Consider the following 102,953-nt stretch of genomic DNA (forward strand, 5'->3'; position numbering starts at 1 on the left):
GTCTCGGACATTCTCCTGACCCTGGGCATTATTCTCAGCCATCACGCCGTGCTGCGGCGCAAGACGCTATCAGGCAAAACACGGCGTTCGGCGGAGAAGGAAGTCCCGCCGAAAATCGAGCCTGGCGCCATCACCTTCAACCCCGTCCCGCTGTCCTCGGAACTTGCGCCGGAGCACTACTCCTCGCTTGAAGTCGCGGGTGCAGTGCCACGTCGCACACCTGCGGCGCTGGGCACCTGGCTGGATACATTCAAAGTCCCGGCAATCGATATCGCGGCCGAGAACGTGACGAAGGTGAACGAAGCGCCTCCCCATCTCTACCAGCTCGACGACAAACAGTTTGCCCAGGTTGGCGATCGATGGTTCCAGGTCCTGGTCAACGGGGACGGTCAGGCTTGTATTGTCGACCCCGGCCACCTCAGCCGAACCGGTCCGCCACTGGTTCATAACAGCACAGGGCAATGGTTTATCGATCTGCGGTTACGCCTGCGCGGGGGAGCCGGGAATGTGTTCAGCAAACCCCAGGTCGCCGCCGGCGAGCTGCGCAAACATGAATTGGACAAGGTTCTGGAAATCTTCAAAAGCCAGGAAACACAGAGCGAAACCGAGCTGACGGCGATGCATACCGATATTCAGAAAGCCGATAGCCAAGACTACGACCGCTTATGCATGGCCTATGCGCAAAAACTGGACACGATCATCGGCGGGTATCACAAGGCGTTGGAACAACTGCAGGAATGGCGCACGTTGGGTGGATCGAAGAACTATGTCTACGACCTGCTGCGCATGAGCACCTTGCTGCAAAAGAATCTCGCGTTGTGGTTTGTGATCAAGAAAAACCAGTATGCCGAAGCCACCCACATGCTGAGCAACTCAGGCCAGGCAGATCCGTTGCCGCTGGAGAGCTACATCAGCAGGATCCAGCAGGCGACCGACTTGAGCCACGAAATGGTCGATAAACTCGCACTGTCGAGCTCAACGCTTGAGGGTATGCGCGCCGCGGGACGAGCCGGTATCGAGCGATCAGTCGAAATAAGGAAGCTCACGCCTTCGTTCACTGCGCTGGATCTCAAAGCCAATGAAATCGGCATGGCCCAGGAGTTGTGCATTCAAGAGCAAGCCAGCCCGATGATGTCCCAGGCGCGAGACGCCGTCGGCAAGATTGTCGTGAATGCCGCCCATGCCGCCAATCAGTTGGTGGACCTGATAAAAGCGGCTGATACCGCCCACCCTTTGCAGGTGCCTGTCGAAGTGATGAGCCGTTTGGTGGAGGCGTTCGCCGACGCCGATCAGCGTATTCAGGAACTGCCCGTCACCTACCCTGGCCTGGTCAGGCAATCCCGGCTTAATCATCTGCGAGCGCTTGTTGCCGAGTTCGAACAACTGGCACAGAACCGACTTCAGGCATTGTTGCCAGAGCCGCAGGTGGTGCGAAAACCGGCAGAGCGAGGCCAACACGGTCCTTCACGGCAACCGGTCAAAGTGCGCAAGACCCGCCCGCGCGCCCACACCCGCACTGACGTGGAGAACACCACGGACGAGCCCATCAAGCCCATCGCATTGACCCGCCAATTGCCACCCTCGACCCTCGATGACAACGGGATTATCGAGGCCGCCATTGAACTGAACCTCAATACTCGTGAGTTCATCACCCAGACGCGTAAAGATGCCCTGCGTCCGAGGCGCATCCCCGCCGACATGCAGGATGTGTTTGACCAACAGGCAGTCAAACTGGAGCACGGTGCCAGCCAGGTGGATCAGGCCATGATCCGGATCAACAAAGCAGGGGGAACTCCCCTGCCAACCGCCACGCTCAGCCTGGAATTGCGTGAGACGGCCCGCCGGATGCGTCAAGAAGGAATTGAAGTGCGAGCGCGCCTGTACCAAAAGCGCAAACCGACACAAAGCGCTTTCAAATGGCTGCATGAGAACCGACAGGTTGAGATCCGTCGCGACGAACGAGGACGCATCCAGACCAAAGGCTTAGGCGACGTCTTCCAGGAATACCGGATTCTCGACAAGGCAACCAACCAGGTATTTTGGCTGGCGCATTTTCACTATGAAGCGCTCGACAGCCCAGCGGATAACCCCACCGCGGCACACTTGAAAGTCTCGGATGACTTTCTCAAGAACCTCGCCCCTGAACAGCAGCAGGTCTTGAGCAGCGTCGAGCCGATTGATGGTGTCCTGCGCAAACTGCTCGATCCCGACCTGCGCCAACTGTTTCTGGGTCTGGAACCACAGACCGAAACCTGAGGTACCGCGTGATTAACGCCAGACCTTTTCCAGACGCGCGAGTGCTGCTTTGATCGCCGCTTCGGGCACCGCGGCAAATCCCAGGACCAGGCCTGCGCGCTGGTCCACCGGTGTTTGTGTATCGGGCAGCCAGTAGCTGCTCAGTGCATTGATCTCGACATCGACGCTGGCGGCTTGCTCGATCAATTCGCGTTCGCGGGCCTGCGAGTCGACCGCCACCGTCAGGTGCAAGCCTGCTGCGACACTCGGCAAGCTGCCGATGCCGGGGATGTTCTGCGGCCAACCGGCCAACAAGGTATTGCGCCGGCCAAGGGCTGCACGGCGCATGCGGCGGATGTGGCGCTGAAAATGCCCCGCGCCCATGAACTCGGCCATTACCGCCTGGGTGCTCACTTCCGAATGTCGAACATCCACCGCCCGGCGTTGCGAGAAGGCCTGAACCAGGCCGGACGGCAGCACCAGATAACCCAGTCTCAACGCCGGGAATGCAACCTTGCCAAAGGTCCCGACATACAGCACCCGCCCCTGCCGATCGAGAGCCGCCAACGGTGCCAGCGGCGCGCCGCTGTAACGGTATTCGCCGTCGTAGTCGTCCTCGACGATCAAGCCCTGGGTACGTTCGGCCCACGCCAGCAATTCAAGGCGTCGCGCCAGGCTCATCACCACACCGGTCGGGTATTGATGCGACGGCGTCACATAAGCCAGACGACAATCGTTGAGCCCGTTCAATTCGGTGCAATCGATGCCCTCGGCGTCCACTGCCACACCGTGCAAACGCGCCCCTGCCACCGCGAACGCATGCCCCGCCGCCCGATACCCCGGATTTTCAATCGCGACGCCATCGCCAGGCTCTACCAGCAGCTGTGCACAAAGGCTAATCCCCTGCTGCGCGCCACTGGTGATCACTATTTGCTCAGCCGAACATTGCATGCCCCGGGAACTGCGCAAGTACGCGGCGATCATGCCACGCAAGCGCTCATCCCCTGCCGGATCGCCGTAACACAGCTGCTGCAGATCCGGTTTTCGCCAGAAAGCCGCATTCAGCTTGGCCCAAACCTCGAAAGGAAATAGATCGAACGCCGGAACGCCGACCCGAAATGCCCGGGGAGGACCACTTGGCGGCAGCGCCAAATGGTTCTTCTCAACGCGCCCCAAAGCCCCACTGTGGATAACTTTACTGGATGAAACCACAGGCAAATCCAGCCAATTTGTGGATAAGGCTGTGGGTAACCCTGTTGACAACCCTGTGGATACTTTTGTGGATAATTTTTTTACCGGGAGCGCGGTTTGCGGCAATTGCGCCACGTAAGTACCGTCGCCGACACGCCCTTCAATAAACCCTTCGGCGTAAAGCTGATCGTAGGCACGGACCACACTGTTGCGGGAAATCGCCAGCGCCTCCGCCAGATCCCGGCTGGCCGGCAATCGCGTGCCGCTGGCCAGTCGTCCGTCCAGCACCCGCAGGCGCAACGCCTGATAGAGCTGGCGACTCAAGCCCTGGCGACGATCGAGTTCGATACCAGCGGGGTTGAATGAAAGAGAAAGCGGCGCCTGACTCATGGCAATGGACCTATGAAATTGGTCATTAATGGCTCTTACAACAGACCAATAGCCTGCCTAGGATGCAGACATTCGCCAAGGAATTTTTTCTATGTACAACCCAAACGGCTTTGCCATCAAAGATGTGGATGAACTGCACCAGCAGATCCTCGGCACCCGCCTCGCCATGGTAATTACGCATGGCGCGCAAGGCTTGCAGGCCAGTCATCTGCCATTGCTCTTTCGTCCTGACGAAGGCCCCAACGGCACCCTCTACGGCCACTTCGCCCGTGCCAATCCGCAGTGGAAAGAATTGCAGGAGGGTGCCGAGGCGCTGGTGATTTTTGCCGGTGCCGATGCCTACGTCAGCCCGGGGTTTTACCCGAGCAAAGCCGAGCACGGCAAAGTCGTGCCCACCTGGAACTACGTTGCCGTCCACGCTTACGGCACGGCCGAAGTGTTCAGCGATGCCGATCGCCTGCTTGGCCTGGTCAGCGCGCTGACCGATCGCCACGAGGCCGGCCGCGCTCAGCCGTGGAAAGTGGCGGACGCGCCCGCCGACTACATCGACGGCATGCTCAAAGCCATCGTCGGGTTTGCCCTGCCGATCCAGCGCCTGGAAGGCAAACGCAAGCTCAGCCAGAACCGCAGCACCGCAGACATCGCCGGCGTGCGCGAAGGCCTCGCCGCCAGCCCTGACGTCCACGACCAGGCCCTCGCCCACTTGATGCGTTAAGGAAATGAACATGAGTCAGATTGAAATTCGCCAGGTCAGCGCCGACGATCACGCCGCCTGGTTGCCGCTGTGGCAAGCCTACCTGCACTTCTACAACACCGAGTTGCCAGAGGCGGTTACGCACAGCACCTGGCAGCGCATGCTCGACCACAACGAGCCGACTCATTCCGCGTTGGCGTGGCTAGATGGCAAAGCGGTCGGCATGGTGAACTTCATCTACCATCGCTCGAACTGGAGCATTGAAAATTCCTGCTACCTTCAAGACTTGTTGGTAGTGCCGCAAACCCGCGGCACTGGCGTCGGCCGAAAGTTGATCGAATTCGTTTACGCCACCGCCAAAGAGGATGGCTGCTGCAAAGTCCATTGGTTGACCCACGAAACCAACGCCACCGCGATCCAGCTCTACGAGCGCATCGCCGAACGCCCCGGTTTCATCCAGTTTCGCAAAGCCCTTTAACGTTCAAGGAGAACAACATGTCGACTTCACTCGCCAACTGGAAAGGCGTCCCGGCGCCGTCGGTTCAAACTCTCGAAGGGCGTTTCATCCGCCTGGAGAAACTCGACCCGGCGCGTCACGCCGATGGATTGTGGAAAGCCCTGCAAGGCCCGGGCTCAGACCCAAAACTCTGGGACTATTTGCCGTACGGGCCTTTTCCTGAGCGCAGCGCGTTCAATGACTGGCTGAACAATCATGCGGCCAACAGCGACCCGTATTTCTTCAGCGTGATCGACCGGGCCAGCGGTGACGTGCAGGGCATCCTCAGTCTGATGTCGATTGTTCCTGCCCAGGGTCGCATCGAAATCGGCCATGTAACCTTCGGCGCGCCGATGCAGCGCTCGCCAAAAAGCACCGAGGCGATTTACTTGCTGGCCAAGGAGTCGTTCGCACTGGGTTACCGGCGCCTGGAGTGGAAGTGCAACAACGGCAACGCCCGCTCCAAGTACGCAGCGGAGCGCTTGGGGTTCAGTTTTGAAGGTGTGTTTCGCCAGCACATGGTGGTCAAGGGACAGAACCGGGACACGGCGTGGTACTCGATTCTGGATTCGGAATGGCCGTCGATTGGCGCCGGGTTCGAGCGGTGGCTATCCGATGAGAACCAGACGGAGTCGGGGCAGGTGAAAACCCTGGCGGAGTGCCGCGCCTGACGAGCATTCCCACGCTCTGCGTGGGAATGCATCCCGCGTCGCCTTCCGGGGCCGACGCGGGAGATCTTTCAGGCGAGTTTCTGGGCCAACACTGCAATGTGCTCTGGCCCGATCCCGCAGCAGCCTCCCAAATGGCTGGCGCCGCGTTCCTTCCAGTCCGCCGCCCACTGCAGATAACCTGGCGGATCAAGGTCTTCGCGCAGCGGATCAAGACCGTCGTTGGCTGTAGCCTCCTTCGGTTGCGGCGGGAAAGCATTGGCGTACGCGCCAATGTGAATCTTCACCCCCAAACGCTCGAAGGTTTCCCTCGCCGCATCAATTGCAGCGCCGATAACTTCTGGCTGGCTGCAGTTGAACAGCAATGTCTCGACGCCCAACTCGGCAGCCACCTCAGCCGCTTCAGCGACCGGTTCTCCGGAACGTAAACGCGGCACTTCGTCCGTGTCTTCATCCTTCAAGGTAAACGATAGCCAGAACGGCTTGCCGTCCTTCGGCAGACCCGCGTGAATCGCCCGCGCCTCGACAATCGAGCTCTGGGTTTCAGCCAGCCACAGGTCGACATGCGGTGCCAGCCCGGTCACCAGGGGGGCCAGCAATTCAGTCACTCGGGCAGCGTTGAACAGGTCCGGGCGGTAAGAACCGAACAGCGGCGGTAATGAACCCGCTACCCGCACAGGCTTGCCCGCGGCATTCACGGCACGTCGGGCCAACTCACCGGCGAGTGCCGCCAGGGCCTGACCTTCAGCGGCAAAACGCTCTTCGCCAATGTGAAACGGCACCACCGCATAGCTGTTGCTGGTGATCACGTCCGCGCCAGATTCGATATAAGCCGCATGCACCGCTTCCACTGCTTGCGGCGCTTCACTCAAGGCCAGTGCCGACCATTCCGGCTGTCTGAACGGTGCTCCTCGGCGTTGCAACTCACGCCCCATGCCGCCATCCAGAATTACCGTATTCGCTGCGTCCATATGCCTTTTACTCATATGCTTATGAAAATAACTCACTACCCGAGTCACCCTTATAACTATTTAATACGCACCATCCGGTTAATAACAACCATTTTTTTATCAGGGATCGACTGTGAAATTCCAACCACTACTGGCCCTGGGCCTGACGATTCTGGCTGCCTCCACCCAAGCCTTTGGCGGCGCCACGCTGGATCGCATCGAGCAAAAGAAGGAACTGGTGGGCGTGTTGATGGAGAGCTATCCACCCTTCTCGTTTCTGAATGAGCAGAACCAGCTCGCCGGTTTCGACGTTGATGTCGCCAAAGCCGTGGCGGATAAACTGGGCGTCAAACTGCGCCTCGAAACCCCTTCGTGGGATGTGATCGCCGCCGGCCGCTGGAGCGGGCGCTATGACATCTGCGTCTGCTCGATGACCCCGAGCAAGGCCCGCGCCGAGGTCTTCGATTTCCCGGTCGAGTATTACGCCTCGCCAGCGGTGATCGTGGTCAACGCCAAGGATGACAGCATCCATAGCGCCAAAGACCTGAGTGGCAAGAAAGTCGGCCTCACCAGCGCCTCCAGCTACGAAAGCTATCTGAACAAAAACCTGGTGATCGAAGGCGCCGAAGACACCCAATTGCAGTATCCGTTTGAAGATGTGCAGATCGCGCCCTATGACACCGACAACGTAGCGTTCCAGGACTTGGGGCTGGGCGCTGGTGTGCGGCTCGATGCGATCCTCACCAATCTCGTCACCGCGCAACCACGTCTGACCGAAGACAAACGCTTCAAACTGGCCGGTGAGCCGCTGTACTCGGAACCCAACTCGGTCGCCATCGAAAAGGGCGATGCACAGTGGGACGCCAAGGTGCGTGAAGTCTTTGCGCAACTGAAACAGGACGGCACCCTGAGCAAGCTCTCGCAAAAATGGATCGGTGCCGACATCAGCAAATGACTTCTTTCCCGACACCCCCTCAGCCACCGCAACCGGTGGCTGAATCCAGGCTGCGACGAATCTTCGGCTTTCGCACGCGGCTATACCTGACGTGGGCGGCGATGTTCGGTTTGTTCGCCAGTTTCTTCCTGAGCTTCGATCTGAAGTTCTCGATCATCCTCGACAAACTGCCCAACCTGATTGGCCTGCACCTGGCGCCAAACGGCTTCCTGCAAGGCGCGGCGCTGACACTGTTTTTGTGCCTGTGCTCAATCGTGACGTCGTCGCTACTGGGTTTCATTACCGCTCTGGCGCGACTTTCGAAAAGCGCCGTGGCCTTCGGGATCGCAAGTTTCTACGCCTCGTTCTTTCGCGGCACGCCGCTGCTGATCCAGATCCTGCTGATCTACCTGGGCCTGCCGCAACTTGGCATCGTCCCAGGTGCCATCGCCGCCGGCATCATCGCCCTGTCGCTGAACTACGGCGCCTACCTCAGCGAAATCTTCCGCGCCGGCATCCTCGGCGTTCCCCACGGCCAACGCGAAGCGTCTCTGGCGCTGGGCATGCGCGAAACCGTGATTTTCTGGCGCGTTACCCTGCCCCAGGCCATGCGCACCATCATTCCGCCGACCACCAACCAATTCATCTCCATGCTCAAGGATTCGTCACTGATCTCGGTGATGGGCGTCTGGGAAGTGATGTTTTTGGCGCAGTCGTATGGACGGTCGAGCTATCGGTACATCGAGATGCTGACGACCGCGGCGGTGATTTATTGGGTGATGTCGATTGGGCTGGAGCTGATTCAGGCAAGGATGGAGCGGCATTACGGGAAGGCGTATTTGAGTCGTAGTTAGCAAAATGTCGCAGCCGTCGAATGCTGTAGATGCCGTCTTGAATGTCACCGGGCAAGCTCAAGTTCCGGAGTATAGGGTGGTCCGACTTGAGCAAGCGCCGTCGACATTGCGTGCAAACAGTGTCGATTCAACTGAGATCACGTCGAACCCGCACCACGCCCATCTTTAATCCAAATGGTCGGAACACCGAATTCAACGATTTCAGCGTCTGATTCCCTTCCCCATGTTCGATATGCACCAGCGTGCGCACCGAGACTTTGCACATCTTTGCAAACTGGGTCTGGTGCAGGCCTGTGACTTCCACCCGCAAGCGACGGACTGCCTCACCAATCTCAAGAGTGCCTTGGGCCAGCGCCTCTTGAATGCTTTCTATGAGCACTGTGCGCTCGGCTACCGTCATGCTCATTTCAGGTCCCACTCTTTCAAGCGCTGCTCCAGATTTTTCAATGCAATTCGCGGGTGATTCATTGTGGCGTCGGGCAATCCGCTGTCAGTCAGAATGTCCGGGAGTGCCAACAAGTGTCTGGCATCTTCCCGCAAGCGTTCAAAAGAACCCGGTAAATCAATTAGCGCTGCCAGCGGATCATTCGGATCAGCGATGTCGGCCAATGCCTGGCACACACCACGCCAATTTACATCCCCAGCCCTCTCCAATTCTTTTGGCCACTTGGTGGTTCTTGTGACGCCTTCGTCGTCCATCACCATTGGCGCCAAGTCGTAGATCGGTGCCAGGCGAAACGAGGCCGTATCGCGGATGATCGCGGTATTGCGCCCGTGGTTATCTGAGTTGCCGAGGATTTTATTGAGCAGATCCCGACGCAGGTAGTCAGCAACGAGATTCGGGATTTGGTCAGCCTGCCCCGCATCACGCCATAGCCCCGCAAGCAGCCGGATAACTTCCATGTGGTCCATCGGGCTACCGGGCGTGGTTATTTGCGCCAGAGAGTAGATCGACTCCACGGCAAAACGCTCGACACCCTGAGGGGTCACTTGTCGATCAAAACGGTGCATCCACAAGCTAGGTTTGGTTGCCTCCTCCAAGGCCAAGCCCTGTTCTGCCACCGTTTCGATGCCCAGCTTTTGTAGTGCCTTGTAGTAGTGGTACTCACTCCTGAGGATGTCCTGATCGTTGCGGGTTCCTTTGCCACGAGAAAACTTCACGAACCAGTGCTGGGTGACCGCTGCGTCGTCCAATACTGCGTCGGGATATAAATTTCCATCCTTACCCTGAGCCAACAAAAGTTTTGGAGCCTCGCCACCAGCCCCCGTAGCCCCCCCAATTGCTGCGCCCTGCTCATAGGCATATTCGAGAAACCGGTTATCACGACTAATGACGTCCTGGCGTTTAAACCCTATAGGCTCGCGCTGATCTACTGCCTCGGCGGATTCCTTTATGCGCATATTGCCAATCGGTGCCGGAGTGCTTCTGGCCAGTAAATAAAGGTCGGCACTGACGTCAGCAGGTTTGTCGCGACCTAGGTGTGCCAGAAGAAACCTCTTGGCTGCACCGGCAGGAGCAATGTCATGCAGAAAGGCTGGCGCGTTAGACCGCTTACCCTCGAAGTCCAAAGGAAACCTGGCACTCACTGCCTTGGCAAAGGGTGACCCAATATCTTCAATGCTTTCGACGAGATAGGGTGTTTCGTAGCCGAAATTACATCGACTTTCGAAACCTTTTTCCGGGCTGTCGAAGTTTAAGTCCATTGCGTCGCGCCAGATCCCTGCGGCGAATATCTGTAACGTCAGGGTGTACATACCGTCATCACCTGCATTTGAATGCATATTCAAGAGCTATTTTGGTCTTCAGATGCAATATAGTGCATTTTTCTCAACACTAGCGAACCAAAAAATGCAATAAAATGCATTTATGGCACTTATTGTTCGTCTGAAACGCAAAATAATGCAGATATCGTCGATTTCGACTCTGGACATGAGTTTCTGATTTTGCGAAAGCCGGCAATGTCTCGATGAGTTGTGAGAAAGGTCGCCGATTCGACTGGCTAATAAACCGCTGTTACCCGGCGAGTCGTCATTTTCGACACCACGATTTGACAACACCTGCACACCCGCCAGAACCGCCTGACATCGGCAACGAAGCGTTCTCCTTAGAGTTTGGCCTCTTCTCAATAGAGGCTTAATTCAATGCTTGTTCAACACAGATTCCGTCCACACCACTTGGCGCTGGCCATCGCGCTGGCAGTGGGTTGCGTTGATTTTTCGTTTGCCCAGCAGACGTCCATCGATGCCGGCACTCCTTCTTCTGAAACACCGGAGCAGCTCATCGGGCAGCTCGAGGCTTTTATCAGTCACGCCGACACCATCAAGACCTCCATCACCAGAGCAGTCGATGGAAGTAATCGGGCTTTCAGCGAAGGAAATGACCTTGTCATAGTCACTGGCCGGGGAGCCCTCACCGGCACGGTAGACGGTCGTGGCGGGACCAATTTCCTGCAGCTTGATACGGCAAGTGGCGGCACGCTGGGCGAGAGTCGCAACTTCGAAGGCCTGGAACTGAAACGAAGCACGTGGACCGTCAACAGTCCAAATGACTTCAAAACGGGTGTATGGGTGCGCTCCCGGGCAACACTCATCAATGACGGGGGTATCGAAGGAGGAGCGTTGGTCCAGGGTTCTCTTGTCAACACAGGCGAGATCGGCGGCGGCGTAACGGTTCAATCAGGTGGCACCCTGACCAACTCTGGGATTGTCATGGGCGAGGTGCTGGTTGATGAGAAAAGTGTATTCGCCGGTAATGGTCGAGTCGGGGCATTGCAGGTCAACGGCCGTTTCTCTGTCGATAAGGTACACGGAGCGCCGACCGTGTCGGGCGATTTGAGGCTTTCCAAAACGGCCGAACTGACCTACGAGGTCGACGCCGACCGCAAAAGTGCAACGGTTGTAGTCGGCGGCACCGCCAGTCTGGGGGACGCCACGCTGAACATTGTTGCGTCATCGGGCGACTATCCATACGTCAGCGCAAACACCATTCTTTTAGCCAATAGAGTCGAAGGGGAATTTGGAAAGGTCCTCAATAACCTTGCGTTTTTAACGCCCAAGGTTGAATACGAAGAGAAAAAAGTCGATCTGATCCTTACCCGTAACGACGTGCCTATCGAGGCTTTCGCAATTACCGAGAACGGGGAGGAATTCGCCCAAAGTGTTGAAGAGCCGATCGACATACCGCAAACCCAGACTGCACCTGAGAATGCTCCCCTCGTCGCTGATGCGCTGACGCTCCCCATAGTCGCTGATACGCCTGTCACCGCTTCAGTTCCTGCGACAGCAGCAAATCCCACTCCCCCGCCCACGCCCACCAATGCCGCTGTCATCGCGCTGATCGGCGCCGATATACAAACCGCCTCTGTTGCAATCGAGCAACTGGCCGGCAGCAACAACGCCAACCTCGCGAAGGCAACCCTCAACAGCGACAGCCCGATCAGCACAACCCTGCTCTCGGCCATGCGCCAAATGGACAGCGCGGCAGGCTTCGGCAGTCAGAAGAATTCGCCGCGCACAGCAGCAGGCAGTGAGCAAAACAGCAGAGTCTGGCTGCAGGCGCTAGGTCACGGCGGAACGCTGGATCGCGACTACGACCCTCTGAAAACTTCCACCCAAGGCTTGGTGCTGGGCGCCGATTGGCGCATCGATGAGCAATGGCGTATCGGCGTGATGGCCGGCAAATCCGACACTCGCCTGGACAGCCGTGACCTCGACGGCGATCTCGACAGCTGGCATCTGGGCGCCTACGCCCAGCGCCAGAACGGTCCTGTGGCGCTACGCTTGGGCGCGACCTACAGCAATCACGATGGCAACACCAAACGCCGTGTTGCGTTCAACGGTTTCAGCGACCGTCCGCAAGGTCGCTACGATGCCAGCACCCAACAGGCCTTCGCTGAGGTGGGCTACAACCTGGGCCGTGCCAACGTCAGCATCGAACCGTTCGCCAGCCTGGGTTACCAACGCTATCAGCGTGACGGCTACACCGAAAAAGGTGGCGCCGCGGCATTGAAGGTCCAGAGCCAGACTCAAAACAACCTGAACAGCACATTCGGCTTGCGGCTGGCGAAGCTCAACACCCTGGATAACGGCATGCAACTGACCCCACGATTCAGTGCCGGCTGGAAGCACACCTACGGGGATGTCTACATCGATACCCGTCAGCGATTGGTAACAGGCGGGAAAAACTACAGCGTTTATGGTGCACCGCTGGATCGAGACAGTTTGCTGGTCGATGCAGGTCTGGACCTTGGGCTGTCGGCGAACCATACGCTTGGTGTCGGCCTTAATGGTGAGTTCGGCACCGACAGCCGAAACCATGGCGTAACGGGTCAATGGCGGATGAATTTCTAAACCACAAATCCCGGGCGAAAAAAAAGGGGAGCACATGCCCCCCCGAGGTTAAAGCGGTCAATCGAGGCTGTTAATTCAGCCTTCGATCTCGATCAGGATTTCGCCCGGATTCACCCGGTCGCCCTTGGCCACGTGGATGGCGGTGACTTTGCCGGCGATGGCCGATTGGACTTCAGTTTCCATCTTCATCGCTTCGGTGATCAGCACGGCTTGCCCGGCTTTCACGGTGTCGCCTTCCTTGACCAGCACGTCGACGATGTTGCCCGGCATGGTGGTGCTGACGTGGCCCGGTGCAGTGGCTTGCTTGCGCTTGCTGCTGCCGCCGCTGACGAATTCGTTGAGTGGCTCGAACACCACTTCTTCCGGCATGCCGTCGATGGACAGGTAGAAGTGACGCTTGCCTTCGGCCTTCACGCCAACACCGGTGATGTCGACGCGATAGGTTTCGCCGTGGACGTCGATGACGAACTCGGTCGGTACACCTTCGCCGCCGGCCGAGGCCACGCCGCCCGCTTCAGGAATCGGCAGCAGCACTTCTGGAGTCAGTGTGCCGGCTGCGCGTTCTTCAAGGAACTTGCGGCCGATGTCCGGGAACATGGCGTAGGTCAGCACGTCTTCTTCAGACTTGGCCACGGCACCGATTTCAGCGCGCAGCTTGGCCATTTCAGGCTTCAGCAGGTCAGCTGGACGGACGTCGATCACCTCTTCGCTGCCTATTGCCTGGCGACGCAGTTTTTCGTTCACGGTGCCCGGCGCTTTACCGTAGCCGCCTTGCAGGTAGAGCTTCACTTCGTTGGTGATGGTCTTGTAGCGCTCGCCGGCCAGCACGTTGAAGAACGCCTGGGTGCCGACGATCTGCGAGGTCGGGGTCACCAGCGGCGGGAAGCCAAGGTCTTCACGAACGCGCGGGATTTCAGCCAGCACTTCGCCCATACGGTTCAGGGCGCCCTGCTCTTTCAATTGGTTGGCCAGGTTGGAAATCATCCCGCCCGGTACCTGGTTGACTTGAACGCGGGTGTCGACGGCGGTGAATTCGCTTTCGAACTGGTGGTATTTCTTACGCACAGCGTAGAAGTACAGGCCGATCTCCTGGAGCAGTTCCAGATTCAGGCCGGTGTCGAACTCGGTGCCTTTAAGGGCGGCAACCATCGACTCGGTGCCGGGGTGGCTGGTGCCCGAGGCCATGCTGGAAATAGCGGTGTCGATATGATCAGCACCGTTCTCGATGGCCTTGAGTTGGCACATTGTGGCCAGGCCAGCAGTGTCGTGGGAGTGGATGAAGACCGGCAGCGATTGTTCGGACTTCAATGCCTTGACCAGTTCGCCGGTGGCATACGGCGTCAGCAAACCAGCCATGTCCTTGATCGCGACCGAGTCGCAACCCATGGCTTCCATTTGCTTGGCTTGGGCCACAAAGGCCTCAATGGTGTGCACCGGGCTGGTGGTGTAGGCGATGGTGCCTTGGGCGTGTTTGCCAGCAGCTTTCACGGCTTCGATGGCCACGCGCAGGTTACGCACGTCGTTCATCGCGTCGAAGATGCGGAACACGTCGATGCCGTTGACCGCCGCTTTGGCGACGAAGGCTCTGACCACATCATCGCTGTAGTGGCGGTAGCCCAGCAGGTTCTGGCCACGCAGGAGCATTTGCAGGCGCGTGTTAGGCAACGCAGCGCGCAGTTGGCGCAGGCGCTCCCACGGATCTTCTTTCAGGAAGCGTACGCAGGCGTCGAAGGTCGCGCCGCCCCAGCATTCCAGCGACCAGTAGCCGACTTTATCGAGCTTGTCGCAGATCGGCAGCATGTCTTCGGTGCGCATGCGGGTAGCGAGCAGCGATTGATGGGCGTCGCGCAGGACCGTGTCGGTTACGTGGATACGCTTTGTAGGTTGAGAGTTGCTCATTGTTCTTTTCCTCACAGGCCTGCGTGGGCGGCGATGGCGGCGGCGATGGCCAGGGCCAGCTCTTCGGGTTTGCGCTTGATCGAGTAGTTGGTCAGTTCAGGGTGGCTTTCAACGAAGCTGGTATTGAACTGGCCGCTACGGAATTCCGGGTTACGCAGGATTTCCTGGTAGTACGCGGCGGTGGTCTTGACCCCTTGCAGACGCATGTCGTCGAGGGCGCGCAAGCCACGGTCCATCGCTTCTTCCCAGGTCAACGCCCACACCACCAGTTTCAGGCACATGGAATCGTAGAACGGCGGGATGGTGTAGCCGGTGTAGATCGCCGTGTCGGTACGTACGCCAGGGCCGCCCGGGGCGTAGTAGCGGGTGATCTTGCCGAAGCTCGGCAGGAAGTTGTTTTTCGGGTCTTCGGCGTTGATCCGGAATTGCAGCGCGAAACCGCGGTGCTGAATGTCTTCCTGTTTCACCGAAAGCGGCAGGCCGGACGCAATCCGGATCTGCTCACGCACAATGTCGATGCCGGTGATTTCTTCGGTGATGGTGTGTTCCACCTGGACCCGAGTGTTCATCTCCATGAAGTACACCTCGCCCTCGGCGAGCAGGAACTCCACGGTGCCGGCGTTCTCATAACCCACGGCCTTGGCTGCACGCACCGACAGGTCGCCGATATAGGCGCGCTGTTCCGGGGTCAGTTGCGGGCTCGGGGCGATTTCGATGAGCTTCTGGTTGCGGCGCTGGATCGAGCAATCACGCTCGAACAGGTGCACCACGTTGCCAAAGCTGTCGCCGAGGATCTGCGCTTCAATGTGTTTCGGATTGACGATGCACTTTTCCAGGAACACTTCCGCGGAACCGAAGGCCTTGGTGGCTTCGGAAATGACTCGCGGGAAAGCTTGTTCGAGTTCTTCACGGCTGTCGCAGCGACGGATACCACGCCCACCGCCACCGGAAGTCGCCTTGAGCATCACCGGGTAACCGATACGGTCGCCTTCGACCAAGGCTTCCTCGATATCCGCGACGTTGCCTTCGGTGCCTGGAGTGACCGGTACGCCCGCCTTGATCATGCTGCGGCGTGCTTCGGTCTTGTCGCCCATGCGGCGAATCACTTCAGCCGATGGACCAATGAATTTGATGCCGCGCTCGGCGCAGATGTCTGCCAGCTCGGCGTTTTCCGAAAGGAATCCGTAGCCGGGGTGCAGCGCATCGCAACCGGTTTCTACCGCCAGATTCACTAGCTTGCGCGCATTCAGGTAACCGGCCAATGGCTCGGCACCAATGCTGTGGGCCTCATCCGCGCGCTTTACATGCAAGGCATGGCGGTCGGCGTCGGAATAGATCGCGACCGAGCGAATGCCCATCTCGGCGCAGGCACGCACGATTCGTACGGCAATCTCACCACGGTTGGCGATCAGGATCTTTTTTATCACTTGGAGGTTCCCTTGAGCCGGTGGTACCCACGACCTGCTAGACCAGGTCGACGCGTGACTAAATGTTTCAATTTAGTCGCAGCCCCACACTAGCCCCCACAAGGGATTAACAAAAATGATTAATAATTGGGTTAGGCATAAGTAAAGACTTATAGTTGAGTCATCAGCCTGCGAGCAGAGACTACAAAAAATGCGTAAGTCCTTGATGCGTATGACATTGCGTCAATTGCAGATTTTCAATGAAGTCTGTGATCTGAGGTCCTACAGCCGTGCGGCCGACGAAATGTCGCTCACTCAACCGGCCGTCAGCCTACAGATTCGTCAACTCGAAGAGCTGATTGGCCAGCCTCTGTTCGACTATGTTGGCAAAAAACTCTACATGACGGAGGCGGCAGAAGCACTACAGCGAGCCAGTCGGGACATTTTCGGACGCCTGGAAAACCTCGATATGCAGCTTTCGGATATGCAGGGTTCGCTGCAGGGTCAGTTGAAACTGGCGATCGAATCCAGCGCCAAGTATTTCGTGCCGCACCTGTTCGCCGCGTTCAAGCGCCAGCATCCGGAAGTGAATCTGCAACTGACGGTGGTCAACCGAGGACAGGTGATCCGTCGACTGTCGGATAACCGCGACGATCTGGTGATCATGTCCATGGTGCCGCAAGACATGGGGCTGGAGTTTCTGCCGTTCCTCAACAACCCGATCGTGGCCGTGGCACCACCGGATCATCCACTGTGCCACATGGGGCCTCTGCGCTTGCAGGACCTTGAGCCTTACACGTTGTTGCTGCGCGAACCCGGCTCGGGAACGCGATTGGCGTGCGAAGAGTATTTCAAGGAAAAGCGTGTGCACTTCAACCAGACGCAGGAGGTTTCCTCGGCTGAAGCCCAGCGTGAATGTGTGCTGGCGGGTCTGGGCGTCGCGCTGTTGACGCGCCACGCCCTGAACCTTGAGTTGGCGACCGGTGGATTGATCGAGCTGCCGGTCGAAGAACTGCCCCTGTATCGCAGCTGGTGCCTGGTGCAGGCCAAGGCCAAACGGCTGTCACCGGTGGCCCACGCATTCCTTGCGTTTATCCGCAGCGAACGGGTGCAGATCAGCGCGTTGGTTGAGCGCTTCGACGGGAAGTTGCGGGAGCTGCCTGCCAGTAGTTGAGTTCCAGATCGGCAGGAAAATCGCCAATCTCAGCCAGCAATTGGCGGCGCTCGCAGCGATCTTCAATGGCGCGGCGGAATTCCATGCGGCGCTGATCTTCCTGCTGACGACGGGTTCTGACAGCGCTGTTGCGTTCTTCGTAGGGCTGGGCCATTTCGAGTCTCCCAAGGCGATTACGGGAGTTTCAAGATAGGCGCGAGGGATGACGGTTTGGCGGCGAAGGGATTACAGGGATGTGAATCTTCGGCGCTCTCGAAGACGCCATCGCGAGCAGGCTCGCTCCCACAGGAGAACAGCGTTCGGCAGGAGAACGCGGTCAAATGTGGGAGCGAGCCCGCCCGCGATTAAGGCCGGAACGATCTTACGACGACATCAGTCGTCCAGCGCCTTCACTGACTTGGGCGACAGCCGCAGGCTGCGCAGGCTGCGCTTGACGCTCTTGAGGTGATTGACCAGGCTCGGCCCGCGCGCCATGGCCACGCCCATCGCCAACACGTCGATCACCACCAGGTGGGCAATGCGTGACGTCAGCGGGGTGTAGATTTCGGTGTCTTCGTGCACATCGATCGCCAGGTTGACGGTCGACAGTTCGGCCAACGGTGTCTGGCTTGGGCATAAAGTGATCAGCGAGGCGCCGCTTTCGCGCACCAGGTTGGCGGTGATCAACAGATCCTTGGAACGACCGGACTGGGAAATGCAGATTGCCACGTCGGTCGGTTTCAACGTTACCGCCGACATCGCCTGCATGTGCGGATCGGAGTACGCCGCCGCCGTCAGCAGCAAGCGGAAGAATTTGTGCTGGGCATCCGCCGCCACCGCACCCGAAGCGCCAAAACCATAGAATTCGACGCGCTGGGCCTGGGACATCAGCGACACGGCCCGTTGCAATTCCACAGGGTCGAGCTTCTCGCGAACCTCCATCAGGGTGTGCAGGGTGGTGTCGAAGATTTTCAGGCTGTAGTCGGCGACCGAATCGTCTTCATGGATGGCGAACTGACCGAAGCTCGCGCCCGCCGCAAGGCTTTGCGCCAGCTTCAGTTTCAGGTCCTGGAAACCCGAGCAACCGATGGCACGGCAGAAGCGCACGATGGTCGGCTCGCTGATGCCCACGCTGTGGGCCAGGTCGGCCATGGAGCTGTGCATCACCGCCGCAGGATCAAGCAGCACGTGGTCGGCGACCTTGAGCTCCGACTTGCGTAAGAGGTGGCGTGACTGGGCGATGTGTTGCAGCAGATTCAAAGGGCTGGACTCTTTGTTATTGGCAGGTGCCGGGGATGTAGCAAGCTTGTAGTTATACTACATGAATCGGCTTTTTGCCTGCTCAATGCGTAACTCGATATCCCCATTCCACGCCACATGCGCTCCATGTAGCCCTCCGGGACCCTTTGGCAGTTGCCGCAAGCTCTTACAGTGCCGTGTCGTGGCGCAACAGGGCGGCCAAGTCATCAGCCTCCACCGGGCGGCTGATCAAATAGCCCTGCACTTCATCACAGTGCTCGGCTTTCAAAAATTCCAGCTGCTCTGCCCGCTCCACGCCCTCGGCCACGACCTTCAGTGACAAGCCATGCGCCATGGCGATGATTGCCCGAGTGATCGCCGCATCTTCGCTGCCCTGCCCCAGACCGCGAATGAACGCCTGATCGATCTTCACGTAATCCACCGGAATGCGTTTGAGGTAGCTCAGGGACGAATACCCGGTGCCGAAATCGTCGATCGCCAATTTCACGCCCAGGTCACGCAACTGCTGGAATGTCGCGATGATGTGTTCGACGCTGTCGAGCAACTGGCTTTCGGTCAGTTCGAGTTCCAGGCAGTGCGGCGCCAGACCGGTCTCTTCCAGCACCTGCCGCACCAGGCTGACCAGCTTGCCCTGGCGCAACTGATGCACCGACAAATTGACCGACACCCGAATCGGCTCAAGCCCCTGGCGCTGCCATTCGCAGGCCTGCCAACAGGCCTGGCGCAAGACGAACTCGCCGATAGGACCGATCAACCCGGTTTCCTCGGCCAGACCGATGAACTCCCCCGGCGGCACCCGGCCCATGGTCGGGTGATCCCAACGCACCAGCGCTTCCGCGGCGTTCAGGCGGCCTGTGGCGAGGCAAAGTTTCGGCTGGTAAAAGACTTGCAGCTGCTTTTCCTCGATGGCTTTGCGCAGCTGGTTTTCCAGCTGCAGACGTTCGAGTGTGCTGGCCTGCAGGCTTTCGGTATAGAACTGGAAGTTGTTGCCGCCCAAGTGCTTGGCATGTTGCATGGCAATGTTGGATTGGCTCACCAGCGCGGAAATTTCCCGAGCGTTATCCGGCAGCATGCTGATGCCCATGGACGCGCTGACCACCAGTTCATGACCATCGACGGTGATCGGCAAACGCAGTTTGGCGCACAAACGGGTCGCCACCCGCGCCAGGCTCGACAGGTTGCCGTAGGCATCGAATAGCACCGCAAACTCGTCACCGGACAGCCGGGCGATGGTGTCCGCTTCTGGCAGTGCATTGACCAATCGACGAGCCATTTTTTGCAGAAGCTGGTCGGCGACTTCATGGCCGAGACTGGCGTTGAGCAGTTTGAAACGATCCAGGTTAATGTGCAGCAGCGCCAGACTTCGACGTCCGCCCTGACGCACCCGCTGATGAGCGTCTCGCAGCCGTTCACGGAACAGCGAACGGTTGGCCAGGCCGGTCAGTTCGTCGTAGTGAGTCAGGTAGCGCATGCGCTCTTCGGATTCACGCCGAGCAGACAAATCAGCGAAGAAGCCGACAATATGACTCACATTTCCCCGAGCATCGCGCACGGCGTTCAGTTGCAGCCACTGCGGGTAGAGTTCGCCGTTCTTGCGCGTCTCTACCAACTCACCCTGCCAGGTGCCGTGCTGCTCCAGCGCCTGATGGATAGCGCCATAGTGCCGGCGGGCATCCCGGCTGCACGGCAACTCGACCACGTTACGCCCCAGCATGTCTTCGATGTCGTAACCGGTGACACGGCTGAAAGCCTGGTTAATCGCGATCAATGCGTAATTGGGGTCGAAAATCACGATGCCTTCGCTGGCTGCCTCGAACACCGTCGCCGCCAGCTGGCGTTGTTCTTCCTGGCCCTTGCTCGCGCTGATGTCGCGGCGGGTACCGACCATGCGGATCACCCGACCGTTTTCGCTGCGCTCAACCGCACGGCCACGGTCCTCGATCCAGACCCAGTGGCCGTCGCCATGCCGAACGCGGTATTCGATCTGGTAATCCTCGCTGCGGCCTTTCAAATGCTCGACCAGCGCACGTCGAAGCGCCGGCAAGTCTTCAGGATGAAGGCGCGGCTTGAGGTGGCTGAGCATCGCGGTGACGAATTCCGGTGCCAGGCCAAACAACTCCTGAAGCTGGGTGTGATGGACTTCATCGGTTTGCAGGTTCCAGTCCCACAACCCCAACTCACTGGCCTTCAGCGCCAGCGCCAGTCGTGCTTCGCTCTTGCTCAACGCCTGGTTGGCAGCGTCCAGCTCAAGGCTGCGCTGGGCAACGCGGTTTTCCAGCTCGACCTGGGCTTCGCGCAATTTATCCTCGGCACACCGGCGCTGATCAATCTCCTTGGCCAATTCGTGATTGAGCTGATCTCCGCAGCTCCGGGCCTGCTGCAAGTGTTCGATCAAGGCTTGATTCTGGAAGCGTCGCAGCAAACCGTTGTCGATCAGTCGATTGACCTGCCAGGCAACCACGCTAAGCGCGCCCAACAATATCAATCCGAACCAGCCCCATCCGTGCTCCTGCTCATCGCCGCCCCAGAACAGGTAGGCAATGGCCGGCAACAGACAAGGCAAGGTAAAAGACAGGAACGCCGGAAGGCTGACCGCATAGGCAACGCTGGCCGACAGCGCGGCGGCGCCGATCAGGCCGAATACCCAGGCTTGCTGAATGAAGTTGTCAGCGGGCACCAGAGCGATACCGGCGCCCGCCAGGGTCAGGCCAGTCATGGCAGAACCCAGCAGGAACATGCGACGCCAGACCGGATGCGCCTGACGGTTGGGAATGGCCGAATCGAAGGCTGCGACTTGAATCACGCGCAAGGCTACCAGCGACAACAGCCAGACCAACCAGACACTGACCAGGAAGTAGCGCTGCGGACTCCAGAGCAAGCCGGCGCAGACCAGACCATTGATCAGCATGAACAGCGTAGGCAGCAGGGAACCCTGGTAAAGCAGGCGTGTGCGCTCGACCGCCATTTCCATGGCGTACTGTTTACGGATAACCCGGGGCTCCACAGAAGGGCCCGACAGGTCGGAGCTGAGGGTCATAGGCAATGTTCTTGTTCTTATAATGATGAGCATGAGCCCGAAACGTGGACGGAGCATACACAAGCCAATGCCCTTACCAAACTGCTCCAGATCATAAATTCAACAAAACTTCAGCCCCCCGTCGCCCCCTGAAAACCCTTGAAGCGAGCCCCGCCAACGCTTGCAGCGAGTGACCGACCGGTCGTCATCCGTGCTTCTTTCATCGGCTAATGCAAAGCTCGGTTTGCCGCGTGTGGCGGCGCACCCTAGAATGCCCCGATGCGCGATGATCTCTCCCTTCTGCTGAACTCCCTCAACGATGCCCAACGCCAGGCCGTAGCTGCCTCCGTGGGTCGTCAGTTGGTCCTGGCCGGTGCTGGCTCCGGTAAAACCCGAGTGCTGGTGCACCGTATCGCCTGGTTGATCCAGGTCGAGAACGCCTCGCCCCACTCGATCCTGTCGGTGACCTTCACCAATAAGGCCGCTGCCGAGATGCGTCATCGCATCGAGCAGCTGATGGGTATCAACCCGGCCGGCATGTGGGTCGGCACCTTCCACGGCCTGGCGCACCGCTTGTTGCGGGCGCATTGGCAGGAAGCCGGCCTGAGCCAGACGTTCCAGATTCTGGACAGCGACGACCAGCAACGGCTGGTCAAGCGGGTGATCCGCGAGCTGGGCCTGGACGAACAACGCTGGCCGGCCCGTCAGGCCCAGTGGTTCATCAACGGGCAGAAAGACGAAGGTCTGCGTCCGCAACACATTCAAGCCAGCGGCGACCTGTTCCTGGCGACCATGCGCAGCATCTATGAGGCCTATGAGGCCGCGTGCCTGCGCGCGGGCGTGATCGATTTCTCCGAACTGCTGCTGCGCGCACTCGACCTGTGGCGCGATAACCCAGGGTTGCTGGCCCATTACCAGAAGCGCTTCCGGCACATTCTGGTGGACGAGTTCCAGGACACCAACGCCGTGCAGTACGCCTGGTTGCGCCTGCTGGCCAAGGGCGGCGACAGCCTGATGGTAGTGGGCGACGACGATCAGTCGATCTACGGCTGGCGTGGCGCGAAGATCGAGAACATCTATCAGTATTCCGACGACTTCCCGGACGCCGAGACCATTCGTCTGGAGCAGAACTACCGCTCCACCGCCGGCATTCTCAAGGCTGCCAACGCCCTGATTGCCAATAACACCGGGCGCATGGGCAAAGAACTGTGGACCGATGGCGGCGAAGGCGAAGCAATCAATTTGTACGCCGCGTTCAACGAACATGACGAAGCACGCTATGTGGTGGAAACCATTGAAAGCGCGCTGAAAACTGGCTTGGCCCGCAGCGATATTGCGATTTTGTACCGCTCCAACGCCCAATCGCGCGTTTTGGAAGAAGCCTTGTTGCGCGAGCGCATTCCGTACCGCATCTATGGCGGTCAGCGCTTCTTCGAACGCGCGGAAATCAAGAACGCCATGGCTTACCTGCGTTTGCTCGAAGGCCGTGGCAACGATGCGGCGCTGGAGCGGGTGATTAACGTTCCGGCTCGCGGCATCGGTGAGAAAACCGTTGAAGCGATTCGCGATCATGCGCGCCATAGCGATGTGTCGATGTGGGAAGCCATGCGCTTGCTGGTCGCCAATAAAGGCCTGACCGGGCGAGCAGCAGGCGCGCTTGGGGCGTTTATCGAGCTGATCGAGAACCTCGCCGCCAAATGCATGGACATGCCGCTGCACTTGATGACCCAGACGGTCATCGAGCAGTCCGGGTTGATTGCCTACCACGAAGCGGAAAAAGGCGAGAAAGGCCAGGCCCGGGTAGAAAACCTTGAGGAACTGGTCAGCGCCGCTCGCAACTTCGAAAACGCTGAAGAAGACGAAGACTTGTCGCCATTGGCGGCATTCCTCGGTCACGCGTCTCTGGAGGCCGGAGACACTCAGGCCGACGAGCATGAAGACAGCATTCAGCTGATGACCTTGCACAGTGCCAAGGGGCTGGAATTCCCTTACGTGTTCCTGGTGGGCATGGAAGAAGGCCTGTTCCCGCACAAGATGAGCCTGGAAGAGCCCGGCCGCCTTGAAGAAGAACGTCGTTTGGCCTACGTCGGTATCACCCGGGCAATGCAGAACCTGGTGATGACCTATGCTGAAACCCGACGCCTGTACGGCAGCGAGACCTACAACAAAGTCTCGCGTTTCGTCCGTGAAGTGCCCAAGGGCCTGATCCAGGAAGTGCGGCTGTCCAACAGCGTCAGCCGTCCGTTCGGTGGCGGTCAGCAACAGAGTTCCAGCAGCCTGTTTGGCGGTAGCGAAATCCCGGACACCGGGTTCAGCCTCGGTCAGGCCGTACGGCATTCGGTGTTTGGCGACGGCGTGATCCTGAATTTCGAAGGCGCAGGGGCTCAGGCTCGGGTGCAGGTGAACTTCAGTGAAGGCAGCAAGTGGCTGATGTTGGGTTACGCGAAGCTGGAAGCTATTTAAGGTTCTCTAATAGCTGATCGTTCCCACGCTCTGCGTGGGAATGCATCCCGTGACGCTCCGCGTCACAGTGGGACGCAGAGCGTCCATGGCGGCGTTACCACGCAGAGCGTGGGAACGATCTATCTACAAAGGCGCGACAACATGGGCTCAGGTTTCTTTTCTTCTTGGACATTTTGGGCCCTGCTGTCGGCGGCATTCGCCGCGATGACCGCGCTGTTCGCCAAGATTGGCATCGAAAACGTCAATTCCGACTTCGCCACCCTGCTGCGCACCGTGGTAGTTCTCATCAGCCTGGCCTTGATTTTGTACGCCACGGGCCAATATCAATCATTAGGATCGATCTCGGCCAGGAGCTACCTTTTTCTGCTGCTGTCGGGATTGGCCACCGGCGCCTCGTGGATTTGCTATTTCCGCGCACTGAAAGTGGGACCAGCCTCATTGGTCGCCCCGGTGGACAAACTCAGCGTGGTGCTGGTGGCGGTGCTCAGCGTGGTCCTGCTGGGCGAAAAACTCGACCTGCGCCAATGGGGCGGTATCGGCTTGATTACAGCCGGTGTGGTCATGCTGGCGCTGCGACGCTAGGCATTGGTCCTACAGAAACTATCCACTCATCCTACGAACTAAAGTTAACAGGCCTTATTGCGCTGACCGAAGCTGAACACAAGCTGTCAGGCAAAAGCCCGAAACACTCTGCCGCTAGCCAGTTACACATTCGCTGTGCAACATGGCGCGCGTGCCATCCACAAATGGGAATTCCCTTTATGAAACGTTTTCTTAGCATCGCCATGGCGTTGTGCATCGGCCTGACGATGAGCCTCGACGCCAACGCCAAGCGCTTTGGTGGCGGCAAAAGCGTCGGCGCCGCGCCGACCCACCAAACCAGCCAAATGGCGCCTTCTTCTGCTGCCGGTGGCGCTGCCGCGACCGCGGGTGCTGCCGGTGCCGCTGGCGCTGCAGCCAAGGCTGGCGGTGCTTCGCGCTGGCTCGGCCCTCTGGCCGGTATCGCAGCCGGCGGCCTGCTGGCCTCCATGTTCATGGGCGGCGGCTTCCAGGGCATGCAGATCTTCGACATCCTGATCATGGCGGTCATCGCCTTCCTGATCTTCCGCTTCATCGCCGCCCGTCGTCGCAAGCAACAGGAGCACATGGCTCCGGCTGGCCACGCGCCGATGCAACGTGAAGTGTTCGAGAACAAGCCTGCCGGCGGTTCGATCTTCGGTGGCTCGCCGGCGCCAGCCGCCGCTCGTCCGGTAATCAACGCGCCAGCCTGGTTCAATGAGCAGAACTTCATTGAAGCGGCCCGCAACCACTTCCAGTCCCTGCAACAGCACTGGGACGCCAACGAAATGGATAAGATCGCCGAGTTCGTGACCCCGCAAATGCTGGAGTTCCTCAAACGCGAACGTGCGGACCTGGGCGACGGTTTCCAGTCGACCTACATCGACAACCTCCATGTACAACTGGACGGCGTGGATGACCGTGCGGACAAGACCATCGCCACCCTGACCTTCAGCGGTGTGTCGAAGACTTCGCGCTTCGACCAGGGCGAAGTGTTCAGCGAAAGCTGGAACATGGAACGTCCGCAAGGCGAGAACCAGCCTTGGCTGGTCGCTGGTATCCGCCAGAACGGCTGATCACCTCTGCGTTAAACAGGCAGTAATAAAAACCCCGGACTTGTCCGGGGTTTTCTATTTCGCAGTTGCATCTATAGCGAGCTACTGTATAAACCGCCCCATATAAACACCGCGCCATCAAGCAAGAGGATCCCGGACGTGGAAGAAATCATCGAACAACTGCGTGAAGCCAACGAACCGGTACCGGTCCCCTTGGAATTGCCAGACGAAGACCAGATCGTGGAAATCGAGGAACAATTGTTCATCGACATCCCGTTTGTCTTCAGAGAATTCTTGCTGACCGTCAGCGATGTGGTCTACGGCAGCCTGGAACCGGTGACAGTCACCGATCCACAATCCCACACCTACCTGCCGGACGTTGCCGCCAACGCCTGGGACGCAGGTGTTGACCGCAGCATGATCCCGATCTGCCAGGACGGTGACGATTATTACCTCGTCGAAGAAGACGGCACCGTGGTGCTGTGGCTCGCCGAAGAAGAGCTGCTCGCCGAAGAAACCTGGGAATCGGTGTGGCACTGGGCGCGGGACGTCTGGCTGGAAAGCTGAGTAACAAGCGGCACAGGGTCAATGCCCGGATGAATCCTTGTGGTTGTCCAGGGTTTCGAGCAAGGCCACCTGCATGCGCGTGTGCACGCGAATGAACCAGCGCCAGAGCAAGGCCGCCACGGCGGCCGCGACCACGGCGATCAATACCAGCAACTTGTTGGTCGGCAGAATACTGGCCGACAAGGCTGCCAGCAGCAGGAAGATCACCAGCAGCGAAAGGATCGGGATCACTTCGGCGATCACCCGACGCACTCGCTGCGTATGGCGGCCAGCCATGTCCGGCTTCACGCCCATCTCCGCCAACAACATCGACAGCGCCTTGAGCTTGCGATAGGCGGCGATCAGGAACGGCAGCGACAGCAGCAACGCCCCACCCCAGATCAACGCCTTCTGCCAGCTCGAATCGCTGATCCAGTCTTGCAGGTAAGTGGACATGCGTTCGGCGAAGAACGCGCCCGAAAAGAAGATCGCAATTACCAGCGCCAGATTGACCCCCACCTGCAACAGAATCCGCCGAATCATCGACGCCAGCAGCGCGCCCTCGCCCTGAGGCTGGATGCTGCGTAACCACTCGCCATACATTCCCAACACTCGGCCCAGGCGCTGCGGCATCACTGCCGCAAGCCTGATCGACAGCGGATCCGCCGCGCGGATCAGATACGGCGTCAGCAACGTTGTAATCACCGACACCGCCACGGCGACCGGGTAAAGGAAGTTGCTGGTGACCTGCAGGGTCATGCCCAGCGCAGCGATGATGAAGGAGAATTCGCCAATCTGCGAAAGACCCATCCCGACCCGTAGAGAGGTGCGTCCGTCATTGCCGGCGATAAAGGCGCCAAGGCCACAGGACAGCATCTTGCCCAGTACCACCGCCACAGTGATCACGGCGATCGGCCAGGCGTATTGCAGCAAGATCATCGGATCAAGCATCAGTCCGATGGCGACAAAGAAAATCGCGCTGAACAAGTCGCGAACCGGCTCGATCAAGCGCTCAATCTTCAGTAATTGGCGGGACTCGGCCATGATTGCACCAATCAGGAACGCGCCAAGGACCATGCTGTATTCGAGCTTCACCACCAGCAGGCAGAAGCCGAAACACAGCCCGAGAACCGTGATCAGCAGCATTTCGTTACTGTCGAATTTCGCCACATAAGCCAGCAGCCGAGGCACCAGCAGGATGCCGATCACCAGCGCAACGATCATGAACAGCGAGAGCTTGCCCACCGTGGAGAACACTTCGCCGGAGCTGACCGTGCCGCTGACGGCGATGCTCGACAGCAAGGCAATGATGCCAATGCCGAGGATGTCCTCGACGATCAGCACGCCGAAGATCAACTGCGCAAAACGCTCGTTTTTCATCTTCAGGTCATTGAGCGCCTTGACGATGATGGTGGTCGAGGAAATCGCCAGAATCGCGCCAAGGAACAATGAATCCATGGTGTTCCAGTCGAACCAACGGCCGATTTCGTAACCGATCCAGATCATCAGCACGATTTCCAGGAACGCTGCGATAAATGCCGTGGCGCCGACCTTGAACAGCTTTCGCAGACTGAACTCCAGGCCCAGGCAAAACATCAGGAAAATCACCCCGAGTTCGGCGAGGGTCTTGATGGTTTCTTCGTCGTGAATCAGGCCAAACGGCGGTGTGTGCGGGCCTATGATGAAGCCGGCAACGATGTAGCCCAACACCACCGGCTGTTTGAACCGATGGAACAGCACGGTCACCACGCCCGCGACCAACATGATCACCGCCAGATCCTGAATAAAACTGATGGCATGCATGGCGCGGGCTCCTTGAGGTGGACTTTTGGAGGGTAACACCGCGACTTCCGCCAGAAAGGCGGTGCAATATATGGAAACAGATCGATCCGGCGTGACGGCAATCACCCGCCCGGCGTCCCGATAACTGTGGTTTGAAAAAACCTACCAGGCCCCATAGAGGCGCCGCCCTTCCGAAATTCTGCCTTGAACCGTGAGAACGCTATGGAACCCGGAAACGCCCAGCTGTCGATGACGGTATTGATGACCCCCGACATGGCCAACTTCTCTGGCAATGTCCACGGCGGCACCCTGCTCAAATACCTCGACGAAGTGGCCTACGCCTGCGCCAGCCGTTATGCCGGCCGCTACGTGGTGACCTTGTCGGTGGATCAGGTGATTTTCCGCGAGCCGATTCATGTCGGCGAATTGGTGACCTTTCTGGCATCGGTCAACTACACCGGCAACACGTCCATGGAAGTGGGCATCAAGGTGGTGACGGAGAACATTCGCGAGCGCTCGGTGCGCCACACCAACAGCTGTTTCTTCACCATGGTGGCGGTGGATGACGACCGTAAACCGGCTTCAGTGCCGCCGCTGCAGCCACAGAACAGTGAAGACAAGCGCCGCTTCATCCAGGCCCAGCAGCGCCGCCAGATCCGCCAGGAACTGGAAAAGCGCTATCAGGAAATCAAGGGCGATGCTTGAGGCTTGCGGTTAACGTCAGATAGCCATCGCGAGCAAGCTCGCTCCCACAGGGGGTTTGTGAACAACCCGATCAATGTGGGAGCGAGCTTGCTCGCGATGGCGGTCAACGCAGATCAAAGGCTGATTGCAATCGCTTCGAACTTGACCCGTGGATGCGCAATCCGGTCCTGCGCTCGCACCAGTTCCAGCTCATAGCTGGCGCAGGCCTGGGTTTCCAACAGCACTTCATGCACTGCCGCCGCGGTGAACTCGAAGGCTGCTACCAGACTGTCGCCTAACAGCACGCGGGCCAGAAACAGACCGGACGTCAGGTCGCCAACGCCCACCGGTTGTCGCGGAAACGCCAACAGCGGGCGGCGCAGATGCCAGCTGCCTTCTGCTGTCACCAGCAACATCTCAAAGCCATCCGCCGGTTTACCGGGATAGTCCAGATGCTTGACCAGGATAGCCTTCGGTCCGCGTGCCAGGAGCGCTCTCGCCATCGCCAGGCAATCGAACAGTGACTGCGGCTTGCGCCCCGAGAAACTGTCCAGCTCCAGCTGGTTCGGGCACATGAAGTCCGCCACCGACGCCGCTTCCTCCAGCAGGAAATCGCTGACCTCGGCCGGTACGCTGCAACCTTTCTCCGGATGGCCCATGACCGGGTCGCACATATACAGCGCCTTGGGGTTCACCGACTTGATCCGCGCTACGCCAGTCAGGATCGCCCGGCCCTGGGCGGCACTGCCGAGGTAACCGGACAGCACTGCATCACAATTGCCCAGCTCGCCAATCGCCGCGATGCCTTCGATCAAATCGGGAATCTGGTGCGGCGCCAGCACTTCGCCGGTCCATTGCCCATACTGGGTATGGTTGGAGAACTGCACCGTGTTAAGCGGCCAGACGTTTACCCCGACCCGCTGCATCGGGAAGACCGCAGCGCTGTTGCCAGCGTGACCAAACACCACGTGGGACTGAATGGCGAGCAGATGGGGCGTACGTTTCATGCGGGGATTTTTCCGTCAAACGATTGAAATTCGAGCTGCGCAGTATGCGACTAAACACAGCCTGTACGACAGACCGGCGACACAGTTAAGCTGGCACTACCTTGTTGGAGCAACCCGTTGATGCTGACCCTCGGAAATATCTTCGTGCTGATGCTGCTCGCCACCGGTGGCGCTTGGCTTTGGCACAACCACGGCCTGCGCGAACGCGCGTTGGAGCGGGTCAAGCAGCATTGCGCCAAGCTCGGTATCGAGCTGCTGGACGGCAACGTCGCCTTGAAAAAAATCGCGTTCATCAAAGACGCCAACGGCCGTCGACGTTTGGCCCGTGTGTATAACTTTGAGTTCACCGTGACCGGTGAAACCCGCCACAACGGCACCATCACCCAATTCGGCGCACACAGCGCACAGATCGAACTGGCGCCCTACCCGATGCCCTTTGATGACACGCCAGCGGTGGTCGACGTCGTGAAGCCGCGCGCTGAAGTGATCGAGATGAGCCAGTGGCGCCAGGAACACACCAAATGGCGTCCTTAACCCGACCGACAGTCGGCCAAGGCGCTTTGCAGTGAATCAATGTCCTGCGGCTCACTGAAAATCAGCTCGATGCGCGAATCCTGACGCCATTCGCTGGGCTGCCATTGCACTGACGAGTTATCCAACGCATTCGCCGACACCCAGCCATCGACGCTGTGGATAATCAGCTTGGCCCGCCGCCAGGCAAGGCTGTCGAGCCATTTCCCAACGAGCCCGGCATCGAACGTCTGACTCGGATGCCAGCGCCAACCAATGCTCCAGATACCCTCCTGTTGCTGGCTCAAGCATATCGGCAGCGCTGGATCGGTCCAGATCGCCGGCATCTGCGCCAATCCTTTGGGCACGATGAAGTTATCCACACCCGCCACCGCCTGAACCCTGTAACCCGGCAATTCGTTCAAAGGCAATTGAGCCAATTGCGTCCAATACAAATTTCGATCAGGCAACTGCCCGGCGATTCGCTGACGATCATTGCCGTCCAGGCCTTCAGACTTGTTCAGCAACAGCAAACCAGCGCTACTTAGCGCGGCCTGCTGTGATTCCGGCAGCGGCTTGCCTACTGCAAGGGCTTGGGCATCCAGCACCAGAACACTCGGCTGAACCGCCAACACGCCTGCCCACGGAGCCTCACTCAGCTGGCGAAGCAACTGAGCCGGATGGCCCAGGCCTGAAGGTTCGATGAACAGCCGATCCGGCCGCGCCTTACGCAACAACCGCCCGAGTCCAATCTGAAACGGCGCACCGTTCACGCAACACAAACAGCCGCCGGCCACTTCACCCAGTGCGATACCATCGGCGTCCTGGGTCAGGAGCGCAGCGTCGAGGCCGATCTGGCCGAACTCATTGATCAACACTGCCCAGCGCTCGCCGATCGGCCGCTGTAGCAGCAGGTGCTTGATCAGGCTGGTCTTGCCGGCACCCAAAGGGCCAGCAATGACGTGAGTGGGAATGTTCTGCAACATGATCGATATTTTCTTGGGAGGTAATGGATGCGGTTGACGGGATTATCGTTGCTCTTGGCGCTCTGTTCCGGCGAGGCACTGGCGCAGGCTTGTGTAGTACATAGCACAGCCGAGCGACTCGACGTGAAAGTCTGCCAGCAGAACCGCAACATCCCGGAAAAGCTCTTCGCCGACGGTTTCTGCCAGCCGAATCTCCCGGGTCAGAAAGTCGAGGTGCAGTACGTCGACCAATGCCCCACCGGCGCTTTTGGTGTGTGCAGCAACGCCCAAGTCGCCAATATGCCTTACCGGCAGGATATTCACTATTACGGCGTGGCCATCGACACAGCGTATTTGAAGCCGTTTTGCGAAGCCCAGAGCCAGGGCACCTGGCTCAAGCCCTGAGGCACTAGGCTAACCAATCCAGGGTCAGCATCAACCGCCGTGCTCCTGGTGGCAGTTGCGGCGAGCGGTGGATCAAACCAAACCCTTCGTTGCCATGCCACTTCTCCCCTTTGAGCAGCGCGACTTCACCGCTGCCGATGTGTTCGATCAGCGAATCTTGAAGGGGTTCAGCGTCTGGTGTGCCTAAAAACCGTCGATCCATCACCCCTTCTTTCAGCCACTGACTGCCCACGCCAGCGTAGGTGCTGATCAACCGCACCGGCACATGATCGACGTGGAAACGCGGGCACATGGCCTTGTCCAGAATCCGTACACGCAAGCCAACGCGCTTGGCGCCCAACAGACAAGAGAACGCGCTGACCAGCCAGGACACGTCGGCAATAAAACCCTCATACCCCTCGAGATCGCTGAAACATGAGGCCAGGCCAAGCAGATTGGGCTCGGTGTCATCGTTGGGCATTTCCAGCACCAGCGACTCGGCCAGCGGCTCGTTCAAGGACAGCAGCAAGCGCGCAAAATCGCCAATGTGCACGGGAAGCTGGCGTTTCCAGACGGCGAGATTGACGCCGTCCTCAAGAATTCGGGTCAGTGTTTGCGGCGTTTCACCCTGAACCTGTTGAACAATCGTTTGCCGCTTCGAACTGGGTGCCAACATCAGGCTGCAGCCTCTTCGTGCCACGGGCCGAACGGATCGGCCAGTAAACGCCAGCCTTCGACGCCCAAGGCCATTTCATCGTCAGTCAGCAGGCAGTTATCGAGCTCGACGGCAAGTTGTGCGAAGTCGATGTTCTGGCCGATGAAAACCAATTCCTGACGGCAATCGCCGGTGACGCCGGTCCAGTTTTGCATGATCGCGGCGGTGCTTTCTTCGTCCTGCGGCCACTGGTTTTTCGGCACGAAGCGCCACCAGCGCCCAGCGAAACCATGGCGCATCAACCCGCCGGCCTGAGACCAACTGCCGGCATCCATGTGCTTGCTGGCCAGCCAGAAGAAACCTTTGGAGCGCAGCAACTTACCATTCACCCACGGACGGTCGATGAAGCTGAAAAAACGCTGCGGATGAAACGGCCGGCGCGCGCGATAGGCCGTCGAAGCGATGCCATATTCCTCGGTTTCCGGTACATGTTCGCCCCGCAACTCTTGCAGCCAGCCGGGTGCCTGAGCAGCCTTGTCGAAGTCGAAGCGGCCGGTGTCGAGGATCTTTTCGAGAGGAATCTCACCCATGACCATCGGAATGATTTCGGCCTGGGCATTGAGACGCTCAAGGATTGCGATCAACTCCTGACGCTCGCGGCTGCTGATCAAATCGATCTTGCTGATGAGGATCACATCGGCGAATTCAATCTGCTCGATCAGCAAGTCTGTGATCGACCGGTCATCTTCTTCGCCCAACGTTTCACCGCGTGAAGCGAGGCTTTCAGCGGCCTGATAGTCGAGCAGGAAGTTCATGCCATCGACCACGGTGACCATGGTGTCCAGACGCGCGATGTCAGCGAGGCTTTGCCCCTCCTCATCCCGAAACGTGAAGGTTTCCGCCACGGGCAGCGGCTCGGAAATGCCGGTGGATTCAATCAACAGGTAATCAAAGCGGCCGTCCCGGGCGAGCTTGCTGACTTCTTCGAGCAAGTCCTCGCGCAAGGTGCAACAAATACAGCCATTGCTCATCTCGACGAGTTTTTCCTCGGCGCGGTTCAGGCTGACATCCCGCTGGACTTCGCTGCCATCGATGTTGATCTCGCTCATATCGTTGACGATCACGGCGACGCGCAAGTTTTCGCGGTTACGCAATACGTAATTGAGCAGCGTGCTTTTACCGGCGCCGAGAAAGCCCGACAGGACGGTGACGGGGAGACGATTGGGCATCAGGGATTCCTCAAAAGGGATGCCCGGTCGCAGTGTCGGGCTTAACCAGATGTTATAGTATAACAACACAATCTAGCCACTCTCCTCTTGCTCACGACGATAAAGGGACCGATGCTGAAGCCCGTTTGGCCCGAGGGAAATCCCATGCATATCGCCCTGAAACTGGCGCTGCTGAGCGTTGTGCCGCTGCTGACCATGAATGCCTGGGCGCAAATCCCGAGCCTGGCCAAATGCACCCGAAGCGCCAACTTGCTCGTCTGCGCAGATGCCGATGGCAACGCTTATAGCGTCAACACGGTTGGCAGCACGATCTATCTGCGAGGCTTCGAAAAAGCCGGTAAACGCTATTGGGCGCAGACCAACAGCCGCTACGGGCAACTGACATTCTTCACTGGTATCGCTTCCGACGGCGAAGCCTGGGTCGGCTACAACCGCCGGGTTGGCTGGACCACGATCAATCGCTTCTCCAGTTCCGGCGGCAGCAGCGCCAAATTCACATGTAGCCGGATTGCCGGTTGTTAGACCTGCAGTTTTTTCTGCGATTGTTGCCAGGCGATGTAGCTGTCGGTCGGCGGATTTTTCTGGAAGTAGCGCTGCAAGCCTTCGAACAGACCGTCCGCGACGGCCTGCTGATGACGTGCGGTAACCAGTCGTTGGCTGTCGCGAGCGTTTGAAATGAAGCCGGTCTCCACCAGGATCGACGGCACATCCGGCGACTTCAATACGGCGAATCCCGCCTGCTCCACACGTTTCTGATGCAGCGTGGTGATGCCCGCCAAACTGCCGAGGACAGTGCTGCCCAATTGCAAACTCGCGGCGATAGTGGCGTTCATCGACATGTCGAGAATCACCCCGGCCAGCATCGGGTCCTTGTCCTTGAGATTGAGCAAACGGGTGGCGCCCAGCAGGTCTGCGCCGTTCTCTCGCTGCGCCATGAAACGTGCAGTGGCCGAGGTGGCACCGCCTTCAGACAAGCAATACACCGAAGCCCCTGAAGCGGTAAGACGCGGCGCAGCGTCCGCGTGTACAGAAATGAACATGTCAGCGTTGTGCTTGCGGGCGATCTCTACACGCTTGCGCAACGGAACGAAGAAATCGTCATTGCGCACCAGCTTCACGTCGAAACCTTTCTCGCGTTTGAGCCTTTTGGCCAGGAGCTGAGCGATGGACAGCACCACGTCTTTCTCGCGCTCACCTTTGGCGCCGACCGCGCCAGGGTCTTTGCCACCGTGGCCAGGATCGACCACCACGATAATGTCGCGTTTGCGGTGAGCCTTATCGAGGATCTGCTGTGGCGCCACGGCGATTTGTAACGGCGCAACCGTCTTCAGATCGAGCACCAACCGGTGGCCCTGCCCATCCTGTGGCGGCAGTAGAAAACTGTTGAGCTGCACCGGGCCGCCAAGATCGAGCACGATTCGCGTATCTCCTTGGCCAAGATGCCCGGAGCGGATCGAACGAATCACTGTGTTGTCGACTGCCAACTGACTGAAGTCGTCGCTGAGAGTGGCCCCGCTCAAGTCGATGATCAGCCGCTCAGGGGCACTCAGGGAAAACGTTTTGTAGTGCACCGGCCCACTCAGATCAAACACCAATCGCAGCTTGTCATCCGAACGCCAGAGTCGAACATTGCGGATCTGCGTAGCCGAAACGCCAAACGGTAAGGCGAAGGCCGCACTGGCCAGAATCCAGTTGAGCAAGTGACGTCTGTGCATGCTGAAGACTCGTTCATGAAAAAGGCGTAGTGGAATTTAATGTAATAACATAACATGGAAATTCAACTTCCACGATGGACCTGCTCATGAACGCGCTGACTCTGCCGGATATTGCCGCGCAGGCCTCACGCCAAGCCCTGCCGCTCGATTGGGTGGGCATGTGCGGCATTGCTCTTCCTGTTTTGTTCGATGGCCAAAGGCTGAGTGCAAAAGCTGACGCTGGCGTGAGTCTTGACGACGGCGAGGCGCGCGGCATCCATATGTCGCGCCTGTATGTGGCGCTGGAAATGCTGGAGCACGAAACCATGACTCCCGCTTTGTTGCGGCGAGTCTTGCAACGTTTTCTCGACAGCCATGAAGGACTGTCACGCAGCGCGTACCTGAAAATTCACACCGACTTGCTGCTCAAAAGGCCGGCGCTGATCAGCCCATTGGCTGGCTGGAAAACCTATCCCGTGAGCATTGAAGCGCGTTTGAAAAACGCGATGTTCCACGTGGAACTAAAAATCGATGTTCCATATTCCTCGACTTGCCCGTGCTCGGCAGCCCTTTCGCGGCAGTTGATTCAGCAACAATTCGTCGACGACTTTGCCAATAGATCCCTGCAGCACGCTGAAGTATTGGCCTGGCTTGGTTCCACAAAAGGCATCGTTGCGACGCCTCATAGCCAGCGGAGCACCGCTCATTTGTGCTTGCGTCTGGATGATTATCTGGATGAATTTCCGCTAATCGCGTTCATCAACGACGCCGAGGCAGCACTCGGGACCGCTGTGCAAACCGCAGTGAAACGCGCCGATGAGCAGGCCTTTGCCTTAGCGAATGGACAGAATTTGATGTTCTGTGAAGACGCCGTTCGACGTTTGAATCTGGCCATGAAACGCTCCCCCGGCCTCAATGCTTTCCACCTACGCGTCGTCCACGCCGAAAGCCTGCATGCTCACGATGCCGTTGCCGAAAGCCGATGGAACTGGGAGGCAGCATGATCCATTGCCAAGCGCTACGTTGGGGCGCACCCGGTCAACCACTGACGCCCGCCGTGGATTTTGAGTTGCCGAAGGGCAGTCTGACCGCCGTGATCGGCGCTAACGGTTCGGGTAAAAGCAGTTTGTTGAAAGTTATCGCGGGGCTGCAAAAGCCGCTGACCGGAAAGGTCATCCTCGATGTTCCACGCAAGGGCTCACTCTCCTTTCTCCCGCAGCAACAACATCTGGACCGGCAATTTCCGATCAGCCTGCAAGCGTTGGTGGCCGCCGGTTTTTGGGGCAGCAAGCAATCGCCAGAGATACGCCGCGATCGCCTTAAAGCCGTACTGGAGGATTGGTGCCTCACAGGATTGGAGCAACGCCCGCTGATGGCACTCTCTGGCGGCGAATTGCAGCGCGCCCTGCTCGCCCGTCTGAGCCTCGCCGAAGCGCCAGTTCTATTACTCGATGAGCCCCATGCCGCGCTTGATGAATTGGGTCAGTCGCTGCTCTGGAAACACATCCACGCTTGGCACGCGGAAGGGCGAACCTTGGTGGTTGTGTGCCATGACCTGGCCGCCGTTCGCCAACACATGCCCCAAACGTTATTAATCAAAAGCAGCGGCTGCGTTCTTGGTCCGAGCACTGAGCTGATTCTCCAGCAACCGCACACGCAGGTGGCCTGATGCTCGCTGTCGCTCAACTCTGGCAACCGTTCCACGAATTCGTGTTCATGCGCCGGGCGTTGCTCGGGGGATTGGTTCTAGCCTGCAGCACGGCACCGCTTGGCGTATTCCTGATCCTGCGACGCATGAGCCTGATCGGCGATGCAGTCGCTCACGGCATCCTGCCTGGCGCAGCACTCGGCTTCTGGTTCGCCGGATTGAGTCTGCCGGCACTGACCCTCGGCGGTCTTGGTGCAGGTCTAAGCATGGCCGGCATCGCGGCGTGGATTACCCGCCGTACAGGTTTGCGCGAAGACGCGAGCCTTGCCGCGATCTACCCGATTTCCCTCGCCGGCGGCGTGTTGATACTTGGTATCGCCGGCAAGCGCCTGGACCTGCTCCACCTGCTATTTGGCTCGGCACTGGCGGTCGACGGACCGACATTGACAGGAATGCTCTGGGTCTCCGGCTTCAGCCTGATTGCCATGGCCTGCATCTACAAACCCCTGTTGCTGGACACTCTCGACCCGCTCTTCCTACAAACCGTCAGCCGCCTCGGCCCATTGGCACACGGCGTATTTCTGACCTTGGTGGTGCTTAACCTAGTGATCGGATTCCAGGCCATCGGCGCACTGATGGTCGTCGGTTTGATGATGTTGCCCGCCGCTGCATCGCGTTTCTGCAGCCGTCGATTGCCGGCGTTGATGGCGATTGCTGCTCTCCTCGGCTGCCTCTCGGTGTGGCTCGGATTACTGTTGTCGTTCCATTACTCGCTGCCCAGCGGACCTGCCATTGTCTTGGTCGCAGGCAGTTTATATGTGCTCTGCGTGGTGTTCGGACCGGTACACGGCTTGCTTCGCCGCCCTCCTTTGCTCACATCCCAATGAGGTGTTTCCCGATGCGCGCTCTACTCGTGCTGTTCAGTTTGATGCTGTCGATGTCATTGTCGGCGGCGGAAAAACTACAGGTGGTTACCAGCTTCAGCATCCTCGCCGACATGACGCATCAGGTCGGCGGCGACCATATTCAGATCACCAACATGGTTGGCCCCGACGCCGATGCCCACACGTACGAGCCGACTCCGGACGACGCCAAGGCACTGCTCAACGCCAGACTGATCATCAAGAATGGTTTGGGTTTCGAGCCCTGGCTGGACCGGCTGGTGACCAGCACCGAGACCAAAGCGCCTGTGATCAACGCAAGCCACGGCGTTATCCCACGCTCACTGGACGAGGACGGCGAGACCGTGCCGGACCCTCATGCCTGGCACAACCTGGCCAATACTGAGCTGTACATCAGCAACATTTCCAAGGCGCTGATCGCGGCTGACCCGGCGAACAAAGCCGACTACGAGCGAAACAGCCAGGTTTACTTGAAGCAGATTTACGCGCTGCTTGCCCAAGCCAAGGCCAAGTTCGGTTCACTGCCACCGGGCAACCGCAAGATCGTCACCTCCCATGACGCCTTCGGCTACCTCGGTCAGGCTTACGGCATCGACTTCATGGCGCCGCAAGGTTTGTCCACTGAACGTGAACCTTCGGCCACCGAAGTCGCTGCGCTGATCACTCAAATTCGCCAGGCCAAGGTCAAAGCCGTGTTTATGGAGAACATCAAGGACGCGCGCCTGCTCAAACAAATAGCCGACGAAAGCGGTGCGCACATCGGTGGCACGTTGTACTCCGATGCCTTGGCGGCGACCGGTCAGGCCAGCACCTTCGCCGGCCTGTTCCAATACAACCTCAATACCCTGTACGACGCGTTGAGCAAGCCATGATCCGCAAGAATCCATCGGGTGATTTACCGCTGATTGCCGAGTCGGCTCACGTGGACACAACTCGGCGGTCGATGGCCGTCAGTTGCCCGAAGACTGTGAGTCTGAGGGGGATTTGCCTTGCCCGCGCTCTTGGAACTGGTGAAAGATGAAATCCGATAACCACCCTCGTGGCCAAGACCAGTCACCGCGTGGCAGATCTGTTCGCCATTTCCGACCGGGGTTATCTCCGAGAAAGCTACCGGGCCGACGTTATTCTGATCAAACCAGAGCCACGCGGATTTTTCCGTTTGCAGAAAACCGGTCCTGTCTCAATGCAACTGGACACCCTTCGCCGGACAGTTTTGCCGTAACAGCGTCAGCACCACGTTCGTATCGGGACGAATTGCCTGGCCCGACAAACGTCTAAATGACAGCTGTCAGGGTTATCCCCTACGGTTCATGCGCTAACACGCGTTTCTTTTGTCCTCGAGTGCACCGACATGATCCACATCACCCTGAGCGACGGTTCATTGCGTGAGTACGACCAACCCTTGTCGGTGTATGAATTCGCCGCGAGCATCGGTGCGGGCTTGGCTAAAGCAGCTGTGGCCGGTCGGGTCGACGGGGTGTTGGTGGACTGCAGGTTCATGATCGAGGCTGACGCCCGCGTGAGCATTGTCACGCCTCAAGAGCCTGATGGGCTGGAGATCTTGAGGCGCTCGTGCGCGCTGATGCTCGCGATGTCCATCAGACAACTCTATCCAAAGGCGCAATTGCAGACCGGAGCGGCACTGGGTGACGGCTTTTTTTATGAGTTTACGTTTGAGCGCCCCTTAGACCTGTTTGACCTGGCGTGCATCGAAACGCGCATGAAGATCCTGGCAGCAACCAATCATTCAATCCGGTGCCGTATGCTCACTCAGACGTTGTCCGCCTACCTTATTGGGGACTTCGAGTGCGTGTCAGTGGGCCCGCATGTGCCAGCAACCCGAGTGTTGGAGGCATTCGCCCTCGACCACATCAGCGGAACTGCGCCGCAGCGGATCTATGGCACTTGCTGGTCCTGCCAACAGGAGCTCGAAGACTGGTTGGCGCCGCCACACGTCATTATCGTCAACATGGATGATCGTCAGGCCGATTATGCGCAATCGGTGACCGAGGCCCTGCGTCGAAACGGTGTGCGCGCTCGTGCGGACTTACGCAATGAAAAGGTCCGCCACAAGATACGCGAGCACAGTCAGCAGGTGCCGTATCTGGTGGTGATCGGGGAAAAAGAAAAAACAGGCGGGTTTGTCAGTGTGCGCAGCCGAACGGGGGAAGATTTCGGCACGATGGCTGTTGAGGTGGTGTGTGACTGGCTGAGGTCGACAGGCATTGCGGGCACATGAACCGGCTCGCCCCCTTCAGATACATACCGTCTCTGTGGGAGCGAGCCTGCTCGCGATGCTATTAAGCTCTAGGCTTAACCGTTCCGCAGTCCTGCCCCAACCAGACAGCACGGGTATCGAGACTGCCCTTTTGCTGGATGCCAGTAGCGTTGAATGTGCCGTTGACCTTGGTGGTGAACTCACGGTCACTGAGGAAAGTCGCTACACCGGCACCCTGCGCTTTCGGGCAACTGAAACGGAATTTCCACTGATTGCCGTTACGGTCGGTGATTTCCTGTTTGCAGCCCGATTGTGGGTCAGTCAACGGAATATTGTCTGACTTCACCTGCTCTGGCGTCAGGCAAGCCCGGATCCCCTTGCCGCCCATGGTGATGCCCTGCTTCTCCAGCTGCGCGCGCTGTTGCGGGGTCATCTGGCCCTGCAATTGGCCGAGGATCAGCTGCAAGTCCGGCAGATTCTGGTCATCGACCTTCATGTTGCTCGTGGTCAGCTCCCACAAACCTGGCTGCAGCATCTGTGCCTGAGCGGCCACGGGGAGTGCTAAACCAAAAGCCAAGGCCAAGCCCAGCAGACGAACGTTCATCGAGTAACTCCTGATCAGTAGTGGCCGTTAGACGTCAGCCATTGGCTTCGGTTCATGGACCAATTAAATAGCGACATTCTGCACGGAACATGGTCTGTTAAGCACTGAATCTTCAGGAGCAAGGCTGCCCCATGGATTACTTTGGACCGCACATTTTCGGCTACATGATTGCACTGCTTCATACGCTGGGCCTGATCGCTGCCATACACGCCGTGCTCACCGTCCGGACCGCCCAGGGATCTATCGCCTGGGCCCTGTCTTTGATATTCATTCCTTACCTCACGCTGGTTCCGTATCTGGTATTCGGCCGCAGCACCTTCGATGGTTACATCAAGGCCCGGCGCCAGGCCAACGAGGAAATGCGCAAAGCCATCTCCGAGCTCAACTGGCGTCCGTGGGTGGAAGAAGCGCTGACCGCCCGTGCTTCAAGTGCCTACGCATCGTTGAGAGCCATGCCGAAATTAGGGCGCATGCCGTGCCTGGCAAACAACGAAGTGCAATTGCTGATCAATGGCCAAGCCACCTTTGACGGGATTTTCGCAGCCATCGACAACGCAAAGGAAGCGGTGCTGATTCAGTTCTTCATTATTCACGACGACCGCCTCGGCCAACGCCTGCAAAATCTGCTGATCAAGAAAGCGGCTGAAGGCGTGGCGGTTTATCTGTTGTACGACCGCATCGGCAGCCATTCCTTGCCCCACAGTTACGTGCAACCGTTGCGCGATGCGGGCGTCGAGGTCAAAGCCTTCGCCACCCGCAGTGGCTGGCTCAACCGCTTCCAGGTCAACTTCCGTAACCATCGCAAGATCGTGGTGGTCGATGGTGTGCTGGGGTTCGTTGGCGGGCATAACGTCGGCGACGAGTACATGGGCGAGAAACCACCGCTGGCGCCTTGGCGCGACACCCACGTACGCGTGCGCGGGCCGGTGGTGGCCTGCATGCAGGAGTCGTTCGCTGAAGATTGGTTCTGGGCGGCGCGCTCGTTGCCACAGCTGATCCTGCCGGACGCCTACCCGGACGACGGCGTGCTCTGCCAATTACTGGCAAGTGGTCCGGCCGATTCCTACGAAACCTGTTCATTGTTCTTCGTCGAAGCCATCCATGCGGCGACAGAGCGGATATGGATTACCAGCCCGTATTTCATTCCCGACGAAGCCGTGTTCGCAGCCTTGAGACTGGCGGTTTTGCGAGGTGTGGATGTGCGATTGTTGCTGCCGTCTCGGCCGGATCACCGCATCGTCTATGCGGCCTCCAGCCTGTATGCCTTCGAAGCCGTGCGTGCAGGTGTACGGGTTTTTCGCTACCAGCCGGGCTTTTTGCATCAGAAGGTGGTGTTGATCGACAGCGAAATCAGCGCCATCGGCAGTGCCAATCTGGACAACCGATCGTTCCGCCTGAATTTCGAAGTGATGCTGCTGACAGTCGACAGCGCGTTTGCCGCCGAAGTGGAACAGATGCTTAACGACGACTTCGCCCAGGCCCATGAAATCGCCAAAGAAGAAAGCCGGGAGACCCATCGCCTGCAACACATTGGCATGCGGATCGCCCGGCTTATTTCACCGATTCTCTAAAGGTAGATGTCGTCGCGAGTCCATGGCAGTTCATGACTGCCATCCGGATGAGCTTTCACCGCGAGAATCTGGTGCAAATTGATCCAGCCCCTGGCGAACGCATAGGCGCATCCCGCCAAGTACAACCGCCAGATCCGCAATGCCTGTTCAGGGACCAGTTTGGAAGCTGCTTCCAGGTTGTCTTCCAGACGTTCGCTCCAGTGGTCCAGGGTGCGCGCGTAATGCAGACGCAGACTCTCGACATCGACAATTTCCAGCCCCGCTTCGCTGATCTCTGCGGAGATCATCGCCAAATGCGGCAGCTCGCCGTTGGGGAACACATACTTCTCGATGAATTCACCGGCACCACGTCCTACCGGACGCCCGTCAGTGTGCTTGGCGGTGATCCCGTGGTTCATCACCAGCCCGCCCTCTTTCACCGCTCCGAACAACGTTTTGCAATACTCGGCCAGGTTTGCGTGACCGACGTGTTCAAACATGCCGACGCTCACCACTTTGTCGAAGCGACCATCCTGAGGCAGATCACGGTAATCGAGCAGCTGCAGTTCCACCAGATCGTCCAGGCCTTCGGCGGTCACCCTTTCACGGGCGAGGGCCAGTTGCTCTTTACTGAGGGTTATCCCGAACACCTTCGCGCCGAACTCACGGGCCGCGTACCGTGCCAGTCCGCCCCAACCGCAACCGACATCCAGCAAGTAGTCGCCTGGCTGCAGCCGTAGCTTGCGGCACAGATGACGGAATTTCGCTTGCTGGGCTTGCTCCAGGCTTTCACTGCCGGTCTCGAAGTACGCGCAGGAATACGCCATGTCGCTGTCGAGCCACAACTGATAAAACGCATTGGAGAGGTCGTAATGATAGGAAATGGCCTTGGCGTCAGTTTCCTTGTCGTGAACAGTGCGCACAGGCTGGCTGTCCCCGTCCTCGCTGAGTAACGCCTGGCTCCATTCATCACAGACGCGAATCACGTCGCTGATCGAGCCTTCGAGTTCGAGTTTGCCTTCGACAAACGCCGCTCCGAGCGCGTCCAGGCTTGGATGAGTGAACTGGGAAACCATATGTGGGTCCTTGACCACAATTGTGACGCTGGGCGCCGGCCCCAGATTGAATTCATGGCCGTCCCAGAGTCGCAGGCGTAACGGTAGCTGCAGATTCTGTAAGGCCGGTGGAAGTTGCGCGAGCATGGATAATCCCCCTTGTTTCAGACGTCTGATGTGAGGGTAGACCATCTTAGAAAATTAGCTGCCTATCGAATGAATAGCCATTTTCTATGGTTCGCGGCGCTTCAACCAACCGTCCTGAATCCACTGTTTCAGCCATGTAACAGCTTGAAGTGGCGCGCCCTCACCATAGCTGACTGCTAAATCGGAACACAGTTCAGCAAAATTCCAGTGCTTCTGAAACATGCCTTTTAGAGCCCTCGCCTCACCAGATTCGACGCTTCGGTAATGACAAACCAGCTCGCTGCGCCAGATCACCACCACATGAGGGGCTTTCAACGCTGCGCTACCGGGGAAACCGCTTTCGTCTTTTACCGAGCGCCATAGCGCAACACTGTTGTACGCACATTCTCGCCATTGCACGGTGGTACTCGGACAGACCTGCAGCGTCGGCCAGTCCTGCGGCGGCAAATTGGCCATGTCTTGCAGCGTCAACGGTTTGCATTCAGGTGCATCGAACGCCAGGGTGAATGCCCATTCAAGCGCTGCCAACTCGGCAAGTGCTGCGCTTTGTTCTGGCACCAGATGCTGGCGAATGAAAGGCTCAAAACCTTCGCCTAGCCATCTCAAACTGAAATGCACCGAGGGTGATTGACGAATGTAGGCAGCGGCAAGCTGTTCGAATTCAACGTCACCCAACCAATGCCAGATCACCGGATAGTCGCCACGCAACACTTCCAAAAGCCGAGCCTGATAGGCGTTGTGATAAATCGCCAGACCAGTGTTCACGTCCAGCGTCGGGCCACCAATCAGGCCGGTGCTCAATGCCGGACAGGCTGCGGACTGCTCCCCCAGCAGATAACTTTCAAAGGCCAGTTGCCAATCGATCAGGCGCATTTCAGTCTCCGGGCCAGCACGCTATCGCCCAGCTCTCGAGCCTTTTGCAGTTCCCCAAGCAGCTCTTCAAAGGGCGGTAGATGGTCATCGCGTTCCAGCAATGTGGCCACCGGGCCGAGATGCTCAAGCGTACGCTCATAAAGCGCCCAGACCGAATCGCTCACCGGATGATCATGGGTGTCGATCACGTAATCGCCATAATCGCTGTGGCCCGCCAGGTGAAGCTGCCGAACCTTGTTTGCCGGCAGCCCTTGAATGAAAGTCCACGGATCGAAACCGTGATTGCGCGAGCTCACGTACACATTGTTCACATCCAGCAACAGCTCGCAGCCGCTCAGCCGGCTGAGTGCCTCAAGAAATTGCCATTCGCTGAAGTCATCGTCGGCGCTGCGCACATAACTGGAGACGTTCTCCAGCACCAACGACCGTTGCAACACATCCTGAACCTGCCGCACCCGCTCAGCCACGTAGTAAAGGCTTTCTTCGGTGTAGGGCAACGGCAGCAGGTCATGCAGCTGATGAGCGTTGCCGCGGCTCCAGCACAGGTGATCGGAAATCCACGCTGGCTTTACTCGTTCAGCCAGAAGCTTGAGTTGATTCAAATACGCGAGATCCAGGGGATGGGGACCGCCGATGGACATCGAAACGCCATGCATCACTACCGGATAACGCTCGGCAATTGCATCGAGGTAGTACAAGGCTTTTCCGCCCTGAACCATGAAATTTTCGGAGACGACCTCGAACCAGTCCACGGCGGGTGACTGCTCGAGAATCTGTTGATAGTAGGCACTGCGTAAACCCAGGCCGTAGCCCAGGCAAGGAAGGGAAGCAGACATTTGCGGGCTCCTCGCAAAGTGGCCGCAGTGGCGCACACCACTGCGGCGGCACGGGTGGTCGGTTATTCGCCGACCTTGCCACCTGCCTTCATGCATTCCGTCTGAGTCATTGCCTTGAAGCCGTGACCTTTGCAAACGCCCTGACCTTTGCAGGCATTTTCCGCAGTCTTGCAATCGTTCATGCCTGCGCACGACGTCACGCCGTAGCAGTGCACCTGAACAGCGTCAGCAGCCTGTGCCTGCGTGGCAACACCGGCAAACAAAGTCGCTGCGGCGAAAGCGAGAGCGGCACCGGCGGTGGCGTTTTTGAAGTTCATATTTATATCCTCGGTAATCGTCAGGGTGGTCGGCTGAACGGTTTGTTCAGTCCCGACACAGCACTAGAGCGCGCTGCCCCCAACGGCGTTACAGAGGAACGAAAAAAGTTTTCGGGGCGCCTAAGGCGCCTCCTCCAACTTCAACAGTGGCTCTTGAAAACGCAGTAATCGTCCGGCATTCCCGAGCACCAGCAGCGTGCTGAGGTTATGCAGCAATGCAGCGATCATGGCCCCGGCGGCACCGAGCCAGCCGAATGCCGCGAAGGCAACAATCGCCAGGGTCCAGCCCAGACCGATGATCACGTTGACCTGCAACGTCTGCCGACACTGGCGACTCAACCGCACACAGGTGCCGAGCCGACGCAAGTCGCTGCCGATCAGCACGATATCGGCAGAGGCCAGCGCGATGTCTGCACCGCCAGCGCCCATGGCCACACCCACGACACCGGCCTTGAGTGCCAACGAGTCGTTGATGCCATCGCCCACCACCATAGGCCGGAAACCGTTTTCGATTTCCGTCAGCACACGATTGAGTTTGTCCTCAGGCAAGGCTTGCGCTTCGACATCGCTGATGCCGACATCGCGAGCCAGCGTGTGCGCGACACTTTGCCGATCACCGGTGAGCAACAACTGACGACCCAAGCCCAACTCTCGCAACTCGCTCAAGGCGAATCGCGCCTCAGGTTTGACACTGTCGGCGAGCAACAGCCAGGCAAGGAATTCACCGTTGAGCGCCAAGCCGGCAATCGGGCCATCGTGTTCGGGAACCGCCGACGTGACGATGCCCAATTGTGCAAACAACTCCGGGCGACCGAGTGCCGCTTCGCCCTGCTCTGTCATCGCCACTACGCCCAGACCCTGGCGTTCGTGAATGTCCGACAGCAGCAGAAAGTGTTCCTGCGTGACCAGACCGGCAAGCGCGCGACTGACTGGATGACTGCTGGCCGAACCAAGACTCGCGGCGAGCTTCATGACATGGCTGCGGTCCACCAACGGACTGTCGATCGACTGCAGCCGCAATGTGCCAAACGTCAGCGTGCCGGTCTTGTCGACCACCAGCGACGTCAGGTCCGCCAGTTCCTCAAGAAACGCCGAACTGCGGATCAGTATCCCGTGGCGTGCTGCGACAGCGACACCAGCAATCGCCGTGGCCGGCGCCGATAACACCAACGCACAAGGACACGCCGCCACCAACACCGCGAGCATCGCTTGGGCGTCGTTGGTGACAAACCAGGTCACTGCTGCCAACAACAATACCAACACCATGTAGCTGCCGGCATAGCGTTCGAGCAGACGCGTGATCGGCGGTTTGGATCGCTCGGCGCTTTGCATCAGCGCGATGACTTTGCCCAAGGTCGATTCGTTGCCGGTGCGCGTCACTTCGATCCGCAACAGGCCGTCGAGATTGATCGCTCCGCCGAAGACCTGCATGCCGACACCCGCCTCTATCGGAACGGACTCACCGGTAATCGATGCGGTGTCGAGGCTCGCCTGCCCCGACAACACTCGACCGTCGGCCGGCACTCGATCGCCCGCACGCACTTCCACGATGTCGCCGGCCTTGAGTGTGCCGTTGTCGACTTCGAGTATCGAACCGTCTGCCTGAATCTTGCGGGCATGGCTGCGGGTCAGTTTGCCGAGGGCACGGATCGCTTCCTGAGAACCGATGACGCTGCGCTCCTCCAACACGTGGCCAAAGATCATGATGATTGGCAGTAAGGCGGCGGTCAGCAAATCTCCCGTGGCCCAAGCACCCAACATGGCGAGAGCGATCAGTTGATCGGTGATTCCGTGCAGGCTTGGATAACGCAAGCTGTACCACGCCGAGCGCATCACCGGCACGGCCACCAGTAGCGAAGCGAAGCCCAACAACAATTGGCTGACACCGGTCTGCTGTGGCGACAACCAACGCCAGATCAGCCCGAGACTGAGCAAGCCCAGTGCAAGCATGGCCAAGGTCAATTGACGCGCGGCGCTGCGTTGTTCAGCCGAGGACAACAGGCTCGGCGCGGTGGTTTGGGCAGTCATTGTGCGGCTCCCTGAATGATCAGGCGCGAATCGTCTTTCGGATTGACCGTTGTCACCGAGCCGGCCTGACCGAGAATTTTCGGCATCCGCTCACGGTAAATGCGCAGCAACATTTGCGGGTCGGTGCCCTGTTGTTGCGCCTTGGCCAGGCTCAGCACCGTGGCGGTATCGGCCGAGGCTTTTGCCAGTCGTTCGCTCGCTTGGGCATGGGCAACTTGCAGCGTTCGGTCACCTTGCTCATTGGCGGTCTGAGTCAGCTTCTCGGCGTCAGTGCGCGCATTGGCCACGGCTTTGTCGGCCTGTTGGCTGGCGGTCAGCACAGCGTTGAAGGCGTTTACCGCAGGGCCGGGCAGGCTCGACTGCACGTCCACGCGCGTGACTTCGATGCCGATGCCCTGCCCTGTCGCTTTCAGCTCGGCCAGGCGTTGATTGATGCCCTGCACCAAATCACCCCGCAGGCGTTCGCGGCGTTCGGCCGCTTGAGTATCCGTGCCGATCAGTTCCGGGCGAGCCACCAGGATCGTGTCCAGGTCCCGTGCTGCCGTCAGTGCAACGGCGCTGCGAGTGACCAGTCGATCGAGTGCCGGCAGCACGTGCTCACCTTGAAGCACGAAGGCGTAAGGTTCAGTGACCTTGTAGAAAACCCGTACATCGAGTTGCACCACGCCGGCGTCTCCGGTCAGCAAATAACCAGAGCCTGCGAGCGCATCACTTAGAGGTGTCGCGAACGACGCCACCCGATCGCCCTGCAACGCTGCATCGCTGCGAAGCAGATTTTCCACCCGACGTTCGATCACCCGATCTGCGGCCGGCAACAGAATCACTTGCTCAAAAGGTCGCGGCCAAGCCAACAGCAGGCCGGCGTTCTGGATGCGATCCAGGGCGCCAAAATGCAGAACCACTGCGCGATTTTGCGGATCGATTTGCCGCACATTGGAAAACGCCCACGCCAACGCAGCCAGAACAGTCACCGCATAAAGCGCGAGAAAAGCCAATCGTCCAGCCTGAATCCATGGGCTACTTAACTCATGTGTTCCACGTGGAACTAATTTCATGGCTGCGACCCGGGTTTGATATCGAGGGTCGGCGGCCCATCAACCAACACCCGAAAAGGCGCGGCATCGGTGCGCAAAATCAGTTTGGTCCCCGGCGTAACGATCGTGCCTAACGTGTCGAGCGAGCGCAGCAAGTTGTAAAGCTGAGGTGAGCCGGCGTAGGCGCGCCCGTAAATCTGCGCCGCTTCGACGCGGGATTGGGCTTCGATGTCAGCCGCTTTCACCGTTGCATCTGCTTGTACGATTCGCGCGTCACGCTCGGCGGCGGAGCGAATTTGCGCCGCTTCACGTTTGCCGATGGCAGTCCGTTCGGTGGCAATGGTTTCACGCTCGGCGCGCATGCGGTCAACGGTGGCGGTGAGCGTCACCGACGGCAAGGTCAAGCGTTCGATACCCACTTGCAGCACCCGCACGCCATAAGTGGTGAGTAATTGTTGATCGATCTGCTGACGCAGCTGCGCTTCGAAATCAGCGATGTGAACCTGGTTGGCGTCGGTATTCACCAGGTTCGCCAGATCGAAACTGCTCGCTGTAGTTTCCAGAGCGGAGCCTACAAAGGTACGAATCTGCCGCGCCGCTTCGTCCGGCTGATTTTGCACTGCGCGCATAAAACGCTGCACGTTATCGGGATCGCCCTGAACCTGCCAAGCCACATAAGCCTGAACAATGATGCGCAAGCCGTCGCGCGTGCCGACATCCTGCAAACCACTGGAAGTCGTGCGCAGCCGCAGATCGACAGGAATGGCGGCTTCAAACGGTGCAGGCCAGCGCCAGCCGAGTCCTGGTTCCAGCAACACCCGCGAAGGATTGCCGAAGCGCGTGATCACCGTCGCCTCTCCCGACCGGACTTGAACGACGCTCGCAGCGGCGATGGCGAACGCCACCAGCAACGCCGCCCACCCCATGCGCCGCCATGGGAACGGCCCCGCTTCCTGGGGATCACCATGATGGTGATGATGGTGGCCGTGGTGATGACCGCCATGGCCGTGATCGTGGCCGGCGTGGTCATCGTGATCGTGAGTGTGCGACGGGCTCAATGGGTAGCTCCTGGTTGAGCGCTGGAACGCGGCGACGCAGGATCAGCCGGCAGCGTGAAAGTACGTAGGTCGATGGTCGGCGCATTGCCGCTGCCGCCCAGACGATGGTCGAGCACCAGCAACCTGGCATTGGCCAGGCCCTGAGTCAGCTGGCTGAAATACTGCTCCAGCACAAACGCCTGGCCCGCACTGGCATACGCCTTCTGCTCGGCAGCGAATTTCAAATCCGCCGCCTGAGCGGTGGCATTGATTTCGTGCGCACTCGCGGTCGCTTGATCGCGAGCGATACTGGCTTGCAGTTGCGCCTGATTGGTCGCCTCTGCTGCCGCACCGCGCTCGCGGGAGATCAATGCCTGAGCGCCAATCTGCGCCGCCTGAACACCGTGATAGGCGTTGGCGGCGCCCGCTGGCGGATGAATCGCTTCGACTACGGTGGCCAGAATTTCCACACCGCTGTCGAGTTTTTGCAGGTCCGCCTGTACCGCCCGACCAATCTCCTCGGCCAGCCCTACCCGGTCCTCACCGAGCAAACCGTCGAGGGTTCGTGAGGCGAAGTCATGAACCAGAATGCGGCTGGCGGTGCTGCGGATCAGTGTCGGCACATCGGTGCTGTTGTAGGTCGCGGCCAACGCCGCTTGGTCGGTCAGACCGATGCGATAAACGAAGCGCACGTCCATATTGACGATCTGAAAGCTCTGCTTGTCGCCACGGCTGCTGGCAATGACCTGGGATTTATCGTTCACATGGCTGGCGTCCCACAACCGATTGGCTGTTGCTGGCGGCGGACCTTCAGCAGGATCGGTCACCAGCGGTGCCGAGGCATCGCCAACGCTGGTCGCCAGTTCGTGAACCACGCCATTTTCAACGCTCAGCACTCGACCCAACGGCCACGGTAAACCGGCGTGCAAACCGGGGCCGAACACCTCTACCGGTTTGCCGAAGCGCTCGTAAATACCTCGTCCTTGGAGGGGAATTTCGTGAATACCGGTCAGCAACCAGCCCACGATTGCCACCACTGCCAACACCGGAAGAAACGCCCGGCGCATGTAGGTGAAAGCCCAAATCTGCCGCAGGTCGATGCCAAAGCGGTTGTGCAGTTCGTGTTGCAACGCCAGCAAGGGTTGCGGCGGCCAACGCAGCAGGTCGGCGACAAAACTTCGCGCCAATAAACCCGGCTCAAGGGATTCACGACGAGGACTGAACAACGACAGCACCGCGCGCAGCAGCAACTCGACCGCGACCAGTCCCGGCAGCAAGCCGATCAAAACGGCCAGACGCACTGGCCAAACCGATGCTTCGCTGGCGAACAACAAACACAAGGCGCCGAGCACCAGGCAAATGATCGCGACCCGGCTCATCTGCGCCAACGGCGCTGCCTCGGGCCACTCAGCCACATTTTCCTGAGCCAGTTGGCGCTCCAACACCAGCAAACCAAACGCCAGCAACAAAGACAGCGCGGCGCCAATGCTCGCCGATACACCCAGCGGGCCGGGAGGCAATGCCAGGTTCCAGAACTGGCTGAGGCTGTACAACGTCAACAACGCCCAGCCGCCGAGCCAGAGTGTCGGCGCACCGACCTGACTCAGCAGGCGCGCCGAACGCTGACCGAGGCCGTCCAGCAGCCGCTCATACCAGCCTTCAGGGGCAACGGCGTCGTCAACCTCCACCACGACCGGCAATGTTGGGTTCATGGCCCACGCCCGCCACTGCGTCACCCACCAGGCCGATTGCAGACCCGCGATCAGCACCAGCAAGCCAGCGCTCTGACTGACCAGCAATGCGGCCCACAGCGAAAACGGTGCAAACAGCCCGACAAAAAACGCCAACGCTAAACCAACTGCCGCCAAGGCACTCAGGCCAATGGCGAACTGGCGCAATCGCCGTCCTTGAAAAACCGCCTGCTGAAAGCGCGGCAGCCCTGCTACCGGCGTCCCATCGACTTCGAGATCGACTTGCATACCACCCCATTGCTTATCATTGATCACATCGCAATTCGTTACGATATAACGAAAGTGGTGAAATTTATGTGCTGAATCGCTTTATCTAAAAACGCACGACCTGTCGCTTGCCTGAAGCCTTGACCGAAATAGCCGGAAACGCACATATTACGCTCGTAATTTTATTCAAAGACTATTTTATCCAGCCCGATTCCCCTTCCAGGAGTGCATCCATGAACACCTACGACGTCGTGATTCTGGGCGGTGGTCCCGGTGGTTATAACGCAGCGATTCGTGCCGGTCAGTTGGGATTGAAGGCGGCGTGCGTCGAAGGCCGCGCGACCCTCGGCGGCACCTGCCTGAACGTCGGCTGCATGCCCTCCAAGGCGCTTTTGCATGCCTCGGAGCTCTATGACGCGGCCATGGGCAGTGAATTCGCCAACCTGGGGATCGAGGTTAAACCGACCCTCAACCTCGCCCAGATGATGAAGCAGAAGGACGAAAGCGTCGCTGGGCTGACCAAGGGCATCGAATTTCTGTTTCGCAAAAACAAGGTCGACTGGATCAAAGGCTGGGGCCATATCGACGCGCCGGGCAAAGTGACCGTGACCGACAACCAGGGCGGCAAGACCGAACTGAGCGCCAAGGACATCATCATCGCCACCGGTTCCGAGCCCACTCCCCTGCCCGGCGTCGAGATCGATAACCAGCGCATCCTCGATTCCACTGGTGCGCTGTCATTGGCTGAAGTGCCGAAACACCTGGTGGTGATCGGTGCTGGCGTCATCGGCCTGGAACTGGGTTCGGTGTGGCGGCGCCTCGGGGCCCAAGTGACCGTAGTCGAATTTCTCGATCGTATCTGCCCTGGCGTGGATGCAGAGGCGGGCAAAACCCTGCAGCGCTCGCTGAGCAAACAGGGCATCAGTTTCAAGCTGAGCTCGAAAGTCACCCGCGCCACCCCATCGGCAAGCGGCGTTCAACTCAATGTCGAACCCGCTGCCGGCGGTGCCGCCGAAACAATTGAAGCCGATTATGTACTGGTCGCCATCGGCCGGCGGCCTTACACCAAAGGCCTGGGGCTGGAAAACGTCGGTCTCACCACTGACAAGCGCGGCATGTTGGCCAACAAGGGCCATCGCACCGAAGCGGCGGGCGTGTGGGTGATCGGCGATGTCACTTCCGGGCCGATGCTTGCCCACAAGGCCGAGGATGAAGCCATGGCCTGCGTCGAGCAGATCGTCGGCAAGGCTGGCGAGGTCAACTACGACCTGATTCCCAACGTCATCTACACCAGGCCTGAGCTGGCGAGCGTCGGCAAGACAGAAGAGCAGCTCAAGGCTGAAGGTCGCGCGTACAAGGTCGGCAAGTTCCCCTTCAGCGCCAACAGCCGGGCGAAGATCAACCACGAGACCGAAGGCTTCGCCAAAGTGGTGGCCGATGAGCGCACGGATGAGATTCTCGGCGTGCATCTGGTGGGACCGAGTGTCAGTGAAATGATCGGCGAGTATTGCGTGGCGATGGAGTTCAGCGCGTCGGCTGAAGACATTGCGCTGACCTGCCATCCGCATCCGACACGGTCCGAGGCGTTGCGTCAGGCAGCGATGAATGTGGAGGGAATGGCAACGCAGATGTAAGAAGCCTGCAGATGATCGTTCCCACGCTCTGCGTGGAAATGCCTCTACGGACGCTCTGCGTTCGGCTCTTGATGTGACGCGGAGCGTCACGGGCTGCATTCCCACGCAGAGCGTGGGAACGATCGGATATAGCGGCAACGCAATTTTAAGTTGGCAAATGCCCCAACGGCAACGCCCCTGGCGTCTTCACCGTATGAATCGCAAAGTTGCTGCGGATGTCACTCACCCCCGGCAACTTCAGCAGTCGCTCAGTGAGAAACCGGTCATACCCGCGCAAATCCGGCACCACCACTTGCAGCAGGAAATCCGATTCTCCTGACACCAGAAACGCCGAAATCACCTCAGGCAGCGCCGTCACCGCCAGGCGAAAGGCTTCTGCCTGCTCATCGTTGTGGCGTTCGACCTTGACCCCGACAAACACCGTCAGCCCAAGCCCCACCTCGTCACGATCCAGATTGGCCTGATAGCCGCGAATCACCCCGGCTTCTTCCAGCATTCGCACCCGACGCAAACACGGCGAGGCAGACAAACCGATCTCCTCGGCCAGTTGCACGTTGCTCAGGCGGCCGTCCCGTTGCAGCGCGGCGAGAATTTTGCGGTCATAGGCGTCGAGTTTCATTGTTTGGCAGATCCTGATGGCTTGAACACCACAAAGTGGCAGGTTATGCCAAATATCGATGCTTTAGAAGCGAACAACGCAAGCACCTGCCCCATCCTTGAGTCCTAGACTGGCGCTACCAAATCGACAACGAATGGGGTGCAACATGGCGGGACTCTGGCTGTTTTTCATGGCGCTGGCGGTGGTTTATTTGTTGCCGGGGCCCGACATGATTCTGCTGCTACAGACCGGCGCCCGGCAGGGTAAAGGCGCGGCGTTGGCGACGGCGGTGGGCCTGGGCATTGCCCGTGGTTGTCATGTGGCGTTGGCTGCCTTGGGGTTGGCGGCGTTGTTCAAAGCCGCGCCGTGGACCTTCGATGTGGTGCGTCTGGCGGGGGCTGCGTATTTACTGTGGATCGGCATCCAATGTCTGCGAACCACGATGCTGCCGAACCTGAACAGTGCAGACACAACCACCGAGAAACCCCATTGGCGTGAAGCGATTCAAAGAGGGTTGCTGACCAACCTGCTCAACCCGAAAGCGCTGCTGTTCTGCTCGGTATTGCTGCCGCAGTTCATCAACCCCAGTGCCGGGCCGGTACTCGCACAATTTGCGGTGTTAGGCGTGATACTGGTCAGCGTCGGTTTGCTGTTCGACAGCGCCTACGCCTTGGTCGGAGCCGCACTGGGGCGCTGGCTGCAACGCAGCCCGTCGGCCCAGCGCCTGCAACAGTGGTTGTTCGGCAGCCTGTTGATTGGTTTCGCCGTGCGGCTGACCTTTGTTCAACAGGCTTGAGCCTCACTGCGCTTTACGACGGCGGCGCCGACTGATCACCACCAGCGCCGCTGCCGTTACCGTTACCGTTACCGCGATAATCCCGCCGATCTGCAATAGCCGCTTATACGGTCGCAGAGCTGAACGGGTGGAGTCTGTCACCTGGGTCACATAACGTTTGCTGGCGTTCTCGAAGTCCGGATACGGGCACTGGTGGCCGAAATCCACCGCCCAATCCACGTACGGTCCTTCTTTGATGTAGCGCTGGTACAGCGCACTTTGGTCTTCGAGGCTACTGTTCCACCCCGCCGCGGAACATAACACCGCCGCGAAAGCCTGGCTGGTGTGAGGCAAGTTATCAGCAGCGCGATTGGCCAACGCCGTCGCGACAAAACGGTAGTGGTAACGCTCGTCGGGTTTGGCGGCACTGGCTTGCTGACGCTGGATTTCACCTTCCGCCACCAATGGCCCGACCTTGAGCTCAGTCGTCTCCAGGCTGTAATTGCCGCCGAACGTGGCGTAGTCCGGCGCCATTTCATAACCCAGAATGTCCATGCCCCACTCGCGCGCCGTCCAGGCCGCATTGAACAGTGCGGCGGCGCGCTTTGTCGGCCACCACGCCGCATCGGCCAACTGACGTTGTTGCGCATACAGCCGGGCTTTTTTCTGTAGATCAGGATTATCGAAGTACACCAGCGCTTCGTCATACCGCTCTTCGCGCAGCAACCGCCGCCCAAGCAAATTGCGCAGTTTCGCCGCCACCGGCAACGGCACGTAATTGTCACGGTCCTGCTGGCTGAGCGGTGGCGGTGCCGACACCTGGGTGTCGACGTAGTGCTTGAGTTCATCGACGGTCAACACGCGCTCGGCAACGGTCGCGGCATCGAGCCAGTAGATGCTTTGGCTACGATAGAGCTGATCGAACGCTTGCAGGTAATCGCCGCGTTGCAGCGACAGAATTGCGCTTTCACCCTCGACCCGGCATTTGGGTTGGAGGCTTTCAAAGTCGTAGTCCGGCGTGCGCCGCTCACCCCAGGACTCATTCTGCGGGAAGGCTTGGGCCGCCTTGGCATACGCCGCAGCCGCCGCGTTTTTATCGCCCTCGCGCAACGCCAGTTTCGCCCGCAGCCACCACGCCAGACCGCCGTCCCCGGCATGCTCAAGGAACGCTTTGGCGCTGGCGTAATCGCCCTGTTGATAATTCATCGCCGCCAGTCGATCAGCGTTATCCAGGCTGCCGCGCGTGCTGTTTTGCAGAAGTTTGATCAATTTTTGTTCATTTGGCGGTTGATCACCGAATGACCAGCCCAAGCGGCTGATCAGCGATGCCGTGACCAGTTGCTGCACCGGTTTGCCTTTGAGCAGCTCGGTCAGTTGATCGTCAGGCAATGCCAGCAGATCAGCCATCAACAATTTGAGCGAGGTGTAGCCCACCGCCGAACCGTGGAGGTTTTGCGTGGCATAGAGTTCGACGGCGCTGTTCCAGTCACCTGCCGTCCGGGCCACGCGGGCCTCTTCGCCGAGGCTGGCGACACCCAGTTCCAGCGGGTCGCTGAAGCCGTCAATGCTCAGCTGACGGGTCTGCTTGAAGGCCTTCCGTGACTGCGCCAGCAGCTCAGGCGTTGCGCCCGTCTCGGTGCTCATGGCAAACAACGCTCGGCCCAGTGAGTAGGCGGCCCAAGTGCTACGCAACGGACGTTGATCCGCCGGCAATGCCAGCACCTTCTGGAAGTACTCGGCGGCCAACCCATGATCACCCGCGCCAAACGCCACAGCACCAGCCAGGTAGAGCATGTGCTCAGGCGGCAGGCTCGCGCCTTGAGCCTCGACTTGATGTGCATCGGTCAGCGTGCGCAACTGTTTGACCAGCGCCTGCTGTTCAACCGTCAAGGCGGCTTGCTCGGCCTGGTCCCGTTGATCGGCGTAGTTGGGCTCATCGCCGTAGCCGGAGGACGGATTGTTGGTGGCGGCCGTGACATTCTTCAGCCCGGCGATCGCATGTCCGAGGCGATTGATCTCGAACTGGAAGTTGCCTTCCGGCAGCTCTGCCAGCGACTGGGCGCGGTTGTCCAGCAAACGCATCGGGAAGTCCGGCCCACAGGCCAGCGCCGAACCCAGCGGCAGACTGAGGCTCAGGCAAAGCAGATGGCGGGGCCAGTTACGGGTGAACATTCGAACCTCCTTGATCAATGTGTGTGCAGCGTGCCCAACCGATGCCGCGTTGCCCGCCGGCCGGTAGCCTGCCCTCGTGCTGGCGGGTGAAGGTAAGCAGATCCGGGCTTTGTTGCAATGCATAACCGGCCAGCGCATCAGCGCCATCACAGCCCTGAACCGCCAGCGTCACACGTTCGGGCCAGGCACTGTCGAGGTTGCCTGGATTGCTGACGCTGATGTCATAGAGACCATCCTGTGCGCTGAGTTTCAAACTCAAGTGACTGTCGAGCACATCACCGCGCGCAACGGCACCCAGCGTGTTCAGGCTCCAGGCACGACGATCCCCCGCCAGCGGCAGGCGAAACCAGATCAAACCGGCCAGATGCGCGGGTGGATCGGCGCGCAACTCGGCGGCAAGCTTGCTCAGCTGCACAGGGTCCGCGAGCAATTCCCGGCGTTTACCGACTCGTTCGACCGGCACTTCACTTTCCACCACCGGCGCACCGCTGGCCCGGGGCAACAACGCCACGCCATAGGCCGGTAGCGCCAGATAAAAGGGTTTCTTCGTGATGCCGCTCCAGGCCTTGGCCCATTTCCCGGCCTGAACCGCGTCAAACAAGCCTCGACTCGGATCGCTGACCGCATGCACCTGCAACACACTGCTGTCGACGGTCGCCAGAAGTGTCGGCAACTCAGGGCTGTCGATCCAGGCCGGCAGCGCGGTGATACTCAACGGTAGAGAAGCGGGTAAAACCGCGCGTAGATGGGTCAGAAATGCCCGATAAGCCGGTAGCCGAGCGCTACCCGCGTCATGGTCGATTTCCACGCCAGAGAGAATCAGCCCCTGCCCTTGCCAATCGCCGAGCACTTGCTGGATTTGCGCCGTAACCTCGTCCTGATCCAGCGCCTTGAGTTGGCCATCGAGGCGAATCACCGCAATCAGCGGGCGGCCATCGCGCTTGAGCAGCGCCGGATTGATCCGCGCCCTGCTCCAACCGGCCCCAGGAAATGCCTGCAACGCCAGCACGCGCAACGTCGAAAAATCCGCGCGGCTGTCCTTCAGCGCGGCGTCATGGGCCGGGGTCCATTGCCGTTGCCAGACGTAGAGTTGCTGATCGAGCGGCGGTGCGGTTTTTTGCTCGCAACCGTTGAGTAACATCAACGCGGCAAACACCACCGCCAAACGAATTAAACACATGAAATGCCGGGTCCCTGACAACGCAAAGTCGCAGGGTACACAAAACCCATGGAAGCTAGGGCTTGCGGGCGATGATCACCTGACTTTTCGCCACGACCGCGTCCAGCGCCTGCTTGATCTGCGCGCCACGGGGCGATGCCAGAACAGCCTGCCAGGTATCGGCCCAGTGGTTGAGCAACGGGTGATCGGCATTGCTGAAATCGACCTTGGCTTCCCAGAACAACAGCATCCACATCGACCAGTAAAAGCCGTATTGGCTATGGCTGAGCACTTCCAGGCCGGCGTCGCTGACCATCGCCTTGAACTGCTCTTCGCTGATGATGCGAATGTGGTTGGGCTTCTGGAAATACTCCGGGGCGGCGATGTCTTTTTGCAGGTCTTCGGAGCTTGGGTGCGGGACGCTAAGCAAGTACAACGCGCCCGGTTTGCCAACGCGGACCAGTTCGGCGAGGAACTGCGCCGGATCGTCGACATGCTCGATGACTTCGGTGGACACCACCCGGGTGGCGGTCGCATCGGCAATCGGCAGCGGGTTGCAGTCGGTGACATGGCATTCGATGTCACGCGCCGGCGTGTCGCTCAAACGCTGGCGGGTGGCTTCAACCTTGGCCGCATCGATATCGGCGATGATGATTTTGGCCCCGCGCATGCCACAGAAATGCACGTTACCGCCGTCACCGCAGCCAACGTCCAGCAGCGTGTCCTCAGCCCTCACCGGGAACCCGGTGAACAGCTCGCCGGTTTCCTGATTGAACCAGCCGCTGAGCATCGCATCGTGCAGGCCGAGCATGTACGGGTCGACCTTCTCGACCTTGTCCACCGCAGGTGCTGCGGGAGCGGGCGTACCCGCCGTGAGTTTCTTCAAAAGGCTCAGCATGAGGTAGCTCCAGAGGTTTGGGCGGCTGTTCGGGTCGTGCCCAGGCGTTTGACCAGCGACGCGCCGCGGTTGCGCATGGGCATTTCGATAAAGCGGTAGTTGAGTTCACTGAGCAAGGCGATCAGGCCGCCAGCCATCAGTAGCGTCAGGATCGGATGACCGCCCGGGCTGGGCAGACCGGCAACCTGCAAGCGAAAGGTGAATTCTCGCACCAGCAAATACGCAGGAATGTGGATCAGGTAAATCCCGTAGGAGCGACTGCCCACCCAGGTCATCACGTTCTTGAACACACCGCGCGGCATCAAATAATCACGGTTGTAGGAAGCGATCCAGACCAACGCCGCGCACAGCACGGCAATCGCGCCGATGCGGTAATTAGTAAAGGTGAAACGGTCCGTCGCCATGAAACTGAGCGCCAACGACAACGCGATAAGCGCCGAAAGACCGGCCAAGGGACGGCGTAAAAAAGTAGGCTCCCAGCGCAGATATGAAGGTTGCGCACTCCACATCGCCAACAGGATGCCAAGTGCCAGCGCATCGGTGCGAACCACCATCAGGATCGGCGTGCGTAAGGTGAATAACTGCACCGCGACCAGCGCCAGCAACGCCCAGACCAGATGCTTGCGGCACAGCAGAATCAGCAGCGGAAACAGCAGGTAGAACTGCTCCTCCAGCGACAGGCTCCAGTAGACGAAACTGGTGCCGTACTCATAGTGAAAGAAACTGTCGGCGAAGCGGAAGTTGGCGTACTGCGCGACCCCGGCCAGGGTCGCTTGCAGGTTGGCGTGCAACGTACCGAACGCCCCGGAGCGATTGAGAAACAGGCAGGCCAGCAACATCAGCGCCAGCCACAACCAGGCCGACGGCAACAATCGAAACGCCCGTCGCAACCAGAAATTGCGAGTTTGCTGCCAGTATTCCTGGCGCGTGCTGCACCCTTGCAACGCTGGGATCAGGCTGCGTGCGATGACGAACCCGGAGATGGCGAAAAACAGATCAACGCCCCACCACGGCTGGCCCAGCGCGGTGATCGCTTGCAACAGAGGCACCGGGGCCGCGAACAGGCTGTCTTGCAAGTGATGGAACAGCACGCCGAGCACCGCAATGCCGCGCAACAACTCGATGTCCATGATCCGTCTGTCGTTGCTCATGACGCCCTCCCGGCATCCAAAGGCTTGCGCGCAATGATCACCTGACTCTTGGGCAAGAATTGATCGAGCATCTGCTTGATCGCCAAACCGTTCGGTTGCGCCAGCAGGTCTTGCCAGGTTTTCGCCCAGCTCTCCATCATTGGCGGATACGGCGCCTGGATCCGGTCACGCACCGCGTCGTGCAAACCCACGTCCCGTGGCGACACACGGCTCTGCTCCACTGGCACCGGCACCGATTCCAGCTCGGGTTTCGCCGCTGGAAACAGACGTCTCGCCAGGGCGCGGATCATGCTTCAGGGGTTTCCACGGCGCGGGTTTCGAACAGTTTGGCCAAAAAGCCTTTCAGACGTTGCTCGGCGGTCGCCTGGCTGCAGAATTTTTCGAGGCTGGACACCGCATGCCCGGACATCCGTGCGTAGCGCCCGGCATCGTTTTTGGCAACGTCATAGCTCGCCCGATAAGCGCGGCACAACGACGCCCAGTCGGTGACGTAGCGCAGGGTACGGAACGCCCGGCGCGGATCGTGAGGCCAGGCCGTCAGCTCCTCGGTCGAGTCGATCAGGAACGCATTGTCGGCGTCCAGGTAGTCGATCATTGCCGTAGTGCGGGGCGCCACCGCCGGTTTGCCACACGACATGAATTCCATCAGCGGCAGGCATTGGCCTTCGCCGTAGGACGTGTTGACCACGTAGCTGGTCGCCTGCACCAGTTGCTCGTAGTCCGCATCCGCGAGGTAGCCGTGAATCAGCACGATGCGGCAGCGATATGACTGGTTTTTGTACAAGTGATGAAGGATGTCGGACAGTGCTTCTTCGGCATCATGGTGGGTCAGTTTGAGCACCAGCGTTGCATCCTCGACCTCACGGAAGGTCACGCAGAACGCGCTAAGCATGTCTTCCCAGTTCTTGCGCCCGTCACCCGGGTTGAACACAGAGGTGTAGATCACGCCGTCGAGCAGCACCTCATGCTCGAGCGGTGGCGCCATAAAATCGATACCTTCGCCCTCGCGCAGCTGCGCCGGCCCAAAGGCCCGCAAATCGAGGGTGCGGCTGTCCGCCACCAGGCCTTTGATCGTCAATCGAACCTGATGCGCCGTTGGCTGGCGCTGCAACTGGGCGCCACGCGCCGAGAACCGATCCCACACCGGTGCCGGCACCGCGACGATCGGATACTCGGCCCCCATCGCCTCGTGCACGGCAATTACGGTGTAGCTGGAATGAGTGATCGCCGCGCCGCAGGCCCGCAACACGGTACGCCAGTCATTGCGCGGCTCGCCGACGAAGGGCTCGTTGGGAATGGTGCTGAATTCCCACGCGAACACCGGCAAGGTCGGACAGGCGAGGTGCACGGGTGTGCGATGCGGTGGCGAGAACGACAGGAACACACAGTCTTCACCACGCGACAGCGCGTCGAGATACAAGGCATCGACTTCGGTCTGCGGGTCACTGACTTCCACGACTCGCCCCAGCCGTTCCAGCACGGGCCGATATTCCTTGAGCACGAAGTAATAGCTGTACTCCGAACGCCCCAGGTTTTGAGTAATGGTGTGCTGGTTGGTTTCCGAATGAATGATGATCAGCATGAGGCGTTATCCGTCACGGTCGCTTTCGGCAGAGCCTGCGGCGTCAGCCCGAAAAAATTCGCAAGGCGTTCCTGCACCGGGGCGAAGGCGCAGTAATCGTGCATGCGCTCGACCGCATCGCGAGACATCCGCTGGTATTCAAGCGGTTGCTCCTTGGCTATTCGGTAGCTGGTTTCATAAGCCGTTTTCAACGAGCCCCAATCCGGTCGATAACGCAGGGTGCGATAAATGATCCGGCTGTCCTGCGGCCAGATAGTCAGCTCCTCGCTGGACTTGACCACAAACGCCACGCGCTCATCGATGTAATCCTCCATGGCGGTGTGGTCCGGGGCGATCACAGGCTTGCCGCTGGCCATGAATTCCATCAGCGGCAGGCACAGGCCTTCGCAGCGCGACGCGTTGACGTAATAACTGGCGGCTTCATAGAGCCGGGCGTATTGCGGATCATCCAGGTAACCGTGCATCACCACCACACGGCACGCGAACGGCGAGAGTTGCGCGAGCAAGGTCATCAGCTCGTCGTAGTAGGACGAAAGGTCGCTTTGGGTAATCTTCAGCACCAGCGTGGCGTCGTCCGTTTCGCGGAAGGCCCAGCAGAAAGCGGTGATCAATTGATGCCAGTTTTTACGACCGTCACGAGGGTTGAACACGGTGGCGTAGACCACGCCATCAACCCGGGTTTCGACCTGGGAAGTCGTGTCCGGCCACTGGCGTGGTTGCGGCTCGTGCGCTGCGATTGTCTGCGGGCCAGCGATGGCCGGCAGGTATTGGGCAACGCGCGCATGAGCGGCGTCCGACAGCAAGTCGCGAATACCCTCCCAATACCAATTGCTCAACAGCTGCGTGCGATGCACCGGGGTCGGCAGCGTTTTGCCCTTGTCCAGGCGCCACATGTGCAAGTAGTGACGGGCAATGACAAAACGGCGCTTGAGCGTCAGCGGTGGCGGCTTCAAAGCCTCCAGCGCCGCCAGTTCCTCGGCGGTCGGGGGTACGGGAATCAGCGCATCGGCAGACAGCGCGAGCGTGCGTGTGTCGAAAATGCAGCCCTTGATGTCCAGGGACGAGCCGGCATTCACCGGATGACTGGTGTGACGGCTACGAATGCCCGCGAAGTTTTCCCACAACGGGGTCGGCAAAACCAACACAGGGAAATCGTCGCCCATGGCCCGACGAATCGCCCGGGCCGTGTGGCTGGAAAGCGTGATGACGCGCCCCTGGCGCGCCAGCATTTGCGTCCAGTCCTGGCGCGGGTCGTTGTCCCATTGCTCATCGGGAATCGAGTCAAACTCCCAGGCCACCACGCAGATCGTCGGGCACTCAAGGTCGTTCGGGGTTTTCTGCGGTGGGGTGAATGACAGGAACAGGCTGTCTTCGCCGGCGGCCAGCAATTGTCGATAGAGGGGATCGACCTCGGCGGTGGAGGACACCACATGCACCCGTCCAAGGCTTTCCAGCACAGGGCGATAGGCCTTAAGCACGAAGTAGTAACTGTATTCGGGACGACCGAGGCTCTGGCTGATCGAGCTGTCGTTGACGTCCGAGTAAAGAATGAAATTCATGGCACCCCACGATGAAACCGCCATCCCGGCAGCCTCACTCTATGACGGCAAAACCACGGATCGACCCGGTGTTTACCGGTCGTCGTCCATCGTCTTCTTGCCCGTCTACGTTCTTGTTTTAATGGCCCGTTTCGCGGGGTTTGAAAACAACCCGACCGAACCCTGGGTAATCGTGACGAGGGGCATTCTAAACACATCCATCGAGGATTCGTGAACCGCCCGACGAGAATAAATCGGGCTACGCTAACGAGAACTGACCGGTCACGGTGGGACCTGTTGAAATTGCCGAGCAATTGGCACAGATTGGCTACCAAACAACTACAACAACATATTTCGCCTGTCTTTCGACCAAGCAATCCACCCGGTCTGTCAGACATCTCCACATAGCCTGTGGGGAATGGACGAAGTTTTATGACCAAGGGGCGACTGTTTGAAAAAGCGTCTGTTCGTTACGGGTCTGAGTGGATTCGTAGGACAACACCTCCAATCTCGCCTGAAGGCTGATGCCTCGGAATGGGAGCTTCTGACTGTTGCATCGCGGTACGACCTGAGCCAGCCAAACAGCCTCGAAGGGCTGTGGCCCGAGATGCCCGACGCGGTCATTCACCTGGCCGGCCAGACCTTTGTCCCCGAAGCCTTCCGTGATCCTGCACGCACACTGAACATCAACCTGCTCGGTACCTTGAACCTGCTTCAAGCGCTCAAGGCACGTGGTTTCAATGGCACCTTTCTCTATGTCAGCTCCGGCGACGTCTACGGTCAGGTTGCCGAATCAGAGCTGCCGATCACCGAACGCCAGCCACCCTGCCCGCGCAATCCTTATGCCGTGAGTAAACTTTCGGCCGAATTCCTGAGCCTGCAATGGGGCTTGAGCGAAGGCTGGCCGGTAATGGTCGCGCGCCCGTTCAATCACATCGGCACCGGCCAGAAAGACAGCTTCGTGATTGCCAGCGCCGCACGGCAAATCAGCCGCATCAAGCTAGGCCTGCAAGCGCCACAACTGGAAGTCGGTGACATCGATGTCACCCGCGATTTCCTGGACGTGGGCGACGTCATTTCGGCTTACCTGGCGTTGCTGGAAAAGGGCGTGACGGGACAGGTCTACAACATCTGCTCGGGGCGCGAGCAGAGCATTCGCAGTTTGATCGAACAACTAGGCGACCTCGCCCAGGTCGACATGCAACTGATTCAGGATCCTGCGCGTCTTCGCCGCGCGGATCAGCGTCGCGTTTGTGGCAGCTCTGCCAAGCTGACCCAGACCACAGGATGGACGCCTGAAATCACAACACAACAATCCCTGCGGGCGATCCTGTCCGACTGGGAGAAGCGAGTACGACAAGAATGACTAAAAGTGCACTGATCACAGGGATCACCGGCCAAGACGGCGCCTATCTGGCCAAACTGCTGCTCGACAAGGGCTACAAAGTCCACGGTCTAGTCGCTCGTCGCAGCAGCGATGCCCGCTGGCGCTTGCGAGAAATGGGCGTCGAGGGCGACATCGTTTACCTGGACGGAGACATGGCCGACGCCTGCTCCGTGCAACGCGCGGTGATCAAATCCGCCCCGGATGAAATCTACAACCTGGCCGCACAAAGCTTTGTCGCCGCCTCCTGGGATCAACCGGTCACCACCGGTATTGTCGACGGGCTGGGCGTGACCCACTTGCTCGAAGCCATCCGCCAGTTCAGCCCGCACACTCGTTTTTACCAAGCCTCGACCAGCGAAATGTTCGGCTTGATCCAGGCCGAGCAACAAGACGAAAACACCCCGTTCTACCCGCGCAGCCCATACGGCGTGGCCAAGTTGTACGGCCACTGGATTACCGTCAACTACCGCGAAAGCTTCAACCTCCACGCCAGCAGCGGGATCTTGTTCAACCATGAATCACCGCTGCGCGGCATCGAGTTCGTCACCCGCAAAGTGACCGACGCCGCTGCCCGCATCAAGCAAGGCAAACAACAGGAATTGAGCCTGGGCAACATCGACGCCAAACGTGACTGGGGTTTTGCCGGCGACTACGTCGAAGCCATGTGGCTGATGCTGCAACAGGACAAGCCTGACGACTTCGTGGTCGCCACGGGCGTAACCACCACCGTGCGCGAAATGTGCCGCATTGCCTTCGACCACGTTGGCCTCAACTACCGCGACTTCGTGAAGATCGACCCGGCGTTCTTCCGCCCGGCCGAGGTCGAAGTGCTGCTCGGCAACCCGGCCAAAGCCCAGCGCGTACTGGGCTGGAAGCCAAAAACAGATCTGGATACCTTGATCCGCATGATGATGGACGCGGACATGAAACGCGTCGCCAAGGAGTAGGCCATGCTGATTCCAGTGATCCTTTCCGGCGGCGCCGGGACTCGTTTGTGGCCGGTGTCCCGCGAAGGGCACCCCAAGCCGTTCATGACATTGCCCGACGGCCAGTCGCTGCTGGGCAAGACGTATCGGCGTGCGGCCGGGCTGCTTGATGGCTGGGGCGATATCGTCACGGTGACGAATCGTGAGTACTACTTCCAAAGCAAGGATCACTATCAGGAGGCGCAACTCAATCGTCATCGCGGACACTTCCTGCTTGAGCCGACTGGCCGTAACACGGCCCCGGCCATCGCAGCCGCCGCCCTGTCGCTACAAGCATTGCACGGCGACGAAGCGATCATGGTGGTCATGCCTGCCGACCATTTGATCCGCAATGAAGATGCGTTGAAATCAGCCGTTGACCACGCCGTGGCGCTGGCCAAGGATGGTTTCCTGGTGACGTTTGGCGTGGTGCCGACTGCCCCGGAGACCGGTTTCGGCTACATCGAAACCGGCGCGGCACTGGACGAAAAAGGCGCGGCCAAGGTGCAACGCTTCGTCGAAAAACCTGACCTGCAAACCGCTACGCATTATCTGGAAAGCGGCAAATTCCTGTGGAACTCGGGCATGTTCTGCTTCTCGGTCACCACGGTGCTGGCCGAGTTGCAACTGCACGCCCCCGAACTGCTTGAGCAGACGCGAACCTGCATGGCAGCCAGTGCCCCGGTGGAAACGGTTGGGTGTCTGCAGCAGGAATTATCCCCGGAGCTGTTCGCCGAGATCACCGACATTTCCATCGACTACGCCTTGATGGAACGCTCCGAGAAGGTGGTCGTGGTGCCCGCCGGATTCGACTGGAGTGATATTGGCTCCTGGGGCGCGGTGGCCGCGCTGGTGCCGGCGGATGCGCAAAACAACCGCGCCAGCGGCGATGCGGTGTTCATCGACAGCCACAACAACTTTGTCCAGTGCGAAGACCGGCTGGTGGCAACGGTGGGTGTGGATAACTTGATCATCATCGACACCGCCGACGCGGTGCTGGTCGCCCACGCCGATCGCGCGCAGGATGTGCGCCGGGTCGCCAAGCAGCTCAAGGACAAGAAACACGAGGCCTATCGCCTGCACCGCACGGTCAGTCGACCTTGGGGCACCTACACCGTGCTCGAGGAAGGCCCGCGCTTCAAGATCAAGCGCATCGTGGTCAAGCCCGGCGGCAAGCTGTCGCTGCAAATGCACCACCACCGCAATGAACACTGGGTGGTCGTCGAAGGCATGGCCAAGGTCACCAACAACGGCACCGGCACCCATCTGGTGGCCAAGAACGAATCCACTTTCATTGCCGCCGGTCACAAGCATCGCCTGGAAAACCCGGGCGTGATCGACCTGGTGATCATTGAAGTGCAAAGCGGCGAATACCTGGGAGAGGACGATATCGTTCGCTTCGAAGACCAATATGGCAGGACGGTTTGACCTTGGTGTTCCATGTGATCAACAACCGCCATGAAGACCTCGTCGGCTGCTCGTGGCCGGGGGCGAAAACCTCCATCACCCACTCTGCCGAATCAATTGTTTCGGAGGGCAGGCCATGACGCGTCTTCTGGTGGAATGCACCCACGTGTTCCAGCACCCCAAAGTCAATTCGGGCATTCAGCGAGTGGTGCGCAACGTCATCAATCAGCTGCCGAAGAGTGTCGACGGTGTGGAGTGCATCCCAGTGGTGATGCTCAACGGCAAACTCTATCGAGTGCTGAAACTGGGCGCATTGAACATTCCGTTTTACGATGGGCTGATGACCTTTGGCGGGCGCCTCGGACGGCTCGCTCATCGTTTCTGGCAAATGCACCAATACTTGCACAACCGCAGCAACTCGCGAGTGATCAAGCGCTTGCTACACGTGGCCTACCGCGTCACGGCGATCTCCTGTTTCAGCATTCCATTGCGTCTGATCGAGGGCATCAACCAATATCAACTGCCCAAACGTTGCTCGCCCTTGCAGCATCAGGCGGGCGATCAGTTGGTGTTGCTCGACTCCTCCTGGCACAGCGATTTTTTCCCGTTCGCCGAACAGCTCAAACGCGAAGGCGTGGGCATCGTTTCGGTAATTTACGACCTCATTCCGCTGACACATCCGCAGTTCTATGACACGCGGCTGGTGCAGGTTTTCACCGAGTGGTTCAACTGGATCACCCAAACTGCCGACGGCTATGTGGCGATCTCCGCCACGGTGCGCGATCAGGTGCATGACGAAGTGCAGCGACGCCTGGGCCCGGCCAAAACCGACAGACTGTGGTTCGACTATTTTCACCTCGGTTCCGAACTGGACCTGAGCGAAGTCAGCGCCGAGGTCGAGCCACGCCTGGCGCGGCTGTTCAAAACGCAAGAACCAGTGTTTCTGATGGTCAGCACCATCGAACCGCGCAAAAACCACGATTACCTGCTCGACGCTTTTGAACGCGCCTGGGCATCAGGTTCCAGCGCCCGTTTGTGCATCGCCGGACGTATTGGATGGAAATGCGACGCCCTGCTCGCCCGCGTGCGCAATCACGCCGAGCTGAACAAACGCCTGTTCATGTTCAATGACCTGAGCGACACCAGTCTCGAACACGCCTATTCCCACGCCAGCGCGCTGGTGTTTCCGTCCTGGGTCGAAGGTTTCGGTCTGCCTCTGGTCGAAGCCATGCAACGCGGTTTGCCGGCCATGGGCAGTGACATTCCGATCTTCCGTGAAATCGGCGGCGAGTTCATGGCGTACTTTGATCTGGCCGAGCCACAAAGCCTGGCGGACCTGGTCATGGAGTTCGAACGCTCCGGGCAATTTCCGGCCGCGCGCAACGTCGCGGATTGGCAGTGGATCGGCTGGCGTGAAGCCAGTGCACAACTGGCCGAACGCACCTTGCGCAATCTGCAAGAACCGGCCGTGCCAGAGAGGCAACATGCGAATTGCCCTTAACGCCAGGATCCTCCAGGGCCCGCGCACCGGCATAGGCCATTACGTTGCTGAACTGGCTGGCGCCCTCGCCGCTGAACCCGAAGTCGAGCTGGCACTGTTCCACGGCTGGGGCTGGAGTTCCGTACTCCCTGAGGCAGCCATGCCGGGCTATTCACGGCTGACGCCGTTGCTGCGCAGGATTCCCGGGGCCTACCAGGCCCGCCGCTGGCTGGAACAGAAACGCTTCGATCAGGGGAGCACGCAAACCATCGACCTCTACCACGAACCAAGTTTGTGGCCACTGTCGTTCGACGGCCCGACGGTCATCACCTTGCATGACCTGACCCACCTGCACTACCCCGAGACGCAACCGCCCGCGCGCTTGCGAGAGATCGAACGGCGACTCGCCGACGGGGTGCAGCGGGCGAGCCTGATTCTCACCGACTCGCAGTACATCGCTGACGAAGCTCAACAGCACTTCGGCTTGCCAGCAGAACGGTTTGTCGTCGCGCCATTGGGCGTGGCGTCGCGTTTTCACCCCCGGGAGCCGGAGGCCATCGATGCGGTGCTCAAGGCTCATGGCGTCGAGGCGCGGGAGTATTTCCTCTGCGTCGGCACCCTGGAGCCACGCAAGAACCTGACACTGGCCCTGCGTGCCCATGCAAGGTTGCCCGAGGCAATCCGCCAGCGTTTTCCGCTGCTGATCGTCGGCATGGCCGGTTGGCAGCACGACCAGTTCAGCGAAGAACTGCAGCGGGCGCTCGCCACCGGGAATGTCTGCCTGCTGGGTTACCTGCCCGACGAGCAAGTCGCGCAGCTGTTGGCCGGTGCCCGGGCGCTGATTTTTCCGTCGCTTTACGAAGGCTTTGGCTTACCGGTTCTGGAAGCGATGGCCAGCGGCACGCCGGTAATCCTCACCCGACGTTCGGCCATGCCGGAAGTGGCAGGGGCTGCGGGCAACTATATTGAAGCTGACGATCCCGACGGCTTGCGCGAGGCAATGATCCGTCTGATCGACGATCGAGTGCATTGGCAGGCATGCCGGGAAGCCGGATTGCAACAGGCAAGGCTTTTTACCTGGGAGCGCTGCGCCACTATCACGGCCAGCGCCTATCGCCAGGCATTAGGAGGTTGAATGCGAGTACTCCATTTTTTCAAGACGTACCTGCCTGACTCCGTTGGCGGCATCGAGCAAGTCATCTTCCAGCTCTGCGAAAGCGGTGCCCAGCATGGCGTTGAAAGCCAGGTACTGACACTCAGTGCCGATCCCACACCGCCGGTGGTTCGACTCGGGCAACACGAGGTTCACCGGGCCAAACTCGATATTCAGTTTGCTTCCACGGGGTTTTCGTGGAGCGTCTTCAAGCAGTTTCGCGAAATGGCCGCTGAAGCCGACGTGGTCAATTACCACTTCCCCTGGCCGTTCATGGACCTGGTGCACTTCGCCAGCGGTATCAAAAAACCGAGCGTGGTGACGTACCACTCGGACATCATTCGCCAGAAGCACCTGCTCAAGCTTTATCGACCGCTGATGAACCGGTTCCTGGCAAGCGCCGACCGGATCGTCGCCGCCTCGCCCAACTACTTGCACACCAGCGATGTATTGCAACAGTTCCAGGCCAAGACCCGGGTTATCCCCTATGGCCTGAACAAGGCAGGTTATCCACAGCCCGACAGCGAGCGCATGGCTCATTGGCGGCAAACGGTTGGGGATAAGTTTTTCCTGTTTGTGGGCGTGATGCGCTACTACAAGGGTTTGCACATCCTGCTCGATGCGCTCAAAGACCTGGATTACCCAGTGGTCATCGTGGGAGCCGGCCCATTGGAAGTGGAGCTGCATGCACAGGCAGCGGCCTTGGGTTTGCGCAATATTCACTTCCTCGGGCGCCTGGGTGATGAAGACAAAGTGGCGCTGCTGCAACTGAGCTACGCCATCGTGTTTCCTTCGCATCTACGCTCTGAAGCGTTCGGCATCTCGCTGCTCGAAGGCGCGATGTATGGCAAACCGATGATCTCCAGCGAAATCGGCACCGGCACCAGCTACATCAATATCCACAACGAAACCGGGCTGGTGGTCCCACCGAGTCAACCGCTTGCCTTCCGTGAAGCCATGCGCACGCTGTGGGAGAACCCGGCACGTGCGGCGCAAATGGGCGCGAAGGCTGAGGCGCGTTATCGGCAGTTATTCACCGCCGATGAAATGGGCCGCAAGTGGACCGAGTTGTACGAGGAACTGCTGGAAGAAAAATCCCTGTCCTACGCGTAACTGATGTGGGAGCGGGCTTGCTCGCGAAGGCGGTGGTTCAGTCAACATCAATGCTGAATGACACTCCGCTTTCGCGAGCAAGCCCGCTCCCACAGGGGATCAGCTGTGTGGCGTAGATTTTGGTACGGCCGCGTTAGGACGTAAGCAGTAAATTTCAGGCCAACATCGACCTCAATGTGGGAGCGGGCTTGCTCGCGAAGGCTGTTTAACATTCAACATTGAAGTTGGCTGACACATCGCTATCGCGAGCCAACTCACTCCCCAAGGGGATCTCCTGTGCATTCCCGATAGGTCACAAATCCAGCACCAACGGCTGCGAACCCTGCGCCGGCACCGCACAACAAATCAGCACCTCTCCAGCCTCAGGCACTTCCGCCGGGGGCTGTGGATAATTCACTTCGCCGCTGATCAGGCGCGTTTTGCAGGTGCCGCAAGATCCGCCGCGGCAGCTGAATTCCGGGCGCAATCCGCGGCTTTCCGCCAGCTCCAGCAAACTGCCGCCCTCGGGCTGCCAGCGTGCCTCTTTGGCCGAGCGCTGGAACACGACAGGCATCGAAACAGTGGCAGCCGGTGGTTGCTCGATGACCACGGCATCCGGGTCCGGCGTACGACGCAATGTCGAGGGACCAAAGGTTTCGGCATGAATCCTCGCGTCGCGGATATCCAGACTGCGCAGGCTGTCGTACATCCCTTGGGTAAAACTGCCCGGCCCGCACAGGACAAAATCCACCTGATCGTAGTCGTCCACTTCGAGAACGGTCTTCATCAGGTCGGCGTCTATCCGCCCGGTCAGGTCGAAATCTTCACCCTCGCGGGCATCAGGTTCGGGCTGACTGAGCAATCGCATCATGTGTACCGAGTCGCCGAGGCCGTCGAGCAAGCGATCCAGCTCCGGGCGAAACGGCTGATCGGCCAAGGTTCGCGAGCTCTGGAAAAACCACGTCGGCCGAATGCGCCGGGTGCGCAAACCTTGATAAACCACCTCGCGCACCATCGACAGCAACGGCGTGATGCCAACACCGGCGGCCAGTAGCACCAGTGGCCGACGCTCATGCGGTGCCACGGTGAAATGCCCTTGAGGCGCGCGAGCTTCCAGCACATCGCCGACGCGAACGTGCTCATGCAGGTGCGAAGACACCAACCCGTCACGTTTCACACTGATGCGGAAAAAGTCATCGGAGGGGGCGCTCGACAGGCTGTACGTGCGGATATGCACATCGCCCCCAATGTTGAATCGCAACGGCAAATGCTGCCCAGCCTGAAACAGCGGCAACCCCGCGCCGTCGCTGGGCTCCAGATAGATCGAACGGATGGCGTGGCTTTCCTGCTCGATGCGCACCACTCGCAACGGCCGCCAGCTGTCGCCCAGGGCCTTGGCTTGCAGCCGCGCGTTCGCCTGCGCCCAGGTGCCGGTCAGCAAACTGGTCGGAGACACGCCGTCAAAGCGCCAGCGCAAAGCCAGGGCGACAGGCCGGCGCACCACACGCTCCACCTCGAACGTCCACAACCGCTCGGCCCCTTGAAAGGCTTCAACTTGCGGGCCTTCAAGAATGACCTGCGCGCGACCGCTGAGATGCAGCAAGTCGCCCGAATTGAAATCAATAAACAGCAAACCCGCACGAGGGTTGATCAGCAGGTTGCCCAAGGTATTGAAGAACAGGTTGCCGGCAAAATCCGGAATGGTCAGGCGATTGCCCTCAACCTGGACAAAACCGGCTTGGCCACCTCGGTGAGAAACGTCCACCGAGCGTTGGCCATCAACGTCCACGTAGCTGGCGACAAAGAAGGTATCGGCGTCGGCAATCATCGCGGTGGCCGCTTCATCCAGCGCATTGAGGTGCTGCGCGACACGGGTCGACGGGTCCGCCAAGGGCACCGAGCGGAACTGGCGCAGCTGAATGTACTGCGGGCAATTGCCGAACGATTGCTCGACCGTCACCCCGAAGCCACTTGCCGTCACAGCGCCAACCCGGCCATTGAGACGGTTGCGACGCCGAGTGTGCAGTTCGATGCCCAGCAGGCCAATCGCCGCGCCTTCTTGCAACTGCGCAGGATCGTCGCTGCCAGGCAGGCTGTCGAACTGCAACAACGCAGGCTGCGGGGAATGAGCAAAACCGGGCGGCCCTTCAAGAATACTGGCCCAAGGGTTGCCATCGGCATCGACCGCGCCGTACAGCATGAACGGCAGTTGCTGATAGAACGTGCGGTGTTGATCCGGCATCTCGCTGCGAATCACCTTACGACCTACGACGTCCATTCGCTCGGCAACACCCACGTGAGCCTGCAATTGTTTCTCGCCAGTGTGCCAAGGTGAACGTTCCATAACGGTTTCTCCCCTGCGCTGATCGCGCAATGTGAGCAGCCCGACTGAGTCGGGCCGTGAGCATCAGGCAGTTTTTTGCAGGCCGGCGATGGTGCGCGGCATGCCGACAAATCCTGGCAACGCTTCAACTCGCGCCAGCCACGCCCGGATGTTGGCGTAGTCGTCCAGCGACACATTGCCTTCTGGCGCATGGGCGATATAACTGTAGGCCGAGACATCGGCGATGGTTGGCTCGTTGCCGACGAGGTATTGCGTAGCGGCCAATTCCTGATCGATTACTTTGAGCACGGCGTGGGCGTTGGCGATGACTTCCTCAGCATTGTAGGACGCGCCGAACACCGTGATCAGTCGTGCTCGGGCAACGCTGTAGGCAATCGGCCCTGCGGTGATCGACAACCAGCGCTGAACTCTGGCCGCACCGACCGGATCGGTGGGCAGCCAGCGCCCGTTCCCGTATTTGTGGGCCAGGTAAACCAGGATCGCGTTGGAATCGGCCAGCACCACACCTTGATCATCAATCGCCGGGACTTGACCGAACGGGTTGATCGCCAGGTAATCCGGCTGCTTGTGCGCGCCTTTGGCCAGATCGACCAAGATCAGCTCGGTCGGCAACTGCAGTAGGGACAACATCAACTGCGCACGGTGAGCATGGCCGGAACGTGGGAAGTTGTAGAGTTTGATGGCTTGCATGGTCGGCTCCGCTGGTGGGTGGCGCCGTTTAGGTCGGCGCCAATTGGAGCTATCTTCCACCCACAACCAAAACAACAGAATAACCAGCAAATGCAATCAATTATTTCATCCAGCGCAATAACGCGTTAGCCCTGCAGCGCCGGGTGTTCACGCAGTGTCTTCACCACAAAGTCGACAAAACTACGGACCCGCGCCGGAGCCTTGCGCCCGCCCTGATAGACCACATGAATGGGCAACGGCGGCAGTTCGAAGTCAGCCAATACAATTTCCAGCTCACCCGCAGCAATCTTGCTCGCCACTTGATACGACAGCACTCGGGTCAGCCCCAGGCCCATGGCGGCGGCCGTGATAGCGGCCTGATTGGCGGTGACCACAAGACGCGGTTCTGCACGAACGCTGATCGGCTCTCCCGCCTCAAGGAACGGCCAGCTCCTGAGCTGCCCGATGGCCGAGGTAGCAATGATCGGTGCTGCGCTTAATTCGCATGGATGCCGAGGCCGACCATGGGCTTTCAGGAATTGCGGAGAAGCGCAAATCACCCGCCGCACTTCACCGACACGGATTGCATGTTGATTGCTATCCGGCAGCTCGCCGATGCGTACCGCCACATCGACGCCCTCCTCAACCATACTCACCACCCGGTCGACCAGAAGCGCATTGATGCTGACTTCAGGAAATTGCGTCAGGTAACCGACCATGATCGGCGTGACGAACAAATCACCGAACAACACAGGCGCCGTGATGGTCAGTTGCCCACGGGGCTGGGCATGACTTCCGGCGGCTGAATCCTCAGCTTCCTGCACCTCGGCAAGAATTCTCCGACAATCCTCCAGAAAACGCTGACCTGCCTCGCTCAAATACACGCTGCGGGTGGTGCGCGTCAGTAACTGAGTGCCAATGCGCTTTTCCAGCGCCGCCACGGCCCGAGTGACACTCGCCGCCGACATCCCCAAAAGCCGAGCCGCTGCCGAAAAACCTTGCTCCTTGGCGACGGCGGCGAAGACTTGCATTTCCTGGAATCGGTCCATGGGTTAACTCCTAAGACGCAGTGACCATGCGCTGGTGCAGATCAGGGAACAGCAGCTGTGCAAACCAGATTGGCAATCCTGGATACAGGTCACGAGCCTTAGGAGTAGCGCTCTCAACAATTCCGAGTTGAACGAGGCTTCTGAGCTGATCCGTCGCCACCCGGTCAGGTAGCCCGGTAAAAATCTTGAAGTCGGCACGGCTAACAGTGCCTTGCGTCAGCAGAATGTGCAGTGCTCGTGCAGATTCTTGCTTTAGACCTGCTCTTTTAATTCGCTCATCCCAGGCAAATATCGTATGAAGCCTTTCGCGCATGTTTGAAATATTCAGCGCCTGCTCGGTATAGCTCATTTGATCCAGGCAGGTTTCAAGCATGAACCCGACGAACTCGAACAGTCCGGCTTGAGTCAACTGACCTCTACCATCAAGATCGCCCCGGCGAGGTTTATCGGCATTGGCCAGTCGGGCGTAATAAATGTCTTGCTGCCTGGCGAGACCACGAGACAGCGACCAAAGTGGCGAAACAAGGCCTAGCTTGTGCAATTGCAGGTGAGTAACCAGCCTGACCGTACGACCATTCCCATCTGCAAATGGATGCACCCAAGCTAATCGGTGGTGATAGGCCATGACTGCAATTAATCGGCTGCGAGCGTCGGGGATACGGCCGTAAACCTGCTGCATTCGGTCAAGCATCGGCGTGACCGCTTTACAAGAAGGCGCCGCATGATTCCCTACTAAAACGTCCCTATTTGCGATATCGCGCAACTCACCGGGAATAAACCGGCTCCCATCGCTCAACTGCAGTTGTTCACCTGATGCGCCATCAAAGAGTCGCTTATGGATGCGCGAAATAAATGGTCCACTGAATAGTGAGTCCCAAGGGAGTTGGTTATGTAAGGCCAGCGCTCTCTCAAAAGCGTGCTGCGTCCCGATATGCGCCATCGCGAGCTCATTGAGTTCCTTCCGATTACGCTTGGGAGCCGATGGCGCGAGAGTGGCAGGCTCAGTGAACTGGCCTTCGATAAGGTTACTGTAAAAACTACTGGTCACACGCAACAAGCCACCGACTCGCTGAATCATCTGTGGCGCAACCATCGCACTCAACTTTCCCGCCTGGAACGGTACTTTTTCTGCCAACTGAAGAATTTCAGCCGGAAACGTTGGCATGAGAGGTTCCAGCCAGTTGATCCCGGTGACGAACTCAGTACTCATGAAACCTCCAGAAATCGCGGATTTTTTCGCGGATTCCAGACTACCCTCAAAGCCTTTATTTACCTAGCTTTCAGAGTATATCATTTTGTACGTTTTTGATTTTTTAGCGGATTTTTTAGCGGATTTTTCTGACAACGTTTTGAGCAAAATCTGGCAGTGCTTTGGTAGAAAGGAGACGCAGGAGCTCTTAGTGTGCCCCCGCGTCTTTAGCGTTATTCCACAGTCACCGATTTCGCCAGGTTGCGCGGCTGGTCGACGTCTGTGCCTTTCAACACGGCGACGTAATACGACAGCAACTGCAGCGGGATGGTGTAGAGGATCGGCGACAGGATGTCGTGGATGTGCGGCATGTGGACAACGTGGGTGCCTTCGCCGTTGGTCATGCCTGCCTGCTCGTCTGCGAAGACGATCAGTTGGCCACCACGGGCGCGGACTTCCTGGAGGTTGGACTTGAGCTTCTCCAGCAGTTCGTTGTTCGGCGCCACGGTGACCACTGGCATGTCGTTATCCACAAGCGCCAATGGGCCGTGCTTGAGCTCGCCCGCCGGGTAGGCTTCGGCGTGGATGTAGGAGATTTCCTTGAGTTTCAGGGCCCCTTCCATTGCCACCGGGAATTGCGCGCCACGGCCGAGGAACAGGGTGTGGTTCTTCTCGGCGAACAGCTCGGCGATTTTCTCCACGGTGCTGTCCATGGCTAGGGCTTCACCCAAGCGAGCTGGCAGACGACGCAGTTCTTCGACCAGGGTCGCTTCGACGTCCTTGGACAATGTGCCGCGAACCTGACCCAAAGAAAGAGTCAGCAACAACAGGCCAACCAGTTGAGTGGTGAAGGCTTTGGTCGAGGCGACGCCGATTTCGCGACCGGCCTGGGTCAGCAGGGTCAGGTCGGATTCACGCACAAGCGAGCTGATGCCGACGTTGCAGATCGCCAGGCTGGCGAGGTAGCCCAATTCCTTGGCGTTGCGCAGGGCGGCCAGGGTGTCGGCGGTTTCGCCGGACTGGGAAATGGTGACGAACAGCGTGTCTGGCTGCACCACGACTTTGCGGTAGCGGAACTCACTGGCGACTTCGACCTGGCACGGGATACCGGCCAATTCTTCGAGCCAGTAACGGGCAACCATGCCGGCGTGATAGCTGGTGCCGCAGGCAACGATTTGCACGTTGCGCACTTTGGCGAACAGCTCAGCCGCCTGTGGGCCGAAAGCCTGTACCAGTACGCCGTTGGGGCTCAGACGACCTTCGAGGGTGCGTTGAACCACGGCCGGTTGCTCGTGGATTTCCTTGAGCATGAAGTGGCGGAACTCGCCCTTGTCGGCCGCTTCGGCGCCATCGCGATACTGAACGGTTTCACGCTCGACGGCTTGGCCATCAACGTCCCAGATGTGCACGCTGTCGCGGCGAATTTCGGCGATATCGCCTTCTTCCAGGTACATGAAACGGTCAGTGACCTGACGCAGGGCCAACTGGTCGGACGCCAGGAAGTTTTCACCCAGGCCCAGACCAATCACCAGCGGGCTGCCACTGCGGGCTGCGACCAGACGATCAGGTTGATGAGCACTGATCACGGCCAGGCCGTAAGCACCGTGCAGTTCCTTAACGGTCGCCTTGAGGGCCACGGTCAGGTCATGCAGGTCCTTGAGTTTGTGGTTCAGCAGGTGAGCGATGACTTCGGTGTCAGTGTCCGATGTGAACACGTAACCCAAGGCTTTCAGCTGTTCACGCAAGGCTTCGTGGTTTTCGATGATGCCGTTGTGCACCACCGCCAGGTCGCCGGAGAAATGCGGGTGCGCATTACGCTCGCACGGTGCGCCGTGGGTGGCCCAGCGGGTATGGGCGATGCCCAGACGACCAACCAGAGGTTCGGCTTCGAGAGCGTTTTCCAGTTCGCTGACTTTGCCCGGACGACGCATGCGTTCGAGCTTTTCGTCGTTGGTGAAAACCGCCACACCGGCGCTGTCATAGCCACGGTATTCCAGGCGCTTGAGGCCTTCGAGCAGGATGGCGGTGATATTACGTTCTGCAACTGCGCCGACAATTCCACACATGCTATTTCTCCTGACTGACAGACGCGCAAATCAAATTGATGCCGCGGGCCTGAATCTGATCCCTTGCATCTTGCGGCAAGCGATCATCGGTAATGAGGGTATGGACACTGCTCCAGGGCAGTTCCAGGTTGGGGATCTTGCGGCCGATCTTGTCGGCCTCCACCATCACGATCACTTCACGGGCGACATCGGCCATGACACGGCTAAGGCCCAGCAATTCGTTGAAGGTGGTGGTACCACGGACCAGATCGATGCCATCGGCACCGATGAACAACTGGTCAAAGTCGTAAGAGCGTAGTACTTGCTCGGCAACCTGCCCCTGAAAGGACTCGGAATGCGGGTCCCAGGTACCACCGGTCATCAACAGCACCGGCTCGTGTTCGAGTTCACTCAAGGCGTTGGCGACGTGCAGGGAATTGGTCATCACCACCAGGCCCGGCTGCTGGCCGAGTTCCGGGATCATGGCGGCGGTGGTGCTGCCACTATCGATGATGATTCGCGCATGCTCGCGAATCCGTTTCACGGCGGCGCGGGCGATGGCCTGTTTGTATTTGGAAACCGGCTGGCCGATGTCGGCGACCAGTTCCTGAGGCATGGTGATCGCACCGCCATAGCGGCGAAGCAACAGGCCATTACTCTCAAGCGCAGCCAAATCCTTGCGAACCGTAACTTCCGAAGTTTCGAAGCGTTTGGCCAGCTCATCCACACTGACTTCGCCCTGTTCAGTGAGCAAGGCGAGAATGTTGTGGCGACGTTGTGGTGTATTGCGCTTCGACATGAGCAAGTAAGTTTCGATTCGAAAGATAACGGAAGCAATCAAAACCTATTGGTGAAACTTCGTCAAGCGTCTGTAAGAAAAAATGTCTGTGGATAAATGCAGCGCGGGCAAGCTCGCTCTTGAAAGGTCCCGTGAAACCTTGCAGGAGCGGGCTTACCCGCGATGACGATCGATCAGGCTGTGAATAACTCAAACTTGAAAAACGTTTGTGGATAACTCAGCTTTTCTTGATCTTCTCCGGCCGCTTCCAGCCATCGATGTTCTTCTGCCGCGCCCGACCAACCGCCAACTGCGCGTTATCCACATTCTGGGTGATCGTCGAACCGGCTGCCGTCGTTGCACCGGAAGAGATATCCACAGGCGCCACCAGCGAGTTGTTGGAGCCGATGAATACGTCTTCACCCAGCACGGTTTTCCACTTGTTGGCGCCGTCGTAATTGCAGGTGATGGTGCCTGCGCCAATGTTGGTGCGCGCGCCGACTTCGGCATCACCCAAGTACGTCAGGTGACCAGCTTTTGCGCCTTCACCCAGATGCGCGTTTTTCAGTTCGACAAAGTTACCCACATGCGCGCGGGCCTCAAGCACCGTACCTGGACGCAACCGTGCGAACGGACCGGCATCGCTGCCCTCACCCAGAATCGCGCCTTCGATATGGCTGTTGGCCTTGATCACCACGCCTTTGCGCAGGGTGCTGTCCTTGATCACGCAGTTCGGACCGATCACCACATCATCTTCGATGACCACTTTGCCTTCGAGGATCACGTTGATGTCGATCAGCACATCGCGGCCCACGGTGATTTCACCACGAACATCGAAACGTGCCGGATCACGCAGGGTCACGCCTTGCGCCATCAATCGGCGACCAGCACGCAACTGGTAGTGGCGCTCGAGTTCAGAGAGCTGCTTGCGATCGTTGGCGCCCTGCACTTCCATGGCGTCGTGTGGTTGCTCGGTGGCTACCACCAGACCATCGCTGACCGCCATCGCGATCACGTCGGTCAGGTAATACTCGCCTTGGGCGTTGTTATTGGAGAGACGGCTCATCCATCCACCCAATTGCGCGAAAGGCAGGGCCAAAATCCCGGTGTTGCCTTCAGTGATCGCGCGCTCGGCCTCGTTGGCATCTTTCTGCTCGACTATGGCGGTGACCTTACCGTCGGCATCACGGACGATACGGCCGTAACCCGTCGGGTCATCCAGTTCAACGGTAAGCAAACCCAGTTGCTGCGGTGCAACTTTCTTGAGCAAACGCTGCAGGGTTTCGACTTCAATCAAAGGCACGTCACCGTACAGAATCAGCACGGTGTCGGACTCGATGAATGGCACGGCTTGCGCCACCGCATGACCGGTACCCAACTGCTTGTCCTGCAGGACGAAATTCAGATCGTCCGCCGCCAGGCGCTCACGCACGGCTTCGGCGCCATGACCGATCACCACATGGATGCGCTGTGGATCAAGTTGTCGTGCGCTGTGGATAACATGGCCGAGCATCGAATTGCCGGCAATGGGATGCAGAACTTTCGGCAACGCCGAACGCATGCGAGTGCCTTGGCCGGCAGCGAGAATAACGATTTCTAAAGACATGACTGGCTACCAATCCTGGGTGGTCAGCGGCTGCGACCAGGTTATGAAAGTCGAAAAAGAAAAAAGGGTAGCCGAGGCTACCCTTTTTAATCAATCGCGCAACAAGCGATGGCCTATTAGTGGCCAAACTTCTTGCGGATCTGCTGGACGGTGCGCAGCTGAGCTGCAGCCTCGGCCAGACGTGCGGATGCAGAACCGTAATCGAATTCCGCGCCCCGCTCATGCAAGGCCTTCTCGGCAGCCTTAACGGCTTCCAGAGCGGAGGCTTCATCCAGGTCGGCAGCACGTTGCACGGTATCGGCAAGAACCTTGACCATGTTCGGCTGAACCTCGAGGAAACCACCGGAGATGTAATACACCTCCTCTTCCCCGCCCTGCTTGACCAGGCGGATCGGGCCCGGCTTGAGATTAGTGATCAGCGGCGCGTGACCCAGGGCGATACCAAGATCACCCAGTGCACCGTGCGCAATCACCATCTCGACCAGACCGGAAAAGATTTCTCCTTCCGCGCTGACGATATCGCAATGGACTGTCATAGCCATCTGATTGCCTCAACCTAAATTAGCGCCCGTTGCCAGGCGCCGGGATTACAGTTTCTTGGCTTTCTCGATCGCTTCTTCGATGCCGCCGACCATGTAGAACGCTTGTTCTGGCAGGTGGTCGTAGTCACCGTTGAGGATGCCTTTGAAGCCAGCAATGGTGTCTTTCAGGGAAACGTATTTACCCGAAGCACCGGTGAAGACTTCAGCCACGAAGAACGGCTGCGACAAGAAACGCTGGATCTTACGAGCACGGTTTACCAACTGCTTGTCGGCTTCCGACAGCTCGTCCATACCCAGGATCGCAATGATGTCCTTCAGTTCTTTGTAACGTTGCAGAACATACTGTACACCGCGAGCGGTGTCGTAGTGATCCTGGCCGATTACGTTCGGGTCCAGCTGGCGCGAAGTCGAGTCGAGTGGATCGACCGCTGGGTAGATACCCAGGGAAGCGATGTCACGGGACAGAACGACGGTGGCGTCCAAGTGGGCGAAAGTGGTCGCTGGCGACGGGTCAGTCAAGTCATCCGCAGGTACGTATACCGCTTGGATCGAGGTGATCGAACCGTTTTTGGTCGAAGTGATACGCTCTTGCAGAGTACCCATCTCTTCGGCCAGGGTCGGCTGGTAACCTACTGCGGAAGGCATACGGCCCAGCAGTGCGGATACTTCAGTACCGGCCAGGGTGTAACGATAGATGTTGTCGACGAACAGCAGAACGTCGTTACCTTCGTCACGGAACTTCTCGGCCATAGTCAGGCCGGTCAGTGCTACGCGCAGACGGTTACCCGGCGGCTCGTTCATCTGACCGTAAACCAGTGCCACTTTGTCCAGAACGTTGGAATCCTTCATCTCGTGGTAGAAGTCGTTACCCTCACGAGTACGCTCACCCACACCGGCGAACACGGAATAACCGCTGTGCTCGATGGCGATGTTACGGATCAATTCCATCATGTTTACGGTTTTGCCTACACCGGCACCACCGAACAGACCTACTTTACCGCCCTTGGCGAACGGGCAAACCAGGTCGATAACCTTGATGCCGGTTTCCAGCAGGTCGTTGCCGCCCGCTTGTTCAGCGAAGGTTGGCGCAGGACGGTGAATGCCCCAGCGCTCTTCGGTGGCGATCGGGCCAGCTTCGTCGATCGGGTTACCCAGAACGTCCATGATCCGGCCCAGAGTCGCTTTACCGACCGGTACGGAGATGGCTGCGCCAGAGTCAGTGACTTCCAGACCGCGCTTCAAGCCCTCGGTGGAACCCATCGCAATGGTACGAACCACGCCGTCGCCCAGCTGCTGCTGAACTTCCAGGGTGGTTTCAGCCGCGCTCACTACTTTCAGCGCGTTGTAGATGCTCGGTACGCTGTCGCGTGGAAATTCCACGTCGATAACGGCGCCGATGATTTGAACGATACGTCCGCTACTCATAGCTGGATCCTCTGAATATTTGAACCGTTAAACCGCGGCAGCGCCGCCGACGATTTCCGAGATCTCTTGGGTGATCGCAGCCTGACGCGCCTTGTTGTAGACCAGCTGCAAATCGCTGATCAAATCACCGGCGTTGTCGGTAGCGTTTTTCATCGCGATCATCCGCGCAGCTTGTTCAGCCGCGTTGTTCTCGACCACCGCCTGGTAGACCTGCGACTCCACGTAACGGACCATCAAGCCGTCAAGCAGCTCTTTGGCGTCCGGTTCGTACAGATAATCCCAGTGGTGCTTGAGTTCCTGATCCGGGGTTGCCACCAATGGAATCAACTGCTCCACGGTAGGCTGTTGCGTCATGGTGTTGATGAACTTGTTGGATACCACGGACAGGCGATCAATACGGCCGTCCAGGTAGGCATCCAGCATCACCTTGACGCTGCCGATCAGGTCATTGATCGACGGCTCTTCACCCAGGTGGCTGATAGCTGCAACGACGTTACCGCCGAAGTTGCGGAAGAAAGCCGCACCCTTGCTACCAACAACACACAGATCGATCTCGACGCCGTTTTCGCGGTTTACCGCCATGTCCTTGACCAGGGCCTTGAACAGGTTGGTGTTCAAGCCACCACACAGACCACGGTCACTGCTCACCACGACATAACCGACACGCTTTACTTCACGGTCGATCATGAATGGGTGGCGATATTCCGGGTTGGCGTTGGCCAGATGGCCAATAACCTGGCGGATGCGCTCCGCATAAGGACGGCTAGCCGACATGCGCATTTGTGCCTTGCGCATTTTGCTGACCGCCACTTTTTCCATGGCGCTGGTAATCTTTTGCGTGCTTTTGATGCTCGCAATCTTACTGCGAATCTCTTTTGCGCCTGCCATGTAACACCTATCAGGTTAGCAAGCGGGAGCCTTGCGGCTCCCGCTGCGGCTTACCAGGTTTGGGTGGCCTTGAACTTCTCGATACCGGCTTTCATGCCTGCATCGATTTCGTCATTGAAGTCACCCTTCACGTTGATCTTCGCCATCAAATCGGCGTGATCGCGGTTGAAGTAAGAAATCAGCGCTTGTTCAAAGCTGCCGATCTTGGCGATTTCGACGTCAGTCAGGAACCCACGCTCAGCGGCATACAGCGACAGCGCCATGTCAGCGATCGACATTGGTGCGTATTGCTTCTGCTTCATCAGCTCGGTAACGCGCTGACCATGCTCAAGTTGCTTACGGGTCGCTTCGTCCAGGTCAGAAGCGAACTGGGCGAATGCCGCCAGTTCACGGTACTGAGCCAGAGCGGTACGGATACCACCGGAGAGCTTCTTGATGATCTTGGTCTGAGCGGCACCACCCACACGGGATACCGAAACACCGGCGTTCACAGCAGGACGGATCCCGGAGTTGAACATGGCCGATTCCAGGAAGATCTGACCGTCGGTGATGGAAATCACGTTGGTCGGAACGAACGCGGAAACGTCGCCAGCCTGGGTTTCGATGATCGGCAGTGCGGTCAGGGAACCGGTTTTGCCGGTCACTGCGCCGTTGGTGAACTTCTCTACGTATTCTTCCGAAACGCGCGATGCGCGCTCCAGCAGACGGGAGTGGAGATAGAACACGTCGCCTGGGTAAGCTTCACGGCCTGGTGGACGGCGCAGCAGCAGGGAAATCTGGCGGTAAGCCACTGCTTGCTTGGACAGATCGTCATAAACGATCAGCGCGTCTTCACCGCGGTCGCGGAAGAATTCACCCATGGTGCAACCGGAGTACGGTGCCAGGAATTGCAGTGCTGCAGATTCCGAAGCGCTCGCGGCCACGACGATGGTGTTAGCCAGTGCGCCGTTTTCTTCCAGCTTGCGAACCACGTTGGCGATGGTCGATTGTTTCTGACCAATGGCTACGTAGACGCAGAAGATACCGCTGTTTTTCTGGTTGATGATCGCGTCGATCGCCAGAGCGGTTTTACCGATCTGACGGTCACCGATGATCAGCTCACGCTGGCCACGGCCGACAGGGATCATGGCATCGACAGCCTTGTAGCCAGTCTGTACAGGCTGGTCTACCGACTTACGCCAGATCACGCCTGGAGCAACTTTCTCGACCGCATCGGTCTCGGTGTTGTTCAGCGGACCTTTGCCGTCAACTGGGTTACCCAGTGCGTCGACTACGCGACCCAGCAGTTCCTTACCAACCGGAACTTCGAGGATGCGGCCGGTGCACTTGGCGCTCATGCCTTCAGCCAGAGACTGGTAGGAGCCCAATACAACGGCACCTACGGAGTCTTGCTCCAGGTTGAGAGCCATACCGAAGACGCCGCCCGGAAACTCGATCATCTCGCCGTACATTACGTCGGCCAGACCGTGAATCCGCACGATACCGTCAGATACGCTGACGACTGTGCCTTCGTTACGGGCTTGGGAGGTCACATCGAGCTTGTCGATGCGGCCCTTGATAATTTCACTTATTTCGGAAGGATTGAGTTGCTGCATTGCTCTGCTGCCCCTTCAAACTCAAGATTTCAATGCTTCGGCAAGGCTCGCGAGTTTGCCGCGAACCGAGCCATCGATAACCAGGTCGCCGGCGCGGATGACAATGCCCCCAATAAGGGATTTGTCTTCCTCGACTTGCAGGCGCACTTCCCGGTTGAGTCGTGCACTGAGAACCTTGGCGAGTTTGTCTTGCTGTTCTTGGTTCAATGCAAAAGCACTGGTCACTTCAACGTCTACCGACTTCTCTTGTTCAGCCTTGTACAGGTCGAACAGAGCGGATATCTCCGGCAAAAGCGGGAGACGGTCGTTTTCGGCAACGACGTTGATGAAGTTCTGTGCCTTGACATCAAACTTGTCGCCGCACACGTCAATGAACGTGGCGGCCTTGTTTGCGCTCGTCAGTCGCGGGGCCTTGAGCACGCGCTGCATGGTGTCGTCTTGCGACACTGCTGCAGCCAGGCCGAGCATGGCTGACCAAGAGGCCAGTTGCTGGTGGGCCTGGGCGTGCTCGAAGGCTGCCTTAGCGTAAGGTCGGGCCAACGTGGTCAATTCTGCCATGATCGCCCTCGCTTAAATTTCAGCAGCCAGTTTATTTACCAGCTCCGCGTGCGCGTTTTGATCGATTGTGGAACCCAGGATCTTCTCGGCGCCGGAGACTGCCAGGCTACCCAATTGGGCACGCAGCGCGTCTTTGACACTGTTCAGTTCCTGCTCGATCTCGGCCTGAGCCTGAACCTTCACACGGTCAGCGTCGATACGGGCTTTTTCAACAGCCTCTTCGACGATCTGGTTACCGCGTTTCTTGGCTTGCTCAATGATTTCGGCTGCCTGAGCTTTTGCTTCGCGCAGTTGTTGACCCGCTTTATCTTGGGCCAATTCCAGGTCGCGAGCTGCTCGGGCGGCAGCGTCCAGTCCATCCGCGATCTTCTTCTGACGTTCGTGCAAAGCCGCGATGACCGGAGGCCACACGAACTTCATGCAAAACAGTACAAAAATGAAGAACGCAACGGACTGGCCAATCAGGGTTGCATTAATGTTCACGCCAACACCTCGCTCGTTCGTTGCACATCACACCAATTACTCGAAGGTTCGAGTAATTAGCCAGCGAGTTGACCAACGAATGGGTTCGCGAAAGTGAAGAACAGAGCGATACCAACACCGATCATGGTTACGGCGTCGAGCAGACCGGCAACGATGAACATTTTAACTTGCAGCATTGGAACCATCTCTGGCTGACGCGCTGCGCCTTCCAGGAACTTGCCACCCAACAGGCCGAAACCAATTGCGGTGCCCAGTGCGCCCAGGCCGATCAACAGTGCAACAGCGATAGCGGTTAGACCAACTACAGTTTCCATCTTTCCTCCCGACTTTTACGTCGTATGGTTTAGGTTTTTTAGATTTTAAAGCGGTAAAACAAATCGTTTCATAGCCCAGTTCGGGCCCCCACTCGTTTGACCGAGTGGGACATCAGACCAGTCGAGACTGGTCTTAATGGTTCTCTTCGTGCGCCATCGACAAGTAAACGATGGTCAGCATCATGAAGATAAACGCCTGCAGGGTGATGATCAGGATGTGGAACACAGCCCACGCCCACTGCAGAACTACGCCCAGGCCGCTAAGCCAGAGCAGACCGCTGCCGAACATCACAGCAATCAGAATGAAGACCAGCTCGCCGGCGTACATGTTGCCGAACAGACGCAGTGCCAGGGAGATTGGCTTGGCCACCAGCGTCACGAACTCCAGCAGGAAGTTCACCGGAATCAGCAGTGCTTGAACGAAGATGTTCTTGCTGCCGAACGGGTGCAGGGTCAGTTCGCCGATGAAGCCGCCGATGCCCTTGACCTTGATGCTGTAGAAGATGATCAGCGCGAACACCGACAGGGCCATGCCCAGGGTCGCGTTCGGGTCAGTGGTCGACACTGCACGGAACGGAATGTGGTGGTCGCCGGTAATCAGGATGGCCAGCTGAGGAATCCAGTCGACCGGGATCAGGTCGACGGCGTTCATCAGGAACACCCAGACGAAGATGGTCAGCGCCAACGGTGCAATCACCGGGCTACGGCCATGGAAGCTGTCTTTCACGCTGCCATCGACGAATTCGACCAATACTTCAACGAAGTTCTGCAAAGCACCAGGCTGACCGGAAGTCGCTTTCTTTGCCGCCATGCGGAAAAGAAGAACGAAAATCAGACCCAACGCGACCGACCAGCCGAGGGTATCGACGTGGAAAGCCCAGAAGCCCATTTCTTTGGCTTCTGCTGCGGTGTGGGCAAAACCCCACCCGCCAGTTGGGTGCTGCCCGAAGGTCAGGTTCTGCAAGTGGTGCTGGATATAGCCCGAAGCGGTTGTTTCTGCCATGGTTGCCTCAAACGCCCTAAGGTCTCGAAAGTCTTGTTCTCATCAGCAGGGGCGCGAACCAGCTGACCAGTTGGGTCAACACGAAGACGCCGAATACAGCTAGCGGCGCCAATGGCTTCACACCTGCGAACGTCAATGCAAAGAGCACTGCCGTCAAAATCAGTTTGCCCGCCTCACCGGCATAAAAAGACCGGACGATGGCTTGAGCTGCTCGGGCGCCGGAAAACCGAAATGCCCTGTGAGCGAAATAAACATTGGGCAGCAAGGCTATCAGACCTCCGCAGAGTCCTGAGTACCCGGCAACGACTCCGTGCCATTGCCAGAGCGCCAAAGCGGCGATCAGCAAAACGACAAATTGAGCCGCTAACACCGGAAAAACTGCCAGGCGATGGAACGGCAAGCGGTTTGGCGTGCGTGTTTCCATCACTATTGCTCTCCAATGGTCGGCTGCCAGAATTCAATAACTTGGCATAATTTGTGCCGACAAAATGCGCGCAGAGTATAGGGGCGGTTCAGCCCCTATTCAACTGTCAGGTAGTGATTTCCGCCTGCACGCTACATGAGGAAATGTTTCAACGAATATGTGCAAGCACACCTTGTAGCTCATCGAGGGAGTTATAACCAATTACCAACTGCCCTTTGCCCTTCTTACCGTGGCGGATCTGCACCGCAGAGCCTAGGCGCTCAGCCAGGCGCTGCTCGAGTCGGGCGATATCCGGGTCCGGCTTTACCGGTTCAGCAGGCTCCTGTTTGCCACTCAACCACTGGCGAACCAGTGCCTCGGTTTGGCGCACAGTCAGCCCCCGTGCGACAACATGTCGCGCCCCTTCAACCTGTTGATTCTCCGGTAAACCGAGCAAAGCACGGGCATGACCCATTTCCAGGTCACCGTGCGACAGCATGGTCTTGATAACTTCCGGCAACGCGATCAAGCGTAGCAGGTTGGCCACAGTCACGCGGGATTTGCCCACTGCTTCGGCCACTTGTTGCTGCGTCAGCTGGAATTCCTGCTGCAGACGCTGCAAGGCCACCGCTTCTTCAATCGGATTGAGGTCTTCGCGCTGGATGTTCTCGATCAGCGCCATGGCGATCGCCGTTTCATCCGGCACATCGCGGACCATCGCCGGGATGGTTTCCTTGCCGGCCTGCTGACTGGCGCGCCAACGGCGTTCACCGGCGATGATTTCGAAGCGACCGCTGCCGATCGGACGAACAACGATCGGCTGCATCACGCCCTGGGCCTTGATCGACTGCGCCAGCTCTTCCAGCGCCTGAGGATCCATGTCCCGGCGCGGCTGGTACTTGCCGCGCTGGATCAGGTCCAGGGGCAGGTGCTGCAGCTCACGCTGGTCGGCTTGCACCGCTTGTTCTTCCAGCGAGCTGACAGTCGGACCACTCAGCAGTGCATCCAGTCCACGTCCGAGACCTCGTTTCTTGACGGCCATGGGGATTCCTTAAGTTGCCTGAGCGGCGGCAGTGCGTGAGTTTTTGCGTTGACGACGAACCAGCTCGCCGGCCAATGCCAGATAGGCGATTGCGCCACGCGATGCTTTGTCATAAGCCAGTGCCGGCATGCCATAGCTGGGTGCTTCGGCCAGACGGATGTTTCGTGGGATGACGGTGTCGTACAGCTGCTCGCCGAAGTGTTCCTTGAGCTGCGCCGAAACATCATTCATCAGGCTCAGGCGCGGGTCATACATGGTCCGCAGCAGGCCTTCGACTTTCAGGTTCGGGTTGAGCAATTCAGCGATTCGCTTGATGTTATCCACAAGGTCGCTCAAGCCTTCGAGCGCAAAATACTCGCACTGCATGGGGATAATTACCCCGTCAGCGGCGACCAGTGCGTTAAGCGTAAGCATCGACAGCGACGGCGGGCAGTCGATCAAAATGTAATCGTAGTTTTCGCGGATCGGTGCCAGCGCGCTGCGCAGGCGACTTTCCTTCATCTGCATTTCCAGCAGAACCACTTCCGCCGCGGTCAGGTCGCGGTTGGCCGGCAACAGCTGGTAACCACCGTGCTCGGAATAGTGCATGGCCTGAGCCAGGTCGCATTCGCCGATCAGCAGGTCGTAGACCGAGTTTTCCAGGCCGTGTTTATCCACACCGCTACCCATGGTGGCGTTGCCTTGTGGATCGAGATCGATCAACAGCACCCGGCGCTTGGTAGCGACCAGGGAAGCTGCGAGGTTGATGCAGGTGGTGGTTTTGCCCACACCACCCTTTTGGTTCGCAATCGCGAATACCTTAGCCATTCTTGCTTGTGTTCCCAATCATGCCGTGCGGCGCAGTATCAGCAGATGGCGTTGGCCTTGGCAACCAGGTACGGCCAGGGCGTGTTCGCTATCGAGGTGGAAGTCTGCCGGCAATGCTACCAGCTCATCGGCCGGATGAACGCCCTTCATTGCCAGCCAGCGTGTATCGGCATCGCCGAGGTGGCGAGTCCAGTTGCTGAAGTTTTCCATGCTGCTGAAAGCCCGGGAAATAATCCCGTTGAAGGGCTGGGCAGGCTGGAAGGCTTCGACGCGACTGTGGATAACTTGCAGGTTATCCAGTTTGAGTTCGAGTTTGACCTGGGTCAGGAAGCGGGTTTTCTTGCCGTTGCTGTCCAGGCAAGTCACTTGTGACTCTGGAAACAGGACGGCCAGCGGAATCCCCGGCATACCACCACCGCTGCCAACGTCCAGCCAGCGGCCGTTTTCGACAAACGACATCACGCTCAGACTGTCGAGCAAGTGACGGGAAACCATTTCGTCCGGATCACGCACGGCGGTCAGGTTGTAAGCCTTGTTCCATTTGATCAACAGGGCCAGATAACCCAGCAGCTGCGCGTGCTGGGTTTCTGTCAGTGTGACACCGAGCTGGCGAGCACCTGTGGATAACTCTTCGGCGTGTTGCGAGGTGACCAACGAACTCAAGCGCTTTGCTCCAACTGACGGCCCGCGCCGCGTTTTTTCAAATGAATCATCAACAGCGAAATCGCTGCCGGGGTAACGCCCGGGATACGTGATGCCTGGCCCAATGTCTCTGGACGGGTCGCACCGAGCTTGCTCTGGATCTCTTTGGAAAGACCGGAAATGTTCGTGTAATCGATATCCACAGGCAGTTTTGTGTCTTCGCTGGCTCGCAGGCGAGCGATTTCATCCTGTTGACGATCGATGTAACCGGCGTACTTGGTCTTGATTTCGACCTGCTCGGCGACCTGTGGATCTTCTGCGCCTCCACCGGTGACGGCGATCAGACCAGCGTAGTCGATTTCCGGACGGCTCAGCAGGTTGAGCAAATTGTATTCGTGGGTCAGCGGCGTACCGAACTTCTCGGAAATTGCATCGCCCTGCTCAGTCCCGGGACGGACCCAGGTACTTTTCAGGCGTTGCTCTTCCAGATCGATGCTTTCGCGTTTCTTGCAGAACGCCGCCCAGCGCGCGTCATCGACCAAACCCAACTCGCGACCTTTTTCGGTCAAGCGCAGATCGGCGTTGTCTTCACGCAGAATCAGGCGGTACTCGGCACGGGAAGTGAACATCCGGTACGGCTCTTGAGTACCGAGGGTAATCAGGTCGTCAACCAGTACTCCGATGTACGCCTCGTCGCGGCGCGGGCACCAGGCGTCTTTGCCCTGTGCACGCAGGGCGGCGTTGGCCCCGGCCAGCAAACCTTGAGCGCCAGCTTCTTCGTAGCCGGTAGTGCCGTTGATTTGCCCGGCGAAAAACAGACCGCCAATGACTTTGGTTTCGAGGCTGTACTTCAGGTCACGCGGGTCGAAATAGTCGTATTCGATGGCATAGCCCGGACGCACGATGTGCGCGTTTTCCATGCCACGAATCGATTGCACGATCTGCAATTGCACGTCGAACGGCAAGGATGTGGATATCCCGTTCGGGTACAGCTCGTGGGTGGTCAAGCCTTCCGGTTCGATGAAGACCTGATGGCTTTCCTTGTCGGCAAAGCGATGGATCTTGTCTTCAATCGACGGGCAATAACGTGGGCCGATGCCTTCGATCTGTCCGGCATCGGAATACATCGGCGAACGATCAAGGTTGGCGGCAATGATTTCGTGGGTACGGGCGTTGGTGTGGGTAATCCAGCAGCTGACCTGTCTCGGATGCTGCTCTTTGGAGCCCATGAACGACATCACCGGGATCGGAGTATCGCCTGCTTGCTCGGTCATAACCGAGAAATCCACAGAACGACCATCGATACGGGGCGGTGTACCGGTTTTCAAGCGACCGACGCGCAGCGGCAATTCACGCAGGCGGCGAGCCAGGGCAATCGATGGCGGATCGCCGGCGCGGCCACCGGAATAATTCTGCATTCCGATGTGGATAAGTCCGCCGAGGAAGGTGCCAGTGGTCAATACCACGGAATCTGCCAGGAAACGCAGGCCCATTTGGGTAACCACACCGCGCACTTGTTCCTGTTCGACGATCAGGTCATCAGCGGCTTGTTGAAATATCCACAGGTTGGGCTGGTTTTCCAATGTTTCGCGGACAGCGGCTTTGTACAGAATCCGGTCTGCCTGGGCGCGAGTTGCACGCACGGCAGGGCCTTTGCGGCTGTTCAACACGCGAAATTGAATACCGCCCTTATCGGTTGCCATGGCCATCGCGCCGCCGAGGGCATCGATTTCCTTGACCAGGTGGCTTTTACCGATCCCACCAATGGCGGGGTTGCAACTCATGGCACCGAGGGTTTCCACGTTATGCGTCAGCAACAGGGTTTTTGCCCCCATGCGTGCTGACGCCAGTGCTGCCTCGGTACCGGCATGACCGCCGCCGATGACGATCACTTCAAAACGGGAAGGGAAATCCACCACGCACCTCGTGCCTGCTTCAGTCAGGTAATCAGGAATAGTTTGAGCTCAGGTTTCTATACCTGGTCGGCAAGTATAGGGACTTCGCCCTTCCTAAAGAACCCTTTGCACAAAATTTAACCAGCTGTGGAGAAGTCAGGGTTATAGAAATTAAAAAGAGAGAAATTTATTAAATCTTTGTTTTTATGTTTATTTCTACTGAGGCACCTTTCTGTGGATAGATCTCTACAGCCCTTTATATTCAATATGTACAGAGATTCAAAACCCTGTGGTCATGTGCCAATGAGGCCCTTGGATAACCGGGTTAAGCCTGTGGATTAAAGGGGTGGTTATCCACAGGGGCGGTTATCTTCAGTTTTGAGGCCCTGTTATCAACTGCCCTTAGTGGCAGTTACTCACAGGGCTTAATCCACAGAAAAGCGCTGATTGAGGGAATTGCAGGCACGGAAAATCCGCTCGAGCGGAAGGAATATGCTCGGCACTGGATAAAAATTTAGATAAGCGAGGAAACAGACAGGCTCGAATGGCCTGTCTGTGAATAACGAAGGGGCTATTTACCGATGCAGAAGCTGGAGAAAATGCGTCCCAGCAGATCATCGGAGCTGAAGGCACCGGTGATTTCACCGAGAGAGTGCTGAGCCTGACGCAAATCTTCGGCCAGCAGTTCGCCGGCCCCTGCCAGCGTTAACTGTGCACGGCCATGCTCAAGGGACGCGCTGGCATGTCGCAGCGCCTCAAGGTGACGCCTGCGTGCACTGAAGCTGCTTTCCGAGGTCTGCTCGTAGCCCATGCATGCCTTGAGATGCTCGCGTAGCAGTTCCAGACCCATGCCGGCGGATTTCGCACTGAGGCTGATCGTGACGTGGCCATCGTCACTGACTTCCAGGGCAATCGCTTCCCCGGTAAGGTCCGCTTTATTGCGAATCAGTGTGACTTTGGATGGATCCGGGCGGATTTCAAGGAATTCCGGCCATAAAGCGAATGGATCAAGTGCCTCGGGAGCGGTTGCATCAACCACCAGCAGAACCCGATCAGCCTCGCCAATGGCTTTCAACGCCCGTTCGACCCCTATCTTTTCCACCTGGTCATCGGTATCACGCAGGCCTGCAGTGTCGACCACGTGCAGCGGCATGCCATCGATGTGGATATGTTCGCGAAGAATGTCACGGGTGGTGCCGGCAATCTCGGTGACGATCGCAGCTTCCCGACCGGCCAATGCATTCAGCAGGCTGGATTTACCGGCGTTCGGACGACCGGCAATGACCACCGTCATCCCGTCACGCAACAAGGCACCTTGCCCGGCTTCGCGAAGCACTGTGGATAATTCATCACGCACTTTGTCGAGCATGGCCAGTACGTGACCGTCCGCAAGGAAATCGATTTCTTCTTCCGGAAAATCGATCGCCGCCTCGACGTAGATGCGCAGGCCAATCAGTTGTTCGGTGAGGTTATGCACACGTTGGGAAAATGCTCCCTGCAATGAACGCAGCGCGTTGCGTGCGGCCTGTGCAGAACTTGCCTCGATCAAGTCGGCGATAGCTTCCGCCTGGGCCAGATCGAGTTTGTCATTGAGGAACGCACGCTCACTGAATTCACCCGGACGGGCGAGACGACAGCCCAGTTCCAGGCAACGCTTGAGCAACATGTCCAGCACGATCGGACCGCCGTGCCCCTGCAGTTCAAGCACGTCTTCGCCGGTGAAGGAGTTCGGTCCCGGGAAATACAACGCGATGCCTTCGTCCAGCACCTCTTCGTTTTCACTGAGAAACGGGCCGTAATGGGCAAATCGGGGTTTGAGTTCGCGACCGCTGATCGCCTTGGCGGCAACACTCGCCAACGGTCCGGAAATACGGACGATGCCCACACCCCCGCGACCTTGAGCGGTGGCGACGGCTGCAATGGTTTCACGAGGAACGCTCATAAACCGGTATCCAGACAAAAGTGACAGATAGCAAAACGCCCCACTAGGGGGCGTTTTGAGTGGTTATCCACAGTGTAAATCAGGCAGCTGCTTTGGTAGCCGCTTCGATTTTACGAGTGATATACCACTGTTGAGTGATGGACAGGCAGTTGTTCACTACCCAGTACAGCACCAGACCTGCCGGGAACCACAGGAAGAAGAAGGTAAAGATGATTGGCATCAGCTTCATCACCTTGGCCTGCATCGGATCCGGAGGTGTAGGGTTCAACTGCTGCTGGATGAACATGGTTGCACCCATGATGATCGGCAGAATGAAGAACGGATCCTTGATCGACAGGTCAGTAATCCACAGCATGAATGGCGCTTGGCGCATTTCAACGCTTTCCAGCAGAACCCAGTACAACGAAAGGAAAACCGGCATCTGCACGAGGATTGGCAAGCAACCACCCAGCGGATTGATCTTCTCTTTCTTGTACAGCTCCATCATGGATTGCGACATTTTCTGCCGGTCGTCGCCATGTTGCTCTTTCAGCGCGGCCAGTTTCGGTGCCACTGCACGCATGCGGGCCATCGATTTGTAGCTGGCAGCCGACAGCGGGAAGAAAAGCCCTTTGATCAGCATGGTCAGGAAAATGATCGACCAGCCCCAGTTACCGACCAGCGCGTGGATGTGTTGCAGCAGCCAGAAAATTGGCTGGGCAATGAACCACAGGATGCCGTAGTCCACGGTCAGTTCCAGACCTGGGGACAACTGTTTCAGCACAGCCTGGCTTTTCGGACCTGCGTACAGAACTGCGCTGGTCTCGGCCTTCGCACCTGGCGCAACAGTAATTGCTGGCGCGGTGTAGCCGATGATGTAGTTGCCCTTGCCATCTTTACGAGCAACTACCGCATTGTTCTGACCCGGCTGAGGAATCCACGCGGTTACAAAATAGTGCTGCAACCATGCAACCCAGCCGCCATTCACGTTATAGGTGATTGGTGGCTTGGTTTTGTCTTCGGTCACCTTGTCCATGTCCTTCATGGACACTTTCTTGTACGGCTCGTTACTTGTCCACAGGGCAGCGCCCAGGTAAGTCGCGGTACCGGTGGCAGTGCTGGACGATGGATCGGCGCTGGCGTCACGCTTCAATTGAGCGAACATCGCACCGGACCAAGGCTTGGTGCTTTCGTTGTCGATCAAGTAGGTAACGGTTACGTCATACAGGCCACGTTTCACGGTGAAACGCTTGATGTAGTTGACGCCGTCCTTGCTGAACTTCAGGTCCACGACCAATTGGTCCTGACCGTCAGCCAGTTGGTAGATCTTCTTCTCCGAGGAGTAAACCGGACGACCGGCAGGACTTGCGTCCGGACCATCGGTACCGATCAAACCGCTCTGGGCCAGATAAGTCCGCTCGTTGCCGTTATCGAACAACTGGAATGGAATTTCCGGATGGTCCTGGCGACGTGGATACAGCGGCAGCGTCAGCTGGGCAACATCACCACCTTGTGGATCGATAGCCAGATTGAGCACATCCGTTTTGATCTGGATGAGGTCTTTGCTTGCAGCTACCGATGTTTCAGCAGGTGCAGTCGCACTGGTATCGCTTGCGGCGCGTGGAATGTCGTCACTGACAGAAGCATTATTGCCAGTCGCCGTGTCCGGTAGGCCCGGTGCGGAAGTACTGGAAGCAACATTCTGAGTCGGCAGGGCAGCCTGGCCATAGTCCTGGTTCCATTTAAGAACCATAACGTAGGACACGATTGCCAGGGCGACGATCAGGATCGTGCGTTTGATATCCATGATTACTCGGCCATCGAAGAAGAACGGGAGGTAGGGATAGGTGGAACCGGGTCATAACCACCGGGATTCCACGGATGACAGCGACCTAAACGACGAAAGGCCAGCCAGCCACCGCGCAGAAGACCATGATTTTCTATGGCTTCTAACGCGTAGCAGGAACAACTGGGGTAGAAGCGACAGTGGTTGGCCATCAGGGGACTAATGGCATAGCGATAGAACTGGATCGGAACGAGTGCCAGTTTACGCATCGGGACTGTCTACCCCTACAGTTTCGGTGTTGACTGCTGGTACCGGCTTGCTACGTGCCAGACGCTTCCAGAGCTTGCCGAAATGCTGAATCAATTCGGGGTTTTCTACGTCACCCAAACCTTTGCGCGCGACGATTACGATGTCCCAACCGACCAGTGAATCCTGGTTCAGGCGAAACGATTCGCGCATCAGACGTTTGAGGCGATTGCGCTCGACGGAGAGCTTTACGCTCTTTTTCCCGATAACCAGCCCTAGACGGGGGTGATCGAGATCGTTGTTGCGCGCAAGGAGCAGGAGATTTTTCCCCGGAACCTTGCCGGTAGGGGAGTCAAAGACTGCCTTGAAATGCCGGGGAGTAAGCAGACGCTTTTCCCGACTGAAGTCCTGACTCACCTCCAGTGCCGGATTATCAAACTGCCAGACGCGCACGACCTTTGGCGCGACGACGCGACAGGACGGCACGACCGTTCTTGGTAGCCATGCGAGCACGGAAACCGTGGGTACGAGCGCGTTTGATAGTGCTTGGTTGGAAAGTACGTTTCATTGTCGTGTTACCTGGTTCGTCCACAACGGGCCGGAATGGCCCCCGTTTTAAGAGACCGGGGATTCTAGAGAAAGCAAGCCTCTAGGTCAATTTCCAACCAACGTTTCCTTATAAATAGATCTCCAGGCGTTTTCTCGTTCGCACAGCCTTCGCTAGATATAGAAATAAAGAAGGAAGTTATTTAAAGCTTTTTTGTAAAGCTTATAAAAGCTAGGGGCGCGATCTTCTGTGGATAAGTGGCTTTAGCCCTTATACATCGTGCTGTACAGAGAATGACAACTACAGTGGGAAACGGTGGTCAGCCTGTGCTGCGCTATCGGATAAGCTGTGTGTGGAACGGCCAGTTATCCACAGGCAGGTTATCCACCGAGTTTCGCCCCCACTTGTCCAGTGCCCTCATGGTCGGTTATCCACAGAGCTTATGCACATACCATTGGTCGCCTTTATGAGGGGTAACGCGTTGATAATTCATGGCCTGTGCGCAACCTGCATGTGGATAAGTGGACGTCTGGCCGCTACAATGGCCGCTTGTTTTTGCCTCACCGGCTTTCAACTTAGGGGATATCCGTGTCAGTGGAACTTTGGCAGCAGTGCGTGGAGCTTTTGCGCGATGAGCTGCCTGCCCAACAATTCAACACTTGGATCCGTCCACTACAGGTCGAAGCCGAAGGCGACGAGTTGCGTGTCTACGCACCGAATCGTTTTGTTCTCGACTGGGTCAACGAAAAGTACCTGGGCCGTGTCCTCGAACTGCTGGATGAGCATGGCAATGGCATGGCGCCTGCGCTTTCCTTATTAATAGGCAGCAAACGCAGTTCAGCACCGCGTGCGGCTCCAAATGCGCCGTTGGCCGCTGCTGCGTCCCAAGCTCAGGCGAGCCAAGCGCCAGTGAACGCTCCGGCGCCCGCCCCGGCGACGACACCGACCAAGCGCGCGACGCAAAAAGTTGCCGAGGTCAGTGAAGAGCCGTCGCGTGACAGCTTCGATCCGATGGCCGGGGCCAGTTCGCAACAGGCCCCGGTTCGCTCCGAGCAGCGCACCGTGCAGGTCGAGGGCGCGCTCAAGCACACCAGTTACCTGAACCGCACCTTCACCTTCGAAAACTTCGTCGAAGGTAAGTCCAACCAGTTGGCCCGGGCTGCGGCCTGGCAAGTGGCGGATAACCCGAAGCACGGTTACAACCCGCTCTTCCTTTATGGCGGCGTCGGCTTGGGTAAAACCCACTTGATGCACGCGGTGGGTAACCACCTATTAAAGAAGAACCCGAATGCCAAGGTGGTTTACCTGCATTCGGAGCGGTTCGTGGCCGACATGGTCAAGGCGCTGCAACTGAACGCAATCAACGAGTTCAAGCGCTTCTACCGTTCGGTGGATGCGTTGCTGATCGATGACATTCAGTTCTTTGCCCGCAAAGAGCGTTCCCAGGAAGAGTTTTTCCACACCTTCAACGCCCTGCTTGAAGGTGGTCAGCAGGTCATTCTCACCAGTGACCGCTATCCTAAAGAAATCGAAGGCCTTGAAGAGCGCCTCAAATCCCGCTTCGGCTGGGGCCTGACCGTAGCGGTCGAGCCGCCAGAGCTGGAAACCCGCGTAGCGATCCTGATGAAAAAGGCCGATCAGGCCAAAGTCGATCTGCCACACGATGCGGCGTTCTTTATCGCACAACGTATTCGCTCCAACGTCCGTGAGCTGGAAGGCGCGCTGAAACGCGTGATCGCCCACTCGCACTTCATGGGCCGCGACATCACCATCGAGTTGATTCGTGAATCCCTGAAAGACTTGTTGGCGCTGCAAGACAAACTGGTCTCTGTGGATAACATTCAGCGCACGGTCGCCGAGTACTACAAGATCAAGATTTCCGACCTGCTGTCCAAGCGTCGTTCACGCTCGGTCGCACGTCCGCGTCAGGTTGCAATGGCGTTGTCCAAGGAGTTGACTAACCACAGCCTGCCCGAAATCGGCGATGTGTTTGGCGGCCGGGACCACACCACCGTGTTGCACGCTTGCCGCAAGATCAACGAACTTAAGGAATCCGACGCGGACATCCGCGAGGACTACAAGAACCTGCTGCGTACACTGACCACTTGATGAACACCAGCGCAGCTTATTAAGGCAAGGGACTAGACCATGCATTTCACCATTCAACGCGAAGCCCTGTTGAAACCCCTGCAACTGGTCGCAGGCGTCGTCGAGCGCCGCCAGACCTTGCCGGTGCTCTCCAACGTGCTGCTGGTTGTCGAAGGCCAGCAATTGTCGCTGACCGGTACCGACCTGGAAGTCGAGCTGGTCGGTCGTGTGCAACTCGAAGAGCCTGCGGACCCGGGCTCCATTACTGTGCCTGCGCGCAAGTTGATGGACATCTGCAAGAGCCTGCCGAACGACGCGCTGATCGACATCAAGGTCGACGAGCAGAAGCTGGTGGTGAAAGCCGGCCGTAGCCGCTTCACCCTGTCGACCCTGCCAGCCAACGATTTCCCGACCGTCGAAGAAGGTCCTGGCTCGCTGACCTGCAGCCTGGAGCAAAGCAAACTGCGTCGTCTGATCGAACGCACCAGCTTCGCCATGGCCCAGCAAGACGTACGTTATTACCTCAACGGCATGCTGCTGGAAGTCTCTGCCGGGATCATCCGTGCCGTGGCCACTGACGGGCACCGTCTGGCCATGTGCTCGATGCAGGCCGATATTGGTCAGCCGGATCGTCACCAGGTCATCGTGCCGCGCAAGGGTATCCTTGAACTGGCGCGCCTGCTGACCGAGCCGGACGGCATTGTCAGCATTGTGCTGGGTCAGCATCATATCCGCGCGACCACCGGCGAATTCACCTTCACCTCGAAGCTGGTCGACGGCAAGTTCCCTGACTACGAGCGCGTTCTGCCTAAAGGCGGCGACAAACTGGTATTGGGTGATCGTCAGGCATTACGTGAAGCGTTCAGCCGTACCGCGATTCTCTCCAACGAGAAATACCGTGGTATTCGTCTGCAATTGGCCAACGGTCAGTTGAAGATCCAGGCGAACAACCCGGAGCAGGAAGAAGCTGAAGAAGAAGTTGGCGTCGAGTACAACGGCGGCAATCTGGAAATCGGCTTCAACGTAAGCTATTTGCTCGACGTGCTGGGTGTGATGACCACAGAGCAGGTTCGTTTGATCCTGTCCGACTCCAACAGCAGTGCGCTGGTGCAAGAGTCCGACAACGACGATTCGGCCTACGTTGTCATGCCGATGCGTCTGTAATCATGCTCAGCAGAAGCTAGATGTCCTTAAGTCGCGTCTCGGTCACCGCGGTGCGTAATCTGCACCCGGTGACCTTCTCCCCCTCCCCCCGAATCAATATTCTTTACGGCGCCAACGGCAGCGGCAAAACCAGTGTTCTGGAAGCCATCCACCTGCTGGGGCTTGCCCGTTCGTTTCGTAGCACCCGTCTGTTGCCGGTGATCCAGTACGAGCAGTTGGCGTGTACGGTGTTTGGTCAGGTGGAGTTGGCGGAAGGTGGGCACAGCGCCTTGGGAATCTCCCGCGACCGTCAGGGCGAATTTCAGATCCGTATCGATGGGCAGAACGCCCGCAGTGCGGCACAGCTGGCAGAAATCCTGCCGCTGCAGCTGATTAACCCTGACAGCTTTCGCTTGCTGGAAGGTGCACCCAAGATTCGCCGGCAGTTTCTCGACTGGGGCGTGTTCCACGTGGAACCGCGATTCATGTCAACTTGGCAGCGCTTGCAGAAGGCCCTGCGCCAGAGAAACTCTTGGCTGCGGCATGGTACACTTGACGCCGTTTCGCAAGCGGTTTGGGACAGGGAGCTGTGCCAGGCCAGCGCTGAAATTGATGAATACCGCCGCGCTTACATCAAAGCCTTGAAACCAGTCTTTGAACAGACCTTGAGCGAACTGGTTGAGCTTGAAGGTTTGACGCTCAGCTATTACCGAGGTTGGGACAAGGACCGAGAATTGAGCGCAGTGCTCGCCGGTTCCCTTCAGCGGGATCAGCAAATGGGTCACACCCAGGCCGGACCACAACGTGCTGATTTGCGTCTCAGATTGGGCGCACATAATGCCGCAGACATCTTGTCCCGCGGCCAGCAGAAGTTAGTGGTCTGTGCATTGCGGATTGCCCAGGGGCACCTGGTGAGCCAGGCCCGGCGCGGCCAGTGTATTTATCTGGTGGATGACCTGCCGTCCGAACTGGACGAGCACCACCGTCGCGCGCTCTGCCGCTTGCTGGAAGACTTACGCTGCCAGGTGTTTATCACCTGTGTAGATCACGAATTATTGAGGGAAGGCTGGCAGACGGAAACGCCAGTCGCTCTGTTCCACGTGGAACAGGGCCGTATCACCCAGACCCACGACCATCGGGAGTGAAGGCATTGAGCGAAGAAAATACGTACGACTCAACGAGCATTAAAGTGCTGAAAGGCCTGGATGCCGTACGCAAACGTCCCGGTATGTACATTGGTGACACCGACGATGGCAGCGGTCTGCACCACATGGTGTTCGAGGTGGTCGACAACTCGATCGACGAAGCACTGGCTGGCCATTGCGACGACATCAGCATCATCATCCACCCGGACGAATCCATCACCGTTCGCGACAACGGTCGTGGCATCCCGGTAGACGTGCACAAAGAAGAAGGCGTCTCGGCAGCTGAGGTCATCATGACCGTACTGCACGCCGGCGGTAAGTTCGACGACAACTCGTACAAGGTTTCCGGCGGTCTGCACGGTGTAGGTGTTTCGGTTGTTAACGCCCTGTCTGAAGAGCTGGTCCTGACCGTTCGCCGCAGTGGCAAGATCTGGGAACAGACCTACATCCACGGTGTACCGAAAGAGCCGATGAAAATCGTCGGCGAGAGCGAAACCACCGGTACCCAGATTCACTTCAAACCATCCGACCTGACCTTCAAAAATATCCATTTCAGCTGGGATATCCTGGCCAAGCGGATCCGCGAACTGTCCTTCCTAAACTCCGGTGTTGGCATCGTCCTCAAGGATGAGCGCAGCGGCAAGGAAGAGCTGTTCAAGTACGAAGGCGGCCTGCGTGCGTTCGTTGAGTACCTGAACACCAACAAGACTCCGGTCAACCAGGTGTTCCACTTCAACATTCAGCGTGAAGACGGCATCGGCGTGGAAATCGCCCTGCAGTGGAACGACAGCTTCAACGAGAACCTGTTGTGCTTCACCAACAACATTCCACAGCGCGATGGTGGTACTCACTTGGTGGGTTTCCGTTCCGCACTGACGCGTAACCTGAACACCTACATCGAAGCTGAAGGTCTGGCGAAGAAGCACAAGGTCGCCACCACTGGTGACGATGCTCGTGAAGGCCTGACCGCTATCATTTCGGTGAAAGTACCTGATCCGAAGTTCAGCTCCCAGACCAAAGACAAGCTGGTCTCTTCCGAAGTGAAGACCGCGGTCGAACAGGAAATGGGCAAGTACTTCTCCGACTTCCTGCTGGAAAACCCTAACGAAGCCAAGCTCGTCGTCGGCAAGATGATCGATGCTGCTCGTGCTCGGGAAGCTGCGCGTAAAGCCCGTGAGATGACCCGTCGTAAAGGCGCGCTGGATATTGCCGGCCTGCCGGGCAAACTGGCTGACTGCCAGGAAAAGGACCCTGCCCTTTCCGAACTGTACCTCGTGGAAGGTGACTCTGCTGGCGGCTCCGCCAAGCAGGGACGTAACCGTAAAACCCAGGCCATCCTGCCGCTCAAAGGCAAGATCCTGAACGTTGAAAAAGCGCGATTCGACAAGATGATCTCTTCGCAAGAAGTGGGCACCTTGATTACCGCACTCGGCTGCGGCATTGGTCGCGACGAGTACAACATTGCGAAGCTGCGTTATCACAACATCATCATCATGACCGATGCTGACGTCGACGGTTCGCACATCCGTACCCTGCTGCTGACCTTCTTCTTCCGTCAGTTGCCTGAGCTGATCGAGCGCGGCTACATCTACATCGCCCAGCCGCCGCTGTACAAGGTCAAGAAAGGCAAGCAAGAGCAATACATCAAAGACGACGACGCCATGGAAGAGTACATGACGCAGTCGGCCCTGGAAGACGCGAGCCTGCACCTGAACGAGGAAGCACCGGGTATCTCCGGCCCGGCCCTTGAGCGTCTGGTGAATGACTTCCGTCTGGTGATGAAGACCCTCAAGCGTCTGTCGCGCCTGTACCCACAGGAACTGACCGAACACTTCATCTACCTGCCTGCAGTGAGCATGGAGCAACTGTCCGATCACGCAGCGATGCAGGATTGGCTGGCTCAGTACGAAGTTCGTCTGCGCACCGTTGAGAAGTCCGGCCTGGTGTACAAAGCCAGCCTGCGTGAAGACCGTGAACGTAACGTCTGGCTGCCAGAGGTCGAGTTGATCTCTCATGGCCTGTCGAACTACGTCACCTTCAACCGCGACTTCTTTGGCAGCAACGACTACAAAACCGTGGTATCCCTCGGCGCTCAACTGAGCACCTTGCTGGACGACGGCGCGTACATCCAGCGTGGCGAGCGCAAGAAGCCGGTCACCGAGTTCAAGGAAGCTCTTGAATGGCTGATGGCTGAAAGCACCAAGCGTCACACCATCCAGCGATACAAAGGTCTGGGCGAGATGAACCCGGATCAGCTGTGGGAAACCACCATGGACCCTAGCCAACGCCGGATGCTCAAAGTGACCATCGAAGACGCCATTGGCGCAGACCAGATCTTCAACACCCTGATGGGTGATGCGGTCGAACCTCGTCGTGACTTCATCGAAAGCAACGCCTTGGCGGTTTCCAACCTGGACTTCTGATTCAGCGCAGATCCTGCCAAACCCAAAAGGCCAACGCTCAGCGTTGGCCTTTTTTATGGTTCTTCACGGATTACCGGGAAAGACGCTCTTGATCTTCATGAAAAAGAACTCGCTGTCCCGGTAACCGTAAGCCATCCGCTTGATGACCTTT

91 protein-coding genes and 4 pseudogenes (1 of these 95 cut by a window edge) are annotated in these 102,953 nt (G+C 58.5%); 38 read left to right on the top strand and 57 right to left on the bottom strand.

Features of this window, described 5'->3' with window-relative positions; translation table 11 throughout:
* On the top strand, nt 1-2,256 hold the final stretch of the coding sequence (locus HNR03_RS13565; protein WP_259154084.1) for a dermonecrotic toxin domain-containing protein. 2,262 nt of this gene lie to the left of the window's left edge; 2,256 of the gene's 4,518 nt are visible here — the last part of the coding sequence; the start codon falls outside the window, past its left edge; the stop codon is at nt 2,254-2,256.
* Between the two features lie 12 nt (nt 2,257-2,268).
* Here the strand turns inward: HNR03_RS13565 and HNR03_RS13570 are convergent, their stop codons facing one another.
* Nucleotides 2,269-3,816, bottom strand: coding sequence for a PLP-dependent aminotransferase family protein (locus HNR03_RS13570; RefSeq protein WP_259154085.1), 1,548 nt, complete (start codon nt 3,814-3,816; stop codon nt 2,269-2,271).
* A 91-nt stretch (nt 3,817-3,907) separates the two neighbouring features.
* Between HNR03_RS13570 and HNR03_RS13575 the strand changes: the two genes are divergently transcribed.
* The 3 genes from HNR03_RS13575 to HNR03_RS13585 are packed head-to-tail and all read left to right on the top strand — an operon-like array spanning nt 3,908 to nt 5,677.
* Entirely contained in the window at nt 3,908-4,531 is a 624-nt protein-coding gene (locus tag HNR03_RS13575; protein ID WP_259154086.1) for an FMN-binding negative transcriptional regulator, read from the top strand.
* A gap of 10 nt (nt 4,532-4,541) precedes the next feature.
* Nucleotides 4,542-4,988: a GNAT family N-acetyltransferase gene (locus HNR03_RS13580; protein WP_222589085.1), complete on the top strand. Its 447-nt coding sequence runs from the start codon at nt 4,542-4,544 to the stop codon at nt 4,986-4,988.
* Nucleotides 4,989-5,005: 17 nt separating this feature from the next.
* Nucleotides 5,006-5,677: a GNAT family N-acetyltransferase gene (locus tag HNR03_RS13585; RefSeq protein WP_259154088.1), complete on the top strand. Its 672-nt coding sequence runs from the start codon at nt 5,006-5,008 to the stop codon at nt 5,675-5,677.
* Nucleotides 5,678-5,745: 68 nt separating this feature from the next.
* Here HNR03_RS13585 and HNR03_RS13590 read toward each other — a convergent pair whose 3' ends face one another.
* Nucleotides 5,746-6,645 (bottom strand): homocysteine S-methyltransferase family protein, encoded by a 900-nt coding sequence (locus tag HNR03_RS13590; RefSeq protein WP_259154089.1) that lies wholly within the window; start codon nt 6,643-6,645, stop codon nt 5,746-5,748.
* Between the two features lie 112 nt (nt 6,646-6,757).
* On the opposite strand from HNR03_RS13590, the gene HNR03_RS13595 reads away from it, so the two are divergent.
* Both HNR03_RS13595 and HNR03_RS13600 read left to right on the top strand, forming a co-directional pair.
* Nucleotides 6,758-7,579 carry an ABC transporter substrate-binding protein gene (locus tag HNR03_RS13595; protein ID WP_222589088.1) on the top strand — a complete coding sequence of 274 codons (822 nt, stop codon included), beginning with the start codon at nt 6,758-6,760 and terminating at the stop codon, nt 7,577-7,579.
* The gene (locus tag HNR03_RS13600; protein ID WP_222589089.1) at nt 7,576-8,412 is read left to right on the top strand and encodes an amino acid ABC transporter permease; all 837 of its coding nucleotides are present in this window, start codon (nt 7,576-7,578) and stop codon (nt 8,410-8,412) included. The genes HNR03_RS13595 and HNR03_RS13600 overlap by 4 nt, the downstream gene beginning before the upstream one ends.
* Nucleotides 8,413-8,539: 127 nt before the next feature.
* Here the strand turns inward: HNR03_RS13600 and HNR03_RS13605 are convergent, their stop codons facing one another.
* Together HNR03_RS13605 and HNR03_RS13610 are read right to left on the bottom strand one after the other, a co-directional pair.
* A complete protein-coding gene (locus tag HNR03_RS13605; protein ID WP_222589090.1) occupies nt 8,540-8,818 on the bottom strand; it encodes a helix-turn-helix domain-containing protein in 279 nt (92 codons plus the stop codon).
* Nucleotides 8,815-10,167: a HipA domain-containing protein gene (locus HNR03_RS13610; RefSeq protein WP_222589091.1), complete on the bottom strand. Its 1,353-nt coding sequence runs from the start codon at nt 10,165-10,167 to the stop codon at nt 8,815-8,817. Before HNR03_RS13610 ends, HNR03_RS13605 begins: the two co-directional genes overlap by 4 nt.
* 387 nt (nt 10,168-10,554) lie before the next feature.
* On the opposite strand from HNR03_RS13610, the gene HNR03_RS13615 reads away from it, so the two are divergent.
* Nucleotides 10,555-12,762, top strand: a complete 2,208-nt coding sequence (locus tag HNR03_RS13615) for an autotransporter domain-containing protein (protein ID WP_259154090.1) — start codon at nt 10,555-10,557, stop codon at nt 12,760-12,762.
* Nucleotides 12,763-12,837: 75 nt separating this feature from the next.
* Here HNR03_RS13615 and oadA read toward each other — a convergent pair whose 3' ends face one another.
* Together oadA and HNR03_RS13625 are read right to left on the bottom strand one after the other, a co-directional pair.
* Nucleotides 12,838-14,661 carry a sodium-extruding oxaloacetate decarboxylase subunit alpha gene (gene oadA, locus HNR03_RS13620; RefSeq protein ID WP_090177780.1) on the bottom strand — a complete coding sequence of 608 codons (1,824 nt, stop codon included), beginning with the start codon at nt 14,659-14,661 and terminating at the stop codon, nt 12,838-12,840.
* Nucleotides 14,662-14,672: 11 nt separating this feature from the next.
* Nucleotides 14,673-16,088, bottom strand: coding sequence for an acetyl-CoA carboxylase biotin carboxylase subunit (locus HNR03_RS13625; protein WP_033059614.1), 1,416 nt, complete (start codon nt 16,086-16,088; stop codon nt 14,673-14,675).
* A gap of 190 nt (nt 16,089-16,278) precedes the next feature.
* Between HNR03_RS13625 and HNR03_RS13630 the strand changes: the two genes are divergently transcribed.
* Complete coding sequence (locus tag HNR03_RS13630) at nt 16,279-17,241, top strand: LysR family transcriptional regulator (RefSeq protein WP_090177777.1); 963 nt, start codon at nt 16,279-16,281, stop codon at nt 17,239-17,241.
* Here HNR03_RS13630 and HNR03_RS13635 read toward each other — a convergent pair.
* From HNR03_RS13635 to HNR03_RS13645, 3 genes are all read right to left on the bottom strand, one after another.
* Nucleotides 17,183-17,395, bottom strand: coding sequence for a PA3496 family putative envelope integrity protein (locus HNR03_RS13635; RefSeq protein ID WP_222589094.1), 213 nt, complete (start codon nt 17,393-17,395; stop codon nt 17,183-17,185). The genes HNR03_RS13630 and HNR03_RS13635 overlap by 59 nt on opposite strands.
* 218 nt (nt 17,396-17,613) lie before the next feature.
* Complete coding sequence (gene hexR, locus HNR03_RS13640) at nt 17,614-18,480, bottom strand: transcriptional regulator HexR (protein WP_008027445.1); 867 nt, start codon at nt 18,478-18,480, stop codon at nt 17,614-17,616.
* A gap of 166 nt (nt 18,481-18,646) precedes the next feature.
* Complete coding sequence (locus HNR03_RS13645; RefSeq protein WP_222589095.1) at nt 18,647-21,517, bottom strand: EAL domain-containing protein; 2,871 nt, start codon at nt 21,515-21,517, stop codon at nt 18,647-18,649.
* A 258-nt stretch (nt 21,518-21,775) separates the two neighbouring features.
* Here HNR03_RS13645 and uvrD point away from each other — a divergent pair, with 258 nt between their 5' ends.
* The 4 genes from uvrD (at nt 21,776) to HNR03_RS13665 (ending at nt 26,139) form a co-directional block, all read left to right on the top strand.
* Nucleotides 21,776-23,959: a DNA helicase II gene (gene uvrD, locus HNR03_RS13650; RefSeq protein ID WP_222589096.1), complete on the top strand. Its 2,184-nt coding sequence runs from the start codon at nt 21,776-21,778 to the stop codon at nt 23,957-23,959.
* A 141-nt stretch (nt 23,960-24,100) separates the two neighbouring features.
* Complete coding sequence (locus tag HNR03_RS13655; RefSeq protein WP_222589097.1) at nt 24,101-24,541, top strand: EamA family transporter; 441 nt, start codon at nt 24,101-24,103, stop codon at nt 24,539-24,541.
* 179 nt (nt 24,542-24,720) lie between these two features.
* Entirely contained in the window at nt 24,721-25,593 is an 873-nt protein-coding gene (locus HNR03_RS13660) for a Tim44 domain-containing protein (protein ID WP_090177761.1), read from the top strand.
* Nucleotides 25,594-25,731: 138 nt separating this feature from the next.
* Nucleotides 25,732-26,139, top strand: coding sequence for an SMI1/KNR4 family protein (locus HNR03_RS13665; protein ID WP_222589099.1), 408 nt, complete (start codon nt 25,732-25,734; stop codon nt 26,137-26,139).
* 18 nt (nt 26,140-26,157) lie between these two features.
* On the opposite strand, the gene HNR03_RS13670 is transcribed toward HNR03_RS13665, so the two are convergent.
* The gene (locus HNR03_RS13670) at nt 26,158-27,921 is read right to left on the bottom strand and encodes a cation:proton antiporter (RefSeq protein ID WP_259154094.1); all 1,764 of its coding nucleotides are present in this window, start codon (nt 27,919-27,921) and stop codon (nt 26,158-26,160) included.
* A gap of 201 nt (nt 27,922-28,122) precedes the next feature.
* Between HNR03_RS13670 and HNR03_RS13675 the strand changes: the two genes are divergently transcribed.
* Nucleotides 28,123-28,605 carry an acyl-CoA thioesterase gene (locus tag HNR03_RS13675; protein WP_208670802.1) on the top strand — a complete coding sequence of 161 codons (483 nt, stop codon included), beginning with the start codon at nt 28,123-28,125 and terminating at the stop codon, nt 28,603-28,605.
* A 113-nt stretch (nt 28,606-28,718) separates the two neighbouring features.
* Here the strand turns inward: HNR03_RS13675 and pdxY are convergent, their stop codons facing one another.
* The gene (pdxY, locus tag HNR03_RS13680; protein ID WP_259154095.1) at nt 28,719-29,591 is read right to left on the bottom strand and encodes a pyridoxal kinase PdxY; all 873 of its coding nucleotides are present in this window, start codon (nt 29,589-29,591) and stop codon (nt 28,719-28,721) included.
* Nucleotides 29,592-29,711: 120 nt separating this feature from the next.
* On the opposite strand from pdxY, the gene HNR03_RS13685 reads away from it, so the two are divergent.
* Nucleotides 29,712-30,125, top strand: coding sequence for a DUF3301 domain-containing protein (locus HNR03_RS13685; protein ID WP_090177750.1), 414 nt, complete (start codon nt 29,712-29,714; stop codon nt 30,123-30,125).
* Here HNR03_RS13685 and HNR03_RS13690 read toward each other — a convergent pair.
* Nucleotides 30,122-31,087: a GTP-binding protein gene (locus tag HNR03_RS13690; RefSeq protein ID WP_259154096.1), complete on the bottom strand. Its 966-nt coding sequence runs from the start codon at nt 31,085-31,087 to the stop codon at nt 30,122-30,124. The two genes, HNR03_RS13685 and HNR03_RS13690, sit on opposite strands and share 4 nt — an antisense overlap.
* 27 nt (nt 31,088-31,114) lie before the next feature.
* On the opposite strand from HNR03_RS13690, the gene HNR03_RS13695 reads away from it, so the two are divergent.
* Entirely contained in the window at nt 31,115-31,471 is a 357-nt protein-coding gene (locus HNR03_RS13695; protein WP_259154097.1) for an NADH:ubiquinone oxidoreductase, read from the top strand.
* 4 nt (nt 31,472-31,475) lie between these two features.
* Here HNR03_RS13695 and HNR03_RS13700 read toward each other — a convergent pair whose 3' ends face one another.
* Complete coding sequence (locus tag HNR03_RS13700) at nt 31,476-32,126, bottom strand: DUF1826 domain-containing protein (RefSeq protein WP_259154098.1); 651 nt, start codon at nt 32,124-32,126, stop codon at nt 31,476-31,478.
* Entirely contained in the window at nt 32,126-33,334 is a 1,209-nt protein-coding gene (zigA, locus tag HNR03_RS13705) for a zinc metallochaperone GTPase ZigA (RefSeq protein WP_259154099.1), read from the bottom strand. The genes HNR03_RS13700 and zigA overlap by 1 nt, the downstream gene beginning before the upstream one ends.
* Nucleotides 33,335-33,478: 144 nt before the next feature.
* On the opposite strand from zigA, the gene HNR03_RS13710 reads away from it, so the two are divergent.
* On the top strand, nt 33,479-33,856 hold the full coding sequence (locus HNR03_RS13710) for a glutamine synthetase (RefSeq protein WP_259154100.1): 378 nt from the start codon (nt 33,479-33,481) through the stop codon (nt 33,854-33,856).
* On the opposite strand, the gene HNR03_RS13715 is transcribed toward HNR03_RS13710, so the two are convergent.
* Entirely contained in the window at nt 33,853-35,049 is a 1,197-nt protein-coding gene (locus HNR03_RS13715; protein ID WP_259154101.1) for an N-acetylmuramoyl-L-alanine amidase, read from the bottom strand. The two genes, HNR03_RS13710 and HNR03_RS13715, sit on opposite strands and share 4 nt — an antisense overlap.
* Before the next feature lie 86 nt (nt 35,050-35,135).
* On the opposite strand from HNR03_RS13715, the gene folE2 reads away from it, so the two are divergent.
* The 7 genes and pseudogenes from folE2 to HNR03_RS13750 all read left to right on the top strand — a co-directional run bounded on the left by folE2 (nt 35,136) and on the right by HNR03_RS13750 (nt 39,817).
* Complete coding sequence (folE2, locus tag HNR03_RS13720) at nt 35,136-36,032, top strand: GTP cyclohydrolase FolE2 (RefSeq protein WP_259154102.1); 897 nt, start codon at nt 35,136-35,138, stop codon at nt 36,030-36,032.
* Nucleotides 36,029-36,697: a metal ABC transporter ATP-binding protein gene (locus HNR03_RS13725; protein ID WP_259154103.1), complete on the top strand. Its 669-nt coding sequence runs from the start codon at nt 36,029-36,031 to the stop codon at nt 36,695-36,697. The genes folE2 and HNR03_RS13725 overlap by 4 nt, the downstream gene beginning before the upstream one ends.
* Entirely contained in the window at nt 36,697-37,563 is an 867-nt protein-coding gene (locus HNR03_RS13730; RefSeq protein WP_259154104.1) for a metal ABC transporter permease, read from the top strand. The genes HNR03_RS13725 and HNR03_RS13730 overlap by 1 nt, the downstream gene beginning before the upstream one ends.
* A gap of 11 nt (nt 37,564-37,574) precedes the next feature.
* Nucleotides 37,575-38,450 (top strand): metal ABC transporter substrate-binding protein, encoded by an 876-nt coding sequence (locus HNR03_RS13735; protein ID WP_259154105.1) that lies wholly within the window; start codon nt 37,575-37,577, stop codon nt 38,448-38,450.
* Nucleotides 38,447-38,548: pseudogene (locus tag HNR03_RS31920) on the top strand (hypothetical protein); the annotation flags it as partial. The gene HNR03_RS13735 and the pseudogene HNR03_RS31920, both read left to right, overlap by 4 nt.
* Nucleotides 38,549-38,564: 16 nt before the next feature.
* A pseudogene (locus HNR03_RS13745) lies at nt 38,565-38,897 on the top strand (dihydroorotase); the annotation flags it as partial.
* A gap of 32 nt (nt 38,898-38,929) precedes the next feature.
* Nucleotides 38,930-39,817 (top strand): His/Gly/Thr/Pro-type tRNA ligase C-terminal domain-containing protein, encoded by an 888-nt coding sequence (locus HNR03_RS13750; protein WP_222589111.1) that lies wholly within the window; start codon nt 38,930-38,932, stop codon nt 39,815-39,817.
* Between the two features lie 61 nt (nt 39,818-39,878).
* On the opposite strand, the gene HNR03_RS13755 is transcribed toward HNR03_RS13750, so the two are convergent.
* Nucleotides 39,879-40,400 carry a DUF3617 domain-containing protein gene (locus HNR03_RS13755; protein WP_222589112.1) on the bottom strand — a complete coding sequence of 174 codons (522 nt, stop codon included), beginning with the start codon at nt 40,398-40,400 and terminating at the stop codon, nt 39,879-39,881.
* A gap of 131 nt (nt 40,401-40,531) precedes the next feature.
* Here HNR03_RS13755 and cls point away from each other — a divergent pair, with 131 nt between their 5' ends.
* Nucleotides 40,532-41,971, top strand: a complete 1,440-nt coding sequence (cls, locus tag HNR03_RS13760) for a cardiolipin synthase (RefSeq protein WP_259154107.1) — start codon at nt 40,532-40,534, stop codon at nt 41,969-41,971.
* On the opposite strand, the gene cfaB is transcribed toward cls, so the two are convergent.
* The 8 genes from cfaB to hflK (HNR03_RS13800) form a co-directional block, all read right to left on the bottom strand.
* Nucleotides 41,968-43,152: a C17 cyclopropane fatty acid synthase CfaB gene (gene cfaB, locus HNR03_RS13765; RefSeq protein ID WP_222589114.1), complete on the bottom strand. Its 1,185-nt coding sequence runs from the start codon at nt 43,150-43,152 to the stop codon at nt 41,968-41,970. The two genes, cls and cfaB, sit on opposite strands and share 4 nt — an antisense overlap.
* Nucleotides 43,153-43,236: 84 nt before the next feature.
* On the bottom strand, nt 43,237-44,025 hold the full coding sequence (locus HNR03_RS13770; protein WP_259154108.1) for a DNA-binding domain-containing protein: 789 nt from the start codon (nt 44,023-44,025) through the stop codon (nt 43,237-43,239).
* A complete protein-coding gene (locus HNR03_RS13775) occupies nt 44,016-44,861 on the bottom strand; it encodes a DUF692 domain-containing protein (protein ID WP_259154109.1) in 846 nt (281 codons plus the stop codon). Before HNR03_RS13775 ends, HNR03_RS13770 begins: the two co-directional genes overlap by 10 nt.
* 62 nt (nt 44,862-44,923) lie before the next feature.
* Nucleotides 44,924-45,178, bottom strand: coding sequence for a hypothetical protein (locus HNR03_RS13780; RefSeq protein WP_090177703.1), 255 nt, complete (start codon nt 45,176-45,178; stop codon nt 44,924-44,926).
* Nucleotides 45,179-45,298: 120 nt separating this feature from the next.
* Nucleotides 45,299-47,206: a cation-translocating P-type ATPase gene (locus tag HNR03_RS13785; RefSeq protein WP_222589117.1), complete on the bottom strand. Its 1,908-nt coding sequence runs from the start codon at nt 47,204-47,206 to the stop codon at nt 45,299-45,301.
* Nucleotides 47,203-48,261 carry a protease modulator HflK gene (gene hflK, locus HNR03_RS13790; protein ID WP_259154115.1) on the bottom strand — a complete coding sequence of 353 codons (1,059 nt, stop codon included), beginning with the start codon at nt 48,259-48,261 and terminating at the stop codon, nt 47,203-47,205. The genes HNR03_RS13785 and hflK (HNR03_RS13790) overlap by 4 nt, the downstream gene beginning before the upstream one ends.
* On the bottom strand, nt 48,258-49,298 hold the full coding sequence (gene hflC / locus HNR03_RS13795; protein ID WP_259154117.1) for a protease modulator HflC: 1,041 nt from the start codon (nt 49,296-49,298) through the stop codon (nt 48,258-48,260). Before hflC ends, hflK (HNR03_RS13790) begins: the two co-directional genes overlap by 4 nt.
* A complete protein-coding gene (gene hflK / locus HNR03_RS13800; protein WP_259154119.1) occupies nt 49,295-51,256 on the bottom strand; it encodes a protease modulator HflK in 1,962 nt (653 codons plus the stop codon). The genes hflC and hflK (HNR03_RS13800) overlap by 4 nt, the downstream gene beginning before the upstream one ends.
* A 212-nt stretch (nt 51,257-51,468) precedes the next feature.
* Between hflK (HNR03_RS13800) and lpdA the strand changes: the two genes are divergently transcribed.
* Nucleotides 51,469-52,869 carry a dihydrolipoyl dehydrogenase gene (gene lpdA / locus HNR03_RS13805; protein ID WP_259154120.1) on the top strand — a complete coding sequence of 467 codons (1,401 nt, stop codon included), beginning with the start codon at nt 51,469-51,471 and terminating at the stop codon, nt 52,867-52,869.
* Nucleotides 52,870-53,014: 145 nt separating this feature from the next.
* On the opposite strand, the gene HNR03_RS13810 is transcribed toward lpdA, so the two are convergent.
* Nucleotides 53,015-53,488, bottom strand: coding sequence for an Lrp/AsnC family transcriptional regulator (locus tag HNR03_RS13810; protein WP_208670780.1), 474 nt, complete (start codon nt 53,486-53,488; stop codon nt 53,015-53,017).
* 145 nt (nt 53,489-53,633) lie between these two features.
* On the opposite strand from HNR03_RS13810, the gene HNR03_RS13815 reads away from it, so the two are divergent.
* The gene (locus HNR03_RS13815) at nt 53,634-54,263 is read left to right on the top strand and encodes a LysE family translocator (protein ID WP_259154121.1); all 630 of its coding nucleotides are present in this window, start codon (nt 53,634-53,636) and stop codon (nt 54,261-54,263) included.
* A 3-nt stretch (nt 54,264-54,266) separates the two neighbouring features.
* On the opposite strand, the gene HNR03_RS13820 is transcribed toward HNR03_RS13815, so the two are convergent.
* The 7 genes and pseudogenes from HNR03_RS13820 to HNR03_RS13850 all read right to left on the bottom strand — a co-directional run bounded on the left by HNR03_RS13820 (nt 54,267) and on the right by HNR03_RS13850 (nt 62,763).
* Complete coding sequence (locus HNR03_RS13820) at nt 54,267-56,414, bottom strand: hypothetical protein (protein WP_259154122.1); 2,148 nt, start codon at nt 56,412-56,414, stop codon at nt 54,267-54,269.
* The gene (locus HNR03_RS13825) at nt 56,401-57,594 is read right to left on the bottom strand and encodes a DUF3142 domain-containing protein (protein WP_259154124.1); all 1,194 of its coding nucleotides are present in this window, start codon (nt 57,592-57,594) and stop codon (nt 56,401-56,403) included. The genes HNR03_RS13820 and HNR03_RS13825 overlap by 14 nt, the downstream gene beginning before the upstream one ends.
* Nucleotides 57,595-57,649: 55 nt before the next feature.
* Nucleotides 57,650-58,471, bottom strand: a complete 822-nt coding sequence (locus HNR03_RS13830) for a class I SAM-dependent methyltransferase (protein WP_259154127.1) — start codon at nt 58,469-58,471, stop codon at nt 57,650-57,652.
* A complete protein-coding gene (locus tag HNR03_RS13835; RefSeq protein ID WP_259154129.1) occupies nt 58,465-59,622 on the bottom strand; it encodes an acyltransferase in 1,158 nt (385 codons plus the stop codon). The genes HNR03_RS13830 and HNR03_RS13835 overlap by 7 nt, the downstream gene beginning before the upstream one ends.
* A pseudogene (locus tag HNR03_RS13840) lies at nt 59,619-59,831 on the bottom strand (SAM-dependent methyltransferase); the annotation flags it as partial. The gene HNR03_RS13835 and the pseudogene HNR03_RS13840, both read right to left, overlap by 4 nt.
* Nucleotides 59,832-59,908: 77 nt before the next feature.
* Nucleotides 59,909-61,204 carry a glycosyltransferase gene (locus HNR03_RS13845; RefSeq protein ID WP_259154130.1) on the bottom strand — a complete coding sequence of 432 codons (1,296 nt, stop codon included), beginning with the start codon at nt 61,202-61,204 and terminating at the stop codon, nt 59,909-59,911.
* Nucleotides 61,198-62,763, bottom strand: coding sequence for a glycosyltransferase (locus HNR03_RS13850; protein WP_259154131.1), 1,566 nt, complete (start codon nt 62,761-62,763; stop codon nt 61,198-61,200). Before HNR03_RS13850 ends, HNR03_RS13845 begins: the two co-directional genes overlap by 7 nt.
* Here HNR03_RS13850 and HNR03_RS13855 point away from each other — a divergent pair.
* The 8 genes and pseudogenes from HNR03_RS13855 to HNR03_RS13890 all read left to right on the top strand — a co-directional run bounded on the left by HNR03_RS13855 (nt 62,762) and on the right by HNR03_RS13890 (nt 70,247).
* Complete coding sequence (locus HNR03_RS13855) at nt 62,762-62,977, top strand: hypothetical protein (protein ID WP_222590505.1); 216 nt, start codon at nt 62,762-62,764, stop codon at nt 62,975-62,977. The genes HNR03_RS13850 and HNR03_RS13855 overlap by 2 nt on opposite strands.
* Nucleotides 62,978-63,193: 216 nt before the next feature.
* Entirely contained in the window at nt 63,194-64,108 is a 915-nt protein-coding gene (locus tag HNR03_RS13860) for a GDP-mannose 4,6-dehydratase (protein WP_259154132.1), read from the top strand.
* A complete protein-coding gene (gene gmd, locus HNR03_RS13865) occupies nt 64,105-65,076 on the top strand; it encodes a GDP-mannose 4,6-dehydratase (protein WP_109626923.1) in 972 nt (323 codons plus the stop codon). Before HNR03_RS13860 ends, gmd begins: the two co-directional genes overlap by 4 nt.
* A gap of 3 nt (nt 65,077-65,079) precedes the next feature.
* On the top strand, nt 65,080-66,522 hold the full coding sequence (locus tag HNR03_RS13870; RefSeq protein WP_259154133.1) for a mannose-1-phosphate guanylyltransferase/mannose-6-phosphate isomerase: 1,443 nt from the start codon (nt 65,080-65,082) through the stop codon (nt 66,520-66,522).
* A pseudogene (locus HNR03_RS13875) lies at nt 66,507-66,641 on the top strand (ABC transporter ATP-binding protein); the annotation flags it as partial. The gene HNR03_RS13870 and the pseudogene HNR03_RS13875, both read left to right, overlap by 16 nt.
* Nucleotides 66,638-68,002 (top strand): glycosyltransferase family 1 protein, encoded by a 1,365-nt coding sequence (locus HNR03_RS13880; RefSeq protein ID WP_259154134.1) that lies wholly within the window; start codon nt 66,638-66,640, stop codon nt 68,000-68,002. The pseudogene HNR03_RS13875 and the gene HNR03_RS13880, both read left to right, overlap by 4 nt.
* Nucleotides 67,986-69,116, top strand: a complete 1,131-nt coding sequence (locus HNR03_RS13885) for a glycosyltransferase family 1 protein (RefSeq protein WP_259154135.1) — start codon at nt 67,986-67,988, stop codon at nt 69,114-69,116. The genes HNR03_RS13880 and HNR03_RS13885 overlap by 17 nt, the downstream gene beginning before the upstream one ends.
* Nucleotides 69,117-70,247 (top strand): glycosyltransferase family 4 protein, encoded by a 1,131-nt coding sequence (locus HNR03_RS13890; protein WP_259154138.1) that lies wholly within the window; start codon nt 69,117-69,119, stop codon nt 70,245-70,247.
* A gap of 292 nt (nt 70,248-70,539) precedes the next feature.
* Here HNR03_RS13890 and HNR03_RS13900 read toward each other — a convergent pair whose 3' ends face one another.
* The 25 genes from HNR03_RS13900 to rpmH all read right to left on the bottom strand — a co-directional run bounded on the left by HNR03_RS13900 (nt 70,540) and on the right by rpmH (nt 96,024).
* Nucleotides 70,540-72,570 carry a pyridoxamine 5'-phosphate oxidase family protein gene (locus HNR03_RS13900; protein ID WP_259154140.1) on the bottom strand — a complete coding sequence of 677 codons (2,031 nt, stop codon included), beginning with the start codon at nt 72,568-72,570 and terminating at the stop codon, nt 70,540-70,542.
* Nucleotides 72,571-72,633: 63 nt separating this feature from the next.
* The gene (locus HNR03_RS13905; RefSeq protein WP_259154141.1) at nt 72,634-73,260 is read right to left on the bottom strand and encodes a glutathione S-transferase family protein; all 627 of its coding nucleotides are present in this window, start codon (nt 73,258-73,260) and stop codon (nt 72,634-72,636) included.
* 125 nt (nt 73,261-73,385) lie between these two features.
* Entirely contained in the window at nt 73,386-74,288 is a 903-nt protein-coding gene (locus HNR03_RS13910; RefSeq protein WP_259154142.1) for a LysR family transcriptional regulator, read from the bottom strand.
* Nucleotides 74,289-74,298: 10 nt separating this feature from the next.
* Nucleotides 74,299-75,498, bottom strand: a complete 1,200-nt coding sequence (locus HNR03_RS13915) for a Fic family protein (RefSeq protein WP_259154143.1) — start codon at nt 75,496-75,498, stop codon at nt 74,299-74,301.
* 212 nt (nt 75,499-75,710) lie between these two features.
* Nucleotides 75,711-77,543 carry a glutamine--fructose-6-phosphate transaminase (isomerizing) gene (gene glmS, locus HNR03_RS13920; RefSeq protein WP_259154144.1) on the bottom strand — a complete coding sequence of 611 codons (1,833 nt, stop codon included), beginning with the start codon at nt 77,541-77,543 and terminating at the stop codon, nt 75,711-75,713.
* A 1-nt stretch (nt 77,544) separates the two neighbouring features.
* Nucleotides 77,545-78,321, bottom strand: a complete 777-nt coding sequence (locus tag HNR03_RS13925; protein ID WP_222589140.1) for a DeoR/GlpR family DNA-binding transcription regulator — start codon at nt 78,319-78,321, stop codon at nt 77,545-77,547.
* 217 nt (nt 78,322-78,538) lie between these two features.
* A complete protein-coding gene (gene glmU, locus HNR03_RS13930; protein ID WP_222589141.1) occupies nt 78,539-79,906 on the bottom strand; it encodes a bifunctional UDP-N-acetylglucosamine diphosphorylase/glucosamine-1-phosphate N-acetyltransferase GlmU in 1,368 nt (455 codons plus the stop codon).
* A 116-nt stretch (nt 79,907-80,022) separates the two neighbouring features.
* On the bottom strand, nt 80,023-80,448 hold the full coding sequence (locus tag HNR03_RS13935; RefSeq protein ID WP_222589142.1) for a F0F1 ATP synthase subunit epsilon: 426 nt from the start codon (nt 80,446-80,448) through the stop codon (nt 80,023-80,025).
* Between the two features lie 45 nt (nt 80,449-80,493).
* Complete coding sequence (gene atpD / locus HNR03_RS13940; protein ID WP_222589143.1) at nt 80,494-81,873, bottom strand: F0F1 ATP synthase subunit beta; 1,380 nt, start codon at nt 81,871-81,873, stop codon at nt 80,494-80,496.
* A 27-nt stretch (nt 81,874-81,900) separates the two neighbouring features.
* The gene (gene atpG / locus HNR03_RS13945; protein ID WP_090177612.1) at nt 81,901-82,761 is read right to left on the bottom strand and encodes a F0F1 ATP synthase subunit gamma; all 861 of its coding nucleotides are present in this window, start codon (nt 82,759-82,761) and stop codon (nt 81,901-81,903) included.
* Nucleotides 82,762-82,811: 50 nt separating this feature from the next.
* Entirely contained in the window at nt 82,812-84,356 is a 1,545-nt protein-coding gene (atpA, locus tag HNR03_RS13950) for a F0F1 ATP synthase subunit alpha (protein ID WP_090177609.1), read from the bottom strand.
* A gap of 21 nt (nt 84,357-84,377) precedes the next feature.
* On the bottom strand, nt 84,378-84,914 hold the full coding sequence (locus HNR03_RS13955; RefSeq protein ID WP_222589144.1) for a F0F1 ATP synthase subunit delta: 537 nt from the start codon (nt 84,912-84,914) through the stop codon (nt 84,378-84,380).
* A 12-nt stretch (nt 84,915-84,926) separates the two neighbouring features.
* Nucleotides 84,927-85,397: a F0F1 ATP synthase subunit B gene (locus HNR03_RS13960; protein ID WP_007948090.1), complete on the bottom strand. Its 471-nt coding sequence runs from the start codon at nt 85,395-85,397 to the stop codon at nt 84,927-84,929.
* 56 nt (nt 85,398-85,453) lie between these two features.
* Entirely contained in the window at nt 85,454-85,711 is a 258-nt protein-coding gene (gene atpE, locus HNR03_RS13965) for a F0F1 ATP synthase subunit C (protein ID WP_002555987.1), read from the bottom strand.
* A 133-nt stretch (nt 85,712-85,844) separates the two neighbouring features.
* Nucleotides 85,845-86,714, bottom strand: a complete 870-nt coding sequence (gene atpB, locus HNR03_RS13970; RefSeq protein ID WP_222589145.1) for a F0F1 ATP synthase subunit A — start codon at nt 86,712-86,714, stop codon at nt 85,845-85,847.
* A 16-nt stretch (nt 86,715-86,730) separates the two neighbouring features.
* Nucleotides 86,731-87,138 (bottom strand): F0F1 ATP synthase subunit I, encoded by a 408-nt coding sequence (locus HNR03_RS13975; RefSeq protein ID WP_090177601.1) that lies wholly within the window; start codon nt 87,136-87,138, stop codon nt 86,731-86,733.
* A 148-nt stretch (nt 87,139-87,286) separates the two neighbouring features.
* Entirely contained in the window at nt 87,287-88,159 is an 873-nt protein-coding gene (locus HNR03_RS13980) for a ParB/RepB/Spo0J family partition protein (protein WP_090177598.1), read from the bottom strand.
* A gap of 9 nt (nt 88,160-88,168) precedes the next feature.
* Complete coding sequence (locus HNR03_RS13985) at nt 88,169-88,966, bottom strand: ParA family protein (protein WP_090177596.1); 798 nt, start codon at nt 88,964-88,966, stop codon at nt 88,169-88,171.
* An 18-nt stretch (nt 88,967-88,984) separates the two neighbouring features.
* Nucleotides 88,985-89,629, bottom strand: coding sequence for a 16S rRNA (guanine(527)-N(7))-methyltransferase RsmG (gene rsmG, locus HNR03_RS13990; protein ID WP_259154145.1), 645 nt, complete (start codon nt 89,627-89,629; stop codon nt 88,985-88,987).
* A complete protein-coding gene (gene mnmG, locus HNR03_RS13995; protein WP_222589147.1) occupies nt 89,626-91,524 on the bottom strand; it encodes a tRNA uridine-5-carboxymethylaminomethyl(34) synthesis enzyme MnmG in 1,899 nt (632 codons plus the stop codon). Before mnmG ends, rsmG begins: the two co-directional genes overlap by 4 nt.
* 550 nt (nt 91,525-92,074) lie before the next feature.
* Nucleotides 92,075-93,445, bottom strand: coding sequence for a tRNA uridine-5-carboxymethylaminomethyl(34) synthesis GTPase MnmE (mnmE, locus tag HNR03_RS14000; protein ID WP_222589148.1), 1,371 nt, complete (start codon nt 93,443-93,445; stop codon nt 92,075-92,077).
* Nucleotides 93,446-93,524: 79 nt separating this feature from the next.
* Nucleotides 93,525-95,231, bottom strand: a complete 1,707-nt coding sequence (gene yidC, locus HNR03_RS14005) for a membrane protein insertase YidC (RefSeq protein ID WP_259154148.1) — start codon at nt 95,229-95,231, stop codon at nt 93,525-93,527.
* Between the two features lie 2 nt (nt 95,232-95,233).
* On the bottom strand, nt 95,234-95,479 hold the full coding sequence (gene yidD / locus HNR03_RS14010) for a membrane protein insertion efficiency factor YidD (RefSeq protein WP_077430980.1): 246 nt from the start codon (nt 95,477-95,479) through the stop codon (nt 95,234-95,236).
* Nucleotides 95,472-95,873 carry a ribonuclease P protein component gene (gene rnpA, locus HNR03_RS14015; RefSeq protein ID WP_003187205.1) on the bottom strand — a complete coding sequence of 134 codons (402 nt, stop codon included), beginning with the start codon at nt 95,871-95,873 and terminating at the stop codon, nt 95,472-95,474. Before rnpA ends, yidD begins: the two co-directional genes overlap by 8 nt.
* Nucleotides 95,874-95,889: 16 nt before the next feature.
* Nucleotides 95,890-96,024 carry a 50S ribosomal protein L34 gene (rpmH, locus tag HNR03_RS14020; RefSeq protein ID WP_003213577.1) on the bottom strand — a complete coding sequence of 45 codons (135 nt, stop codon included), beginning with the start codon at nt 96,022-96,024 and terminating at the stop codon, nt 95,890-95,892.
* Nucleotides 96,025-96,591: 567 nt separating this feature from the next.
* Between rpmH and dnaA the strand changes: the two genes are divergently transcribed.
* From dnaA to gyrB, 4 genes are read left to right on the top strand one after another with little or no spacing between them, the layout of a single operon-like run.
* Nucleotides 96,592-98,112: a chromosomal replication initiator protein DnaA gene (gene dnaA, locus HNR03_RS14025; protein WP_222589150.1), complete on the top strand. Its 1,521-nt coding sequence runs from the start codon at nt 96,592-96,594 to the stop codon at nt 98,110-98,112.
* A gap of 39 nt (nt 98,113-98,151) precedes the next feature.
* Nucleotides 98,152-99,255 carry a DNA polymerase III subunit beta gene (dnaN, locus tag HNR03_RS14030; RefSeq protein WP_017341709.1) on the top strand — a complete coding sequence of 368 codons (1,104 nt, stop codon included), beginning with the start codon at nt 98,152-98,154 and terminating at the stop codon, nt 99,253-99,255.
* Between the two features lie 20 nt (nt 99,256-99,275).
* On the top strand, nt 99,276-100,379 hold the full coding sequence (gene recF / locus HNR03_RS14035) for a DNA replication/repair protein RecF (protein WP_007969883.1): 1,104 nt from the start codon (nt 99,276-99,278) through the stop codon (nt 100,377-100,379).
* A gap of 5 nt (nt 100,380-100,384) precedes the next feature.
* Complete coding sequence (gyrB, locus tag HNR03_RS14040) at nt 100,385-102,802, top strand: DNA topoisomerase (ATP-hydrolyzing) subunit B (RefSeq protein ID WP_222589151.1); 2,418 nt, start codon at nt 100,385-100,387, stop codon at nt 102,800-102,802.
* Nucleotides 102,803-102,953 lie beyond the last annotated feature (151 nt).

Origin of the sequence: Pseudomonas sp. JAI111, from assembly GCF_024809425.1 — a bacterium.
Classification (GTDB): Bacteria; Pseudomonadota; Gammaproteobacteria; order Pseudomonadales; family Pseudomonadaceae; genus Aquipseudomonas.

Coding starts and splice junctions, on each gene's coding strand:
- HNR03_RS13570 (WP_259154085.1), bottom strand. CDS start 3,816: ATGAGTCAGGCGCCGCTTTCTCTTTCATTCAACCCCGCTGGTATCGAA.
- HNR03_RS13575 (WP_259154086.1), top strand. CDS start 3,908: ATGTACAACCCAAACGGCTTTGCCATCAAAGATGTGGATGAACTGCAC.
- HNR03_RS13580 (WP_222589085.1), top strand. CDS start 4,542: ATGAGTCAGATTGAAATTCGCCAGGTCAGCGCCGACGATCACGCCGCC.
- HNR03_RS13585 (WP_259154088.1), top strand. CDS start 5,006: ATGTCGACTTCACTCGCCAACTGGAAAGGCGTCCCGGCGCCGTCGGTT.
- HNR03_RS13590 (WP_259154089.1), bottom strand. CDS start 6,645: ATGGACGCAGCGAATACGGTAATTCTGGATGGCGGCATGGGGCGTGAG.
- HNR03_RS13600 (WP_222589089.1), top strand. CDS start 7,576: ATGACTTCTTTCCCGACACCCCCTCAGCCACCGCAACCGGTGGCTGAA.
- HNR03_RS13605 (WP_222589090.1), bottom strand. CDS start 8,818: ATGAGCATGACGGTAGCCGAGCGCACAGTGCTCATAGAAAGCATTCAA.
- HNR03_RS13610 (WP_222589091.1), bottom strand. CDS start 10,167: ATGTACACCCTGACGTTACAGATATTCGCCGCAGGGATCTGGCGCGAC.
- HNR03_RS13615 (WP_259154090.1), top strand. CDS start 10,555: ATGCTTGTTCAACACAGATTCCGTCCACACCACTTGGCGCTGGCCATC.
- oadA (WP_090177780.1), bottom strand. CDS start 14,661: ATGAGCAACTCTCAACCTACAAAGCGTATCCACGTAACCGACACGGTC.
- HNR03_RS13630 (WP_090177777.1), top strand. CDS start 16,279: ATGCGTAAGTCCTTGATGCGTATGACATTGCGTCAATTGCAGATTTTC.
- HNR03_RS13635 (WP_222589094.1), bottom strand. CDS start 17,395: ATGGCCCAGCCCTACGAAGAACGCAACAGCGCTGTCAGAACCCGTCGT.
- HNR03_RS13645 (WP_222589095.1), bottom strand. CDS start 21,517: ATGACCCTCAGCTCCGACCTGTCGGGCCCTTCTGTGGAGCCCCGGGTT.
- uvrD (WP_222589096.1), top strand. CDS start 21,776: ATGCGCGATGATCTCTCCCTTCTGCTGAACTCCCTCAACGATGCCCAA.
- HNR03_RS13655 (WP_222589097.1), top strand. CDS start 24,101: ATGGGCTCAGGTTTCTTTTCTTCTTGGACATTTTGGGCCCTGCTGTCG.
- HNR03_RS13660 (WP_090177761.1), top strand. CDS start 24,721: ATGAAACGTTTTCTTAGCATCGCCATGGCGTTGTGCATCGGCCTGACG.
- HNR03_RS13670 (WP_259154094.1), bottom strand. CDS start 27,921: ATGCATGCCATCAGTTTTATTCAGGATCTGGCGGTGATCATGTTGGTC.
- HNR03_RS13675 (WP_208670802.1), top strand. CDS start 28,123: ATGGAACCCGGAAACGCCCAGCTGTCGATGACGGTATTGATGACCCCC.
- pdxY (WP_259154095.1), bottom strand. CDS start 29,591: ATGAAACGTACGCCCCATCTGCTCGCCATTCAGTCCCACGTGGTGTTT.
- HNR03_RS13685 (WP_090177750.1), top strand. CDS start 29,712: ATGCTGACCCTCGGAAATATCTTCGTGCTGATGCTGCTCGCCACCGGT.
- HNR03_RS13690 (WP_259154096.1), bottom strand. CDS start 31,087: ATGTTGCAGAACATTCCCACTCACGTCATTGCTGGCCCTTTGGGTGCC.
- HNR03_RS13695 (WP_259154097.1), top strand. CDS start 31,115: ATGCGGTTGACGGGATTATCGTTGCTCTTGGCGCTCTGTTCCGGCGAG.
- HNR03_RS13700 (WP_259154098.1), bottom strand. CDS start 32,126: ATGTTGGCACCCAGTTCGAAGCGGCAAACGATTGTTCAACAGGTTCAG.
- zigA (WP_259154099.1), bottom strand. CDS start 33,334: ATGCCCAATCGTCTCCCCGTCACCGTCCTGTCGGGCTTTCTCGGCGCC.
- HNR03_RS13710 (WP_259154100.1), top strand. CDS start 33,479: ATGCATATCGCCCTGAAACTGGCGCTGCTGAGCGTTGTGCCGCTGCTG.
- HNR03_RS13715 (WP_259154101.1), bottom strand. CDS start 35,049: ATGCACAGACGTCACTTGCTCAACTGGATTCTGGCCAGTGCGGCCTTC.
- folE2 (WP_259154102.1), top strand. CDS start 35,136: ATGAACGCGCTGACTCTGCCGGATATTGCCGCGCAGGCCTCACGCCAA.
- HNR03_RS13725 (WP_259154103.1), top strand. CDS start 36,029: ATGATCCATTGCCAAGCGCTACGTTGGGGCGCACCCGGTCAACCACTG.
- HNR03_RS13730 (WP_259154104.1), top strand. CDS start 36,697: ATGCTCGCTGTCGCTCAACTCTGGCAACCGTTCCACGAATTCGTGTTC.
- HNR03_RS13735 (WP_259154105.1), top strand. CDS start 37,575: ATGCGCGCTCTACTCGTGCTGTTCAGTTTGATGCTGTCGATGTCATTG.
- HNR03_RS13750 (WP_222589111.1), top strand. CDS start 38,930: ATGATCCACATCACCCTGAGCGACGGTTCATTGCGTGAGTACGACCAA.
- HNR03_RS13755 (WP_222589112.1), bottom strand. CDS start 40,400: ATGAACGTTCGTCTGCTGGGCTTGGCCTTGGCTTTTGGTTTAGCACTC.
- cls (WP_259154107.1), top strand. CDS start 40,532: ATGGATTACTTTGGACCGCACATTTTCGGCTACATGATTGCACTGCTT.
- cfaB (WP_222589114.1), bottom strand. CDS start 43,152: ATGCTCGCGCAACTTCCACCGGCCTTACAGAATCTGCAGCTACCGTTA.
- HNR03_RS13770 (WP_259154108.1), bottom strand. CDS start 44,025: ATGCGCCTGATCGATTGGCAACTGGCCTTTGAAAGTTATCTGCTGGGG.
- HNR03_RS13775 (WP_259154109.1), bottom strand. CDS start 44,861: ATGTCTGCTTCCCTTCCTTGCCTGGGCTACGGCCTGGGTTTACGCAGT.
- HNR03_RS13780 (WP_090177703.1), bottom strand. CDS start 45,178: ATGAACTTCAAAAACGCCACCGCCGGTGCCGCTCTCGCTTTCGCCGCA.
- HNR03_RS13785 (WP_222589117.1), bottom strand. CDS start 47,206: ATGACTGCCCAAACCACCGCGCCGAGCCTGTTGTCCTCGGCTGAACAA.
- hflK (WP_259154115.1), bottom strand. CDS start 48,261: ATGAAATTAGTTCCACGTGGAACACATGAGTTAAGTAGCCCATGGATT.
- hflK (WP_259154119.1), bottom strand. CDS start 51,256: ATGCAAGTCGATCTCGAAGTCGATGGGACGCCGGTAGCAGGGCTGCCG.
- lpdA (WP_259154120.1), top strand. CDS start 51,469: ATGAACACCTACGACGTCGTGATTCTGGGCGGTGGTCCCGGTGGTTAT.
- HNR03_RS13810 (WP_208670780.1), bottom strand. CDS start 53,488: ATGAAACTCGACGCCTATGACCGCAAAATTCTCGCCGCGCTGCAACGG.
- HNR03_RS13815 (WP_259154121.1), top strand. CDS start 53,634: ATGGCGGGACTCTGGCTGTTTTTCATGGCGCTGGCGGTGGTTTATTTG.
- HNR03_RS13820 (WP_259154122.1), bottom strand. CDS start 56,414: ATGTTCACCCGTAACTGGCCCCGCCATCTGCTTTGCCTGAGCCTCAGT.
- HNR03_RS13825 (WP_259154124.1), bottom strand. CDS start 57,594: ATGTGTTTAATTCGTTTGGCGGTGGTGTTTGCCGCGTTGATGTTACTC.
- HNR03_RS13830 (WP_259154127.1), bottom strand. CDS start 58,471: ATGCTGAGCCTTTTGAAGAAACTCACGGCGGGTACGCCCGCTCCCGCA.
- HNR03_RS13835 (WP_259154129.1), bottom strand. CDS start 59,622: ATGAGCAACGACAGACGGATCATGGACATCGAGTTGTTGCGCGGCATT.
- HNR03_RS13845 (WP_259154130.1), bottom strand. CDS start 61,204: ATGCTGATCATCATTCATTCGGAAACCAACCAGCACACCATTACTCAA.
- HNR03_RS13855 (WP_222590505.1), top strand. CDS start 62,762: ATGGCACCCCACGATGAAACCGCCATCCCGGCAGCCTCACTCTATGAC.
- HNR03_RS13850 (WP_259154131.1), bottom strand. CDS start 62,763: ATGAATTTCATTCTTTACTCGGACGTCAACGACAGCTCGATCAGCCAG.
- gmd (WP_109626923.1), top strand. CDS start 64,105: ATGACTAAAAGTGCACTGATCACAGGGATCACCGGCCAAGACGGCGCC.
- HNR03_RS13870 (WP_259154133.1), top strand. CDS start 65,080: ATGCTGATTCCAGTGATCCTTTCCGGCGGCGCCGGGACTCGTTTGTGG.
- HNR03_RS13880 (WP_259154134.1), top strand. CDS start 66,638: ATGACGCGTCTTCTGGTGGAATGCACCCACGTGTTCCAGCACCCCAAA.
- HNR03_RS13885 (WP_259154135.1), top strand. CDS start 67,986: ATGCGAATTGCCCTTAACGCCAGGATCCTCCAGGGCCCGCGCACCGGC.
- HNR03_RS13890 (WP_259154138.1), top strand. CDS start 69,117: ATGCGAGTACTCCATTTTTTCAAGACGTACCTGCCTGACTCCGTTGGC.
- HNR03_RS13900 (WP_259154140.1), bottom strand. CDS start 72,570: ATGGAACGTTCACCTTGGCACACTGGCGAGAAACAATTGCAGGCTCAC.
- HNR03_RS13905 (WP_259154141.1), bottom strand. CDS start 73,260: ATGCAAGCCATCAAACTCTACAACTTCCCACGTTCCGGCCATGCTCAC.
- HNR03_RS13910 (WP_259154142.1), bottom strand. CDS start 74,288: ATGGACCGATTCCAGGAAATGCAAGTCTTCGCCGCCGTCGCCAAGGAG.
- HNR03_RS13915 (WP_259154143.1), bottom strand. CDS start 75,498: ATGAGTACTGAGTTCGTCACCGGGATCAACTGGCTGGAACCTCTCATG.
- glmS (WP_259154144.1), bottom strand. CDS start 77,543: ATGTGTGGAATTGTCGGCGCAGTTGCAGAACGTAATATCACCGCCATC.
- HNR03_RS13925 (WP_222589140.1), bottom strand. CDS start 78,321: ATGTCGAAGCGCAATACACCACAACGTCGCCACAACATTCTCGCCTTG.
- glmU (WP_222589141.1), bottom strand. CDS start 79,906: ATGTCTTTAGAAATCGTTATTCTCGCTGCCGGCCAAGGCACTCGCATG.
- HNR03_RS13935 (WP_222589142.1), bottom strand. CDS start 80,448: ATGGCTATGACAGTCCATTGCGATATCGTCAGCGCGGAAGGAGAAATC.
- atpD (WP_222589143.1), bottom strand. CDS start 81,873: ATGAGTAGCGGACGTATCGTTCAAATCATCGGCGCCGTTATCGACGTG.
- atpG (WP_090177612.1), bottom strand. CDS start 82,761: ATGGCAGGCGCAAAAGAGATTCGCAGTAAGATTGCGAGCATCAAAAGC.
- atpA (WP_090177609.1), bottom strand. CDS start 84,356: ATGCAGCAACTCAATCCTTCCGAAATAAGTGAAATTATCAAGGGCCGC.
- HNR03_RS13955 (WP_222589144.1), bottom strand. CDS start 84,914: ATGGCAGAATTGACCACGTTGGCCCGACCTTACGCTAAGGCAGCCTTC.
- atpE (WP_002555987.1), bottom strand. CDS start 85,711: ATGGAAACTGTAGTTGGTCTAACCGCTATCGCTGTTGCACTGTTGATC.
- atpB (WP_222589145.1), bottom strand. CDS start 86,714: ATGGCAGAAACAACCGCTTCGGGCTATATCCAGCACCACTTGCAGAAC.
- HNR03_RS13975 (WP_090177601.1), bottom strand. CDS start 87,138: ATGGAAACACGCACGCCAAACCGCTTGCCGTTCCATCGCCTGGCAGTT.
- HNR03_RS13980 (WP_090177598.1), bottom strand. CDS start 88,159: ATGGCCGTCAAGAAACGAGGTCTCGGACGTGGACTGGATGCACTGCTG.
- HNR03_RS13985 (WP_090177596.1), bottom strand. CDS start 88,966: ATGGCTAAGGTATTCGCGATTGCGAACCAAAAGGGTGGTGTGGGCAAA.
- mnmE (WP_222589148.1), bottom strand. CDS start 93,445: ATGAGCGTTCCTCGTGAAACCATTGCAGCCGTCGCCACCGCTCAAGGT.
- yidC (WP_259154148.1), bottom strand. CDS start 95,231: ATGGATATCAAACGCACGATCCTGATCGTCGCCCTGGCAATCGTGTCC.
- yidD (WP_077430980.1), bottom strand. CDS start 95,479: ATGCGTAAACTGGCACTCGTTCCGATCCAGTTCTATCGCTATGCCATT.
- rpmH (WP_003213577.1), bottom strand. CDS start 96,024: ATGAAACGTACTTTCCAACCAAGCACTATCAAACGCGCTCGTACCCAC.
- dnaN (WP_017341709.1), top strand. CDS start 98,152: ATGCATTTCACCATTCAACGCGAAGCCCTGTTGAAACCCCTGCAACTG.
- recF (WP_007969883.1), top strand. CDS start 99,276: ATGTCCTTAAGTCGCGTCTCGGTCACCGCGGTGCGTAATCTGCACCCG.